This window comes from Cellulomonas sp. (genome assembly GCF_015234515.1).
In the GTDB taxonomy this organism is placed as follows: Bacteria; Actinomycetota; Actinomycetes; order Actinomycetales; family Cellulomonadaceae; genus Cellulomonas.
Genome location: NZ_JADGMY010000034.1, coordinates 1 through 96377 on the forward strand (window position 1 = coordinate 1; position 96377 = coordinate 96377).

The following is a 96377-nucleotide window of genomic DNA, read 5'->3' on the forward strand; positions in this document are numbered from 1 at the left end:
CACGCGGCCTGAACACCCCTACCGAAACGGGTCAACCGAAGTCGGGGCAGTCCCGATCGACCGCACCTAGCGTCGTGTCGGTCGGGACATGTCGGAGCAGTTCACACAGATGGTTGCGACGATGGAGGAGGATCTCGAGTGCAGCGTTGCCGACGGCCTCGACCGACAGCATCGAGACCGCCACTAGGTCTTCGGCCGTGAACTCGTCGGCGATAGCGGGCCGGTCGCCGCCTCCGCCGAGACGTTCGAAGTGTGCCCCCGTGAAGCCGCCGGTCGGGCGGGGCGTGTAGTAGGTGCGCACCACGTGCGCCGCGTCGTCCGTGTGCTGCGGCTCCAGGTAGCGGGCCAGACGCCTTGAAGGGGTGATCATGACTCGTCGGCCCGCACGGCAGCCTCGAGGGCTGCGGCAACGGCTTCGAACTCCGCCACCGCCGCGGTGAGGTCTTCGACGATCTCCCTGGCGATCACCTCGGGTGCCGGCAGGTTGTCGAGGTCCTCGAGGCTCTCGCCACGCAGCCACGTGATGTCGAGGTTCGCCTTGTCCCGTGCGGTGAGCTCGTCGTAGGTGAACGCGTGGAAGCGCTCGGTCGCGGTGCGAGTCGCGCGGTCCTGCCCGGGGGCGTAGCAGGCGACGAAGTCGTCGAGGTGGGCTCGGGTGAGGGGGTTCTGCTTCAGGGTGAAGTGCTGGTTGGTGCGCAGGCGTACACCCAGAGCCTCTCGGTCCAGGCGTGGCCTTCAGCTGCGGGCTTCTTGTCGAAGAAGAGCACGTTGGCCTTGACGCCAGTCATCTTCGTGGACGTGTCCGGGGGTTGCCGGAGCCTCGTCGAGGAGCCCACGCAGGGTCGGGTCGTCGGCCGGGACGTCCCGCAGGAGCCTGCTCCGAGCGTCGATCGCGAGTTGCGACGTCCGGACGATCAGCAACGTCGGCCGTGGGCCGGGACGAGGGAGCGTCTGCGCTCGTCGTAGATCCGACGCTGCTCTCCGCGGTGCACACCGCTGACGGTGAGCCGGTACCGCTCGTCGACGTGCGTGACCGGGGGGACGTGCTGACGCTCGCGTCGCGCTGCGCGGGCCACGTGGGTCCACCGCGTCGGCCGCGCGGTGCTCGTACTCACGACGCCAGGAGAGCGTGCCGGCGTGATCAGGACCTCCCGACGCGGTGCGTCGTGGACCTCGGGTGATGTCGGAGGCGAGATTCCCGCGGTGCGTACCGCGGCCGCGTACCGCTCGCTAATGTGAACAAATCGGGCGTCGCGACCGGCGCGGTGCCTGCCGTTCATCGGGGGATCTCATGGCTCGTCTGCGACTGACACTGACCGCGGCCGCGATCGCGGGTGCCGCGCTGCTCGCCTCCGCGGGACCCGCCGCGGCATGCCCCGCCGATCCGCGCGCCGACCCGGTGACGTGGGAGTACGACGGCGTCTACGACTGCTCGAAGGCGACCGTGGGCCACGGCGTGCGCACGTACACCAAGCCGTCGCCGGTGGCCTTCGTCGTCATCAGGACGGGCGGGACGTACTTCGTGAGCGACCTGGGGGACGCCAACGAGGGCGACCGCACCTACACCTTCGACAAGAACATCCGCTTCGTCATCACGTGCAACTTCACCGACGCGTAGGACCCACCTGCCGGGGCCTCGCCCGGTCCCAGACCCAGATCGCGGCCGGCCTGGCTCGGGTCGTCTGACGGGTTCCTTGAGCCGATGCCCTGGGCGACGTCGACCCGGGGTCGGTTGCGTCGGTCAGGCACGCGGGCTCGCGGGACCGCCCGCAGATCGGTCCGCCGAACCGCCTCGGGACGTGCCGGTACGCCGCTATCGTCCGAAGATGAGGTCGACGCCGAAGGTGACGCTGACGGTGGGGGCGCTGCTCGTCGGCGTCGCGTGGGCACTCGCGGCGTGCTCGGGCGGCGACGCGCCCGCCGGTCCGTCTGGCACCCCGCCGGGCACCCAGCCCTCCGACGGCACAGGTCACCTCGAGGTGTCGGACCTCGAGGACCCGCCCCAGCCCGGACACTTCACGGCCGAGCCGACCACCGTCGTCGCACGTCTCGGCGTGACCCCGGGCGGGTGCGTGACGGTGGAGGTGGACGGGGTCGAGCGCCTGCCCTTCTGGCCGAGCGGCACCCAGGTCGAGGAGGACCCCGACGACCTCGGCAGCTACGTCGTGACCCTGCCCGACGGCACGTCCCTGCGAACCGGTGACTCCTTCGAGGCGGCGGCGGTCGTCGACGACGCGCTGGCGTTCGGGGAGGAGTCGCAGCCGCCGGGCAAGGTGGCCACCCTGGTCGACTTCTGCGCGGTCGACGCGGCACCCGTGGCGTTCTTCGACGCCACGACGATCCACCCGCCGGTCGACTGACCGCGGGTCTCCTCACCCAAGGTGGATGTGCACATCAGGCAGAGATCCCCGTCCCTTCGCACCGTGCTCCCGTCGCTCGCCGTCGCGGTCGGCCTCGTCCTCGTCGCGCCGGGTGCCGCCCAGGGCGTCGAGAAGATCCTGAGCGTGACGCCGTACAAGCAGGAGCAGTCGAACTGGTGCTGGGCCGCGGCGTCGAAGACCATCGTCAAGTTCCAGACCGGCAACGTCGTCGCCCAGTGCACGCTCGTCAAGAACGGCAAGGGCACGTCCTCGTGCGCCAACGTGGCGGGGTCGAAGTCCGACGTCATGAACGCGCTGTCCAGAAACGGCGTGAACCCGGGCGCCGAGCGGAAGCTGGACTGGGCGACGGTCGTCGCGGAGATGAAGACGAGCCGCCCGGTGTACAGCTCGATCCTCTGGAAGTCCGGCGGTGGGCACGCCCACGTCATCCGGGGCTACTACGACACCGGCTACTCCTACGGCGTCTCGTACGTCGACCCGGCGTCCGGGACCACGACGTCCCGCGAGTGGGGCAGCTACCTGACCAACTCGTCGTGGACGACGGGCACCGGCCTCATCTACCTGACGAAGAAGTGAGGCGCGACATGGCTGCACGTTCCCGGGTCCCGGCCGTCGCCGGCGCCGCGCTCGTCCTGCTCTGGCTGGGAGGTGCGTCCCCCGCTGCCGCGCAGGACGCCCCCGAGGCCGTCACCACGTGGTTCGCCCAAGAGGCGCCCGCTGTGGCGGGCGACGTCCTGCAGGGGCGTGCCGTGGACATCGCGGACGCGAGCTCCCCGGCGAGCACCTTCACCGTGGGCGACCCCGTCGCCCTGCACCGGTGGAACGACGGCTTCGTCGACGGCGAGTCCGTCGAGCCCCTCGTCGCGAGCGGCGAGTGGGTGGCGCCGCTCTCCCGCGACGGCGTCGTCGTCGGCACCATCGCCGCGACGGAGTCCGCGGGGGCCGTGGCGTTTGCGTACGTCGACGACGACGCGCAGGCGGGACGAGCCCTCACGCAGGCGCCGACGGGTGACGTCGTGCAGGACCCGCAGCTCGGCGGGCTCGTCAAGGTCGGGCACGACGGCGACGTCGATGCGCTCTCACGCGCGGCCGCCGCGCCTCTGGCCGGGGTCGAGGACGCCACGGACCTGCAGTCCGCGGTGGAGGCGGCGCACGACCCGGGCATCCAGACGCTCGCGGCCGACGGTGCCGCTGGCGGGCCGGCCGGCGGTGTCGGCGCGCGGGAGGCCACCGGCCTCGTGCTGCTGGTCGGGGGTGCCGCAGCGCTGGCCCGTCGCCGGCTGTCGGCGCGCTCGCGCTGAGAGCCCGCGCCGGTCGCGCCGCAGCGGTGGCGCGACCGGCCGCGGGGCGCCCCGGCACACGCTGCGCGCCGCCGCGAGAGGGTGAGTCGCGCCCGTCACCGCGTCCCGGGACCGGTGCGGACCGCTAGGCGGGGAGGACGTACCGGTACATCAGCAGGTAGTGCAGCACGGACGCGAGCACCACCAGCACGTGCCAGATCTCGTGGAAGCCGAGGACGCCGGGCAGGGGGTTGGGCCGCTCGACCACGAACACGACGAACCCGACGCTGTAGACCAGCCCACCAGCGGCCATGAGCACGTACGCCCCCACGGGCAGGGCGACACCGGCGCCGACGAGCACCACCGGCATCCAGCCCATCGCGATGTACAGCGTGTTCGTCACGTACTTGGGCAGCTCGCGCAGCGCCGATCGCAGCGCGATGCCGACCGCGGCGACCACCCAGACCGCTCCCAGCACGGCCCAGCCGTACGCGTTGCGGAACAGCACCAGCACCAGCGGCGTCACGGACCCGGCGATCAGGACGAACACCGACGCGTAGTCGAGCGTCCGCAGCACGCCGTTGACGCGCGGCCCCCGGTCGATCCCGTGGTGCAGCGTGCTGGCGACGAACAGCAGGAGCACGGACGCGGCGTAGACGCTGAGCCCGACGACCTTCCAGAGGTCGCCCTCGGTGACCGCCTGGGCGACGAGCACGGCGCCCCCGACGAGCGCGAAGCAGCTCGCCGCGAGGTGCGTGACGGTGTTGACCCGCTCGTCGGTGACGTGGACGCTGCCGTCGCGGCTGAGCCGCGGTGGTGGGGTCGTCCCCGGCGTCGGCGTGGTGCGTGCGGACGTGGTCTCCACCGTTCGTTCCTCCTGGTGAGCCATCGACGCGGCTCGTCCGGGAGCCTATCCGCGCGGCCCGGCCGCAGCGGCGGCACAGGTCCCGCGTCGGGGTGGGCGGTGCGTCACAGCGCGACGCACGCGTCCCACTCCGGGCCCTCGGGTCACCTCACCCGTCGCGGAGACCGAGCCGTCCGGCCCTGGTGCGCGCGCCGGTCCCGGTGCCACGATGTCCCGCGTGACGACGACGCCTCTCGCGCTCCCCGCGGCTGCGGACATCACGACGCCGTCGTTCGCGAGCTGGGGGCGCCGGGTGGTCGCCGCCTTGCTGGACGGCGCGGTCCTGGGCGCGGTCGCGTGGTTCGCCGTCGGTGACGACGTCGTGGGGCCGTCGCTGCAGCCGACGTTCGACAGCGCGGGGCCCGAGGCGACGGCGCCGTGGACGTCGTCGGGCGTGCTCGTCGCCGCGTGGCTGGCGATGCTCGTGCTCCAGGGACTGACCGGGCAGACGCCGGGGCGCCGCGTCCTCGACATCGCGGTGGTGCGCGCGCCGGCCGGTGGGCCGGTGGGTGGCCGGCCCGGGGTGCTGCGCTCGGTGGTGCGGTGGTTCGCGCACCTGCTCGACGCGATCCTGCTCCTCGGGTACCTGCGACCCCTGTGGCACGCCGAGCGGCGCACGTTCGCCGACAGCCTCGTCGGTACCGCAGTCGTCCGCTGCCCACCCCCGCGGCCGCGTGACGGCAAGGCGCTCGCCGTCACGATCGCGGCCTGGGTGGTCGTCCTCCTGGGCCTGGCGTTCGGCGTGAGGATCGGGGAGTCCGGCGGGGTGGACCGCGGCGCGCAGAGCGTGTGCCGGCTCGACGCGCAGGTCGCGGACGCCCCGGTGCAGGTGCGCGCGGTGGTCCTCGTCCGCGAGACCGAGTGGGACCGGGCGATACGCCTGTGGCCGTGGGCCGACGAGACGCGGACCACGGAGCGCGAGCGCCTGGCGCTCGAGGTGTCGTGGGACGTGACCGGGGACGTCGGCCCCGAGGCGCAGCTCCTCGCGCGCACGACCGCCGGGGGCTCGACGGTCGACAACGAGACGTCCGTGGGTGCGGGCTGGGCGTCGTTCCCGGTCGAGCGTGCGGGCGCGGGTCCCGTCGACGTCGACGTCGCGGTGGACGGCCGGTCGCTGACGTCGTGCACGGCTCAGCTGCCTCCGACGGGCTGACGCGACGGGGTCGCGGGGCGACGTGCGTGCCCCCGCCCCCTCCACCCCATGACCGCCTGCTGCGGCGGAGCGTGGGAGTGAATCCCGGAGGAACGTGCACGCGCCGCCCCGCTACTGTGCCGCGCGTGGCCAGTGCGGGCGCTCGCGGACGGGATCGGTGCGCCGTCCGTCGCGGACGTGGGGTGCGGGACCGGGCTCCTGACGGTCAGCCTTGCTCGCCCGGGTCGACGGGTCGTCGGGGTGGCGGCAGGCCGGATGACCGGGCGGTGCCGGGCGACGAGTACCGTGCTGCCCGTCGGAAACGCACGACCGTCCTCCGCGCGCGCCGCTGTCGTCGTGCACGCCCGGGGTTCGGCGGTGCCTGCCGACGCGGGTCCGGACCGCCCGGTCCCGCGCGGGTGCACGGAGGAGGGGCATGATCGACTTCACCAACGCCGCCTACGTCAAGCTCAACGAGCGGAAGCCTGCCGACGCGCACGCCGAGCTGGCCGAGCTGCTCCTGCCGGACGAGCGGGTGCTCGTCGCGTTCCGCGGGATGCGCGACTCCGTGACGTTCACGACCAAGCGCCTCGTCGCGGTCAACGTGCAGGGCATGACCGGCAAGAAGAAGGACTACACCTCGCTCCCGTACAGCCGGGTCCAGGCGTTCTCCGTGGAGACCGCGGGGACGTTCGACCGGGACACCGAGCTCGAGCTGTGGTTCAGCGGGCTGGGACTGGTCAAGCTCGAGTTCGGGGCGGGCGTCGACATCCGCGGCCTCAGCCGGCTGCTCGCCGAGCGCTGCCTCTGACGCCCGCCGGGCACCGCCCTCGCGTGCTCACGGCGTCGGTTCGCCGTCCGGACGTCAGCGGGCGACGAGCGCCTCCGCCGGCCGCGCGTCCTCGGGCGCCACGGCTGCGGCGCGCTCGTCCTGCCGGGCGCGGCGCCGCTGGTCGGCCCGGGCGACGAGGAGCGCCGCGACCCCGGCGGCGAACACGGCACCCGACGCCGCCAGGGCGACCGGGCCGTCGGCCAGGCGCAGCACCGCCGCGCCGAGGGCGGCGCCGGCACCCATGGCGAGGATCGCGAAGGTCCGGTGCCGCCACTGTGCTCCCGTCTGGCGCCCGCCGCCCAGGCGGCTCTCGCGCGTGACGTTGGCGAGCGTGCTGGTGACGACCACGGTCGTGATGTCGGTGTTGCCGACCGGCTTGACCGCCGCGACCTGCGCGCCCATGAGTGCGGCGAGCACGGCGGTGAGCGTGATCTGCCCGAGGGCCTCCAGCTCACCGACCGCGGCCCACACCCCCACGAGGACGAAGACGAGGACCGTTCCCGCGCCGAGCAGCCAGGCGCTGCGCACGGGCAGTCCCACGGGGTGCCCGCGGCGCACCAGCCGCCCGCCGACCACGGAGCCCAGCGCGAAGCCGACGAGCGCCAGGGCGTTGTTGAGCAGCGGCATGTCCGGCACGCCCACCACCGCGAACGCCAGGAACAGCACGTTGCCGGTCATGTTGCCGGTGAAGACGCCGTCCAGGGCGAGGAAGCTCACGGCGTCGATGGCGCCGGTCGCCGCGGTGAGGAGCAGCAGGCCGGAGGTGTACAGGCCGGCGGTGGTGGGGCGGCGCATCAGGCGTCCTTCAGCTGGGTGTGGATGTCGGTCAGGTGCTCGCGCATCGCCGCGGTGGCGGCGCCCGCGTCGTGGGCCGCCACCGCGTCGTAGATGGCCTGGTGCCCGGCGAGCGAGCGTGCGCGGGCGGCCTTCGTGGCGTGGGAGCGGCGGCGCACGGGCAGGGTCCAGTCGGCCATGAGCCCGTGGAGAGTGGTGAGCAGCGGGTTGCGGGCCGCGTGGGCCAGCAGCAGATGGAACTCCAGGTCCAGCTCGACGGAGCGTGCGGCGCTCAGCGGCCCCTGCGACGCGTCGAGGACGTCGTGCAGCTGCAGGAGGTTCGCGGCCGTGGCCCGGCGGGCGGCGAGGCCCGCCACGGACGGCTCGACGATGAGCCGCAGCTCGGCGGCGTCGGCCCGCGCGACGCCGCTCGTGCCCGCGTTCAGGCCCTCGAGGTCACGCTGCTCGCCCGACGTCTCGACGACCACGGTGCCGCGGCCGGGCCGCCGCTCGACGAGATGCTTGGACTCGAGCTCGAACATCGCCTCGCGCAGCGACGCGCGGGAGACGGAGAGCTGCTCGGCGAGCTCCCGCTCACCCGGGAGCCGCTGCCCGGGGGCGAGCTCGCCGGTGGCGATGAGGCGTTCCAGGTGCGCGGCCAGGGTGACCGAGATGGTCGGTGACCTGCGCGCCAACGGCGGGACCGGTGTCGTCACGAGGTGCTCCTTCGGTGTCCGTCGTCGGTGGTGGGGGTGTGCGTACCGGCACGCTAGCAACGGAATCCGGTCAGATGGTCTGACCAATGTTTCGCCCTGGGTCGACTCGGTAAACAGTGTGTTTCCAGGTCCGGGATGCCCGATTCCGCCCTCGGGAGCGCGTCTACGTTCATGCCTCATCGGTCAGACCATCCGACCGAGAGACACCAACGGCGGCGTCGTGGCACCGCCTGTTCGGTGGGTCCCCGGCGCCGGTGCCCAGCGACTGGAAGGCACCCGCGATGCGCACCACGAAGAACTCCCGCACGGCAGTCCTCACCACCGGAGCGGTCGCCGCGCTGCTCGCACTGACGGCCTGCGCCGGCTCCAGCTCGGCCGCCGAGGGGGCCGGCGCGGTCACCTACCCCGAGCTCGCCGAATCCGCGGCGTGCGTCGAGCTGCGCGAGCAGAACCCGGACCTGGTGGGCACCACCCAGACCAATGCGCTGAACCCGCACACCCCCGGCTACGAGGTCGTCAACCCCGAGAACCCTGACGAGTACATCGGCTTCGACATCGACCTGGGCGACGCGATCGGCGACTGCCTCGGCTTCGACGTCGACTACCTGCCGGTCGGCTTCTCCGAGCTCGTGCCCACGGTCGCCAGCGGCCAGGCCGACTGGATCGTCTCCAACCTCTACGCCACCGAGGAGCGGGCCCACGGCGGCGTCGACTTCATCAGCTACTCCAAGGTGTTCGACGGGATCCTGGTCGCCACGGGCAACCCGGAGGGCATCACGGGCATCGACGCGTCCCTGTGCGGCACCACCGTCGCGCTGAACAAGGGGTACGTCGAGGTCCCGCTGGTCGAGGCGATGATCCCGGAGTGCGAGAAGGCCGGCCTCGCCGGGCCCACCGTCAGCCTCTTCGACTCGAGCGCCGACTGCGTGCAGGCCATCCTGTCCGGCCGTGCCGACGCCTACATGAACGACATCAACACGGTGAAGGGCTACATCGCCGAGCACCCGGACGACCTCGACTCGGCCGAGACCGTGATGCTCGACTACGAGATCGGCATCGGCGTCCTGCAGGGCGACCACGGGTTCCGTGACGCCGTGCAGGCCGCGCTCGTCGAGATCCAGGAGTCCGGCCTCCAGGCCGAGCTGGCCGGCAAGTGGTCGCTCGACGAGAACGCCCTGGCCGAGCCCGCGATCCTCAGCGTCGGCTGACCGTCCCGGACCGAATGACGAGCGACGCGAGGACGGCCCGACCATGACCGAGTTCCTGCACTACCTGACCCTTCCCTACCTCCTCGAGGGCATCGCCTTCACCCTGCGCCTGACGGCCATGGGATTCGTCGGCGGCATGGTCCTGGGCCTGTTCCTCGCGGCGATGCAGCTCACGCGATTCCGGGCGCTGACCTGGGTCGCCAGGGCGTACGTGACCCTGTACCGGGGCACGCCGCTGATCCTGCAGCTCGTCTTCGTCTTCTCGGTGCTGCCACGGGCGGGGATCGTGCTGTCCCCGCTCGTGGCGGGCGGCCTGGCGCTCGCCCTGAACGAGGCGGTGTTCTTCGCGGAGATCTTCCGCTCCGGCATCAAGGGGGTCGACCCCGGGCAGGTGGCCGCGGGCCGTGCCCTGGGCCTGCGCCCGGCGCCGCTGATGCGCCGGGTCGTGGCGCCGCAGGCCCTGCGGTCGATGGTCCCGTCGCTCGGCTCCGAGGCCGTCACCACGATGAAGAACTCGGCGCTCGCGTCGATCATCGCGGTGCCGGAGCTGACGTTGCGCACGCAGCAGCTCGCGTCGGCCACGTTCGACTACTTCGAGATCTACTTCGCCACCGCGGTGATGTACCTGGTGCTCACCGGGGCTCTCACCCTGGTGCAGCTCGCGGTGGAGCGGGCGCTCGACCTCGACCGTCCGTCGCGGACGTCGCTGCGGACGTGGGCGGCGCGCCTCGGCCGACCGGCGGTGGCCGTGCCCGCGACGGTCGAGCCCGACCCGCGTCGGGCCCCCGACCGCACGGACGCCGGCGTGGGGGAGGCGGCCCCGCTGACCCACGCGGACCCGCCGCCGCGCAGCTTCGGCCAGGCGCTCATCGAGGCGTTCGGGCTGCGCAAGTCCTACGGCGAGAACGAGGTGCTGCGCGGCATCGACCTGCAGATCCGGCAGGGTGAGGTGGTGGCGCTGCTGGGACCCAGCGGCTCGGGCAAGAGCACGCTGCTGCGCTGCATCAACCACCTCGAGGGCCTGGACGGCGGCGCCGTGCTGGTCGACGGCACGGCCATCGGGTACTCCGAGCGGGGCGACGAGCTGGTCGAGCGGCACGTCGCGAAGCAGCGGGTCGACGCCGGCGTCGGGATGGTGTTCCAGCAGTTCAACCTGTTCCACCACCTGACCGCACGCGAGAACGTCGCGGCGCCGCTGCGCTGGGTGCACGGCTGGTCCCGGGAGGACGCCGCCGCCCGCGCCGACGAGCTGCTCGCGCAGGTCGGCATGGCGCACCGCGCGGACGCCCTACCGCGGCACATGTCCGGTGGTCAGCAGCAGCGCGTGGGCATCGCCAGGGCGCTGGCGTCCAACCCGAAGGTGCTGCTGCTCGACGAGCCGACCAGCGCCCTCGACCCCGAGCTGGTCGCGGAGGTGCTGGGCGTCATCCAGGGCCTGGCGCGCCAGGGCGGTCTCACGATGATCATCGCCACCCACCAGCTGCGGTTCGCCCGCGAGGTGGCAGACCGGGTCGTCTTCATGGCGGGCGGGGTGGTCGTCGAGCAGGGCACGGCAGAGCAAGTGATCGGTGACCCGCAGGTCGAGGCGACGCGTCGCTTCGTCCGCGCGATGGACTCGGCGGAGGTCTGAGATGAGCAAGGCACGCACGCACCACGTCGTCCCCGCGTCGGCCGGGGTGCCGCCCCAGGTCGGGCCCTTCAGCCACGCCGTGCAGTTCGGTGACCTGCTGTTCGTCACCGGTCAGATGCCGACGGACCCCGCCACGGGGCAGCTCGTGGACGGTGGGCTGGTCGAGCAGACGCGCCAGGTGATGGCCAACCTGCAGGCCGTGGTCCGCGCCGCGGGCGCCGAGCTGGGCGACACGCTCATGGTCCGCGCCTACCTGACGGACTTCGACGACTTCGAGGAGTTCAACGCCGAGTACCGCACGTGGTTCGACGACCCCCTGCCGAGCCGCACGTGCGTCGGGGTCACGGGCCTGGCGGTCGGTGCGCTGGTCGAGGTCGACCTGGTGGTCGGCATGCCGGGCGGTGCGGCGTGAGCGCCGAGACGATGACGGAGCGCCCGACGCTGCAGCCCGGGCAGGGAGCCGTCCTGGGAGAGCACTACCTGCCGTCGCGCGCCGACGAGGTGCGGTGGGGCTGGCTGCCGAACGCGGACGCGTCCCCGGTGCTGCACGTCGCCGACGGTGCCACCGTCACGCTCGACACCCTGTCCCACGAGGGGCTGCTCGCGGACCAGGGCCGCGACCCCGCGCGCTACATCCGGCAGTTCGGCGACGTCGACGTGCTGGACGACGCGGTCGAGGTCGCGGGCAGCGGGATCGCGAACGGACCCGACGACGGCCCCCACGTCGTCACCGGCCCGATCGCGGTCGCCGGCGCGCGGCCCGGGGACGTGCTCCGGGTCGACGTCCTCGACCTCGCCCGCCGCGTGCCCTACGGGTTCGTCAGCAACCGGCACGGGTTCGGTGCGCTCGCGGGGGAGTACCCCCAGGACCGGGACTCGACCCCGACGCGGCACGTCGACCGCATGATCACCGACGGCTCGGTCAGCCACTTCGCGTGGGTGGAGCAGCGCGCCGGGCGTGACGTCGGGGTCATGGACGCAGGCGAGGGCCGCACCGTGCAGTTCGCCCTCGCGCCGTTCCTCGGGCTCATGGGGACTGCGCCCGCGACGAGCGCGCCCGTGCCGTCGGTGCCACCCGGCGACCACGGCGGCAACATCGACATCAAGCACGCCGGGGTGGGGGCGACGCTGTACCTGCCGGTCGCGGTCGACGGCGCCCTCTTCTACGCGGGTGACCCGCACTTCGCGCAGGGCAACGGCGAGGTCGCGCTGACCGCGCTCGAGGCGTCGCTGCGGGCGACCGTGCGGCTGAGCGTCGTCGCCGCGGCGGACCTGCCTGGCGTCCTGGGCGACATCCGGACGCCGGTGGTGGAGACGGCGACGCACTGGATCCCGACCGGCATGGACCCCGACCTCGACGAGGCCATGCGCCAGGCCGTGCGCCACGCCGTGGCGTTCCTGCACGGGCGCTTCGGGGTGCCGCGCTCGGTCGCGCTGGCCTACCTGTCGGCGGCCGGCGACTTCGAGGTCAGCCAGGTGGTCGACGCGGTGAAGGGCGTGCACTGCCTCATCGCGAAGTCGGACTGGGCGGCCTGGGCGTAGTCGCCGTGGCGGCGCGTCAGCCGGGCCGTGCGCCGCCAGGTGGCGGCGCACGGCCCGCGCCGCCACGGCGTGGTCGACGGCGTCCGGCTCGCCCGGCAGCCCTTGACAGATCTTCTTGTCAAGAGGACGTTGGTGACATGCACGACATCGAGGTCATCGAGAGCCCCCAGGCGGCAGCCACCGCGCTGGACCCGGTCCGGGCCCGTCTGCTCGGCGAGCTGGCCGTGCCGGCGTCGGCCGCGGGACTCGCCGCACGCGTCGGCATCACGCGCCAGAAGGTCAACTACCACCTGAGGGCGCTCGAGGCGCACGGCCTGGTCGAGCTGTCGGAGGAGCGCCGGCACGGCGGCATCACCGAGCGGGTGCTGCAGGCGTCCGCCGCGTCGTACGTCGTCTCTCCTGCGGCCGTCAGCGTCTCCGCGGCGGATCCCGACGCCAGCCCGGACCACCTGTCCGCGGCGTACCTGGTCGCCTTGGCCGGCCGGCTGGTGCGGGAGGTCGGCGCCCTGGCGCGCCGGGCCGGCACGTCCGGGCGGCGGCTGCCGACGCTGACCATCGACACGCGGATCGGCTTCCGGTCGGCCGCAGACCGGGCCGCCTTCGCCGACGACCTCACCGCCGCGGTGCTCGAGCTGGCCGCGCGCTACCACCACGACGACGGGCGCCCGCACCGGCTCGTCGTCGCCGCACACCCGCTGCCCGAGGAGGGCTCATGAGCACCAGCACCAACGTCCTGCACCGCCTGGAGTTCAGCGTCGAGGTGCCCGGCACCCCGGAGCAGGTCTGGGACGCGATCGCCACCGCGAAGGGCATGAGCGCGTGGTTCCTGCCCACGCAGATCGAGGAGCGCGAGGGCGGCTCGCTGCACTTCAGCATGGGCCCCGACATGGGGTCGGACGGCCACGTCACGGCGTGGGAGCCGCCGCGCCGCCTGGTCTACGAGGAGGACTGGGCCGCCCTCATGGGCAAGGACCCGGACGAGCTCAGCCCCATGACGTCCGAGTTCGTCGTCGAGGCGCGCTCGGGCGGCACCTGCGTCGTGCGCGTCACCACCAGCGGCTTCGGCACGGGCGCCGACTGGGAGCAGGAGTGGTGGAGCGACATGGGCACCGCCTGGAAGCCGTCGTTCGACGTCCTGCGCCTCTACCTCGCGCACTTCCCCGGGCAGGAGGCCACCGTGCTCGAGGTCGACGCGACGCACGACGGCGACCCGCAGGCGGTGTGGGGTGCGCTGCGCGACGCCCTCGGCCTGGGCGACGTGGGCTCGCAGGTCGACGTGCGCGGTGCCACCGGCACGCTCGAGCGCGTCGGGGACCGTCTGGCGATCGTCCGGCTCACGGGGCCGGTGCCCGGGGTCCTCAGCGCCGGGGTGTACGGCGCGGAGGACGGGCGGGCCACCGCGTACGTCCGGGCGCACCTGTTCACCGCCGACGCCGCCGAGTACGTGCGGCGCGAGGAGCCGGCGTGGCGCGACTGGCTGCAGGGGCTGCCCGTCAGCGTCTGACCGCCACGGCGTCGGGCCCGTGCCGCACGGCTCGGTGCCCGGCGCCGCCTGGCGCCCGGCCGCGGGTCACAGGGCGACGAGGGCCCTGTCCGCCGCCACGGTCCGCCTGCCGCCGCTCCCGAAGTCGACGGTGACCTGCCCGGCCCGCACGTCCACGACCCTGCCGAGCCCGTGCCGGTCGTGCGTGACCCGCTGCCCGGCGGTGAACCGTGCGCCCGTGGGACGCGTGCCCGTGGGGGCGGCCTCGCGGGTGCGGACCGGCCGGACGGCGGCGGGTGCGAGCGCGTCCAGGTAGGGCGACGGGCGAGCGGGCCGTCCGCCGGGCCGGTCCGCCGCCCACGTCGCGACGAGGTGACGACGCGCGCGGGTGATCGCGACGTACGCCAGGCGCCGCTCCTCCGCCAGCTCGGGTCCCGTCGTCGCGTACACCGACGGCAGGGACCCCGCGGTGGCCCGCGCCAGCAGGCACGCGTCCCACTCCAGGCCCTTGGCCTTGTGGATCGTGGTGACCGTGACGGCTCCGCGCCCGGGCGGGACGTGGTCCTCGGCGGCGCGCCGGTCCAGGTCGGCGGACAGCGCGCGGACCGTCCCGGTCAGCGCCTGCGGGAGGGAGTCGACCAGGGCGCGCAGGGCGTCGAGGGCGTCCCAGCGCTCGCGGGCGGCACCCGTGCCGTCGGGCGGGGCGTCGGGGTCGTACCCGGCCTGGGCCAGGGCGTCGTCGAGGGCCGGGCGGGCGTCGTCGTCGGGGACCTGGGCTGCGCGCCGGCGCAGGAGCTTGAGCACCTGCGCCACCTCGCGCCGCGCGAAGTACGCCGAGCCGTCACCCGCGACGACCGGGACGCCCGCGTCGCGCAGCGCCGCCGTGAGCTTGACGGCCTGCGCGTTGAACCGGTGCAGGACAGCGATCTCCTCGGCCGGGACCCCGGCGTCGAGCCAGCCCTGGACGGTCGCGACGATCCGCGCGTCCTCGTCGTCCTCGTCGGCGCAGCGTTCGACCACCGGCGCCGGTCCGTCGCCCAGCATCCCGACGAGCGCCGGCCCGGACGCCTCGGCGCGGCCCGCCATGAGCCGGTTCGCGGCCTCGACCACCTGCCGGGTCGAGCGGTAGTCCTGCACCAGGTCGACCGTCACGGCGTGCGGGAACCGCACCGTGAAGTCCCGCAGCAGCGAGGTGTCCGCGCCCTTGAACGCGTAGACCGCCTGCCGCGCGTCGCCCACGACGGCGAGCTGGTCGCGTCCGCCGAGCCACGCGTCGAGCAGCCGCTGCTGCGCCGGGTCGGTGTCCTGGTACTCGTCGACGACGAACGACACGTACTGCCGCCGCACCGCGCTCGCGACCTCCTCGTCGTCCTCGAGCATGCGCGCGCACACGGCCAGCAGGTCCGCGAAGTCGAGCACCCCGGCGGCGCGCTTGGCGGCCGTGTACCGGCGCATGGCCCCGGTGACCGTCGCGAGCGACATGCCGGGCCGGCGGCCCGCCGCCTGCGCCGCGGTCGCGTACTCGTCGGCCGTCAGGTCGCGCGCGGCGGCCCACGTGAGCTCGGTCGCCAGGTCGGTGACGAGCGCGGCGTCGACGTCGCCGGCGGACGTGCGCAGCGTCACGCCGAGCGCGCCGCGCAGGTAGCGGTAGTACGCGCCCCGCCCGTCGACGTCGAGCAGCACCGGACCGTCGCCCGGCAGGCCCGTCGCGCGCCAGAAGTAGCGCAGCTGCCGCATCGCCGCGGCGTGGAACGTGCGCGCCTGCACGTGGCCCGCGCCGAGCCGCGCCAGGCGGTCGCGCATCTCGCCCGCGGCCTTGGCCGAGTGCGTCACCGCGAGCACGACGTCCGCCGGGACAGCCCCGGTGACGTGCTGGTACGCGATCCGGTGCGTGATCGTGCGCGTCTTGCCCGTGCCGGCCCCGGCCATGATCCGCACGGGGCCGGGCGGAGCGACGACGGCGGCGGCCTGGCGGTCGTCGAGGTCGGCGAGGACCCGGTCGGCTGCGGTCCTGCTCACCACGTGCTGTGCTCCCACGGTCTCGGGTCGTCGTCGCCCCATGGTGCACCGTGCCGACGGCGACGGGCGTCAGGGCGTCGCCGCGGTCCTCACCGCCCGGTCCTGGATCAGCGACTCCAGGGCGTCACCGCCCAGCACGTGGTCGATGACCATGGTGCTCGCGCCCAGCACACCGGCGGTGCCCCCCGCGCGGCTCGTCACGATGCGCAGGTGCTGCGTGGCCAGCGGGAGCGAGCGGCGGTAGACGACCTCGCGGACGCCGGCGAGCAGGTGCTCACCGGCGCCGGCCAGGCTGCCACCGACGACGATGACCGAGGGGTTCAGGAGGTTGACGCACCCGGCGAGCACGGCGCCCAGGGACCGGCCGGCCTCGCGGACGGCCGCGGACGCCGCGGCGTCGCCGGCGCGCACGAACGAGACGACGTCGCTGCTCGCGTCCGCAGGCGTGCCGGCCGCGGTGAGGCGGGCCGCCACCGCGCGTCCGCTGGCGACGGCCTCGAGGCAGCCGGTGTTGCCGCACGAGCAGGCGACGTCGGGGCCGTCCGGGACTGCGACGTGCCCCAGGTCGCCCGCCGCGCCCTGGGCGCCGCGGCGGATCGCGCCGTCCGAGATGATCCCCGAGCCGATGCCGGTGGCGACCTTGACGAACATCATGTGGTCGACGTCGGGCAGCTCGGTGGCGTGCTCGCCCAGGGCCATGAGGTTGACGTCGTTGTCGACGAGCACCTCGGGGCTGTCGAGGAGGCCGCGCAGGATGCCCACGACGTCCGCGCCGTCCCAGCCCGGCATGATCGGCGGGTTCGTGGGTCGTCCGGTCGCGTGGTCCACGGGTCCGGGCAGCCCGACGCCCACGCCGACCAGGTCGGTCGTGTCGCGCCCGGTCTCGGCGAGCAGGTCGCGGACGATCGTGGCGACGCGTCCGAGCACGCGCTCCGGGCCGTCGCCGATCGTGATGCTCTCCAGGTGCTGGGTCAGCACGCTCGCCGCGAGGTCCGTGACGGCGACCCGTGCGTGCGTCGCCCCGAGGTCGACGGCGGCGACGACGCGGGCGGCGGGGTTGAAGGCGAACGTGGCCGGCGGGCGTCCACCCGTGGAGGTCGCCTCACCGGTGGGTGCGACGAGTCCGCAGGTCAGGAGCTGCTCGACGCGCGTCGCGATGGTCGACCTCGACTGCCCGGTGAGCTGCGCGAGCTCGGCGCGGGTGCGCGGCTGCCCGTCACGCAGCAGGTGGATCACGGAACCGAGGTCTCCGGGGCGGCCGGCGGTGAGCATGTGCCCGAGTCAACCACATCTGACGGCCTGCCCAACGCTACTTGCCGCCGGACGTGCGACTTTTGCTTGACCGCTGGCAAAACTGGCCCTACGTTCCCCCCATGGTCGATGACGACCGGGCGACGACGCCCGACGCCTCCCCGGGGCCGACGCCCCACGACGGGCCCCTGCTGCGCATGCGGGGGATCGTGAAGCACTTCCCCGGCGCCAAGGCCCTCGACGGTGTGGACCTCGAGGTGCGGCCCGGCGAGGTCCACTGCCTGCTCGGCCAGAACGGCGCGGGCAAGTCCACCCTCATCAAGGTCCTCGCGGGGGCCCACCGCCCCGACAGCGGCACCATCGAGTGGCGCGGGGCACCGCTCCAGCTCGCCTCACCCGTGGCCGCCCTGCGCGCCGGCGTGGCCACCATGTACCAGGAGCTCGACGTGGTCGACGGGCTCACCGTCGCCGAGAACGTCTACCTCGGGCACGAGCTCGCGACCGGCGGCGTCACCCGGCGGCGCGACGCGCACGCCCGCACGGCAGCGCTCCTCGAGCAGCTCGGGCACGGGGACATCTCCCCGCAGCGCGAGGTCGGCACGCTGCGCGCCGCCGGCAAGCAGATCGTCAGCATGGCCCGCGCGCTGTCCCACGACGCGCGGCTCATCATCATGGACGAGCCGTCGGCCGTGCTGGACTCCGAGGAGGTCGCCAACCTCTTCCGCGTCGTGCGCGAGCTGACCGCCGCGGGCGTCGCCGTCCTCTACATCAGCCACCGGCTCGAGGAGATCCGGCAGATCGGGGACCGGATCACGGTGCTCAAGGACGGACGCACCGTCGCCGCGAGCCTGCCCGTCGCGCAGGCGCCGACCGCCGAGCTCATCCGCCTCATGACCGGGCGCGCCGTCGACCAGGTGTTCGCGGCCCGCCCTCCCGTTCCGGACGACGCGCGCGAGCTGCTGCGCGTCGACGGCCTGTCCCTGCACGGCGACTTCCGTGACGTGTCGTTCAGCGTGCGCGCGGGCGAGGTCGTCGGCCTCGCCGGGCTCGTCGGGTCCGGCCGCTCGGAGATCCTCGAGACGATCTACGGCGCGCGGCGGGCCACGTCCGGCACGGTGAGCGTCGACGGCCGCACGCTGCGTCCAGGGTCCGTGGCCGTCGCGGTGCGGGCCGGTGTCGGCCTGGCGCCCGAGGAGCGCAAGAGCCAGGGCCTGCTGCTCGACGAGCCCGTGTACCGCAACATCACGCTCTCGACGTTCGCGCGCCTGGCCAACGGCCCGCTGCTCGACGAGCGCGCCGAGCGGCGCGTCGCCCGTGAGCAGATCGACGCGCTCGACCTGCGCCCGGCCGACCCGGACCGCACGGCGCGCACCCTGTCCGGCGGCAACCAGCAGAAGGCCATGCTCGCGCGGTGGCTGGTGCACGGGTGCCGCGTGCTGCTGCTCGACGAACCCACCCGCGGCGTCGACGTCGGGGCGCGCGCCGAGATCTACGCGCTCGTGCACGCGCTCGCGCAGGCCGGCAACGCCGTCGTCGTGGTGTCCAGCGAGATCGAGGAGGTCCTCGGCCTCTCGCACCGCGTGCTCGTCGTCGCGGACGGCCACGTCGTGCACACCGGACCCGCGGACCAGATCGACGAGCACCGGGTGCTCGACCTCGTCATGGAAGGAAGTGCCGCGTGAGCGACCAGACACCCCTGGTGCCGGCCCCCGCCGTCACCTCCGACGCCCCGGCGTCGCAGACACCCGCCGCCCGCGCGCGGCGCGGCAACCCGCTGCTGCACGGATCGGCGGCGCGCACCCTCGGCCTGGTCATCGCGCTGGCAGTGCTGTGCGCCGTCGGGGTCGCCACCGCGGGGGACCGGTTCGCCAGCATCGACAACGTCATGACGATCCTGCGGCTCGCCGCGGTCGTCGGGGTCCTGAGCGTCGGCATGACGTTCGTCATCACGGGCGGCGGCATCGACCTGTCCGTCGGGTCCGTCCTGGGTCTCGCGTCGGTCTGGGCCACGACCCTCGCGACGCAGGCCATGGCGCGGGACACGCACTGGGTCGTCATGGTGTTCACCGCGCTCGCCGTCGGCGCCGTCTGCGGGCTGATCAACGGGGTGCTGGTCGCCTACGGCAGGGTGGTCGCGTTCATCGCGACGCTCGCGATGATGGTCGCCGCCCGCGGGCTCGCCGAGATCATCGCCAACCGGCAGACCCAGATCGTCGACGTCCGGCCGTTCCTCGACGTGTTCCGTGGCGAGCTCCTCGGCGTCCCGGTGCTCGTGTGGATGTTCGCGGTCGTGGCGGTCGCCGGGTGGTTCCTGCTCAACCGCACGACCTTCGGCCGCCGCACCATCGCGGTGGGCGGCAACCCCGAGGCTGCGCGGCTCGCGGGCATCAAGGTGCAGCGGCACACCGTGTACCTGTACGCGCTGGCCGGTGTCAGCGCCGGCATCGCGGCCGTCATGATGCTCGGCCGCACCACCGCCGGGTCGTCCACCCACGGCCAGCTGTACGAGCTGGACGCCATCGCCGCCGTCGTCGTCGGCGGGACTCTGCTGGCCGGCGGCCGCGGCACGATCGTCGGCACGGTCCTCGGCGTCCTCATCTTCTCGACGCTGACCAACGTGTTCACGCAGAACAACCTGTCCATCTCGGCGCAGTCCGTCGCCAAGGGCGTGATCATCGTCGTCGCCGTGCTGCTGCAGCAGCGCTTCGCCGCGCGCTCCCGCGGCAGCTGAGCACGCCGCCCCCCGCCCGGTGACCGCCGACCCGGCCGTCGCCCCCCTCCGTCACACCCACACCGCCCCGCACCACCCTCGGAGTCAAGGAGGATTCCCATGACCGCCCACACCACCCGCCGACGTCGGTGGGCCGCTGCCGGCGCAGCGCTCGCCGCCTCGGTCCTGCTCAGCGCCTGCACGTCCAACACCCCCGAGCCCGTCGACGGCGACGGCGGCGGCAACGAGGTCGTCGGCGGTGGCGCCAACGACGAGACCGGCGAGAGCATCCGCATCGGGTTCTCCGCCCCCGCCGCCGACCACGGCTGGATGGGCGCCATCACCAAGGCCGCACTCGCCGAGGCCGAGCGGCACGACGACGTCGAGCTCGTCGTCGCCGAGGCGACGAACGACGTCAGCATGCAGATCTCGCACATCGAGGGGTTCATCAACGACGGCGTCGACGCGATCGTGCTCCTGCCGTTCGACGGTGCCGCCCTCACCGAGATCGCCATCGAGGCGATGGAGGCCGGGATCCCGGTCATCAACGTCGACCGGGAGTTCTCCAGCCCGTTCGCCGCGCGTTCCACGGTGCTCGGCGACAACTACGGCATGGGCGTCAGCGCCGGCACCTACATCTGCGAGGAGCTGGGCGGCGAGTCCGGGGCGGTCGTCGCCGAGATCGCCGGCATCGACTCGCTGCCCCTCACCCAGGACCGCAGCAAGGGCTTCGCCGACGCGCTCGCCGACTGCGGCCTCGAGGTGTCGAACCGCGTCGCCGCGGACTTCACGGTCGCGGGCGGTCAGCAGGCCGCAGCGAACCTGCTGCAGGCGGCGCCCGAGATCGACGCCATCTGGAACCACGACGACGACCAGGGCGTCGGGGTGCTGGCGGCGATCGAGGAGGCGAACCGCGACGAGTTCATCATGGTCGGCGGTGCCGGCTCCGCGAACGTCATGCGCGCCATCGAGGCCGACGACTCGGTGCTCAAGGCGACGGTCGTCTACCCGTCGACGCAGGCCGCCGACGGCGTGCGCCTGGCCCGTCTCATCGCGCACGGCAAGGCCATGGGCGACCTCGTCGAGGTCGAGGTGCCGCGGACGATCCAGCTGTTCGCCCCGGTGGTCACGAAGGCCAACGTGGACGACTACCTGCCGACGGCGTTCGAGTCCTGATCCGCCCGCAGGGGTCCGGGACGAGGCGCACGCGTCCCGGACCCCCGCCGGGCCGGCCCCGAGCCGGTGCGGCATGGTCAGACGTGCGCGGACGGAGGACCGCTGATGGCGGAGCAGGAGGGCACCACACTCGGTGTCGGCATGGTCGGGCACGCGTTCATGGGTGCCGCCCACTCGCAGGGGTGGCGGGTCGCGCCCCGGTTCTTCGACCTGCCGCTGACGCCCCGGATGGCCGTCGTGGCCGGGCGGCGCGCGGACGCGGTCGAGGCGGCGGCGCGTCGGCTGGGGTGGCAGGACGCGACGACGGACTGGCGCGAGCTGCTGCGGCGCGACGACGTCGACCTGGTCGACGTCTGCACACCGGGCGACACCCACGCCGAGATCGCGATCGCCGCGCTCGACGCCGGCAAGCACGTGCTGTGCGAGAAGCCGCTGGCCAACTCGGTCGAGGAGGCCGAGCAGATGGTCGCGGCCGCGCAGCGCGCCGAGGCGCGCGGCGTGCGGGCGATGGTCGGGTTCACGTACCGACGCGTGCCGGCCGTGGCGCTGGCCCGCAGGCTCGTCGCGGACGGCCGCATCGGCACGGTGCGGCACGTGCGCGCGCAGTACCTGCAGGACTGGATCGCCGACGAGCAGGCGCCGCTGTCGTGGCGGCTGGACCGGCAGCGCGCCGGGTCCGGTGCGCTGGGCGACATCGGCGCGCACGTCGTGGACCTGGCGCAGCACATCACCGGTGAGCGGCTCACCGGCGTCAGCGCGATGCTGGAGACGTTCGTCACCGAGCGGCCGCTGCCGCAGGGGGCCGGCGGCGCGCTGCGCGGCGAGGGCGGTGCCGGGCGCGGTCCGGTCACCGTGGACGACGCGGCCGTGTTCTTCGGGCGGCTGACCGGCGGCGCGATGGCGTCGTTCGAGGCCACGCGCTTCGCGTGGGGGCGCAAGAACGCCATCCGCGTCGAGGTCAACGGCTCGCGCGGGTCGCTCGCGTTCGACTTCGAGGACATGAACGTCCTGCACTACTACGACGCGACCGACGACCCGCTGGTCGCCGGCTTCCGGCGCATCGTCGTGACCGAGCCCGAGCACCCGTACGTGGGGGCGTGGTGGCCGGCCGGGCACGGCCTGGGCTACGAGCACGGCTTCGTCCACCAGGTCGTCGACCTGGTGGAGGCGCTGGCGGCCGGGACGCAGCCGGAGCCGTCGTTCGCGGACGGCCTGCAGGTGCAGCGCGTGCTCGCGGCGGTCGAGCGCAGCGCCGCGGACCGCAGCACGTGGACCACCGTCGACACGACCGACCCTGACGAGGAGCACTGACATGGCACGACCCGTGACCCTGTTCACCGGCCAGTGGGCCGACCTGCCGTTCGAGGAGGTGGCGCGCCTCGCGTCCGAGTGGGGCTACGACGGCCTGGAGATCGCCTGCTGGGGCGACCACATCGACCCGTGGCGCGGGCAGGAGGACGACGACTACATCGCCGAGAAGCTCGCGCTGCTCGACCGCTACGGCCTGAAGGTGTGGGCGATCTCCAACCACCTCAAGGGCCAGGCCGTCTGCGACGACCCGATCGACCAGCGGCACCGCGACATGCTGCCGGACAACGTCTGGGGCGACGGCGAGCCCGAGGGCGTGCGGCAGCGCGCGGCGGAGGAGATGAAGGCGACGGCCCGCACGGCCGCCCGGCTCGGGGTGAAGACGGTCGTCGGGTTCACCGGCTCCGCCATCTGGAAGTACGTCGCGATGTTCCCGCCGGTGTCGACCGAGCTGATCGACGCCGGCTACCAGGACTTCGCCGACCGGTGGAACCCGATCCTCGACGTGTTCGACGAGGTGGGCGTGCGGTTCGCGCACGAGGTGCACCCGAGCGAGATCGCGTACGACTACTGGACGACCGTGCGCACCCTGGAGGCCATCGGCCACCGTGAGGCGTTCGGCCTGAACTGGGACCCCAGCCACTTCGTGTGGCAGGACCTCGACCCCGTGGGGTTCCTGTCGGACTTCCGGGACCGGATCTACCACGTGGACTGCAAGGACGCGAAGCGTCGCGTGGGCAACGGCCGCAACGGCCGCATGGGCTCGCACCTGCCGTGGGCCGACCCGCGCCGTGGGTGGGACTTCGTGTCCACCGGGCACGGCGACGTCCCGTGGGAGGACAGCTTCCGGATGCTCAACACCATCGGTTACGACGGGCCGATCTCGGTGGAGTGGGAGGACGCGGGCATGGACCGCCTCGTCGGCGCGCCCGAGGCGCTGGAGTTCGTGCGGCGGCTCGCGTTCGACCCGCCGTCGGCCGCGTTCGACGCAGCGTTCAGCACGCGCTGAGCCGCGGACGACAGCAGGGGACGGCCCCGTCCGACGTGCCGCGTCGGGCGGGGCCGTCCGCTGTCACGATCACGGCGGCGGTCGCAGCTCCGTCACCGTCACCGGCCCGCGGCCGCCGCTGCCCGCCGCACCTCGTGCTGCACGGTCGCCAGGTCGCCGCGCCAGGGTGCGCCGTGCCCGGGCAGCACCCAGGTGGCCCCGAGGTCGGCGAGCCGCGCGAGCGCGTCGAGCGCCTGCTCGGGCTCGTCCGTGAACGGCGCGGGCTGCAGGCCGGTGCGGCCGGTGAGCACGTCGCGCGTCGTGAGCCCGTCGCCGACCATGACGGCGTCCGCGACGGGCACGTGCACGGCGATGCTGCCGGGGGAGTGGCCCGGCATGCCGACGACCCGCGGGGCCCCGGGCAGGGGCAGCACGTCGCCGTCGTGGACCTCGGTCACCTCGGTGAGGTAGGTGGTCCGCAGGCCGCCTTTGCGCAGGGAGTAGGCGAGGAAGCCCAGGACGGCGCCGGGGCGCCACCGCCCCAGGGAGGCCTTCGGCTTGTCGCCGCCGCGCGCGCGGTCGGCGTCGGCGGCGTGCACGTACACCGGTACGCCGTGCTCGCGCCGCAGCCGCTCGGCGAACCCGATGTGGTCGGTGTCGCCGTGCGTCAGGACCAGGCCGCGCACGTCGTCGAGGGTGCGGCCCATGGCGGTGAGCTCGGTGAGCAGCTCCGACCAGTGCCCGGCGAGGCCGGCGTCGATCACCGTCACGCCATCGTCGGTGTCGACCAGGTAGGCGGCGACGACGTCGTTGCCGATGCGGTGCAGGTGCGGGCCGAGCTTCATGGGGTGCCCCTCGTGGTGGGTCGCGTGGTAAGAATGGCTACGGTAGTTAGCCATCATGGCTAACGTCAATAGCCATGAGGAGATTCCATGCCCACGCCGGACCGCACGTCGCTCGAGGAGATCGTGGCGGCGGCGTGGGCGATCCTCGAGGCTGAGGGCATCGCGGGGCTGACGATGCAGGCCGTCGCCGCGAAGGTCGGGGTGCGCGCACCGTCGCTGTACAAGCGCGTCCGCGACCGCGACGCCCTGCTCGCGCTGGTCGCTGCGGCCGCGGTCGACGAGGTGGCACGGCGCCTCGAGCCGGCGGCCACGCTCGCCGACGTCGCCCGCGCCTACCGCGCGTTCGCGCACGAGCGACCCGAGGGGTTCCGCCTCATCCAGTCCGCCGGCGCCGACCCCGCGTCCCTGGCTCGCGCGAGCGAGCCGGTGCTGCGCATCGCGGGCGACCTGGTCGGCCCGGGCGACGCGCTGGAGGCCGCCCGGCTCGTCACGGCGTGGGCGACCGGGTTCCTCACCATGGAGCTGGCCGGCGCGTTCCGCCTCGGCGGGGACCTGGACGTCGCGTTCGAGTACGGGCTGGCCCGGCTGACGGCGGCACTGACGCCCGCCTGACCACCGCACGACCGACACCGGCCCCCTGATCCGCCGAGGCCCGCGCCACGGGGCCCTCCGCCGCGACGGGGGGTCAGCAGGTCGCCGGGCGTGCCGCGGGGGACCTCACCTGTCGGCGTGCGGCCGGTCTGCTGCCCGGGCCCCGCCCGTCGGCGGGGCGCTGGTGCTGCCGCGGATCGTCAACGACGTCGCCAGCTCGACGTGCCGGGAGGCCGGCCAGCTCCCGGCGGCCATGGAGAGCAGGGACTGCACGGCCATCCGTCCCATGCCGTCGAGGTGCTGGTGGACGGTGGTCAGCGGCGGGGTCGTCCACGCCGCCTGGGACGTGTCGTCGAAGCCGGTGACGCTCAGCTCGTCGGGCACCCGGACCCCGAGCTCGTACGCGGCCGCGAGCACGCCGACGGCGAGCTCGTCGTCGGCAGCCATGATCGCGGTGGGCGGGTCGTCGGACGACAGGAGGTCGTGCGCGTGGCGAGCGCCCGTGGCGACGTCGAACTGGTCGGCCCGCACCAGCGCCGGGTCGACGGGGATCCCGGCCGCGCCCATGGCCGCGTTGAAGCCGTAGAAGCGGTCCTGCGCGGCACCGGACGCCTTCGGCCCGCCGATCCAGCTGATGCGCCGGTGGCCGAGGGCGATGAGGTGCTCGGCGGCCGCTCGGGCTCCCGCCCAGTTGGACGACCCGACGCTGATCATGCGCTCGTTGGTGGTGTCCACGGGGTCGACCATGACGAACGGGATGCTGCTGTCGGCCGCGGCGTCGATGAGCGCGTCCGGGGCGGAGAGCGTCAGGCCGGCGATCCCGACCACCCCGCTCGCCCGCTGGTCGGCGATCCACTCGCGCGCGACCGTGCGCCGCCGCCTGTCCGCCAGGGCCGGGGGAAGCCGCGTCACGAGGTCCAGGTGGGCGTCCGTCGCCGTGGCCAGGACTCCCTCGAGGACCTTGAGGATGTACGGCGACGCGGGGATGTCGAAGACGACTGCGATGGCACGCCGTTGCAGGGCGGGGGTGCGTGCCGTCGTCGGCTTGTAGTCCAGCGCGGCGACCGCTGCCAGCACCCGCTCCCGGGTCGCTCCGGCGACGTCGTCGCGCCCGTTGAGGGTCTTGGAGGCTGTCGCTCTGGAGACACCCGCAGCAGCCGCGACGTCCGCGAGGGTCGCGCGGCGGGCTGCCGACTCTGCGTCCACGGCTCTCCTCAGGTCGACGAACGGGCCCGACACCGGGCCTCGGACCGAAGGCTAGATCAGGGTCGCATCGGCATCGGAACGTTTCGCAAAACAGTTTCGACACACGGGTGCTGCAGCGATGCGGCGCCGGCGACCGCAGGAGGGTCTTCGACGGCCCCCGGTGCTCGACGGCGGCGCGCCCGGCCGCCGCGACGCCGACGTCGTTCACCCTCGTCGGCTCCTGGGACGGCTTCGGCGGGCCGTCGGTGGTGATGCGCTCGCAGCTCACGGGTTGCGCTGAGTGCATCGGAAGTCTGTGATCCGGGCGACAGGCGGACTGGTGAGCGTGCTCCGCCTCGAGCCGCTCAGCCGCGTGAACTGCGAGTTCAGGGCGCCGCGGACCGTCCGTGGCGGCGCTGCCCGGATGCGGGGGGCGATCAGGCAGGTCTTCTATGATGAATGCCGGATTCTTGACCGACGAAGAGGGCGAATCGGTGGTGAGCGACATGCGCACCGGATCGACCAGTGGTCAGTCCGGACGTACTTCTGCCGCCCAGCGCGCACGCGCTGCGCAGATCCTCAAGGAGGTCAGCTCTCCCGACCTGCTCGGCAGCCCGCACCCCGCGCTGCTGCCGGGGATCGGGGTGGAGCAGACGCACCGGTTCTTCAGGATCGACAAGGCGGTGTTCGTCGTCGCGGCGGCGATCGCACTCGCGGTCATCGCCTGGGGCCTGCTGCTCCCGGCCGGTCTGTCGCGTTTCGCGGCCGCCGCGTTCGAGGTCGTCACCGTGGACTTCGGGTGGTTCTACGGCGTCCTGACCGTCGTCGTGCTGGTTTTCATGATGTGGCTGGGCTTCGGCCGGCACCGGGCCGTGCGCCTCGGCCAGGACGACGAGAAGCCCGAGTTCTCCACGGTCTCCTGGGTGGCGATGCTGTTCTCGGCGGGCATCGGGATCGGGCTGCTGTTCTACGGCCCGCTGGAGCCGATGGCGTTCTTCCTCGACCCGCCCCCGGCGTTCCCGGGCGTCGAGCCGGGCAGCGGCCAGGCGATGCACGTCGCGCTCGCGCAGACGCTGTTCCACTGGGGACCGGTCGCCTGGGCGTTCTACGCGCTGGTCGGCGGTGCCGTCGCCTACGCGGCGTACCGCAAGGGCCGCGTCCCGCTGATGTCCGCGCTCCTCGAGCCAGTCTTCGGGGAGCGCAGCAACGGCGTCCTCGGCAAGGTCGTCGACGTGTTCGCCATCGTGGTGACGCTGTTCGGCACCGCCGTCTCGCTGGGCATCGGCGCGCTGCAGATCGGTCGCGGGGTCGAGATCGTGGGCGGCGTGGGTCCGCTCACCAACGCGGTGATCGTCGGCATCATGGCCGTGCTGGCCGTCGCCTTCATCTTCTCGGCGGTCTCCGGCCTCAAGCGGGGCATCCGCGCGCTGTCGAACATCAACATGGTCCTCGCCGGCCTGCTCGGGCTGTTCATCCTGGTCGTCGGCCCGACGGTCCTCCTGCTGAACCTCGTCCCCGGCGTCCTGATGACGTTCCTGGGCGAGCTGCCGGTGATGATGGGCCAGTCCGCGGCCGCGTCGCCCGACGCGCAGGAGTTCATGAGCGCCTGGAGCACCTACTACTGGGCGTGGTGGGTGTCGTGGACGCCGTTCGTCGGCATGTTCATCGCCAAGATCAGCCGCGGGCGGACGCTGCGGGAGTTCGTCACCGCGGTCATCGTCGTGCCGAGCGCGGTGTGCCTGGTCTGGTTCACGGTCGTCGGCGGCACCGCGATGTGGCTCGAGCAGACCAGGTCGGCGATGAGCGCGAGCGTGTCGGGGCAGGACATGCTCTTCGCGCTGCTGCGTGAGCTGCCGTTCGGCGCGGTCACCTCGGTGCTCGCGATGGTCTCGATCGTCATCTTCTTCGTCACCAGCGCCGACTCCGCCTCCATCGTCATGGCCAGCCTGTCCGAGCAGGGCAACCCGACCCCACGGCGGTGGACGACCGTGGTGTGGGGAGCCGCGCTCGCCACCGTCGCGGCGGTCCTGCTGGTCGGGGGCGGCGAGGTCGCGCTGTCCGGCCTGCAGAGCCTCATGATGGTCGCGGCCCTGCCGTTCGCCGTGGTGCTCATCTTCGTGATGGTCGCGTGGGCGAAGGACCTGGCGCGCGACCCGTTGACGCTGCGGCGGCGGTACGCGCGTGAGGCGCTCGTCCAGGGCGTTCGGGCCGGCATCGAGGAGCACGGCGACGACTTCGTGGTCGGCGTCGTGGCGACCGCGCCGGACGAGGGCGCGGGCTCCTGGCTCGACACCGAGGACCCCGCCCTCAGCGACTGGTACCGGCCGGACGAGGGAGGTGCGGAACCTCCGCCCGTTCCACCGGCACCGCCGTCCGATCCGCCGTCCGGGGGTCCGGCGTCAGCGGTCCGGACGAGCGACCCCGCCTGAGCCCTCGGTCCAGGACCGCGTCCGCCTCGACGAGGTGGCCCACGCCGATGGCGGACGACGGCGGCGCGCGAGGCGTTCGACGACGGCGGCCCCGCGTGACGCCCCGGCCTCCTCACCGACCGGCGACGCGGCCCGAGGTCCGCGGTCAGGCGTCCACGCGGACCTCGTCGGACCGACCGGCGACAGCAGACCTCAGACCGGCGCCGTCGTCCCGGCCAGCAGCGGCAGCACGCGCAGCTCCAGCAGCGGGGCGAGGTCGTCGGGCAGGTCGGCTGCCGGGTCGAGCCACCGCAGCTCCTCGATCTCCGCCGCGGCCGCAACCACCGTGACGGCCGGGTGCTCGAAGACCGTGCCGACGACCTCGTGCCCCGCCTCGTTGGCGGCAGCAGCGCGGAACGTGCCGAGCTCGCGCAGCCGCGCCTCGTCGAGCACGGCGCCGACCTCCTCGTACGCCTCGCGGACCGCGGTCTGCGCCGCGGTCTCGCCGGGCTCGGGCTTGCCGCCCGGGAGCATGAAGCGGTGCGTGCCGCGCTTGCGCACGGTGAGGACCTCGCCCGACGGGCGACGCAGCACGACGGCGCTCACGCGGATGACGGTGGGTGCTGGCACGTGCGGGATCGTACGTCGCGCGGCTGGGAGCCACGGCCTACAGCTGCGCGGCGAGCGCGTACGCCCTGTTCACCGCCTCGCCCACCTTGGCCGGCTCGACGCAGTCCCCGACCGCCTGCACCGGGATGCCCGCAGCGGTCAGCTCGGTCAGCAGGTCGGTGCGGGGCCGGCTGCCGAGCGCGAGGACGACCGTGTCGGCCGGCAGCGTCGCCGGGCCGTCGGGCCCCTCGACGAGGACGCCGTCGTCGGTGATCTCCCGCACGCGGGTGCCGGTCAGCAGCCGCACCCTCGCCTCGTCCAGGCGGCGCAGCAGCGTGATCCGGTTGACGACGAGCATGTCGCGGGCGATCTCGTCGAGCATCTCGACGACCGTCACGTCGTGGCCCTCGTTCGCGAGCTCCAGCGCCGCGTCCGAGCCGGACAGGCCACCGCCGACCATGACCACCCGGTGCCCCACCGGCGCACCCCGGTGGAACCGCAGGACGTCGACGACGTCGTCGCGGTCGGTGCCGGGGATGCTCGCGGGCACCAGCTGGGTCGACCCCGTCGCGACCACGACCTGGTCGGCATCGCGCAGCTCGGGGGAGTCGGCCGTGATGCGGTGCCCCAGGTGGACCGTCACCGGCAGCTCCGCGAGCTGTCCCTGCCACCAGTCGACCATCCGGCGCAGCTCGCGCTTGAAGTCGGGCGTCGCGGCGGGCCACAGCACGCCTCCCGCGTGGTCCGTCTCGTCGTAGACGTCGACCCGGTGCCCGCGCGTCGCGGCGACGCGCGCCACCTCCAGCCCGGCCGGGCCTGCGCCGACGACGACGACGTGCCGCTGCTCGGTCGCCGGCCCCGGCAGGTGGGCCTCGAACCCGACCTCGGGGTTGACCGCGCAGCCCAGGGGCTCGCTGGCGAGGATGTTGCCGACGCACAGCTGGTTGCAGCGGATGCACGGGCGGACGGCCGCGGGCTGCGCGGCCGTGAGCTTGCGCGGCAGGTCGGGGTCGGCGATGAGCGCGCGGCCCATGCCGATGAAGTCGACCTCGCCCGCGGCCACCGCGCGGTCGCCGATCTCGGGGGTGATGTTGCCGGTGGCCATCACGGGCACGTCGACCACGGCCCGCACGGCGGCGGCCCCGGGCAGCAGCGGTGCGTCGCCCATGTAGTACGGCGGGAAGATCCAGTCGACGGTCTCGAACGCGCCGTCGTCGACCATGAGCAGGTGGATGCCGGCCTCGGCGATGATCGGCGCCATCTGCAGCGACTCCTCGAGGCTGCGGCCCCCGGGCATGTGGTGGTCGACCGTGAGGCGGAACGTGATCGCCAGCTCCGGTGCGGCCGCACGTGCGGCGGCGACGAGCTCGAGCGGGAAGCGCAGCCGGTTCTCCAGCGAGCCGCCGTAGCGGTCGGTGCGCTGGTTCCACTGGCTGCTCATGAACTGGTCGATGAGGTACCCGGTGTGGGAGTGGATGTCGACGGCGTCGAACCCGGCGGCCGCCAGGCGCGCCACGGCGGGGCCGTACTGCTCGACCAGGTGCTCGACCTCACCGGTCGTCAGCTCGCGGCAGGCGCGCGACGGGTCGGCCAGCCACGGCGTGGGCGAGGCGGACACCGGGACCTCACCACCCGGCTCCGGCGGACCGACCCGCCCGGAGCCCGGGGTGAGCTGCCCGGCCAGCAGCGCGCCCTCGGCGTGGACGGCGTCGGCGAGCCGTGCCAGGTCCGGGATCACCCCGTCGTCCTCGACCTTGGGCCACCCCTCGTTGTCCTCGAAGCGCGACGTGGTGGTCATCGTGCCGGTGATGATCAAGCCCACGCCGCCGGCGGCGCGTGCCGCGAAGTACGCGACCTCACGCTCCTCGACACGTCGGCCGAAGCCGACGTGCATGGGCGGCATGACGATCCGGTTGCGGGTCTCGAGCCGGCCGATGCGGCCACGGCTGAGCAGGTGATCGAACACGGCGCCCCCTTGCGTCCACGGTCATCCTCGACGCTACGTCCCCCCGCCCCCCGACGCACCCGGCGGGGTCCGATGGGACAGGACGCCACGCAGGCGCGTGGGCGTGCGAGGCTGGTGCTCTACGCAGCAGACCTCTCGACAGGAGTACCCAGGTGGTCGACCTCGCCTACGTGATCGCCGGATCGGAAGCGACCGGCGGTGCCGGGATCCAGGCGGATCTGCGGACCTTCCAGTCCCTGGGGGCCTTCGGCCTGGGGACCGTCACGTGCATCGTGTCCTTCGACCCGGCGAACGACTGGGGACACCGGTTCTTCCCCGTCCCCGCCGACGTGATCGCCGCGCAGATCGAGGCCGCGACCGCGGCGTACGCGCTCGACGTCGTGAAGATCGGCATGCTCGGCACGCCCGCGACCATCGACGTGGTTGCCGAGGGGCTGCGTTCCCAGCCGTGGCGGCACGTGGTCCTCGACCCCGTGCTCATCTGCAAGGGGCAGGAGCCCGGCGCGGCGCTCGACACCGACAACGCGCTGCGCGAGCAGGTCGTGCCGCTCGCCACCGTGGTGACGCCCAACCTGTTCGAGGCGCGGGCGCTGTCCGGCATGGAGACGATCGAGACCGTCGAGCAGCTCACCGAGGCCGCGCGCCGCATCCAGGAGCTCGGTCCGCGCTCCGTCGTCGCGAAGGGCGGCGTCGAGCTGCCGGGTGACGACGCCGTGGACGTGCTGGTCGACGGTGACGAGGTCACGGTGCTCCGGGCACCGAAGGTCGGGCGGGAGCGGGTCGCCGGCGCCGGCTGCACGTTGGCCGCAGCGATCACCGCCGAGCTCGCGAAGGGCGCCGAGGTGGCCGACGCCGTCGCCGCGGCGAAGCGGTTCGTGACCGCGGGCATCGAGGGCCGCGTGGCCGGGCGCGCGCCGTTCGAGGTGGTCCGGCAGGGCGCCTGAGCGCAGGCTGCGTCAGCCGGCCCGTGCCGCCAGGTAGCGGCGCACGGTCTCGGCCGACACCGCATGGTCGACGACGTCCGGCTCGCCCGACGTCGTCAGCGTGCCCACGACCTCGCCGTCGACGCGCAGCGGCACCGACCCGCCGTGCGCCTTGAGCAGGTCGTGGTCCACGTCGGTGCGCTGCTCGAACGGCGAGCCCGCCGCCTCGTGGCGCCGGCGCACCAGCAGGGACGGCTCACCGAAGCGGTGCACGACGCGCGCCTTGCCCTCGAGCCAGGGCACGTTGCCCGCACCCGTCGAGCCCGTCATGGCCAGGAACAGGGTCTGGCCGCCCAGCTCGACGCGCACCGCGAGTTCCGCGCCGCGCTCGCGGGCCACGGCGACGGCCAGCAGGCCGAGGTCCACGGCGTCGTCCTGCGTGAACGCCGGGAGATCGAGGCGCGGCTCGGCCTCGAGGTCGGCGACGGTGAAGACGGGGAGCTCGGTCACAGGGCCCATCCTGAGGCATGCGCCTGCGGGATCGGTTCGGACCCGCTGACGACGAGCGGGCGGTTGGTCTCGGGGTGGGAGGCGCACGCACGTCGTTGTCAGATGTCCTCATTCTTGGGACACTGGACCGTCATCCGTCCGCTTGGCCTCAAGATCAGGACATCGAGTCATGCTCTTCCGCACTCCTGACCTCGACCTACGCGACGTTCAGGTGCTCGACGAGATCGGAGCGCTTCACGAGAACCTCGCCGAGCACGTCCGTGTGCCCAGGCGGTGGACCGGACGCCTGCGTCGCACCGCGCTCGCACGTGCGATCCAGGGGTCGAACAGCATCGAGGGCTACCGCGTCGAGCTGGACGATGCTGACGCCGCACTCGACGACGAGGAGCCTCTGAGCGCGGACCAGCGCACGTTCGCGGAGATCCGGGGGTATCGGCAAGCCTTGGGCTACGTCCTCGCGATGGCGGCGGACGAGCACTTCGACCTGGACGCCTCGGCCCTGCGGTCGATGCACTACATGATGCTCGCTCACGACCTCGCCAAGAGTCCGGGCCAGTACCGGCGTCGGGAGATCTTCGTCCAGGACGAGCGGACCGAGCAGGTCGTCTATGCGGGGCCCGACGCCGCGGACGTCCCGGGGCTCATGTCGGAGCTCGTCGACTCGCTGGGACGCGACGACGGCGTCGAGCCGCTGGTGCAGGCCGCCATGGCGCACCTCAACCTCGTGATGATCCACCCCTTCCGCGACGGCAACGGCCGGATGGCGCGCGCGCTGCAGACGCTCGTCCTGGCCCGCCGTGGTGTCGCGGAGCCCGAGTTCGCGAGCATCGAGGAGTGGCTCGGCGCCAACACCGACGACTACTACCGTGCTCTCGCTGTCACGGGTCACGGAAGGTGGGCCCCCGGAGGGGATGCAAGCCTGTGGGTGAGCTTCAACCTCCGTGCTCACCACATGCAGGCGCAGACCCTCCGCAGCAGGCTGGCGCGTGCCCAACGGACCTACGAGGCGCTCGACGAGGTGCTCGCCGCGCAGCGGATCCCCGACCGTGCCCTCGACGCCCTGTACACGGCTCTGATCGGCTTCCGGTTGCGCCGTTCGACGTACGTCGATCAGACCGGCATCGACGAGCGCACCGCGAGCAGGGACCTCAAGGCGCTGGCAGACCTCGAGCTGTTGCGGCCGGTGGGGGAGACGAAGGGGCGGTACTACGTGGCGGGTGAGGCGCTGAAGGCGGTCGCCCGGGCGATCAGTCCGTCGGAGCCGATCGAGGACCCGTACCCGGCGATGCGTGCGGAGCTCATGCACCGCGCGACGGGTGCGCCCGTCCTCGGGGTGCCCTAGCGGGTGCGCCCCCGCGGCCCGCTCCACAGGGAGCGAGCCGCAGGGGCGCACGGTGTCGATCAGGCCTCGACGACTACCGCTGCAGGGTCAGCAGACCCGGGCGGTACGGCAGGGCGCCGTAGTCGCCGCCGGAGGACGGGTTGCGGCCCTGGTAGAGCAGCTGCAGGTTGCACGGGTCGACCGTCATGGTCTGGTCCGCGCTGGTGCGCAGCAGCTCGCCGTGGCTGATGTCGTTGGTCCACGTCGCGCCGCTGTTGGCCTTGCCGGCGAACGGGTTGCTCTCCGAGGTGGCCTGCGGCGTCCAGGTCCCGTCGAGGCTCGTGGCCGTGAAGGACCGGAAGTAGCGGCCCTGGGCGCCGATCGCCTCGACGATCATGAGGTACCGCTGCTGGCCCTGGAGCTTGTAGACCTGCACCGCCTCGAAGAGGTTGTTCGTCGTGTCCGTCATGATCGTCTGGTAGCTCGACCCGAAGCTGCCGGGGAAGTTGCCGATCGGCATGGACGCCCGGTAGATGCGGCCGTTGTCGCCGGCGAAGAACAGGTACATGTTGCGGTCGTCACCGATCAGGGCCTGGTCGATCGGACCGGTCCCCGAGTTGGAGATCGACCCGGTGAAGAGCGTCTGGTGCGCGCCCCAGCTGTTCGGGTCCGACGGGTTGGTCGACGTCCGGTAGGAGAACGCGGGGCCGCCCCACTGGTAGGCCAGGACCCAGATGTTCTTCGGCGCGAAGTAGAACAGCGACGGCGCGACCGCCGTGAACGGCATCGTCCGCTGCTGCGCCGAGCCCATCTGCGAGTAGCTCGAGAACGGGGCGAACGCGGTCGACTGCCACGCCGTGCCCGTGTTCGTCGTCGCGTACACGAGCTGCTGGCCGTTGACCGGCGCGACGGTGAAGTCCTTCAGCGACACCCACCCGGAGCGCGGCTGGGCCAGCACGCCGGAGTCACGCCACCGGTACGACGACGGCAGCGAGCAGGTGCCCGTCGGCGGCGGTGTGGTCGGCGACGCGGTGGGCTGCGTCGTCGGGTTGCTCGTCGGCTGCGGGTTGCTGCCGACGCGGACCAGCTGCCACTGCTGGTTGTTGCCGCCCCAGTTGCTGTACTGGACGATGTTGGCGCCGTCGGCCGTCGAGCCGCCCTGGACCTCCACCGCGAGGTTGGAGTGGCGGTTGACGAGGATCACGTGCCCGTTGGGGGCGTCCTGCAGGCGGAACTGCTGGTTGTTCGTGTTGTTGTCGGTGTACTGGACGATCGCGCCGCCGTTGGCGGTCGACCAGTTGTGCACATCGAGGACCTTGCCCGAGAGGCGTGACTTCAGCCGGTAGTACCCGTTGCCGGAGTCGACGAACTGCCACTGCTGCTGCGAGCCGTCGTTGCGGGTCCACTGCGTGATCCGCGCGCCGTCGCTCATCGAGAGGTTGTACACGTCGAGGGCCTTGCCGCTGCCGCGGTTGATCAGGACGTACGACGCGCTCGTGTCGACCGTCGCGGCCGAGGCCGCGGGGGCGGCGACGAGTGCGGCGGCGCCTGCTGACACGGCGGTGGCCGCGGCGACGAGGACCGACGCCCAGCGCCGGCGTCCTCGTGCCGGGGCTGCCGCCCCGTAGGCACGTGCTGATCTCATGCTGCTCTCCTTCGAGTGGTCGGGGGCGGAGCGGCCCGTCGCGACGGCGGTCGACGTCGACTGCCGGGCGAGGGCGATGTGAGCCTTCACATCCCGGTTCGAGCGGTTTGTGAAGGTTCACATTGCCATGTGGGATCGCTCCGACTGAAGAGCTGCGGAGCACTCCTAAACGGTTCGGCCCCGCCGCCTCGGGCGTCTGGTTGGCAATCGTTCCCTCGTTCGGGTGGGCAGGGGGGCGGCCGTGTCCGGAACGCCGGTTGCGCCGGGTCCGCCCGGTCCGGCACGGTGGGCACTCCGCCGGCGGTACGGGCACGACGGGGCGACTCACGGCACGCTGAGCATCGTCCTCAGCTCGCCCGACGGCGCCCGGTCGGTCGCGGTCGGCATCACCGGCTGCCGATGGCCCACGCGACCTGCTGACCGACGGCAGGCACGGGCCGCGGCGCTCGAGCAGGGGGTACTGGCAGCGTGACAGGACCTGTTCTCATCACCGGAGCCACGGGAGGCCTCGGGCAGGCGACCGCGCGCGCCGTGGCCCGTGAGGGGCATCCGCTCCTCCTCGTCGTGCGTGACCTGGACCGGGGCGAGGTGCTCGCGCGCACCCTGCGCGAGGCCGCGCCGGGGCTCGCGGTGTCCGTGCGCCGCGCCGACCTCGCCGACCTGTCGAGCGTCCGGGCGCTGGCGGACGGGCTGATCCGCGAGGACCTGCTCCCGCGGGCCGTCGTCTGCAACGCAGGGCTCCAGGTGGTCGACGGGATCCAGCGGTCCCCCGACGGCTACGAGCTGACGATGGCGACGAACGTCCTGGGCCACGTCGCGCTGCTCGCCCCGATCCTCGAGCGCATGGGGCCCGGCTCACGCGTCGTCACGATCGGCAGCGAGACGCACCGGGGCGGCCCGAGGGCGTTCGGCTTCCCCGCCGCGCGGTGGACGGACATGGCGACGCTCCTGCGGCCGCCGCCCGGTACCCCGGCGCATCCGGTGGCCGGGAGGGTGCGGTACTCGACGTCGAAGCTGGCCTGCATCGCGCTCGCCTACGGGATCGACGCGCGGTGGCGCGGCCGGGGCGTGCGCGCCGTGGCGTTCGACCCGGGCCTGATGCCGGAGACGGGGCTGGCCCGGCAGTACCCGCCTCGCCCCGGGCAGCCGTACCAGCAGCGGGGTGAGCGCCGCGTAGGCGGACCGGATCGCCGAGGGGTGCCGGACTCCGCCGCGGACCTCGCGTGGCAGGCGACCGCCGAGGAGGCCGAGCCGCTCATGGGCCGCTACGTGAGCCAGCGGCGCGCACGCCGCAGCTCGGTCGCGAGCTACCGCTCCGGGCTGGGTGCGCAGATCTGGGACGCCTGTCTCGAGGCGGCGGGCGTCGAGCCCACGGGCGCCTGACGGTCGCCGCGCCGTCCGTCCGGGGTCCCGCGTCCTCCTCCCGGGGGAGGAGGACGCAGCCCGCCACCTCTCCTCCACCGGCAGGTGCTGGGCACCCACCCCGTCTCCGTAGCGTCGCCGACGGACGCACCGCAGGGTGCGACGCGACGAGGAGGAGACGCCATGATCGAGGTGGAGGCGCTGACCAAGCGCTACGGGAGCACGACGGCGGTCGACGGCCTGACGTTCACGGCACGGCCCGGGACGGTCACCGGGTTCCTCGGCCCCAACGGGGCGGGCAAGTCGACGACCATGCGGGTCGTCGTGGGGCTCGAGCGCCCGACGTCCGGGACCACGCGGGTCGACGGGCACCGGTACGCCGACCTGGTGGCACCGCTGCACGCGGTGGGTGTCATGCTCGACGCCCGCTCGGTGCACCCGGGCCGCACGGCCTACAAGCACCTGCTGGCGCTGGCGCAGACCCACGGCATCGGCCGCTCGCGTGTCCGCGACGTCATCGCGATGACCGGGCTGGAGACGGTCGCCAAGCGCCGCGCCGGGACGTTCTCGCTCGGCATGGGCCAGCGCCTCGGCATCGCCGGTGCCCTGCTGGGCGACCCCGAGACGCTGATCCTGGACGAGCCGGTCAACGGCCTCGACCCCGACGGCGTGCTGTGGGTGCGGCGCCTGGTGCGGGACCTCGCGGCGGAGGGCCGCACGGTGCTGCTGTCGTCGCACCTGATGCACGAGCTCGCGCTGTGCGCCGACCGCGTGGTCGTCATCGGCCGCGGGCGTCTGCTCGCCGACGCGCCGGTCGCCGACCTCGTCGGCTCCGAGGGTGGGTCGCTCGAGGACGCGTACCTGCGGCTGACCGCCGACTCCGTCGAGTACCGCGGCACCGTCACTCCCGGGGGTGCGCGATGAGCGCCGCCGCCACGTCCCCGACGCGGTCCGCCGCGTCCGCCGTCGCGGTCCGCCGCGGCCCGACGTTCGCGGGCGTGGTCGCCTCCGAGTGGACCAAGCTGGCCAGCCTGCGCTCCACGTGGTGGACCCTCGTCGTGACGGTGGGCGTCGCCGGGGTGCTGACGTACCTGGGCGCGAGCGCGTCGTCGGCCGACACGGGGTTCGACCCCCTGGCCGACGTGACGACCGGCCTGCTGCTCGCTCAGATCGGGCCGCTCGTGCTGGGTGTGCTGGCCGGGGCGGGGGAGTTCCGCACCGGCGCGTTCCGCTCGACGTTCACGACCGTCCCGCGGCGCTCGCCGGTGATCGCCGCGCAGGCGGTGGTGATGGCGGGCTTCGGCCTGGTCCTCGGGGTCCTGACGGCCCTCGCGGGTGTCGTCGCCGTCCTGCCCGTGGGTGCCGCGCACGGCGTCCCGGTCGACCCCACGGCCGGCGCCACACCCGGCGTCCTGCTGGGCATCGTGCTCCTCATGGCCGGGTTCGCGCTGCTGGGGCTCGCGATCGGGACGCTGCTGCGCCGCACCACGCCCGCCGTGGTGACGGCGCTGGTCGTCGTCCTCGTCCTGCCGATGATGACGATGATGGTGGGTGACCCTGCGGTCGGCGGTGCCGCCGAGCCGGGCTTCGCCGACGACGCGGCACCGGTCGTCACGGTGGCGGGCGCCATCGGCGCGTTCCTGCCGGGCAACGCGGCACAGCTCATGGCGATGCCGGCCTCCAGCGGCCCCATGCCGGGCGCCCCGGACCTCGGGCCCGTCGGCGGTGGTCTGGTCCTGGCTGCCTGGGTCCTCGTCCTGCTCGGTGCCGCGACCGTGCGGCTGCGGACGCGGGACGTGCGATGACGACCGCGGGCGGGACGGCGGTGGTGCCCGCGCGGGCCTCGCGCGGGGCGCCGCCCCGGCGCGGGGTCACGTACGGGCGCGTGCTGGCGGGTGAGTGGACCAAGGCCGTGAGCGTGCCCGCCCACCTGTGGCTCGCGCTCGGCACCGTCGTCGCCGCGGCGGGCACCGCGTACGGGCTCGGCCTGTTCATTCGGCCCGACGACGGCCGGTCGGGGTCCTGGGTGCTGACCTCCGGCATCGTGCTCGCGCAGATGGGCTTCCTCGTCCTGGGCGCGCTGGTCGGCACGTCGGACCACACGACCGGCACGGCGCGCACGACGTACGCCGCGGTGCCGCGCCGACTCCCGGTGCTCGGCGCGCAGGTCGTCGTCACGGCCGTCGTCGCCGCTCTCACCGCCGCGGTCGCGCTCGCCGCGTCGTACCTCGCGACGGCGGGCGTGCGCGGGGCCGACGCCCCGGACCTCGACCTGGTGGTCCCGGGCACGACCCGCGCGCTGCTCGGGTTCGTGCTGCTCGCCACGGGCGTCACCCTGCTGGGGCTCGGGCTGGGGGCGCTGCTGCGCCGCCCGGCCGACGCGATCGTCACCACCTTCGTGCTCGTGGTCCTCGCCGACCACCTGCTGGCGGTGCAGCCCGGGCGCGTCACCGACACGCTGCGCGCCGCGCTGCCCGGCTCGGGCAACCGGCTGCTGCTCGACGACGCGGCGGTCGCGGCGTTCGACGGCGCGACGCTCGGACCGCAGCTGGGCGTGTGGGGCGGCGGTGCGGTGCTCGCGGCCTGGGTCGCCGTGGCGCTCGCCGCGGCCGCGTACCGGCTGGTGCGCCATGACGTCCGCTGAGGCCGGGCTCTCCCGCGCGGCGTCCGCCGTCGCCCGGGAGGCAGGCCCCGGCGACGGTCCGGGATGGGAGAGTGGGCCGGTGGTGATCCGGCGCGCGACCGTGGCACGGCCCGGCGTGCCCGCCGGGGGCGGTGACGACGTCCTCACGGAGGAGCAGGTCCGTGGCGGGAGCCCGGTGGGTCGGCTCGTCGCCGGGCACCCCTGGGTCACCGACGCCGCGGTCGCGGTCGCGGTGCTGCTCGTCGGGCTCGTCGGCGCGGTCTTCGCCTGGCAGACCGCGGTGGGAGCCGCGGCCCTCGGTCTGTACCCGCCGGACGCCGACGTGCCGACCACCGTCGCGACCACCTGGCTGATCGGGACCGCGACCGGGACCGTGCTGCTCGCCGTGCGCCGCAAGGCGCCTCTGGTCGTGACGGCCCTGCTGACGGTCGCGTCCGTGGTGTCCCTGCTGGTGGCCGGGGTGCTCGGGGTGCTCGGGGCGTGCGCGGCGTGCGCCCTCTACAGCGTCGCGGCGAGCCGCAGCACACGCACGACGTGGGTCGCCTTCGGGGTCGTGCTGACGGCCCTGACGCTCGCGCTGTGGCGGTGGCAGGACCTCGGCCTCATCGAGATCATCCTGTGGTCCGGGGTCGTCACCGGGTCCGGCTGGGAGCCGGTGACCTACCTGGAGTCGCCGACGTTCTCGCCCGGGCGCCGCATGGGCTCCGTGCTGCTGCTGCTCGCGCTGCTGCTGCTCGGAGTCGCCGTCGGCTCCGCCGCGCGCGCCCGGCGCCTGCACGCGCGCGAGCTCGTCGAGCGCTACCGGGCGCTGGCCCGCGAGCGGGACCAGAGCGCCGCGCTCGCCCGCGCTGCCGAGCGGGCCCACATCGCCCGGGAGATGCACGACGTCGTCGCGCACAGCCTGTCCGTGATGGTCGCGCTCGCGGACGGTGCCGACGCCGCGGCGGATCGCGCCCCCGACCGCTCGCGGGAGGCGGTGCGGCAGGTCGCGCGCACCGGCCGGTCCGCGCTGGCGGACATGCAGCGCGTCCTGGGCGCGTTCGAGACCGACGACGAGCGGCGGGTGGCGCCCACGGACGTCGACCTGTCCACCGTCGTCGAGCGCTTCGGGACCGCGGGGATGTCCGTGACCGCGACGGGCCTGGACACCGCGCTGCCCGACGACACGTCGGTGCGGCTCGCGGTCACGCGGATCCTCGGCGAGGCGCTGACCAACGTGCTGCGGCACGCCCCCGGGGCGTCGTCGGTGGAGGTCGCGGTGCGCCGGACGCCGACGACCGTCGAGGTCGAGGTCCTCGACGGCGGGGGTGCGCGAGCGGGTGACGGGCCCGGGACCGGGCGGGGGATCGTCGGCATGCGCGAGCGTGCCGCGCTGCTCGGTGGGCACGTCGAGGCGGGGCCGCGCGTGGGAGGCGGGTGGCAGGTCCGAGCGGTCCTGCCGTGGGACGACGACGGAGGACGACCATGACGACGGTGCTGCTCGTGGACGACCAGGCGCTGCTGCGCGTCGGCTTCCGCCTGGTCATCGAGTCCGAGCCGGACCTCCAGGTGGTCGGCGAGGCCGCGGACGGCCGGGTGGCGATCGACCAGGTGGCCGCGCTGGCACCCGACGTCGTGCTCATGGACATCCGCATGCCCGGCATGGACGGCATCGAGGCGACGCGGCGCCTGGTCGCCGAGCACCCGGACTCCCGCGTGCTGGTGCTCACCACGTTCGACGTCGACGACCTCGCGTTCTCCGCCCTGCGGGCCGGTGCCAGCGGGTTCCTGCTGAAGTCGACCAGCCCGGGCGAGCTCGTCGACGCGATCCGCACCGTCGCCTCGGGCACCTCGGTCGTGGCGCCCCGCGTGCTGCGGCGCATGCTCGACCTCTTCGCGCACCACCTGCCGGCCGGCGAGGAGCCGGTCGACGACAGCGACGCTCCGCACCCGCGCCTGCGCGGTCTGACACCGCGCGAGCTCGATGTCCTGGCCCTCATCGCGGACGGCTCGTCCAACGCCGAGATCGCGGCGGAGCTGCTGGTCTCCGAGACGACCGTGAAGACGCACGTCGGCAACGTCTTCGCCAAGCTCGGCGCCCGCGACCGCGTGCAGGCCGTGATCATCGCCTACGAGTGCGGCGTGGTGGGGCAGACGGGCGCCGGCTCGCCACGCCGGGGCCTCTGACCCGACCGGGTCGGTCCCGGGGGTCGGCGGCACGGCAGCACCGGCGTCGCGGCGTCAGGGTGCGGGCGGGGTGCCGTCCTCGGCAGCGGGCTCGGCACCCGGCCGTCGCCGGCCCCAGACCTCACGCCCCTTGTCGACACCCGCCTGCCCCGCGGCGCGCGCCCGGTCGAGCCAGCGCCGCGCCCACGCGAACTCGGTGGCGAGCAGCGCGAGCCCGGCCAGGATCGCGAGGATCCCCGGGCCCGGCAGGACGAGCATCGCGACGCCGGTGAGGAGCACGGTCCCGCCGACGACCGCGACGGCGACCACGCGCACGGGACGCGGCAGCAGCTGGATCTGCGCGCGGGTCCGGTCCCAGCGCTCCGACCACGAAGCCATGCGTCCCCTCCCGTCGTCGTCGGCGTGTGCGCTCCTGCTGACCCGCCGACGTCGGGCGGGTCCGCGTCGTGCCCGGCGCTGGGAATCTAGCGGAGCCGGGCGTGCACCGCCGCCGCGACCGCGTCGGCCGCGTCCGGGACGACGTGCAGGTTGAGCGCGGGCTCGAACAGCTCGGCCTCCAGCAGGACCTGCCCGTGGGCGGCGGAGTCGACCGTGTCGATGCGCGCGTACAGCGGGACGCCCAGCCCGGTGGCCTCGGCGACCGCCGCGACGACGCGCTGCGCGAACGCCGCCTCGGCGTCGGTGACGTCCACCTGCTTCGGGTGCTCGGAGTAGACGCCGCCGATGAGGCCGCCGCCCGGTGCGAGCAGCGCCCCCTTGGCGATCGCGTGCGTGAGCCGGCCGTCGATCACGTACAGCGCCTTCTCGCGCCCCTGCGACAGCTCGGGCACCTCGGGCTGCACCATCACCACGCCGCCGCCGTCGAGGATGCGGGCCGCCAGGGCGAGCGCGCGGGCGTCGTCGGCGCGGAACAGGCCCGTGTCACGTGCAGCGGCGGACACCGCGGGCTTGAGCACGACGTGCGCGTCCGGCGCGGAACCGGCGAGGTCCGCGCGCACGTCGTCGAGCGACGTCCGGTACGTCGTCGGGACGACGTCGACGCCGAGGCCGGCGAGCTGCGACAGGTACCGCTTGTCGAGGTTCCACCGCACGAGCGCCGGCGGGTTGAGCACCTGCGTCACGGACCCGGCGTGGTCGAGCCACGCGAGGAACTCCGGCAGCCGCTCGGGGTAGTCCCACGGGCTGCGCAGCACGAGCAGCTCGTAGGCGGACCAGTCCACGCTCGCGTCGTGCCACACGGTCGCGTGCGCGTCGACCCCGCGGGCCCGCAGGGCGGCGACGAGCGGCGCGGTGTCGTGGTCGGGGTCCTCGACAGGGTAGGAGTCGGTGACGACGACACCCACGCGGGTGCCCGGTCGTGAAGGCGTCGTGCTCACCTGCGGCACCTTACGTGGGGTCGGGCCGCGTGCGCGCGTGCCCGAGTAGGGTCGCGCGTCGTGAGCACCGAGGGCGAGCCGTCGACGCAGCCGCGGGACACGGCGCAGGGGCGGCGCGGGCTCGTCGTGGGAGCTGTCGCCGCGCTCGTGCTGCTGGGGGTCGGATGGCTGGTGGTCCGCGACGCGCCGCCGGCGGGCGACCGTGGCTGCTGGGTCCACGGGGACGACGGGCGGCCTCCCGCAGCCGTGACCGAGGCGGCCGGACGCCTGCGCGAGGGCGTCCCGGCCGAGGTGGCGTCCCTCGAGGTCGCGTGCCGCCTCGCGGTGGAGGCGCTGTCGGCGGACCCCGGCGCTCCGGACGTGCGCGACGACCCGGCCTCCTGGGTCGTGGGCGTGGACGCCGAGCCGCCGCGGGTCGAGGGAGTCGTGGCGGCGGCCCGCGCCCTCCTGGCCGCGGCGCCCCCCGACGCGCCCTTCGCGTGGGACCTGCGCGTGCGGGACGCGGCCCGGTCCCTGGAGGTCGTGCTCGCTGCCGGCGGCGACGCGGGTCTCGTGGCGGACGCCGTGGCGGTGCGGCTCGTCCCCGGGGTCGTCGAGACGTGGTTCGGTGTCGACGGCGGCACGGTCACGGTCGCGTCGGCGGGTGACGTCGTGCCGGTGCTCCGGGCCACCGCGGGGCGGGACCTGCCGGTGACGACCGTGACGACCGGCGACCCGTGGGTCGAGGTCCGCCAGGTGAACCCCGGGACGTGGCCCGAGGAGGACGCGGTGGCGCTCGCGTTCGACGTCGCGAGCTGGGACGGCGTGTGGCGCGTCCTGCTCGACGGGGGTGAGCCCGCGTCGACCACCCTGACGGTGGAGGTCGAGGACGACGCCCAGCGTGCCTACGTCGTCTCGCGTCTCGAGGCCCTGGTCGCGGCCCCGCGCGTGTCGTTCCGGGTGGCGTCGCCCGCCGCCGCGGTCGAGGGACTCGTGGGTGGCCCGCCACCGGCACCGCACGTGCCGGCGGCCGACGGCGTGCCGGCGTGCACGGGTGCGGAGCTCGACGTCGCGGTGCTGGGGACCGACGCGGCGGCCGGGTCGCGCTTCCTCTTCCTCGGCGCCACGCACGCGGGCGTGCAGCCGTGCGTCCTGCAGGGCGTCCCGGGGCTGGCGTTCACGCGTGCGTCCGGGACGCCCACGCCGGACCTGACGCAGCTGCCCGACCGCGGCACAGCGCCCGTCGTCGTGCTGGCGCCGGGCGCCTCGGTGCGGTCGGAGGTGCGGTGGGGTGCGATGTCGACGACGCAGGATCCCGACGTCGCCGTCGCGGTCACCGTGCAGCCCGTTCCCGGCGGGCCGGCCGTCGACCTCGCACTGCCCATGGACCTGGACGTGCTCGCGGGTGCCACCGTGAAGGTCCGACCGTGGGACGTCGGCGGGGAGCTCCCCGAGGCCGGGCGCTGACGACCGGCGGCTGAACGGCCGTCAGGTGCGGCCGGCGTCGGGCGCGGTGCCCGTCGCGTGCGCGGGTGCCGTGCGGGTGACCGTCGCGAGCAGCCTGCCGAGCACCGCGAGCTCGTCGGCGTCGAGCCCGAACGCGGCACCGACGCGGGCCGGCACGTGCGCCAGCCGGTCACGCAGGGCGTGCCCCTCGTCGGTGAGCGCGACCGTGACCGAGCGCTCGTCGTCGGCCCGTCGACGGCGCTCGAGCAGGCCGCGCGCCTCGAGCCGCTTGAGCAGCGGCGAGACCGTGCCGTAGTCGAGGTGCAGCACGTCGATGACCTGGCGCACGGTCTGCTCGCCGCGGGTCCACAGCACGACGAGCACGAGGTACTGCGGGTAGGTGAGGCCCACCGGGTCGAGCAGTCCGCGGTACACGGACGTCATCGCCCGCGAGGCCGCGTACAGGTCGAAGCAGAGCATCGTCGCCAGGGAGATGCCGTCGGTCCGCGCGTCGTCCGGGCGGGTGTCGTCGTCCACCCCATGAGTGTAGATCACGTCTTGACGTCCACAACTAGATCGTGCACGATGTAATAGTTCTCGCCTGATCGGGCGGGGCGCCGAGTCCCGGGCCACCGCCCGGGCGCCGAGAGAGGCCAGGGGCATGCCGTACATCACCAGCACCGCGACCGACCAGACCGTCGAGCTCTACTACGAGGACCACGGCACCGGGCAGCCGGTCGTGCTGATCCACGGCTACCCGCTCGACGGGCACTCGTGGGAGAAGCAGACCGTGGCCCTGCTCGACGCCGGCTACCGGGTCGTCACGTACGACCGCCGCGGCTTCGGCCGCTCCACCAAGGCCACGCAGGGCTACGACTACGACACCTTCGCGGCCGACCTCGACGCGGTCCTGACGACGCTCGACCTGCGGGACGCCGTCCTCGTCGGCTTCTCCATGGGCACCGGCGAGGTCGGCCGGTACCTGGGCACCCGCGGGTCGGACCGGGTCGCCAAGGCCGCGTTCCTGGCGGCCATCGAGCCGTTCCTGCTGCAGACGGAGGACACCCCGGACGGTCTGCCGCAGAGCGCCTTCGACGGCATCGTCGCGACCGCGCGCGCGGACCGCTTCGCATGGTTCGACGAGTTCTTCGCCAACTTCTACAACCTGGACGAGAATCTGGGCTCGCGCATCAGCGAGGCGGCCGTGCGCGGATCATGGGCCGTGGCCGCGGGCTCGGCCCCGTGGGCCGCGTGGGCGGTCGTCCCGACGTGGCACACCGACTTCCGCGCCGACATCGCGAAGATCGACGTCCCCACCCTCATCCTGCACGGCACCGCGGACCGCATCCTGCCGGTCGACGCGACGGGGCGCGCGTTCGCGGCTCTGCTGCCCGAGGCGACGTACGTCGAGGTCGAGGGCGCGCCCCACGGTCTGCTGTGGACGCACGCCGACGAGGTCACGCGCGCGCTGCTCGACTTCCTCACCGCCTGACCCGTCCGTCGGTGCCGACCGCGGCGAGCAGCGCCGGTCGGCACCGACGGCCCGCCAGGCGGTGGAGGATGGGCCCGTGCGTGCGGTCGTGGTCGAGCGGTTCGGTGTCGTCCCCCAGGTGAGGCAGGTCCCGGACCCCGCCTGCCCCCGCGACGGCGTCGTCGTGCGCGTCGCCGCGACCGGCGTGTGCCGCAGCGACTGGCACGCTTGGCAGGGGCACGACGACGACGTGACGCTGCCGCACGTGCCCGGCCACGAGCTGGCCGGGACGGTCGTCGAGGTCGGTCCCGACGTGCGCGGCTGGCGCGTGGGTGACGTCGTCACCGTCCCGTTCGTCATGGCCTGCGGCACGTGCACGACGTGCCGCGCGGGCGACCAGCAGGTGTGCCCGCACCAGACGCAGCCGGGGTTCACGCAGTGGGGCTCGTTCGCCGAGCTCGTCGCGCTGGACCACGCCGACACCAACCTGGTGCGGGTCCCCGCGGGCCTCGCGCCGGTCGCTGCCGCGGCGCTCGGCTGCCGGTTCGCGACGTCCTACCGTGCGGTCACGGTCCACGCCGCCGTCCGCGCGGGCGACCAGGTCGCGGTGCTCGGTTGCGGGGGCGTGGGGCTCTCCGCGGTCATGGTGGCGGCGGCGGCCGGGGCGCACGTCGTGGCCGTCGACCCGTCACCGGTCGCCCGCGAGGCCGCCCGCGCGGCCGGTGCGCACGTGACCCTCGACCCGCGGACCGACGCCCCGGCGTCCGTGGCCGCCGCGATCGTCGAGGCCACCGGGGGAGGGGCCCACGCGACGATCGACGCGCTCGGCAGTCCTGCCACCGCGCAGGCCGGCGTGCTCGCGCTGCGCCGCCGCGGCCGGCACGTCCAGGTGGGGCTGCTGCTGCGGGAGGACGCGTGGACGGCGCTGCCGATGGATCGCGTCGTCGCGTGGGAGCTGTCCGTGCACGGCAGCCACGGGATGGCGGCGCACGAGTACCCGGCGATGCTCGACGCGATCGCGGCAGGACGGCTGGCGCCGGCCGGTCTGGTCGGGCGCACGACGGACCTCGAGGGTGCGGGTTCGGCACTGGCAGGGCTTCCTGCGGCGGGTGCCGCGGGGATGACCGTCGTCGTCCCCTGACGCCGGGCGGCGCCGTGAGCCCGCCGCGGCGGACGCGACGCGCACGACTGTGGTTGACGTCACGTCCGGATGTCCGGTAGACCTTGCGCAGGCGACACAACGGCGTGGCGCCGAACGCAAGACCCGGGCCCGGTTCCTCGGTAAGGCCGAGTGCCCGACGTGCTCGCCGGTCGCATCGCGACGGTGGCGAGCACGTGCGGGGTGGGAGCGCAGCCACGGACGGGGCGGTCCCGGAGTGCCTCCGCGTCTGATGCTGCAGGCCTGCGGGCGTCCGCTCAGCGGCCCAGCTCGTCGATGGCCGCGACCTCCTCGGCCGTCAGCGTGAGGTCCAGCGCTGCGAGGTTCTCCTCGAGGCGCTCACGCCGCACCGACTTCGGGATCACCACGACGTCGTGCTCGACGTGCCAGCGCAGGACCACCTGCGCGGGCGTCGCACCGTGCGCGCGGGCTGCGGCCGCGATAGGTCCGGCATCGAGGTCCGTGCGCTTCAGCGGGCTGTACCCCTCGACCACGACGCCGCGCTCGCGGTGCGCCGCCAGCAGCGCCGCGTCGTGGTCCACCGGCGAGTACGGGATCTGGTTGACCGCCGGTGCCTCGCCCGTCGCGGCGATCAGCTCGTCGATCTGGGCGATCGAGTAGTTCGACACGCCGATGGAGCGGACGTGGCCCTCGTCCCGGGCACGGCGCAGCTCCTCCCAGACGTCGGGGCGCGCCTGCCCGCCCGGCGGCCAGTGGATGAGCCACAGGTCCAGGTGGTCGGTGCCGAGCGCGGCCAGCGACTCCATGAGCGTCTGCCGAGCGCGGTCGGCGTGGTCCGGTGGCAGCTTGGTGGTGAGGAAGACGTCGTCACGGTCGATGCCGCGGGTGGCGAGGACGCGGCCGACCTGCGCCTCGTTGCCGTAGCCGGTCGCGGTGTCGACGTGCCGGTAGCCGAGCTGCAGCGCGGTGCTGACGGCGAGCTCGGCGTCCGAGCCCTCCGACTGCCACGTGCCGAGGCCCATCACGGGGATGACGCCGCCGGGCAGGGTCAGGGTGGGAGCGGTGAAGTCGGGCATGCGTCCATCCTCAGGGAGGGTGGGGCGGATCGCAGGTCGGGCGGGTCACGCCACCGTGGGGGCCGCGACCGCCTTGTCGAGCGTCAGCAGCAGGCGGGTGACGACCGTGTGGCGGTCCTCGGTGCCGGTGCTGAGCGTGGACCATGCGAGGTAGAGCACCGACCAGACGACGCCGAGCATCCAGCCGGCGTCCATCCGGCTGTCGAGCGAGCCGTCCTGCGTCCCACGCGTGTACAGGGCGACCAGGGCGGTCTGGTTGGCCTCGTCACCCGACCAGCGCTCCTCGGGGACGGAACCCGTGAAGAGCACGGTCAGCAGGTCGCCGAGCTCCAGGTACTCCTGTGCGACGCGGAGCAGCGCCTCGCGCGCGGTGCCGTCCTCGAGGCGTGCGCGGGCGTGGGCCGCGCTGATGCTCCGGACCGCGTGTGCCCCGACGGCGTCGAGCAGGCCCTCCCGATCGGGGAAGTAGCGGTGCAGCGTGGTCCGGCCGACGTCGGCGAGGTCGGCCACGCGGCTCAGCGCGGCGGCGGGGTCCTCGGCGAGCGCACGGACGGCGGCGTCGACGATCGCCTGCCGGGTGCGCGCGCGGGCCGCCGACGTCGGTGCGGGTGCGGAGTCGGCCACGTTCGCACGGTACACGGCTAACTCAGACAGGGCCGACGTTGACCGTGACGGAACGCTCGTGTTCCACTATGGCAATGACTCAGCCCACTTTGCTAGCCGTGTCCGACTCCTCCGCCGAGGGTGCGGCCGGGGGCCGCGATCGCCTGCGCATCCTCCTGGACCTCGTCCGTCCGCACCGGCGCACGCTGACGCTCGGCCTCGTCCTGGGCCTCGCAGGGACGGGACTCTCTCTCGCGACCCCGATGGTGACCAAGTGGGTGCTCGACTCGTTGGGGACGGGCGAGTCGCTCGCGCGACCGGTTGCGTGGCTCCTCGCGCTCTTCGTCGTCGGCACGGTCGTGGGCTACGTGCAGTGGGTGGTCATGGGAACGCTGGCCGAGCGCATCGTCCTCGACGCGCGCGAGTCCCTGGTGCGCCGGTACCTGCGCGCGACGGTCGCCGCAGTGACCGGGCGGCCCAGCGGGGAGCTGGTCACGCGCGTCACGTCGGACACCGTCCTCCTGCGCGAAGCGACGTCGTCGAGCCTCGTCGGGCTCGTCAATGGCGTCGTCGCCCTCCTCGGCACGCTCGTCCTCATGGGTGTGCTGGACCGTGTCCTGCTCGGCACGACGATCGGCGCGATCGTCGTCGTCGGCGCGGTCATGGCCGTGCTGCTGCCCGGCATCGGCGCGGCCGAGAAGGCGTCGCAGGAGGCGCTGGGGCGCCTCGGCGGGACGCTCGAGGGCTCGCTGCGCGCCGTCCGGACCGTCAAGTCGAGCCGGGCCGAGTCCCGCCAGGGCGTCACGGTGCTGACCGCCGCCCGCGAGGCCCGCGACCACGCGGTGCGCGCCGTCCGGACGACCGCGCTCGCCTGGACCGTGTCGTGGGGCGGCATCCAGCTCGCGATCATCGTCATCCTCGGCCTCGGAGCCTGGCGGGTCGGCCAGGGCGAGCTGGCGGTGTCGAGCCTCGTCGCGTTCCTGCTCTACGCGTTCAACATCGTCGGACCGATCACCGAGCTCACGCAGGCGATGACGCAGCTGCAGTCCGGCATCGCTGCGGCGGCGCGCATCAGCGAGGTCGCCGCGATGGACGTCGAGCCCGACGCGCCGACGGCGCCGGACGGCGCGGGCGGCCCGCTGGGCGACGTCGACGACGTGCCGGTCCTCGAGCTGCAGGACGTCACAGCCGCTTACGGACCGGGCCTGCCGCCCGCCGTCCGCGACCTGTCGATCAGCGTGCCGCGCCGCGGTCACACCGCACTCGTCGGCCCGTCCGGCGCGGGCAAGACCACGGTGTTCTCGCTGCTGCTGCGTTTCCTCGAGCCGCAGGAGGGGCAGATCCTGCTCGACGGTCGCCCGTACGCCGCGTGGAGCCACGCCGAGGTGCGGTCACGGTTCGCGTACGTCGAGCAGGAGACCCCCGTGGTGCCCGGCACGATCCGCGACAACCTGCTCTTCAGCAACCCGGACGCGAGCGCTGAGGAGGTGTCCGACGCGCTCGCGGCCGTCAGGCTCGACGACGCTTTCGACGCGCTGACCGACGGGCTCGACACCCGGCTGTCGGAGACGTCGGTGTCGGGCGGTCAGCGCCAGCGCATCGCGCTCGCCCGCGCGCTGCTCTGCCGGCCGCAGGTCATGCTGCTCGACGAGGCGACCGCCCAGGTCGACGGCCTCACGGAGGCGGCGGTGCACGACGCGATCCGCGTGCTCGCGTCCACGGGCGCGGTCGTCACCGTCGCGCACCGGCTGTCGACCGTCGTCGACGCGGACACGATCCTCGTGCTCGACGGTGGTCGCGTGCGCGCCCGTGGCACGCACGCCGAGCTGCTCGCCTCGGACGCGCTGTACCGCGACCTCGTCGAGGCGCTGCGGATCGCGGACGCCCCGGCAGGCCTCGACGCGGGCTGATCCGCGAGGCGGGCTGATCCGCGAGGCGGGGCGTCAGGGGGGCGAGCCGCCCGGTGCCGGAGGGCCCAGCCCTGGGTGCGTCCGCCGCAGCACCGGTGGCGCCGCCCACCACCACGACTCGGCGAGCAGCGCGCGGACCAGGTCCGTACCCGCGACGCGCAGGTCCACCAGGACGAGGTCGGTGCCCTGGTGGTGGTCGGTCGTGGAGTACACGTCGGGGTCCTGTGCGGCGAGGGCCTGCCGCTCGCCGTCGTCCTCGACGTGCACCGTCAGCCGGTGCTCGTCCCACATCCGTGCCACGAGCCGCCGGTGGAACCAGGCGGGCGTCCCCCAGCTCAGGCGCTCGGTGACCTCCGGGAGCGCGAGCGCCAGGCGGCGCACCACGTCGAGCTCCGTGCCGGCCACCCGAGCCGCCCTTAGGCCTCGGAGCCCGGGTCGGTGCGGCCGGGCCCCGCCTCGAGCCGGTCGCCTGGGTGGCCCGTCAGGCCGAGCTCGTCGGCCAGGAACATGAAGGCACGCGCGTAGGGCTGCCCCTCGATGTCCTGGCGCACGAGGTCCCAGTCGATCTGCTCGCGCAGCGCGCGGGCCATGGGCAGCAGCCACGTGAAGTCGCAGTAGTGCTCGCCGAGCACCCGCATCTTCGCCGAGATGATGTCGGTCGCGGGCAGGACGGGCATGCGCACGGCCAGCACCTCGAGCTGGTCGGCGTGCGCGAGCTGCTCCCGGGTCACGGGTTCGCCGACCATCCGGAAGATGACGTCGATCAGCTGCCCGTGGTGGTAGGCCTTGAACAGCCAGTTCTCGGCCGGTTGCTGCACGTCCAGCCCGGCCGCCGCGAGTGCGGCACGCGCCGCGTCCACGTCGTCCTGGGCGACCGCGAAGTCGGCGTCGTGGCTGGGCTCCGGGGCCCCACGGGCCCACGCGGCGTACCCGCCGACGAGCGCGAACGGGATCTGTGCCTCCAGGAGCGCCACCGCCGTGCGCCGCAGGCCGTCCTGCAGGGCCGCGCGGTCGTCGGGGGTCTCCGCGCCCGTCGGCTGCGGCAGGGGCGGCGGTGCAGCACCGGTGAGCGGCGCCGGCGCGTCTGTCGGGGTCGAGTGCATGGCACGGTGTCTACACCGCACCGGCGGACCGCGCGCGTCGAGACGGCCGCGGGCGCACATGACGACCACGGCCGGGGTGGACGCGCCCCGGGGTCGTGGCGGGTTGCCGTGCGGGGGCCCCGGGGACCGGTGAGAATCGCAAGGTGCGGCTCGCGACCTTCAACATCCTCCACGGGCGCTCGCTCGTGGACGGGCGGGTCGACCTCGACCGGTTCGCCGACGCCGTGCGGCGCCTCGACGCCGACGTCCTCGCGCTGCAGGAGGTCGACCGGGCGCAGAGCAGGTCGCACTGCGCGGACCTGACGGCAGTGGCCGCCGAGGCGATGGGCGCGCCGCACCACCGGTTCGTCGCGACCCTGCACGGCGAGCCGGGCCTGTGGGTCGCCGGCACGGGCGAGGAGCAGCCGGACACGGCCGCCTACGGCATCGCGCTGCTCTCGCGCCGACCGGTGCGAGAGTGGCACGTGCTGACGCTGCCCACGCTGCGCCGCCGCACGCCGGTGCGGTTCCCGGGCTCGCGCTGGCCCGAGCTCGTCCGGGACGAGCCCCGCACCGCGCTCGGCGCGGTCGTGGACGACGAGCGTGGGCCGCTGACCGTGATCTGCACCCACCTGACGTTCATCCCGGGGTGGAACGTGCGGCAGCTGCGTCACCTGGTGCGTGAGACGCGCACGCTGCCGGGTGCAAAGGTCGTCATGGGGGACCTCAACCTGGCGGGCGAGCAGCCGGCGCGGCTGTCCGGGCTGCAGTCGCTCGCGCAGGCGCCCACGTTCCCGGTCGACGAGCCCGTGCGCCAGCTCGACCACGTCCTCGCCGGGCCGGGCGTCCACGCGTCGGGCCCGGGCCGGGCGCTCGACCTGGGACTGTCGGACCACCGGGCCCTCGTCGTCGACGTCTCCCGCTGATCCTCGCTGGGGCGCGGAGGATAGGACGCCCGGCGTGAGGGCGCAGCCCCGGAGCGGACAAGCCGGGAGGGATCTCGCGAGTCGGACGAGCGTTTGCGCCCGTGCTGCCGCTCGGGTCACGGTGGACGATGTCCGACGGCGTCGGACCGGGGCACGTCGTCCCGCCCGTGGTGCGGCCGTGGCCGCCGACGCGGCGGGGCCGCGGGTGCCGGCCGACGTCCCCAGGCCCTGGGAGAGGAGCACCCGTGCTCACACTGACCGACACCGCCCGCACCGCCGTCGAGACCCTCACGAGCCAGGCCGGTCTGCCCGAGGAGGGCGGCCTGCGCATCGCCGAGCAGGAGACGGGAGGCTTCGAGCTCGAGCTCGTCGCCGCCCCGGACCCGGGGGACGACGTGGTCGCCGAGGGCGCGGCCCGCGTCTACGTCGACCCGCGCACGTCCCAGACGCTCGCCGAGCAGCTGCTCGACGTGGAGGCGACGGAGACGGGGGCCGTCTTCACCCTGACGCACCAGTGACGCACCGGTGACGCACCGGGTGCCGCACGCCTGGCGCGTCGCAGCGTCCGAGGGGCCGACCACCACCGGTGGTCGGCCCCTCGTCGTCGGGTCCGTGCGCGGGCGGCGGTCAGGAGCCGCCGAGCATGTCCTCGAAGGACGGCACGGCGTCGTACAGCCCGGTCCGGGTGACCGGCTCGCGGGCCGCGACGCGCTGGGCGAGCTCGGCGGCCGCCCGTCGGATCCGGGCGGGCAGCGGCTTGACCTGCTCGGTGCCCGCGTCGGCCCAGTCGTCCGTCGCGGCGAAGACCGACGTCGGCACGACGTCCGCGTGCAGGTAGGCGAACAGCGGGCGCAGCGCGTGGTCGAGCGCCAGCGAGTGACGCGCGGTGCCGCCGGTCGCGCCCAGCAGCACGGGGGTTCCGTCGAGCGTGTCGGGGGCGAGCACGTCGACGAACGACTTGAACAGCCCCGCGTACGACGCGGCGTACACCGGTGACACCGCGATGACGCCGTCCGCACCCGCCAGGGCGCTCTGAGCGGCCGCGAGGTCCGGACGGGCGTAGCCGGTCAGGGTCATGTCGACGACGTCGTGCGCCAGACCGCGCAGCTCGACGACCTCGACGACCGCATCGACGCCGCGCGCGGTGAGATCGGCGACGGTGGCCTCGGTGAGGCGGTCGGCCAGGATGCGGGTCGACGACGGCTGCGACAGCCCGCCGGAGACGACGACGATCGATCGGGACGTCACGGGGTCCTCCTGGGGACGTGCTGGGCGGGACTGGATTGCACTCTCGCGGGAGAGGGGGGTGACTGGATCGTCCTCTCGCGGTGAGAGTGCAATCCAGTTGCTTCCGGGGAGGGGGCTGGATTGCCCTCTCGCGGGAGGGGGTGGCTGGATCGTCCTCTCGCGGTGAGAGTGCGATCCAGTTCGCTTCGGGGAAGGTGGCTGGATTGCTCTCTCGCGCGGGAGGGGGTGACTGGATTGCACTCTCGCGGTGAGAGGGTGATCCAGTTGCTTCCGGGGAGGGGGCTGGATTGCACTCTCGCGGTGAGAGGGTGATCCAGTTTCCTTCAGGGGAGGGTGGTGGCGCCGGCGGCCTCGGCGGCGGCGAGGTCGTCCTCGGCGGCCTTGCCCGTCCAGTGGTCCGCGGTCGCGGCCTGCTGCACGTGGACGCGCCCGGCGGCGCGGGCGGCGGCGACGCGCTCGGCGTGCGTCGGCGGGTTCGCCGGGACGTCGGCGGGACGGCGGGACTCGGCCTCCCTGCGGAGCACGGGCACGACGTCCTCGGCGAGGATGTCGATCTGCTCGAGCACGGTCTTGAGCGGCAGGCCGGCGTGGTCCATGAGGAACAGCTGGCGCTGGTAGTGGCCGACCTGCTCCCAGAACGCGCCGTACCGGTCGATGACCTGCTGCGGGCTGCCGACGGTCAGCGGCGTCTCGCGCGTGAAGTCCTCCATCGACGGGCCGTGCCCGTAGACGGGGGCGTTGTCGAAGTACGGGCGGAACTCGTCCCACGCGTCCTGGCTGTTCTTGCGCATGAACACCTGCCCGCCCAGGCCGACGATCGCCTGGTCCGCGCGGCCGTGGCCGTGGTGCTCGTACCGCTGCCGGTAGAAGTTCACCATCTGCGCGGTGTGCTCCATGGGCCAGAAGATCGCGTTGTGGAGGAACCCGTCGCCGTAGTAGGCGGCCTGCTCGGCGATCTCGGGGGAGCGGATCGAGCCGTGCCACACGAACGGCGCGACGCCGTCGAGCGGGCGGGGCGTCGAGGTGAACCCCTGCAGGGGGGTGCGGAACTTGCCGGACCAGTCGACGACGTCCTCCTCCCACAGCCGGCGCAGCAGCGCGTAGTTCTCGATCGCGAGCGGCAGGCCCTGGCGGATGTCCTTGCCGAACCACGGGTAGACGGGGCCGGTGTTGCCGCGGCCCATCATGAGGTCCATGCGGCCGTCGGCGATGACCTGGAGCATCGCGTACTCCTCGGCCAGGCGGACGGGGTCGTTGGTGGTGATGAGCGTCGTGGCGGTGGACAGCACGATGTTCTTGGTGCGGCCCGCGAGGTAGCCGAGCATCGTCGTGGGGGACGACGGGACGAACGGCGGGTTGTGGTGCTCGCCGGTGGCGAAGACGTCGAGCCCGGCGGCGTCGGCGTGCTCGGCGATGGTGAGCATCGCGCGCACGCGCTCCGTGTCGTCCGGGGTCCGTCCGGTCGTGGGGTCCGTGGTCACGTCACCGACGGAGAAGATCCCGAACTGCATGCTGCACCTCGCTCATCGAGTTCATGCGTTTGCATCGAACAGGTGGCTCAACGGGCCCGGCGGCGCAGGTATTCCGGTCGTCCGGTGGCGCGTCGCGCGGGTCACCCGGCGGGAGCGGGCCCCGGGGTCGGGAAGACGAGGGACGTCGACACGACGGTGGTCGTCCGCACGGTGTCCGTCAGGAGTGCCGCCGTGAGCTCGACCGCCGACGACACCACGAGCAGCACCAGGAGCAGGCTCAGCACGGCGAGCCGCACCCACGTGCCGCGGGTCACGAGGCCTGCGGCACGCGCGTCACTCGAGGACGAGCGCATCGACCCTCCTGTCGTCCTGCGGGCGCTCGGCGCGGTGGGCGCGCCGCCGCCCCTCCAGCACCGAGACCACCTCGAGCGTCGCGAGGGCGAGCAGGGGCGGGACGAGCATGACCGCGCGGCCTCGCGGCGACGTCGCCCACGACAGCACGGGACCCCAGCCGTGGTGGACCTCCAGCAGCACACCCTGCACCCGCTCGACCGGTGTGGCGTTCGCGTCCGGGCTGTCGTTCGCGTCGCCCTGGGTCCGGATGTAGGGCTGCAGGACGGGCTGGCCGTCGTCGCCCAGGACCGGCTCCATGCGGCCCGACCCGTCACCGACCTCGCGCATCGCCGGCAGGCGGTGCAGGGACACGATGCGGTGGGTCACCAGCCCGGTCTGGCCGACCGGCTGGAACGTGACCACAAGGTTCGGCTTGAGCTCGGAGGCGTCCGACACCGCCCGCAGGACCACGACGTCGCCGGCCAGGAACCGCGGTGCCATCGAGCCGGACGTCACGATCAGCAGCCGCTGACCCTGCGCCTGGTACCACAGCGGCGCCGCGAGCGAGGCGACGAAGGCCACGACCCCCACGGTCACCACGGTCCACAGCGCCACGCTCGTCGTGCGTCGCCACCAGGGCGTGCGAGGGCGGGCCGCCGGGCGCGACGCGCGGCGGTCGACGAAGGGCTGCGGGGCCTGGCGGTCCGGGGTCAAGGCCGTCTCAGTTGTTCACCGTCTGCTCGGAGTCGAGCTGGAACGTCAGCTCGGCGGCCGTGTTCTGGTAGTCGTCGTCCGCGTCGATCGACATGTCGACGCGCACGCACAGCGTCTCCGACCTGACCACGGCGTCGAGCGGGCGGTCACCGGGCTGCAGGCCCGTCGCCGGGTGGCCGACGATCGGGGCCAGGTCCGGACCGGGCGGGAGCCCGAAGTCGCCGTCCACGAGGTTCCCCGTGTCGCCCAGGGGCACGGCGTCGTCCGTGCCCGCGAGCGTGCAGGCGGGCACCGCGAAGATGCGCGTCCGCAGCTGGGTGCGCAGGTCGCCGGGGCCGGGGACGCCCGTGGTGGGCGTCGTCGTCGCGGCAGCCATGCTCACGGCGTACCGGAGCGCGAGGGAGCCCTCGTTGCTCACCGTCAAGGGTGCGAAGACGCTCCCGCCGGGTGCCAGGCCCTCGAGGGGCAGCTCGAACTGCGCGCCGTCGGCCGTGAGCACCACGGTGCCCGTCGTGATGGCGCCGCTCAGGGAGTCCTGGTCGGTGAACAGGGCCGACGTCGTCAGTGACGTCACGCCCACGCCCGCGAGGAGGAGGATCGCCCCCGTGGCCCAGACCCGGCGACGTCGCGCCACGTCCTGCCGCGACGGTTCGGGGTCGATCATGTCCTCGAGCAGCTCGTCCATCATCGCGTCGGCCCCTTCTCCGCGTCGCGCCCCATCGCCGGCCGCAGTCCGCCTGCTTCGTCCCCCATCGGCGCGGGCTGCGTCGACCTTGAGGACAACGCGGCAACTTCACCCGATCGGGTGAAGCGAGCTGCCGCCGGGCGGATGCACCGCCGACGCAGGTGCGGGCCGCGCCCACAGGTAGCCCTGCGCCCGGTCGACGCCCAGGCGTTCCAGCGTGCGCGCCGTCGGCTCGTCCTCGACGCCCTCGGCCACCACGCGCAGACCGAACGAGTGCGCCAGGTCCACCATCGCCTGCACGACGACCTCCGACCCGGCCCGGCCGCCCTCGCCGAGGTCGGCGACGAACACCCGGTCGATCTTCAGCTCGGCCACCGGCAGGTCGCGCAGCTGCGAGATGGACGTCGTGCCCGTCCCGAAGTCGTCGATCGCGACGCACACCCCCAGGGCGCTCAGGCGCTCCAGGACCGGCACCACACGGGTGCGGTCCGCGACCAGCGCGGTCTCCGTGACCTCGACCTCCAGGAGCGAGGGCTCCACGCCGTGCCGCGCCAGCAGCAGCTCGATCATGTCGACCACCGCAGGGCTCGCGACGTCGTGCGCGGACAGGTTGACCGCGACCGGCACGGCCTCGCCCTGCGCGTGCCAGAGCGCGAGCTGCCGCACCGACTCCTCGAGCGCGAACTCCGTGACGCGGTGGATCAGCCCCGACTGCTCGGCGAGCGGCACGAACGCGCCCGGCGGGAGCAGCCCCCGTGTGGGGTGCCGCCAGCGGATCAGCGCCTCGAGTCCCACGGTGCGCTGCGAGGACAGCTCGATCTTCGGCTGGTAGTGCATCTCCAGCTGCGGGACCTCGCCGGGGTCGCCGCGGGACTCGAGCACGCGGTGCAGCTCACCCAGCAGCACGAGCCGCGCGGGCGAGGAGTCGTCCGCCGCGGGGGAGTAGACGCTCACGCCCGTGCGGTGGTGCTTGGCGGCGTACATCGCGATGTCGGCCGTGCGCATGAGAGCCGAGGCGTCCGCGGCATGGTCCGGCAGGCACGCGACGCCGATCGACGTCTCGACGTGCAGGGCGATGTCGCTCAGCTCGAACGGGCGGGCGAAGAGCCCGCGCACCCGCAGGGCGAGGCGCTCGGCGTTCGCGACCGTCCGCACGTCGGGGAGCAGGATCGCGAACTCGTCGCCGCCGAGGCGCGCGACCACGTCGTCGTCGCGCAGCGCGTGACGCAGTCGCTCGGCGACCTGCTGCAGCAGCTCGTCGCCGTGGTCGTGCCCGAGCGTGTCGTTGATGTCCTTGAACCGGTCGATGTCGAGCAGGATCAGGCCCACGCGGGCGTCGTCGTCGGCGACCTTGTCGATGGCGCGCTGCATCTGGTCGGCGAGCAGCCGGCGGTTGGGCAGGCCGGTGAGGGAGTCGAGCAGCGCCAGGCGAGCGTTGTCGAGCGCGGTCGAGCGCAGCCTGCGGGACGTGGAGTGCACGATCTGGAACAGCAGCAGCCACAGCACGACGAGGCTGCCGGCGACGACGAGCGTGACCGTGCGGGTCGTGGTCTGCAGCGTCTGCTGCGTCACGGTGTGGTCGAGCATCACCTCCGCGGCGCCGACGGGGGCCGTGGCACCGACGTCCGCCTGCGCCTCGGGCGTGGCGGTGTCCGCCAGCCGCACCGGGACGTAGACGTCGAGCACCGTGCGCTCGTCGGGGGCCGCGGCGCCCGCCCGCACGTCCGGCTGGACGACCGCGTCGGGGGCGCCGGCGCGCATGACGCGCGCCAGGCGGTCCGCGCGGGGCAGCCCGGTCGTCGCCCCGTCCGAGGAGTACATGAGCCGCCCGTCCGCGCTCCACAGCCGCAGCTCGACGAGCTCCTCGCCGAACCCGCGGGTCGCCTCCGACACCGCGTGGCGCTCCTCGGCGGACAGGACCCCCGTCACGAAGGCGGTCGACGGCACCACGCGTGCCGCGAAGACCGCCATCCTGGACGCCGCCGCCGTGCCGTCCCGCACGGCCTGACCACGCATCTGCGACGACGTCACGACGACCAGGGCGACACCCACGAGGAGCATGCCGACGAGGCTCACGAGAGCGAACCGGCGCGTCGGGCTCGAACGGCGGCGACCAGCTGGCACGTGCACCTCGCGGCTCGGGCGGACCGGGGGACCTTTCCGTCAGGGTATGTCGCCCGGTGGTGCCGGTGGCGGACGCCGGGCTCGGTGGCGTCCGCGTCGGTCGGGAACGCCGGGTGAATGTCGTGTGTTGAGTCCGACGGAGCCGCCACCAGGGCGGCACCGGGAGGAGCCTGACGTGACCGAACCCCGTGCGTACCCGGTGACCAAGAGCGACGCGGAGTGGTCGCTCGAGCTCGAGCCCCAGGAGTTCGCGGTGCTGCGGCGCGCCGGCACGGAGCGCGCGTGGACCGGCGCGCTGCTGGACGAGCACCGGGAGGGCGTGTACCGCTGCCGGGCGTGCGGCAACGAGCTGTTCCGCTCGGACACCAAGTTCGACTCGCACTGCGGGTGGCCGAGCTTCTTCTCCCCGCTGGCGGGGGACCGTGTCGAGCTGCTCACGGACCGGACGCTCGGCATGGTGCGGACCGAGGTGCGCTGCGCCCGCTGCGGCTCCCACCTGGGACACGTGTTCGACGACGCGCCGCAGACGCCGACGGGGGACCGCTTCTGCATGAACTCCGTCAGCCTCACGTTCGAGCCGACGGCGCACGACGGGTGACGGGTGTCGCCCGGAGGTGAGAGGGCGGCAGGACCGTCGGGGTGACGACACGCCGCGACACGCCGCCCCGCGCGGAAGTCCCCCGTGGACGGTACTGAAGTAGCAGGCGCTGCGTGCCGATAATGCGGACGTGGACGAGGTCCTGAAGGTTCGGCGATGGCGGCGGTACGGCGCCGACCGCCTGTACGTGACCCACGAGACGGGTGCGCGCGTGGGTTCCGTCGACCTCCAGTCCGGCGAGGTCGTCGCGGACGACCCGGTCCTGGAGGCCAGGGTCCGCCGTGCCGCGCAGGCCTACCTCAGGTCGGACGTCCCGGAGCTGGTCCTGCCCGTCACCTCGGAGCTGGCGTCGATCGACGCGCTCGAGGACGCCGGCATCGGGGCCTGGCTCGGCGAGGACGACGACCACCCGCGCGGCGAGCGCGGGAGCCCCGTGCGGCTGCGGCTGGACCGCCTCGCCGACGAGGGCTGGCAGACCGTGCACGACGTGCCCCTGGGCCGGCAGGGCACGGTCGTCGAGCACCTGCTGATCGGGCCCGGGGGGATCTTCACCGTCACGGAGCGACGGCACCCGGGCAGCCACGTGCGTGCCGCGGCCCGCACCATGCACGTCGACGGGCGTGCCGTGCCCTACCTGCGTGACGCCCGGCTCGAGGCCTCGCGCGTCCAGGGGCTGCTGCACTCCGCCGGCTGCGCGGGCGCCGGCGTGCGTGCGGTCCTCGTCATCGCCGGCGACCTCGAGCGGGACGTGCAGGACCCGCCGCAGGACATCCTGGTCATCGCGCGCCACGAGGTGCCGAACCTGTTCCGACGGATGCCCGAGCGGCTGGACCCTGCCAGGGTCTCCGCGGTCGCGCACGTGGCCCGCCGCCGCACCACCTGGGCCCGCTGAGCCGGACGCCCGTGCGGCCCGCCGGTCCCGCGCCCGTCCTCGCTGCGCCAGGATGAGCACATGAGCGATGACCCGGTCCTGCGTGTCGAGCGCGAGCTCGGGCTCTTCATGCGCCGGGCGCGCGCCGCCTCCGCAGGGCTCGCACGCACGGTCCACCCCGATCTCGACTCGTCCGCGTACCTCCTGCTGGCGACCGTGGCGCGCACGCCGGGTACCCGCACGAGCGACCTCGCCGACCTGCTCGGCGTCGGGCGCGGCACCATGTCGCGCCAGGTGACGCGCCTGGAGCGCCTGGGTCTGGTGACGCGCTCGGCCGACCCGCGCGACTCACGGAGCCAGCCCCTCACGCTCACGGACGAGGGTGCGCGTCGGCTCGCGCACGCCCGGACCGGCCGCCAGGAGTACATGCGGCGATCCCTGGACGGCTGGCGCGTCGAGGAGCTCACGCAGCTCGCCGACCTGCTCGCGCGCCTCAACGCGGACCTGGTGGCGGACGCCGAACGGTCCGTCGACCCTGCTTGAGGGCGGGCGTCAGCGCGACGCCGCGGGGGTGTCCTGCGCGAAGGCCGTCTGCGCGGCGAGCCGCTGCTCGACACCCGACGCGCGTCCCAGCGGGACCTCCCGCAGCGCGATCACCGCGACGAGCGCGAGCAGCGCGACGGGTGCCCCGATGAGGAACAGCTCCGCGACGCCCACGCCGAACGCGTGCTCGACGACCTGGCGGACCGGGCCGGGGAGCGTCGCGAGGTCGGGCAGCGACGTCGAGCCCCCGGAGCCCAGTGCGGAGGCGGGCACGCCGATGCCCGCGAGCCCGTCGACCATCAGGTGCGAGACCCGGTTGGACAGGACCGCGCCCAGCGCCGAGACGCCGATGGCACCACCGAGGGTGCGGAAGAACGCGACGGTCGCGGTGCCCGCGCCCATGTCGGTGATCGCCAGCGTGTTCTGCGTCGCGAGGACGAGGTTCTGCATGAGCATGCCGACACCCGAGCCCAGCACCAGCATGTACAGGCCGACGAGCGTGAAGCTCGTGTTCTCGTCGATCGTGCCCATGAGGCCCAGGCCCGAGGTCAGGAGCACCGCTCCGACGACCATGACCTTCTTGTAGCGGCCGCTGCGGGAGATGGCCCGCCCCGAGAGCGTCGAGGCGAGGAACGTGCCGGCCACCATGGGGATGGTCAGCAGGCCGGACTCCGTGGGCGTCCTGCCGCGCGCCAGCTGCATGTACTGGCTGAGGAAGACCTGCGTGCCGAACATCGCGATGCCGACGGCGACCGACGCGATGATCGCCAGCACGACGGTGCGGTTGCGGAACAGGTGCAGCGGGATGATCGGCTCGGCGGCGCGCGACTCGACGGCGATCACGGCGACGACGCCCAGCAGGGTCCCGCCGACCATGACGCCCGACTGCCACGACACCCACGCGAACGACGATCCGGCGAACGTGATCCACAGCAGCAGCGTCGCGATCGACGCGGAGAGCAGCAGTGCCCCGGCCCAGTCGATGCGGACCCGGCGCCGGACGACGGCGGGCAGGCGCAGCGTGCGCTGCAGCACGACGATGGCCGCGACGGCGAACGGCAGGCCGACGAAGAAGTTCCAGCGCCATCCCGCGGCGTCGGTGATGACGCCGCCGAGCAGCGGGCCGCCCACCATGCCGACGGCCATCACGGCGCCCATGAGGCCCATGTACCGGCCCCGCTCACGCGGGCTGATGATGTCGGCGATGAGCACGGTGCCCAGCGCCGTGAGACCGCCCGCGCCGATGCCCTGCAGGGCGCGCATCCCGATGAGCATCTCGGTGCTGTGCGACAGGCCGGCCAGCGCGGACGACAGCACGGAGACCACGAGGGCGAGCTGGACGAGGAGCTTGCGGTCGACGAGGTCGGCGAGCTTGCCCCAGATCGGCGTCGACACCGTGGTGGTCAGGAGCGTCGCGGTCACGACCCAGGTGAACGCCGACTGGCTGCCGCCGAGGTCGGTGATGATGCGCGGCAGGGACGTCGACACCACGCTCGTCGCGAGGATCGAGACGAACATCCCCAGGAGGATCCCGGAGAGGGCCTCGAGCACCTGGCGGTGCGTCATCGGGATGCTCGAGGGGGTCTCGACGGCACTGCCGTCGACAGAGGTGGTGGTGCTCACGCGTGCTGCTCACTTCCGGGCGCGGGGACGGGGGCGACCGGGCGTCGTCGGCGGTCGAGGGCGGGCCGGAGGGACGATTCCGACAGTTGCTCGGGGCAACGCTACGCTGAGTAGTTACCTCAGGCAACATGTTCTGTGCCACACGCGCGACGTCAGGCGGGCGTCCGCCGCCCGCGACGCTCGACCTTCAGGCCCTCCATGTCCTCGAGCTGCACGCCCTTGGTCTCCGGCACCTTCGTCAGGACGAAGACGAACGAGATCAGCGCGAAGGCCGCGTACATCAGGTAGGGGACGGAGGCGCCCCACCGGTCCAGCATCTCCGGGAACGACAGGGTGATGAGGAAGTTGGCGACCCACTGCGCGGACGCCGCGACGCCGAGCGCCGCCGCGCGGATCCGGTTCGGGAACATCTCGCCCAGCAGCACCCACACCAGGGGCCCCCACGTCGCACCGAAGAACACGACGAACGCGTTGGCCGCGACCAGCGCGATCACGCCCCACGACCCCTCGAGCCGGATGTCCTCGCCCGTGCCCGTCGCGTTCATGAACGCGACGGCCATCGTGGCCAGGGCGACCGTCATGCCCGCCGACCCGACGAGCAGCAGGGGCCGGCGTCCGACCTTGTCGATCAGGCCGATGGCGATGAACGTCACCGCGACGTTCGTCACGGCGGTGATCGTCGAGATGAGGAACGACTGGCTCTCCTCGAAGCCCACCGCCTGCCAGAGCGTCGTCGAGTAGTAGAAGATCACGTTGATCCCGACGAACTGCTGGAACACCGACAGCAGGATGCCGACCCACACCACGGGCAGCAGGCCCAGCACCGGACCCCGCAGGCTCGCCTGGTTGACGAGCGCCTGGTCCGTACGGATCGTCTGCTCGATCTGCGCGACGCGCTCCTCGGGGTCCTCGTCCGCCCCGAGCACGTCCGCCAGCACCGCGCGTGCCTCGTCGCGGCGCCCCTGGGAGACCAGGTACCGCGGCGACTCCGGGATCCGCATCGCGATGATGCCGTAGACGGCGGCCGGGACGACGCAGACCAGGAACATCCAGCGCCACGCCTCCAGGCCGAACCACAGCTCGCTCGACGCGCCGCCCGCGGTCGTGGCCAGCAGCTGGTCGGACAGCAGCGCGGCGAAGATGCCGAGCGTGATCGCGAGCTGCTGCAGGGAGCCGAGCCGGCCGCGCATCGCGGCCGGGGCGATCTCCGCGATGTAGGCGGGGGCGATGACCGACGCGATGCCGATGCCGATGCCCGCAATGACCCGCCACAGCGCGAGGTCCCAGGCGGAGAACGCGAAGCCCGACAACAGGGAGGAGACGAAGAACAGGATCGCGCCGAGGACCATCACGCGCGTGCGGCCCCACCGGTCCGACAGGCGCCCGCCGAGCCACGCCCCCTGCGCGCACCCCAGCAGCGCCACCGCGACCACCAGCCCGGTGACGACGCCCGAGAGGTCGAACTCGCCCTGGACCGCGTCCACCGCGCCGTTGATCACCGAGCTGTCGAAGCCGAACAGGAAGCCGCCCACCGCGGCGGCGATCGCCAGCGCGACGGCCTTGCCCTTGTACTTCCCGGTCCCCGCCGGTGACGAGCCCCTGGACGTCGCGTCGGCCATGACCAGCACCCCCTCGCCCGGGCCCGTCCCGGTCAGACCCACTGTGAACCGCGGGACCCGACCCCGCACGTCGGCGCCGCGACGCAGGCGGGGCGGCGCGGCAGGCACGTGCGGCTGGTGGTCGGCGCCAGGGCGAGAGATCATGCCGCCGTGAGCGAGCACGGGACAGGCAGCAGCGGCGGAGCGGACGGCGGCCGGCAGGGCGGCGGAGGCAACCCGGGCGGGCGGCGGTACCACCGTCCGGTCGTCGTCGACCCCGCGGTCGCCGACGAGCTGCCGGGCGCGCTCGACCCGACGTTGCGCGACGAGATCGCGCACACCACCGCCAACGCGCTCGTGCGGCACGGGCGCGCCACCGAGGACCCGCAGGTCGTCGCGCGGCTCGTGGCGCTGGTCGAGACCGAGGGGCTCGACGTGGTCGCCGCGATGTGGGCCGACAGCCCGGCCGACACGCTGCCCGGCGCGCTGTGGCGGCTCTACGTCCTGCGCGAGTGGGTCCGTCGCGACCCCGAGACGGTCGCCGACCGGTACCGCCAGGGGGTTGCCGCCGCGCCCGTGCACGACGTCGTCGCCGGCGTCGTCGACAGGCCCGGGCCGGACGACGTGCGCACCGTGGCGGACGCCGTGCTGTCGGGCGTCTACACCGGTGACCTCGCCACCGCGCTCGAGCGTGCCGCCGCGTTCTGCCAGGTCCTGGCCACGGGAGCAGCGTTCGACGCCGACCACCTCGACGCCCTCGACCCGGGTGCCGCCGCGCGCCAGACCCGCGGCGCGGCCTCCCTCGTCCGGACAGCCGAGGAGCTCGCGCACGCCGCCCAGCTGTGGCGGGCGGACCGGCTGGAGTGACCCGTCCCGAGTACAATGACGGAGCGACGTCGGGTCGGTAGCCCCGGGCTCCATCATCAGCCGCTTCGAGCGGCCTCGCGCCGTCAGGCGCTCCGGCCCGGCGTCGCACACATCACACGGTTCAGCGGCGCACCGTGCCCGCCCGGGCCGGAAGTCCCGGCACATCCGGTGTTCGGCGCCCGTTAGGCTGAGCGGGCCCCGTCCCTGGGGCGTCCACCAGTCGATGACCCGGAGCCCTCCGTGCGCCTGCGCCTGACACCGCGCGATACCTCGTACTTCGACCTCTTCGCCGCATCCGCCGTCCATCTCGTGACGGGCGCGAACCTGCTGGCGGAGATGCTCGGTGCCGATCGCGCCACCCGCAAAGAGCTGAACAAGCGGATGGCCGCGGAGGAGCACGCCGCGGACGACGCGACGCACACGATCATGCGTCGCCTGAACCAGACCTTCGTCACACCCTTCGACCGCGACGACATCTACGACCTCGCGTCGAGCCTCGACGACTGCATGGACTACATGGACGAGGCCGCCGACCTCATGGTCCTGTACAAGATCGGGGAGCTGCCCGCCCGCGTCTCGGACCAGGTCCAGGTGCTGCAGCGCGCCGCCGAGCTGACGGCCGAGGCGATGCCGCGGCTGCGCTCGATGGAGTCCCTCCAGGAGTACTGGGTCGAGATCAACCGCCTGGAGAACCAGGCGGACAAGTCGCACCGCAAGCTGCTCGCGGAGATGTTCGACGAGATCGCCGACCCGATCCTCCTCATGAAGCTCAAGGAGATCGTCGAGAAGCTCGAGGACGCGGCGGACGCCTTCGAGAAGGTGGCCAACACGGTCGAGACGATCGCGCTCAAGGAGTCCTGAGCCCTCGTGGAACCTGTGCTGGTCGTCTTCGTCGTCGCGCTCGCTCTCGGGTTCGACTACACGAACGGTTTCCACGACGCCGCCAACGCGATCGCCACGTCGGTCTCGACGCGCGCGCTCACGCCGCGGGCGGCGCTCATCATGGCCGCGGTCATGAACTTCCTGGGCGCGCTGCTCGGCACCGAGGTCGCCGAGACGATCGCGACCCAGATCGTGGACCTGCAGTCGGCGTCGTCCCACAGCGCGCTCGTCGTCATCCTGTGCGCGCTCGTCGGCGCCATCACCTGGAACCTCGTCACGTGGTGGTTCGGGCTGCCCTCGTCCTCGACGCACGCCCTCATCGGCGGGCTCGTGGGAGCGGGTCTCGCCGGCGGGTTCGGCGTGTACGGCAGCTCGATCGTCGACAAGGTCGTCCTGCCGATGGTCTTCTCGCCCCTGATCGGGTTCACCCTCGCGTTCTTCGTGATGGTCGGCCTGCTGTGGCTCATCCGGAACCGGCCGCCCGCGCGGACCAACCGCCGCTTCCGGTTCGCGCAGACGGTCTCCGCGGCCGCCATGGCGCTCGGCCACGGCCTGCAGGACGCGCAGAAGACCATGGGCGTCATCTACCTGGCGCTGCTCACCGCCAACTGGGCGGACCCCGAGCACGGCATCCCCCTGTGGGTCAAGCTGGCGGCTGCCGGGGCGATCTCGCTCGGCACGTACGCGGGCGGGTGGCGCATCATGCGCACCCTGGGACGCAAGATCATCGAGCTCGACCCCGCGCGCGGGTTCGTCGCCGAGTCGGTCTCGGCCGTCGTGCTCTACGTCAACGCGTTCTACCTGCACGCGCCGGTGTCGACGACGCACACGATCACCTCGGCGATCATGGGCGTCGGCGCGACCAAGCGCCTGTCGGCCGTGCGCTGGGGAGTCGCCAAGAACATCGCCGGTGCGTGGATCCTCACGATCCCCGCAGCAGCCGCGGTGGCCGCCGTCGTGTTCTGGATCGTGCACCCGATCCTGGGCTGAGGCCTCAGTCGGGCGTCGCCGGCGACGGGTGGCGCTCGACCGCCAGCACCCGGACGCCGCGCGGCGTCTCGCCCCGGTGCGCCACGAGCAGCTCCGCCGGCGCCAGGAACGGGTTCTTCTCGGGCAGGGCGTCGGCGACCTGCCGACGGCTGTGCTCGGCGAGCACGTCCAGCACCGTCGGCATCACGGGGCGGTGCGTGCACAGCACCGCGTCGCGGGGGTCGACCAGCAGCTCCTGGACGATGGCGCCGACGTGCGCCGGTGACTCGTCGTGCTTCGCCTCGGTGAGGCCGTCGGCGACCTCGGGCCGGACCCCGGCCGCCGTCGCGTACGGGGCGACGCTCGCGGCGCACCGTTCCCAGCGGCTGGTCACGACGCGGCCGACGCCGAACGCGGCCAGGACGGGCACCGCGGCCACCGCCTGCCGCAGCCCGAGGCCGGTCAGCGGGCGGTCCTCCTCGTCACCGCCCCACAGGCTGCGCTTGCGGGCCTGCCCGTGGCGCGCGACCACGAGGGACCGCGTGCTCAGCCGGCCCCGCTCGTGCGCCTCGACGAGGGCGTCGAGGGGGCGCCGGTCGGCGCCCCGCGTCAGGCGCCGTGCGGCGTCCCCGACGTCGAACCACTCCCACAGGTCGATCTCCGCGCGGTCGGCGTGCGCCACCGGGGGGCGGGCACCCAGCGGTGCCTCGTCGCCGCGACCACCCTGCCGGGCCGCCCAGTAGTGCACGAGCTTGCGCCGGCCGTCGGACAGGCGGTACTCGAGCCCGGGCAGCGGGATCCCGAGCACCACGGCCATGCCCGTCTCCTCCTCGACCTCCCGGACCGCCGCGACGGGCGCGATCTCACCGGGGTCGAGCTTGCCCTTGGGCCACGACCAGTCCCGGTACCGCGGGCGGTGCACGAGCGCGACCTGCAGGCGTCCCGTGCGCACGCGCCACACCAGCGCCCCGGCGGCCACGACGGGGGCAGGGGCGGGCGCCTTCACCGCGCAGCGCCCGGACGACGCCTCTGGCGGTGGATCAGCACCTCCTGCAGGTCCACCAGCGGTCCGTCGGGACCGACGTGGTGCCGGACCCACTCGCCGTCCGGCTGCAGGTGCCACGACGACGTCGCGTCGTCCATGGACTCCTCGAGGTAGTCGACGAGCTCGCGGACCTGCGCGGGGTCCGCGACGCGGACCAGTGCCTCGACGCGGCGGTCGAGGTTGCGGTGCATGAGGTCGGCCGAGCCGATGTAGACCTCGGGCCCTTCGAACCCGTCCTCGCCGGGTGTCGCGACCGTGTGGCAGAACGCGAACACGCGGGAGTGCTCGAGGAACCGCCCCAGGATCGAGCGCACCCGGATCGTCGCGGACATGCCCGGGACCCCCGGGCGCAGCGCGCAGATCCCGCGCACGTTGATGTCGACCGGGACGCCCGCCTGCGACGCGCGGTACAGGGCGTCGATGATGGCCTCGTCGACCATCGAGTTCACCTTGATCCTGATCCACGCCGGCTCGCCGCGCCGGGCGGCCTCGGCCTCGCGCTCGATGCGCTCCAGCAGCCCCGAGCGCACGGAGCGCGGTGCCACCAGCAGGCGGTGGAACCGGGACTTGGGCGCGTACCCCGACAGCTGGTTGAACAGACGCGTGAGGTCCTGGCCGACGTCCGGGTCGGCGGTCAGCAGCCCGAGGTCGGTGTACAGGCGCGCCGTCTTCGGGTGGTAGTTGCCCGTGCCGACGTGGCTGTAGCGGCGCAGGCCGTCGGCCTCCTGCCGCACGACGAGCGACAGCTTGCAGTGCGTCTTGAGCCCCACGATCCCGTAGACGACGTGCACGCCCGCCTGCTCGAGCTTGCGGGCCCACGAGATGTTGTTCTGCTCGTCGAACCGTGCCTTGATCTCGACGAGCGCGAGGACCTGCTTGCCGGCCTGCGCCGCGTCGATGAGGGCGTCGACGATGGGGGAGTCGCCCGACGTGCGGTACAGCGTCTGCTTGATGGCCAGCACGGCGGGGTCGGCCGCCGCCTGCTCGAGGAACGTCTGCACGGACGTCGAGAACGAGTCGTACGGGTGGTGCAGCAGGATGTCGCGGGCGCGGATCGCCGCGAACACGTCGGTGGCCGACGCGGACTCCACCTCGGCCAGGTGCCGGTGCGTCACCGGGACGAACCGCGGGAACTGCAGCTCGGGGCGGTCCTGGTCGGCGATGAGGTTCAGACCCGTGTGGTCCAGCGGCGCGGGGAGCTCGTACACGTCGTCCTCGGACATGGCGAGCTCGCGCACCAGGAACTTGCGGACGCGCGGGCTGATGCCCTCGGCGACCTCGAGGCGCACCGGCGGGCCGAAGCGGCGCCGCAGGAGCTCCTTCTCCATCGCCTTGAGGAGGTTCTCCGCGTCGTCCTCCTCGACCTCGAAGTCCTCGTTCCGGGTGATGCGGAACGTGTGGAACTCACGGACCTCCATGCCGGGGAACAGCATGTCGAGGTGCTGGGCGATGACGTCCTCGACGGGCACGAACGACATGGGCCCGCGCTCGGGGGCGGCGGTCTGCGGGACGGGCGCCGACGGGCGGCCGGCCGCGTCGACGGCGATGTACCGCGGCAGCAGCGGCGGCACCTTGACCCGCGCGAAGTGCTCCTTGCCCGTCGCCGGGTTGACGACGCTCACGGCGAGGTTCAGCGAGAGCCCCGAGATGTACGGGAACGGGTGCGCCGGGTCCACGGCGAGCGGCGTCAGCACCGGGAAGATCTGCCGGCGGAAGAACTTGTGCAGGCGGTCCTGCTCGGCGTCGCCCAGGTCGTCCCAGCGCACGATCGTGATGCCCTCGGCGGCGAGCGCCGGCTGGACGTCGCGCGTCAGCACCTGCGCGTGGCGCTCCATGAGGGTGTGCGCACGCTCGCTGATCGCCTCGAGGACCTGCCGCGGGGACAGCCCCGAGGCCGCGGTGACGGCGATCCCGGTCGCGATGCGCCGCTTGAGCCCGGCGACCCGCACCATGAAGAACTCGTCGAGGTTGGACGCGAAGATCGCCAGGAACCGCACCCGTTCCAGCAGCGGCAGGCTCGCGTCCTCCGCGAGCTCCAGGACGCGCTGGTTGAACGCCAGCCAGGACAGCTCCCGGTCGAGGAAGCGGTCCTCGGGCAGCGGCTCGTGCAGCGCGGGCGCGAGCGCCTCGGGGGCCTCCACGTGCTCGGCGATCCGTTCCGCCAGCGCCGGGTCGATGGGGGGAGCGTCGGTCATGTGCTCATCGTGGCACCGTCGGGTGGACTCGTCGTGTCGGCGTCGTCCGCCTGGACGACCGGTGTCCCGCGGGGCGGGCTGCCGGCCGCGGGGGGACCGAACATGACGTCGACCGCCGTCCGGGCGAACCCGGCGCGCTCGTAGGTGTGCACCGCGACCGTGTTCTCCGCGCCGGTGTAGAGGATGACGGTGCGCAGCCCCCGGTCACGGAGGTGGGCCAGCCCCAGCGAGGTCAGCGCACGGCCCATCCCCAGACCCTGCGCGAGCGGGTCGACGCCCACGACGTAGATCTCGCCGACCTCCTCGCCCGGTGCGCCGTCCGGCGCGGTGCCCGCGGGGTGGACCTTGGTCCACACCGACCCGAGCAGCCGGCCGTCCCGCTCCGCCAGCAGGAAGCCGGCAGGGTCGAACCACGGCTCCGCCTCGCGCGCCCGCAGGTCTGCCGAGGTCATCCGGCCCTGCTCCGGGTGGTGCGCGAACGCGCGGGCGTTGACCCGCCGCCACGCCTCCTCGTCCTGCCCGGGCACGAACGGGCGCACCTCGACGCCCTGCGGGAGCCGCGGGGCCGCCGGGGGGTGCTCCGTCAGGTCGAGCGCCATGCGCCACAGCTCGCGCACCACGACCATGCCCATCGCCGTGGCGGTGGCCCGGGCGGCAGGCAGGTCGCCGTGCGCCCAGACCTGCAGCCGACGTCCGGGGACCCGCTCGGCCTCGTGCACGGCACGCGCCAGCAGCGCGCGTCCGACGCCGTGGCGACGGTGGGCCGGGTCGACGACGAGCTCGGCGCGGGCGGTGGTCGAGCTGCCCACGTCGAGCTGCGCGTACCCGACGAGCCCGGCGTCGGTGCCGTCGGGCACGTCGCCGCCGGTGGGCTGCGTGGCGAGCAGGTGGACGACCGGGGCCTGGTCGTCGGACAGCCACAGCAGGGGCTGCTCGGACAGGGGCGGCACCCCGTCGTGGCGCATCGCCTCGTGGTGCAGCATCCGGACGGCGTCCGCCCGCGACGCGGGCAGGGGACCGGTGACGGCCGTGAACGACGTCGGGACCTCGGTGTCGGACGACATGCGCCCATCCCATCACGGACGGCGCCGCCGGGGCCCTGATCCCGGGGTGATCCGTCGGTGCGCGCCGCGGCCGCGTCGGCTGGGCACCCCCTCCCGGATCTCCCGGTACCGTGGACGCGCCATGCCCCGTCCTCCCACGCACCCGCCGGCTCCGGAGGGCCGACGTGCGCGCCGGGACCGGAGCCGGCCGCGGACCGTCGAGGTGGACGTCGTCGTCGTGGGGGCCGGACAGGCCGGCCTGTCCACCGCGTACCACCTGCACCGCACCGGCCTGGTGCCCGTCGGCTCGGCCGGCTGGGAGCGGGCGCGCGGCACCTACGTCGTCCTCGACGACAACCCGCGTGCGGGCGGTGCGTGGCAGCACCGGTGGCGCTCGCTGACGATGGCCGACGCCCACCGCGTGCACGACCTGCCGGGCATGCCGTTGACGATCGTGGACGCGTCCGAGGCGGCCGCCGACGCCGTCCCGTACTACTTCGCGCAGTACGAGGAGGCCTTCGGGCTGAACGTGCAGCGTCCGGTCCGCGTCGAGCGCGTCGAGCGGGCCGAGGAGGCCGAGAGGGACGACCCGCGGTTCGTCGTGACGACCCGGCACGTCGAGCACCCCGACGAGGTCGTCGTCTGGTCCGCGCGAGGGATCGTCAACGCGTCGGGCACGTGGGGCAAGCCGTTCTGGCCGGCGTACCCGGGCCGGGCGACGTTCCGGGGCCGGCAGCTGCACACGCGCGACTTCCGCACGGCGGCCGATCTCGCGGACGGCCACGTCGTGGTGGTCGGGGGCGGGACCTCGGCAGTCCAGCTGCTGCTGCAGATCGCGCAGGTCACGACGACGACGTGGGTCACCCGCCGGCCGCCGGTGTGGACGGAGGCGGAGTTCACCCCCGAGCTGGGCCGCGACGCCGTCGGGCGCGTCGAGGACCGCGTGCGCGCCGGGCTGGTGCCCGAGTCCGTGGTGTCGGTGACGGGCCTGCCGCTGACGGCGGCGTACCGCGCCGGGATCGACGCCGGCGTGCTGCGGGCGCGCCCGGTGTTCTCCCGCATCGTGCCCGAGGGCGTCGAGTGGGAGCCGGGTGCGGGTGGCCTCCCCGGTCCGCGCGGCGACGGCGGTGCCGGCACCGGCGGGTGGGTCGACGGCCCGCCGTCCGTGGCGGCGCGCACGATCCTGTGGGCCACGGGCTTCCGGGCGTCCCTCGACCACCTCGCGCCACTGGGTCTGCGTGGCCCCGGTGGCGGCATCACGATGGACGGCACCCAGGTGGTCGCCGAGCCGCGCGTGCAGCTCGTCGGCTACGGCCCGAGCGCGTCGACGATCGGCGCCAACCGCGCCGGCCGGGAGGCCGCCCGCCGCCTGCGCCGCGCGCTGGGCTGGTAGCACCCGCGGGGTCGGAACACCCGGAAGTGGTCACACCGGGGACCTTCCCGGGGTTCTCCTTCCGGCAGATGTGACCATTTCCGCGGGGTCACGTCAGGCGGGCCCGTAGGCGGGCTCGGCCGGACGCCGTCAGGGTCGAGGTGCGCAGCAGGTCGAGCCACGGGCGGATCCGGGCAGGTGCGTGAGGGCGCCCGAGTGTGCTGTCGATGTCGCGGAGCACCGCGACAGGGTCCCGGCACAGGTCGGCCGCGACGTAGCCTCGCCTCGTCCACCCGGCGGCCGTCAGTGCCCGGTCCCGTCGGAGATCCCTCGCGTGAGCCTGCGCCGTGCGGTGGACGCCACCGTCGTACTCGTGCAGCACCCGCGTCGCGGGGAGCCACAGGTCGCCCCGCGCCACGAACACGCCGTCCGCCGTCCGGACGACGTGCTGCGGGATCACCGGCGCACCCACGGTGACGTGCAGCAGGCGCAGCACGGTCTCCCACGGTGACTCGCTGCGAGGATCCGCGAGGCCGAGCGCCCGACGCAGCAACGGCGCACCCCGGCCGCGTTGCCCGACCACCTCCGCGATCTCGTCGGCAGCGCAGCCGCCGCGCAGGGCGGAGTCGACCAGCACGACCAGGTCGAGCAGCCCGAGGTCGCGTGCGCACGCGAGCAGCGCGGTCGCCGGTGTCGCCACCCGGACGCCGTCGACGCGGATCGCGGGCACGTCGCGTGCGACGCGGGTCACGCGGACCCCCTCGCGCCGGGACCGCGGCTGGGCGCCCGGTTGGTCGACCAGCACCGGGAGGTCGGCAGGGAGCGCAGGCAGCCACCACCGTGCAGACGCGCGGCCGTGAGGTGCGAGAACGCTGCGGACGCGGGCAGCACCGCCTGCCACGCGGCGAGGTCCACCGTCGAGGGGCGCCGGTGCAGCCCGTGCGCGACGCGGACCCAGCCGGGCCCGCACCTGCGCCCTACGAGCACCCCGTGCGAGCCGTCCCTGTCCACCGGACGAGCCTCGCGCACCCACGAGCACGACGGAGGCACCGCACGCAGACCTCGTGGACGACGTTCCCGCAGGCGGCGCCTGTGGTCGGGTCGGCAGGCCCGGACGGAAGTGGTCAGGTCTGCCGATCCGTGGGTGCGGAAGTGGTCACGTCCGCGACCACATCCGGCTGCGCTCGGCGCCGGGGACGGGTCGGCCCCGCCCTGGAGGGGAGGGCGGGGCCGACGGTGACGCGCGCGTGGCGCGTCGGTACGGGTGGGTCAGCGGCAGCTCACCGCGACCGCGCCGGTCGGGGCGGAGCCGGAGCCGATGAACCCGTAGGTCACGGTCTGCCCGGCGCCCAGCCGGCCGTTCCAGGCCGCGTTCGTGGCGGTCACCGTGCTGCCGGTGCTGCTGAACGTGGCGCTCCAGCCCTGCGAGACGGACGCACCGCCGGGCAGGGTGAAGGAGGTCGTCCAGCCGGACAGGGCGGCGGACCCCGCCGTGACGTCGACCGTCCCCTGGAACCCGCCGGGCCACGCGTTGGAGACCGTGAGCCGCGCCGTGCACGCCCCGCCCGGGCTCGTCGTGGGCGTCGCCGTGGGGGTGGGCGTGGCGGTCGGCGTGGCGGTCACCGTCGGGCTCGCCGTCGGCGTGGGCGTCACGGTCGGAGTGACCGTCGGCGTCGGCGTCGCACCGGAGAAGAACGTGGCCGTCCGCGCGGTCGCCCTGATGCCGTGGGGGCCGTCGAAGATCAGCGTGCCCCAGGCCGTCTTCTGGGCCGGGTCGAAGTTCGTGACCATGTCGAGGTACTCGACACCGCCGCCGTTGCCCGACCACGACCAGCCGTAGTAGCCGATGCCGCGCGCGACGGCCTCCCGCATGATCGTCGCCTCGTCGGGGTTGCCGTCCGAGTGGTCGTGCCCGAACTCGCCGATGACGAGCGGCAGGTCCTTCGCCGCGAAGGCGTCCAGGTAGGACGTGATGGTGGACGCCTGGGCGTACACGCCGTACATGTGGACGGAGAACAGGGTGTTGTGCTCGGGGTCGGCGGCGGCGACGGTGGCGGCCGTGTCGCGCATGACGCCCTTCCAGTCCTGGCCCCAGTTGGGTGCGTCGACGACGATGTTGTGACGCAGGCCGGCCGCGCGGACCTTCTTGATGGCGTTGGCCGTGTCGGTCGTCCAGGCGGTGACCTGCGGCTCGTTGTTGCCCGTCGGCTCGTTGCCGATGTTGATCTGGATGAAGTCCTCGGTGCCCTGCAGCGCGGACCTCAGCGAGATGAAGTAGTCGGCGGCGGTGTCCAGGCTCACGGCGCCCGACTGCTCGCCGTAGCCGGTGGTGTCGTGGTTCTCGAGCATGCAGACCAGCTGGTTGGCCCGGCACAGGGCGATGACGTTCGCGACGTCGGTCGCGTCGTTCTCGGTCCAGCGGTCGCCGCCGGACAGCACGACGCGCAGCGCGTTGGCGCCGGCGGCCCGGATGGCAGGGATCGCCGTGGGTGTCTGCGAGGTGTACCAGGTGTGCGCGTGGCTGACGCCGCGCGCGACGAAGGGGGTGCCGTTCTGCTCGACGAGCCGGGCGCCCGAGATGTGCAGGCCGACGGGATCGGCCGCGGTGGCGGTGGTGGCGGCGGTGGTGATCCCGCCGACCACCAGGAGCGCGGTGGCACAGGCTGCTGCCGCGCGCAGGGAGGTGCTCTTCATCGACGTCCTCGTTCCGCGAAAGGTGTCCGGGGTCCGCCGTCGCCGCCGACGTGCGGCGGGACGGGGGTGCGGGCGTCAGAAAACCAGCGGGCCCCGGGCCCCTCCATCGGTGAAGCGTTTCGCCGCGACATCAGGCGAAGCGCTTCTCCTGCGGACCCGGTGTCGGACGGGCACGGCGGCCGCCTGCCGGGCGTCCCGGACGGCGAACGGCCCGGGACGACGTGCGTCCCGGGCCGTCACGACGGACCGCGCTCAGTCCTCCGACGCCGCGACCGGCGTGGCCAGCCCCTGCGCGATGAGGTCCATCACCGACGAGTCGGCCAGGGTCGTCGAGTCCCCGACCTGCCGGTTCTCCGCCACGTCACGCAGCAGGCGCCGCATGATCTTGCCGGACCGGGTCTTGGGCAGCTCCGCCACCACGAGGATCTGGCGCGGCTTGGCGATCGGGCCGATCTCCTTGGCGACGTGCGTGCGCAGCGTCTCCTGGACCGTCGCCGCGTCGGCCGCGTTGCCCTCGACCACGTCGCTGCGCAGGATCACGAACGCCACGACCGCCTGCCCGGTCGTCTCGTCGGTCGCGCCGACCACGGCGGCCTCGGCGACCCACGGGTGCGACACGAGCGCCGACTCGATCTCCGTGGTCGACAGCCGGTGGCCCGACACGTTCATGACGTCGTCCACCCGGCCGAGCAGCCAGATGTCGCCGTCGTCGTCCTTCTTCGCGCCGTCCCCGGCGAAGTAGAGCCCGGCGAAGCGCGACCAGTACGTGTCCTTGTAGCGCTCCGGGTCGCCCCAGATCCCGCGCAGCATCGACGGCCACGGCTCGGTGAGCACGAGGTAGCCGCCGCCCCCGTTCGGCACCGGCTGCGCGTCGTCGTCGACGACGTCCGCGGCGATGCCGGGCAGGGGCACCTGCGCCGAACCTGGTTTGGCCGCGGTGACGCCGGGCAGCGGGCTGATCATGATCGCGCCCGTCTCGGTCTGCCACCAGGTGTCGACGACGGGGGTGCGGTCCCCGCCGATGACGCGGCGGTACCACATCCACGCCTCCGGGTTGATCGGCTCGCCGACCGAGCCGAGCACGCGCAGGGACGACAGGTCGAACTTCCCGGGGATCTCCGCACCCCACTTCATGCAGGTGCGGATCGCGGTCGGCGCCGTGTACAGGATCGTCACGCCGTACTTCTGCACGATCTCCCACCAGCGGCCGCGGTGCGGCGTGTCCGGCGTGCCCTCGTAGATGACCTGCGTCGCGCCGTTGAGCAGCGGCCCGTAGACGACGTACGTGTGCCCGGTGATCCAGCCGACGTCGGCGGTGCACCAGTACACGTCCGTCTCCGGCTTGAGGTCGAAGACGTTGAGGTGCGTGTACGCGGCCTGCGTGAGGTACCCGCCGGTCGTGTGGAAGATGCCCTTCGGCTTCCCCGTGGTGCCGGACGTGTAGAGGATGAACAGCGGGTGCTCGGCGTCGACGTCCACGGGCGTGTGCTCGGGCGACGCCGCCTCGACCGCGTCGTGCCACCAGACGTCCCGACCCTGCGTCCACTCCACCGGCTGGCCCGTACGACGCACGACGAGCACGTGCGCCACGCTCGGCGCGCCCTTCGCGAGCGCCTCGTCGACCGCCGGCTTCAGCGCCGACGGCTTGCCGCGACGGAACCCGCCGTCGGCGGTCACGACGAGCTTGGCCTCGGCGTCGAGGATGCGTGAGCTGAGCGCCTCGGCGGAGAAGCCGCCGAACACCACGGAGTGCGGCGCTCCGATCCGCGCGCACGCGAGCATCGTCACGACCGCCTCGGGGATCAGCGGCAGGTAGATCGCCACCCGGTCGCCCGTGCGGACGCCCAGCGCGGTCATCGCGTTGGCCGCCCGTGACACCTCGCGCAGCAGGTCGGCGTAGGTCAGGGTGCGGGTGTCACCGCCCTCGCCCTCGAAGTGCAGGGCGACGCGGTCACCGCGGCCCTCCTCCACATGGCGGTCCACCGCGTTGTACGCGGCGTTGAGGCGACCGTCGGCGAACCACCGGGCGAACGGCGCGTCCGACCAGTCGAGGGTCTGCGTGAACGGCGTCGACCACGTCAGCAGATCGCGCGCCTGGTCGGCCCAGAACCCCGGGCGGTCGGCGTTCGCCCACGCGTAGGCGTCGGCGGTGGCGTTGGCCTGGGCGGCGAACTCGGACGACGGAGGGAAGCGGCGCTCCTCCGACAGCAGGTTCTCCAGGCCGTGGGCGCCCGGGGAGTTCGGTGGTGCGTCGGTCGGCGGGGCGGCAGACGGTTCGGTCACGTTGTCTCCTACGCAGCGGCTTCGGTGCGACGGTGGGGCTGACCTGTGCGGTCTCGTCAGGGGACCTTAGTCCCGGAGGTCCGGTTCGCGCACCGTGCTGCGGAGATGCGGTGACGTCAGGCCGTCCTGTTGCGCTCGCGGAAGGTGCCCAGACGCACGCCGTGCCGCCGCGCGAGCGCGGTGACCACACCGCCGGCGAGCAGGAGCACGGCCGCGGCGATGGTGGTGCCGGAGGTGCCCGCGACGGTGACCTGCGTGGCCGTCCGGCTCCAGGCGTCCGCGTCGACCACCTCGAGCGTGGTGGCGCGCGCGATGCCCGGCGCGTACAGCTGGATGCCTCCCAGCGCCCCGAGGAGCAGCCCCGCCGTGACGGGCACGGCGGCCGTCCACAGGCCCAGGACGAGCAGCGCCGCGAGGAGCAGCGCGCCCGCGCTGACCAGCACGATCCCGAGCAGCTCGAGCGAGGCGTCCCAGCCCTCGACCTGGACGTCGAGGATGCGGCTCTGCCCGAGCAGCAGCAGGCCGATCGCGGCCGGCGCGAGCACCAGGCCGACCAGCACCCCCAGCACGTGCGTACCGGCGTGCGGCGTGCGCGGCGCGTGGGGGTCCGGGAAGAGCTCGTCGTCGGTCTCGGGGCGCTCGGGTGCGTCGTCCGGACGGCCGCGGGCCCCGGCCCCGGTGGGCGTGTCCCCGGCGGTGGCGTCACGTGCGGGTGCACCGGGCGTGGCCGGCGAGTCCCCGGGTGTGGCCGGTGCGGTGGGCGCACCGTCCGTCGAGGTCGGCGGCGCCGTCCGTGCGGGCCCGGACGCGACGACGGGGTCGGGTCGCTCGCTCCCGGGTGTCGAGGCGGTCGCAGGCCGGGGCGGCGTGGGGGCGGGCCGCTGCACCGCGTGGCGGCCGGTGTCGGTGTCCGCGGCCTCGCTCGGCGTCGCACGCGTCTCGCCGGCGTCGCCGGGGCGCTGGGGGTCCGTGGTGCTCACGCGTGCTCCTCGTGGTCGCGGTGCGCGTCGGGGACGCCTGCTCGGCCACGGTATTGCGCCCGCCGGTTGTGCGCCTCGCGGCGCGCGGGCCGTGGCGGTGGGGGACCTAGGTCCCCGCGGTCGCTCGCGGGCCCGCGGGCGTAGACGGGAGCACCATCCGTTGGCGCTCCCTGGCATGACGTTGGTCCCTCGGGGCCCGAGCGACCGCCCTCCACGATGTGCGTCATGCCCAACGCAGGGCGCTGACCTGGGAGGACTCCTGATGAGGTGGCTGGACAAGAGTCGTACGGTCGCGCCGCGCGGCTACAACCGGTGGCTCGTGCCACCGGCTGCGCTCGCGGTGCACCTGTCGATCGGACAGGTGTACGCGTTCTCGGTCTTCAAGAACCCGCTGCTCGATCGGTTCGGGACCAGCCACACCTCGGTGGCCGTGATCTTCTCGATGGCGATCGTCATGCTGGGCCTGTCGGCGGCGTTCGGCGGCAAGTGGATGGAGCGCAACGGACCGCGCAAGGCGATGGTGCTGTCGGCCGTCTGCTGGGTGACCGGGTTCCTCGTGGCGGCGCTCGGCGTCTCGCTCGGCCAGCTGTGGGTGGTGTACCTCGGCTACGGCCTCATCGGCGGCATCGGCCTGGGCATCGGCTACATCTCGCCGGTGTCGACGCTCATCAAGTGGTTCCCCGACCGTCCGGGCCTCGCCACGGGACTGGCGATCATGGGCTTCGGGGGTGGTGCGCTCGTCGCCTCGCCGCTGACCGCCAAGCTGCTCGAGACGTACGCGCCCACGCCGTCCGAGGCGATCGTGCCCACGCTGCTGACGCTCGCGGCGATCTACGCCGTGCTCATGACGTGCGGCGCGGTGACGATCCGCGTCCCGGCGCCGGGCTGGCGGCCTGACGGCTGGACCCCGCCCGTCGCCGGCACCAACCGCATGCAGTCGCACGCGGACGTGCGGGTCGCCAACGCGGTGCGCACGCCGCAGTTCTACCTGCTGTGGATCGTGCTGTTCACCAACGTCACGGCCGGCATCGGGATCCTCGAGCAGGCGTCGCCGATGATCCAGGACTTCTTCCCGGCGGTCACCGCCGCGACGGCCGCCGGGTTCGTCGGGCTGCTGTCCCTGGCGAACATGGGCGGCCGGTTCGTCTGGTCGACCACGTCCGACAAGCTCGGCCGCAAGCGGACGTACATCATGTACCTCGGCGTGGGGGCGCTGCTGTACGGGTGCCTCGCGGCCGTCGGCGCCTCGGCGGTCGGCCTGTTCGTCGGCCTGACGTTCGTGATCGTCAGCTTCTACGGCGGCGGCTTCGCGACCATCCCCGCGTACCTGAAGGACCTCTTCGGGGAGCTCGAGGTCGGGGCCATCCACGGGCGCCTGCTCACCGCGTGGTCCGCGGCGGGCATCGCCGGACCGCTCATCGTCAACGGCATCGCCGACGCGCGCAGCGCGCAGGGTGTCACGGGCGCCGAGCTGTACCTGCCGTCGCTCGTCACGATGTGCGCGGTGCTCGTCGTGGGCTTCGTCGCCAACATGCTCGTCCGCCCGGTCGCGGCCCACTTCCACGAGCCTGCCGCCGACGCCGCCGTCGTCACCCCCGCCGAGCCCGTGGGCGTCGGCGCCACCACCGAGGAGACCCGATGACCACCACCCGGCAGCAGGGCGCGGACGAGTCCGTCGCCACGGACGACGTCGCCACGGACGTCGCCACGGTGAAGGGTGCGCCGGTGCGCGCCATGGCGCTCGCGCTGTGGGTCGTGGTCGGCTCGCTCCTCGCGTACGGGGTCGCCCAGACCGCCCTGAAGGCGTCCGCGCTCTTCGGCTGAGACCACGCGGCCACGCGCCGCCGTCGCACACCCGTGCGACGGCGGCGCTTTCGTGCGTCCGGGGCCCTCGCACCTCGTTCGGAAGGGGTCGCTGGACCTGCCTGAACCGGTACATTTGCCCGCGTCCGCCGCGGGGGAGCGATCCCACGAGCGGTCGTCATCTGTTCGTTATCGCAGGTTCTTGACTGTGCACTGCCTTGACGCCTAGCGTCCCGACACATCAACGGCTGTATCGTTAATACTCGGTACATGTCGCGATGAATCCGACGTGCCGCCGGCGACGATGCCGGCGGTCCGCCGGGCCGACGACGGACCGCAGATCGGGCGGGGTCGCCGGTGCTCGTTCCCTGCTCCAACGCCCGGGTCGTGGCCTGGGACGGATCTCGAAGAGGAGAGCCCTGATGGCACGTGCGGGAAACCTGGCAGGACGGCGGACGCGCTCGGCGCGAGCCGCCGGTGCGCTGACGCTGGTGGGTGCGCTGGCGCTTGCCGCCTGCGGCAGCGGGGACGGCGGGGAGACCACCGCCGACGGTGAGTCGAAGGACCTGGAGTGCTCGTCCGAGTCGGTGGCCGACGAGCAGTGGAAGGCCGCGGAGCCGCGCGAGTTCTCGCTGCTCTGGACGGACTGGGCGGACTACCCGATCACGGACACGTGGGAGTTCTTCGACGAGGTCGAGAAGCGGACGAACGTCAAGCTCAAGCTGACGAACATCCCGTTCAGCGACCACGAGGAGAAGCGCTCGCTGCTCATCAGCGCCGGCGACGCGCCGCAGATCATCCCGCTCATCTACACGGGCGAGGAGCAGCAGTTCGCCGCGTCCGGGGCCGTCGTGCCGCTGAGCGACTACGCGGACTACATGCCGAACTTCAAGAAGTACACCGAGGAGTGGGACCTCGTCGACATGGTCGAGGACCTGCGCCAGGACGACGGCAAGTACTACATGACGCCGGGCCTGCACGAGGTCTCGGTCCCCATGTTCTCGATGATCATCCGCAAGGACGTCTTCGACGAGGTCGGTGCGCCGGTCCCGGAGACGTGGGAGGACCTGCAGAAGGGCCTCGAGCTCATCAAGGCCAAGTACCCGGAGTCCACGCCGCTGGCCGACGGCTTCGAGGGTGGGGCGATCACCAACTACGCGGCGCACGCCTTCGGCACGGTCGCGGGCTGGGGCTTCGGCGACGGCGCGTGGTGGGACGAGAAGGCCGGTGAGTTCGTGTACGCCGGTACCACCGACGGCTACAGGGACATGCTCACCTACTTCAACGGGCTGACCGAGAAGGGCCTGCTCGACACCGAGTCCTTCACCGCGGCTGACAGCGGCGGCGGCACGGTGACCGAGAAGGTCGCGTCCGAGAAGGTCTTCGCGGCCTCCGGTGGCTCGTGGACCGTCCAGGAGTTCGCCACGGCGCTCGACGCGGCCGGTGTCACGGACTACGAGCTCGTCCAGATCGCGCCCCCGGGCGGCCCGGCCGGCCAGATGGTCGAGCCGCGCAACTTCTGGAACGGCTTCATGCTCACGGCTGACGCCGCGAAGGACGAGAACTTCTGCGACCTGCTGCACTTCACGGACTGGCTGTACTACAACCCCGAGGCCCGTGAGCTGATCCAGTGGGGCGTCGAGGACAAGCACTACACGAAGGACGCCGAGGGCAAGTACACCCTCAACCCGGAGTACACGCTGAAGCAGCTCAACCTCAACCCGTCGGGGACGATCGACCTCAAGAAGGACCTCGGCTTCGCGAACGACGTGCTCACCGGCTCCACCGAGTCCGTCGAGCTGAAGATGTCCTACAACACCCCGGCGTACGTCGACTACATCGAGGCCATCCAGGAGACCCGGACGCCGCGCGACCCGTTCCCGCCGCACCCGCTGGACGAGGCGGAGCTCGAGCAGTCCTCGCTGCTCGGCACGCCGCTGAAGGACACGGTCGACACGGCGACGCTCGCCTTCATCCTCGGGCAGCGCGACCTGTCGGAGTGGGACGACTACGTGAGCGGCCTGGAGGGCCAGGGCCTGTCGGGCTACATGGACCTCATCAACGGGGCCTACGAGCGGGCCAACAGCTGATCCTGAGCTGACGCTCCACCCGGCACGGTGGGCCGGTCCCTGCGACGGGGCCGGCCCACCGGGCCTCCGATCCCGCTCACGAAGGAGTGAGACATGAGCGCAGCTCATGCGACGGGCGACGCCCTCGCGACGACGACGCCGCCCGCGGGCACCGTCGCGGCGTCCCCGGAACGGCCGGTCCCGCCGCAGCGGCGGCGCACCGGCATGGTGAACTGGCGGATCGCGCTGCGGCGAGACTGGGTCCTGTACGCGATGGCCCTGGTCCCCGTGCTGTTCCTGCTGGTCTTCCGGTACGTGCCGATGTTCGGCAACATCATCGCGTTCCGCCGATTCCGACCCGGCGGCAGCGTCTTCGGTGACGAGTGGGTCGGCATGCGGTACATCCAGCTGTTCCTCAACGACCCGAACTTCTGGAACGTCTTCGGCAACACCGTCATCCTCGGCGGCCTCACGCTGCTCTTCTGCTTCCCGCTCCCGATCGTCCTCGCGCTGTTGCTCAACGAGGTCCGCAAGACGGCCTTCAAGCGCGTGATCCAGTCGATCTCCTACCTGCCGCACTTCCTGTCGGTGGTCATCGTCGTCGGCATGGTCATGCAGCTGCTGTCGCTGCAGGGCACCGTCAACCAGCTCATCGAGGCGACGGGCGGGGACGCGATCCCGTTCCTGCAGCGCGCCGAGTGGTTCCGCACGGTCTACGTCGGCTCCGAGATCTGGCAGACCGTCGGCTGGGGGACGATCCTCTACCTCGCCGCCCTGACCACGGTGGACGCCTCGCTGTACGAGGCCGCCCGCATCGACGGCGCCGGCCGGCTGCGCCAGACGTGGCACGTCACGCTGCCGGGCATCCGGCCGACGATGATCACGCTGCTCATCCTCAACATCGGCCTGTTCCTCAACGTCGGGTTCGAGAAGGTCCTCCTCCTGTACAACCCGCTGACCTACGCCACCGGTGACGTCGTCTCGACGTACCTCTACCGCGTGGGTCTCGTGTCCAACAACTTCAGCTACGCGACGGCCATCGGCCTGTTCCAGGCGATCATCGGCCTCGTGATGATCCTCTCCGCGAACTTCCTGTCGCGCCGAGTGGTGGGAGCAAGCCTGTGGTGACTCAGAGCGCCCTGACAGCGGGCCCGGACGCCGTGGGCGGAAAGCCCGTCGGCCCCCGGGACTCGAAGGGATACAAGGCCTTCACCTGGTTCAACGGCACGTTCCTCGTGCTGCTGTGCGGCCTCATGCTGTACCCGTTCGTCACGGTCCTCGCGCAGTCCTTCAGCAGCGCGGGCGCCGTCAAGGCGGGGCTGGTCAACGTCTGGCCGATCGGCTTCAACCTCGACACGTACAAGGTCGTCATCGCGAACGACCTCTTCTGGTCGTCGTACCGCAACACCGTGGTCTACACGCTCGTCGGGACCACGATCGCCATGGTGCTCACCACGCTCCTGGCGTTCGTGCTGGCGAGGAAGAACCTGCGCGGGCGCAACGTGCTGATCGGCATCGCCGTCTTCACGATGTTCTTCAACGGCGGCCTGATCCCCAACTACGTGCTGATCCAGACCCTCGGTCTGAAGAACACGATGTGGGCCGTCGTCCTGCCGGGGGCGATCTCGGTGTTCAACCTGCTGGTCATGAAGTCGTTCTTCGAGAACATGGCCTCCGAGCTGGAGGAGGCCGCGCAGATCGACGGGCTCGGCTGGTGGGGGATCTTCCGTCGGATCGTGCTGCCGCTGTCGAAGGCGGTGATCGCCACGATGATCCTCTTCTACTCGGTGGCGATCTGGAACGACTGGTTCGCCGCGTTCCTCTACCTGGACAAGCAGGAGCTGTTCCCGGTGACGCTGTACCTGCGCAACATGATCGCGGGCGCCTCGTCGGCCGCCTCCCAGGGTGCGGCGGCCGCCGGCTCCACCAAGGAGGCGATCTCGGCGAACATCCAGGCCGTGACGATGATCCTCACGATCATCCCGATCCTGTGCATCTACCCGTTCGTCCAGCGGTACTTCGTGTCCGGCATCATGCTCGGCTCCGTCAAGGGCTGACCACGACGCGCCCCGGCGGGCGGCACGGCCGCCGGGAGCCACGACAGGGCGCGACCCCGGCGAGGACTCCTCGCCGGGGTCGCGTGCGTTCAGGGGCGGGCGGCGCGGACCGTGGCGATCGCGCCGGTGTCGGCCCGGGCGGACGCGCCACCGGCCTCCGCCTCCGCCGCGGCGCGGACGGCGGCGGCCACCGCGGTGGTCGCCTCGGGGTTGAAGACGCTGGGCACGATGTAGGTGGGGTTGAGCTCGTCCGGGTGGACGACGGACGCCAGCGCGCGCGCCGCGGCGAGCAGCATCGACTCCGTCACCGAGCGGGACTGTGCGTCGAGCAGCCCGCGGAACACGCCGGGGAACGCCAGCACGTTGTTGATCTGGTTCGCGAAGTCCGAGCGACCCGTGCCCACGACCGCCGCGTGACGCGCCGCGTCGTCCGGGTCGACCTCGGGGCGGGGGTTGGCGAGGGCGAACACGATCGAGTCGGGTGCCATCCGGGCGACGTCGTCACCGGTGATGACGTCGGGCGCGGACAGGCCGATGAAGACGTCCGCGCCGGCGACCGCGTCCCGCAACGTGCCCGTGACGCCGCGCTGGTTGGTCGCCTCGGCGGTCCAGCGCAGCGCGGGGCTCAGGCCGGGCCGGTCACGGTGGATCACGCCGTCGACGTCGGCGACGACGACGTCCCGTGCGCCCGCGGCCAGCAGCAGCTTGAGCACGGCGGTCCCCGCCGCCCCGGCGCCCGACATCACGACGCGCACCTCACCGATCCGCTTGCCGACGACCTGCAGGGCGTTCTCCAGCGCCGCGACCACCACGATCGCCGTGCCGTGCTGGTCGTCGTGGAAGACCGGGATGTCAAGCCGCTCGCGCAGCCGACGTTCGATCTCGAAGCAGCGTGGCGCCGAGATGTCCTCGAGGTTGATCCCCGCGAACACCGGCGCGATGGCCACCACCGTCTCGACGATGCGGTCGACGTCCGTGGTGTCCAGGCAGATGGGGAAGGCGTCGATGTCCGCGAACCGCTTGAAGAGCACGGCCTTGCCCTCCATGACGGGCAGCGCAGCCAGCGGCCCGATGTCACCCATGCCCAGCACGGCCGTGCCGTCCGTGACGACCGCGATGGTGTTGCGCTTGATCGTCAGGCGGCGCGCGTCCTCGGGGTGGTCGGCGATGGCCTGGCAGACGCGCGCGACCCCCGGGGTGTACGCCATCGACAGGTCGTCCCGGTTGCGCAGCGGCACCTTCGACTCGATGGACAGCTTGCCGCCCAGGTGCATGAGGAACGTCCGGTCGGAGACCCGCTGGACCACCACACCGTCGAGGCCCTCGAGGGCGCTGACCACGTCGGCCGCGTGCGCGGTGTCGCGGGTCGCGCACGTGACGTCGACCGTCATGGTCTCGTGGAAGGACGCCGTCACGTCCAGCGCGGTGACGATCCCCCCGGCGCGCTCGATGGCCGTGGTGAGGTCCGAGACGGCGGTGGGCCGGGCCTGCACCTCCAGCCGGGCGGTGATGGACGACGACACGGACGGCGCGGAGACCATGGGGCCATTGTGGTGGTTCGAGGGCCGGTGTCGCCCTTCGACGCCCCGTGGACGTGGTCGCGCTCGGTGTGGGCCGGGGGCCGGTGGCCGGCGCGTAGCATCGGCGCGTGCCCGTCCCTCCCTTCGTCCTGGCCCTGCGTGAGCGTGTGGGGCACGACCTGCTCTGGTTGCCGGGCGTGACCGCGGTCGTGCTGCGCGAGGACGGGCCGCGCCCGCAGCTGCTGCTCGTGCGCCGGTCCGACACCGGTGAGTGGACGCCCGTGACGGGGATCGTCGACCCGGGGGAGGAGCCGGCCGTCGCCGCCGTGCGCGAGGTGCTCGAGGAGGCCGACGTCGTCGCGACGGTGCAGCGGCTCGCGCAGGTGGGCGTCGTCGGGCCCGTGGTGTACGACAACGGCGACCGGGCGCAGTACGTGGACCTGACGTTCCGGTGCCGCTGGGTCTCGGGCGACCCCTTCCCGGCCGACGGTGAGAACACCGACGCCCGGTGGTTCGACCTCGACGCGCTGCCGGTGATGGAGGCGTCGATGTCCGCCCGCGTCGCCGCGGCGCTGCCCGCGCGCGGCGAGGCGCTGTTCACCGCATGAGCGGCTCGCCGCACGCGATCGGGCCGGGTGGCGCGCACGGGTGCCCGCCCGCCGACGCGCTCGCGGCCGTCGCCGGGCTGCCGGGCGTGGCTGCCGCGGTGGACCTCGCGCGCGCGGCGTGCGAGGAGCTGCGCTGGCACGAGGCGTTCCGGCGTCGGTGGCGTGAGGTGCGGGCCGAGGCGGGCCTGCGGGCGGCGGCGGCCTCGGCAGCGCTCGACGGTGCGCCCGTCGGCGTCGAGGCGCTGCGCGCCTGGGCGACCGGCACGGCGGCACCCGCCGGGGGCGTCGACGCGGTCGCTGCGGGTGCGCTGCGCGCGCAGGCGGTCGTCGAGGCGCAGCTCCCGGCACTCGGGTCGCGTGACCCGGGACCGGGCGCCCCGCTGCCGCAGGTGCTGGCGCGGCTGCACGCCGCCGCCGCGGCCGACGTGCTGCCGGCCGATGAGGTCGGGCGGCCGCGCAGCGGACCTCCCGGCGACCTGCGCGGACTCGGGGCGGCGCCGGCAGCCGAGGTGGCGGCGGCGCGCGTCACGGGTGTGCTGCGCGACGCCGCGGCCACCCGGGCGCCGGCCCTCGTCGTCGCGGCGGTGGTGCATGCGGAGCTGTTGACGGCCCGGCCGTTCGCGGGGGCCAACGGCGTCGTCGCGCGTGCGGCCGCGCGCCTGGTGGGGGCGCGCACGGGGCTCGACCCGACGGGCTCGGTGCTGCCGGAGGTCGTGTGGCAGGAGGGGCCGTCGGTGTACCTCGCCGCGGCCGCGCGGTACGCGACGGGTGAGGCCGACGCCGTCGCGCAGTGGGTGGTCGCGTACGGGCAGGCCGTCGTCGGTGGGGCCGGTCACGCGCGGCGCGTGGCCGACGAGGTGCTCGCGGGGCGGCGCGCTTAGGTCAGCGTCGTCGTCCTCGGGCACGGAAACGGACGGCGGCGCCCCTCGGGACGCCGCCGCCGCACTGAGGACCGACGTGGAGTGATCAAAGCGGGCAACATCATGGTTCGCTCCGGGGCCAGCCCGGTCGACCTGCCCATAGGTGGGCCACTCCGCCCGTGGGTGCTCCCTCGGTCGTTCAGTTGTGGTCCTGTCCTACACCCGGGCCACGCGCACGGGCAACTGTCGCGGGTGTATTGCCAGGTCAGGGACGTTTTGTCGGCCGGATGTCGAGATCTGCGTACCGTCAGGCGGACCGCGAGCGCCGTCGCCACCACACCAGCGCCAGCGCGACCAGGGCCACCCCTGTGAGGACCGCGCCGGTCGTCACGCGCACCTGAGCGTCCAGCCGGCGCAGCGGCACGGGCCGGCGGAAGGTCAGCACGTCCCAGCCGTGGTCGGCGGCCAGGCGACGCAGCGCGCGGTCCGGGTTCACCACGTGCGCGTGGCCGACGGCCGCCAGCATCGGCGCGTCGGTGACGGAGTCGGAGTACGCGGAGCAGGCGGCGAGGTCGTACCCGCGGGTCTCCGCGAGCTCGCGGATGGCGACTGCCTTGTTCTCGCCGTACGCGTAGAAGTCGATCGCGCCCGTGTAGCGGCCGTCCGCCACGCCCATCCGGGTCGCGATGACCGCGTCGGCGCCGAGCATCTGCGCGATCGGCTCGACGACCTCGGTGCCGGACGCGGACACCACCACGACGTCGTGGCCGGCGGCGTGGTGGGTGGCGATGAGCTCGACGGCCTCGGCGTAGACGGTCGGGTCGATCGACTCGTGCAGCGTCGCGCGCACGATCGTCGACACCTGCTCGACGTCCCACCCCACGACGGACCGGGAGAGGGTCGCGCGCAGGCGTTCCGTCGACGTCTCGCCCGCACCGCCGAGGAGGTAGGCGAGCTGCGCGTACGCGGACGCCACCACCGAGCGTCGGGTCAGCAGACCCTCGGCGAGGAAGCCGCGGGAGAAGGCGGTGGCCGACGACGTCGCGATGATCGTCTTGTCGAGGTCGAAGAACGCGGCCACGCGCGGGGGGCGCGCGCGCGGGTGGGCGCGACGCGCCGTGTCGGCGGGTTGCTGGTCGACCATGACGCTCCGCGGGGCCGGGGGCAAGGGCGAGGACCTGACCTGCGCGAGCGTAGCGGCGACGTCCGACACGCGCGTGCGTTCGGGGTCAGTCCGGGGTGTCGCGGTCGCGGCCGCCGGGCAGGTCGGTGCAGTCGACGTCGACGGGCGGGTGCGCCAGGAGGTAGCCGCGCGCGCCCGCGTCACCGTGCAGGTGGTCGCGCAGCGGGGCCCAGTGGTCCCGGCCGATGAGCACGGGGTGGCCCGGCGCACCGCCGAAGACCGCGCGGCGCAGGTCACGCGGCCCGACGCGAGCGGCGGTCACGCGGGCCACCGCGCGGTCGTCGAGGTCGGGCAGGTCGACGAGGGTGACGACGACGGCCACGTCGCCGGGGGAGCCGGCGAGTCCCGCCGCGAGGGACGCGCCCAGGCCGGCCGCCCACTCCGACGCCACGACGACCTCGGCGCCCGGCGGCACGAGCGCGCGCGCCTCGTCCGCCGCCGCACCGAGGACGACACGGACGCGGGCGCACCCGCCGCCGAGCAGCGCGTCGTGCGCGCGCCACAGCCACGGCACGCCCGCGGGCGTCACGCACAGCGCCTTGGGCCGGCCCATGCGCGTCCCGGCCCCCGCGGCCAGGACGAGCCCCAGCAGCGGTTCAGGCACGCCCGGCCGACGGCCCGAACCGCGCGAGCACCCACTGCTCCAGCAGCTGCGCGATCGTGTACAGGACGAGGGACGCGAGGGTGACGACGACGACCAGCGCCCACACCTTGGTGTTCTGAGCACGGCCGACGGCGGACACGACGCCGTACCCGATGCCGCCGCCGGTGGCGAGCCACTCGGCGATGAGCGCGCCCGTGATCGCGCCCGGCACGGAGATCCGGACGGCCGCGAAGACCGCCGGGAGTGCCGCGGGCAGCTGCACGAGGCGCAGCACGGTCCGCGGCCCGCCGCCCAGGACGGTCACCACGTCACGCATCTGCGGGGACGCCGAGCGCAGCCCCAGCACGATGGTCACCAGCGCGGGGAACAGCACCACGATCCCGCTCATCACGGCGACCGACGCGACCCCCCGCCCGACCAGCAGCACGATGATCGGCGCGAGCGCGATGAGCGGCACGGAGCGCAGCAGCATCGCGACCGGCATGATCGCGCCCTCCGCGGTACGGGACAGCACGATCGCGGCGGACAGCACGAGTGCCGCCACCATCCCGACGACGAAGCCGATCGACGCGTCCGTGAGCGTCACGCCCAGCAGCCCCAGGACCTCCGTGCGGTGCTCGCCCGCCTCGGCGTCGGTCACGAGGTACTCCCACACCTGCGCCGGCCCCTTGCCGACGTACGGCGAGACGTCGAGCACGGCGAGCAGCGTCGTCCACGCGATCAGCACGACGGCGGTCGTCGCGGCCGCGTCGAGCAGGACGCGGCCGACGCGTCGCCACGCGGGGTGCGTGCGCGGTGCGTCCGGGATGGCGGAGGTGCGGGGCTCCACCACGGGAGCCCCGGCGGCCGTGGCCGGCGCGCTCACGACGCGCCCCCGGCCGCGCCGCCGCCAGCCGACCACGGCGTGACGACGCGCGCGAGCACGGCGAACAGCGCGTAGCCCGCGCCCGCGACCACGGCGCACACCAGGGCGATGCCCCAGGCCCGCTCGCCGTTGAGCGACTGCCCGGCGTTGACGAGCGCGGGCCCCACGCCCCGGTCGACACCGCCGATGTACTCGCCGAGGATCGCGCCGAGCAGGGCGGCGGGCGCGGCGACCTGCAGCGCGCCGATGATGCCGGGCAGCGCCGCGACGAGCCGGACCCGCACGAGCTGCTGCCACCGGCCGCCGCCGAAGACGGTCACGACGTCGAGGCTCGCCAGGTCGGCCGACCGGAAGCCCAGCACCGCACCGACGACCGTCGTGAAGAACACCGAGAGCGCCGCGAGGACGACGGCCGTGCCGGACGGCTCGCCCGACGGCGGTGGCCCGATGACGATGTAGAGGATCGGGGTGATCGCGACCAGCGGCAGGCAGTAGCTGATGACCGCGACCTGCATGATCAGCCGCTCGAGCGCCGGCACCAGCAGCACCAGCGACGCCAGCAGCAGCGCCAGGCCGTTGCCGACGACGAAGCCGCGGGCGGCCTCCTCGAGCGTGATCGACAGGTGGGTGACGTAGAACCCGAGGCCGTCGTCGACGAAGCCCCGCGCGACGCCCAAGGGTGTCGGCATCGTGGTTCCGGCCAGGACGGTGGCGGCGGCGAGCCACCAGACCGCGATGATCCCGACGACGCCGGCCGCACCGGGCGCCCAGCGGCGGGCCAGCGCGCGGACGCCCCGGGTCGTCCGGCGTGGGACGGCGGAGCTCGCGTCGGGCATCCCCACCTCGCCCGTCACGACGCTCACGCGTCCGCCCCGCCGCCGAACAGGAGCTCCGAGGCGTGGTCGTGCAGCGCGTGGAACTCCGGGGTGCGCATCATCTCCGGCCTGCGCGGGCGCGGGAGGTCGACGTCGAGGACCTCCTTGACGCGCCCGGGCCGCGCGCTCATCACCGCGACCTGGTCCGAGAGGAAGATCGCCTCCGAGATGCCGTGCGTGACCATGAGCGTGGTCGCGGGCTTCTCGGTCCAGATGCGCAGCAGCTCGAGGTTGAGACGCTGGCGCGTCATGTCGTCCAGGGCACCGAACGGCTCGTCGAGCAGCAGGACCGACGGCTGCACGACGAGCGCTCGCGCGATCGAGACGCGCTGGCGCATGCCGCCCGAGAGCTGCGCGGGCTTCGCCTTCTCGAACCCCTCGAGCCCGACGAGCCGCACGAGGTCGGCGACGAGCGCGCGGTCGACGGGCGCGCCCGCGACCTCGAAGGGCAGGCGGATGTTGGCCTCGACGCTGCGCCACGGCAGCAGCGCCGAGTCCTGGAAGGCGATGCCGAGCGCGTGCTCGGCCCGCAGCTCGACGGGGGTGCGGCCCTCGACGAGCGCCGTCCCCGTGGTGGGCTCCTCGAGCCCGGCGAGGATGCGCAGGATCGTCGACTTGCCGCACCCCGACGGGCCGAGCAGCGACAGGAAGCTGCCCTTGTCGGTGAACAGCGTCGTGTCCTGGAGCGCGGTGACGTGGCGGCGACCCGTCGTGAACGTCTTGCCCAGGCCGTCGAGGCGCACGCCGGTGCCCAGCGGACCCGTGGGGGTCCGCCGGGCACCGGCGTCGTGCTGCACGTTCGTCAACGTCGGCTCACTTCGCCAGGTCCGGCTGCTCCTCGAGCAGCTCGGTGAGCAGCGAGAGGTCGAACAGGTCGTCGGCCTCGAGCTCGATGCCGGCCGCGGCGAGCGTCCGGAGGTTCTGCTCGATGAGGTCGTCGGAGATGGTGAACAAGCCGTTCTCCTTCGTCTCGTCGGTCACGATCAGGTCGATCTGGATCGTGGCCTGCTGGACCTCCTTCTCCAGGTCCAGCTCGAGATCGGCCCCGTACTCCTCGACGGCGAGGCGCGCACCCTCCTCGGGGTCCGCGACGGCGTCCTTCCACCCGCGGATCTCCGCGGCGAGGAACGCCTTCACCTTCTCCGGCTCGTTCGCGATCATCTCCTGCGTCGTCACGACGGACTCGGCGACGAACGGCAGCCCGTTGTCCGCGAACAGCAGGTTGGTGACCGGGTTGCCCTCGGCCTCGACCGTGATGGCCTCGTTGGTCACGTACGCGAGGAAGCCGTCGACCTCGCCGTTGACGAGCGGTGACGGGTCGTACTCGACGGGCACCTTGGTGACCTCCGCCGGGTCGATCTCGTTGATCGCCAGGAGGGCGTCGAACAGGGCCTCGTTGGGGCCGGCCTGGACACCGATCTTCTTGCCCTTGAGGTCCTCGGGCGTCGCGATGTCCGCGCCGTCCTTCAGCGACAGGATCGTGAACGGGTTCTTCTGGAACGTCGTGCCGACGATCTTCAGCGGCGCGTCCTCCTCCGCGACGACCTGGCCGACCGAGATCGCGTTCGACAGCCCGAAGTCGGCGCCGCCGGACAGCACGATGGACTCCGTGGCGCCCGGGCCGGCGTTGAGGGTCACCGAGCTGAAGCCCGCGTCGGTGAAGTAGCCCTTGCTGTCGGCGAAGAACTCGCCCGCGAACTCCGCGTTCTTGATCCACGAGAGCTGGACCGTGATGGCGCCGTGGTCGGCGGTGTCCGCGCTCGCGTCGTCACCCGTCTCGGCGTCGGCGCCCGACGAGCAGGCGGCGAGGACGAGAGCGAGGGCGACGCCCGCGGTGGCGAGACGCGCGCGGCGCGCGCGCCGGGGGTGCTGGGGCTGGGTCATCGGCACTCCATCTGGGGGACGGGCGCGCACGGCACGCGCGCGGCGGTGAAACAGGTGTTGCGCGCGGTGACGCTACGGACGCGGCGTGTCGGGCTGTGTCGCGGTGCGTGTCCCAGGTGTAAACGACGAGCGGCGGGGGTCACGGTTCGGTATCGGACGACGCCAGGCCCTCTGGCGGGGCCAGGAGGGACGGACTCAGTAGGCCGTGCGCGCCGTCTGCGCGCGCCACGCGTCGAACGGGCGCGTGCGCTCCGGCAGCCGCAGCTCCTGCACGCGCGTGCGGTCCCACGTGTCGCGGTCCCTCGCCAGCAGGTCGTAGAACGCCGAGTCGTCGAAGCCGGCGCTGCTCGCGTCGTCCCGGTCCGCGCAGAACACCACGCGGTCCAGCCGCGCCCACAGGCACGCCGCGAGGCACATCGGGCACGGCTCGCAGGACGTGTAGAGCGTCATGCCCTCGAGCGAGAACCTGCCGGCGGCACGGCACGCGGCGCGGATCGCCTGGACCTCGGCGTGCGCGGTCGGGTCGAGGTCGCGCGTGACGCGGTTGGCGCCGACGCCCACCTCGACGTCTCCCGCGACCACGACGGCGCCGAACGGGCCGCCGCCCTCGGCGACGTTGGCGGACGCCACGTCCACGGCGCGACGCAGCCAGCGGGCGTCGGCGTCACGGGCGTCGACCGCCCGGTCGCGCGGTGCGCGGGCGGGGCGGGTGGCACCCACGGGTTCCACTGTGATCGACATGGCGGCTCCTCTCGTCGTCCTGCGTCGAGAGTGCGGGTGTGCTGTTTCGGCGCGGTTACCCTCGCGCGCCGTTCTCGAAACAAATGTCTCGTAGCGTCGCGAGGATGCTGGACCAGGCCGCGGACATCTGCCGCCGCCTCGACGCCGGTCAGCGCGTCGTGGCGGCGACGGTCGTGCGGGTCGAGGGCAGCGCGCCGCGCGCGGTCGGGTCGTCGTTCGTCGTCGGGTCCGACGGGACCGTGGCGGGCAGCGTGTCGGGCGGATGCGTGGAGTCGGACCTCGTCGAGCGCTGCCGGGGGGTGCTCGACGGCGGCCCGGCCCACGTCACGTCGTACGGGGTCGGCGACGACCTGGGCGAGCCGGGCCTGATGTGCGGCGGCACGATCACGGTGCTGGTGCACGAGGTGTCGGCGCTACCGGCGGGTGCGTTGCACCAGCTGCGGCGGGCGGCCGAGGGGCTGGACGCGTGCGTCGCGCTCGACGGCGCCGGCCGCGTCTGCACCGACGAGCCGCTGGTCACGCTGCGCACGCCGGCCGCGCACCCGCTGCTCGTCGTCGGCGCGGGGGAGCACGCGGTCGCGCTCACGCGGCTGGCCGCCGGGTGCGGGTTCGCGGTCACCGTCCTCGACCAGCGACCGCTGTTCGCGACGAAGGAGCGGTTCGGTGACGCCTACGCGGTCGTCCGCGACTGGCCCGACCGGTGGCTCGCGGCGCACCCGCTGACGGCCGCGCACGCCGTCGTCGTCCTGACGCACGACCAGCGGGTCGACGTCCCGACCCTGGTGACCGCGCTGGCGTCGCCGGCGCGGTACGTGGGGGCGATGGGCTCGCGCTCGACGCACACGCGGCGCGTCGAGGCGCTGCGCGCGGCCGGGGTGCCAGGTGCGGCACTCGCGCGGCTGCGCTCGCCGATCGGCCTGGACCTGGGCGGCTCGACGCCCGAGGAGGTCGCGCTGTCGATCCTGGCGGAGGTCGTGATGGCCCGTCACGGCGCCACGGGCAGCCCGCTGTCGACGACGACCGGCCCGGTCCACGGGCGCTGACCCGGACGAGACCGGGCCTAGCTCGCTCATCGACGCCGGTGCGACGCCCAGGCCCGGTCTCGCGGCGGATCCGTCCCACCAGGTGGGCGGTCGTCCGGGTGCCGGGCTCGGCATACCGGAGCCTAGAGTCCCGGCAAACAGTAGCCTTGTCGTCCGGCAAACAGTAGCGTTGAGGCATGTCACCAGCGAGGACGCTCTACCGGGAGCGGATCGTCGACGTCCAGCTCGACGAGTACCTGGACGAGCTCCCCGCCATCGCGATCGACGGCCCGAAAGGAGTCGGCAAGACCGCCACGGCATCTCGGCGTGCTCGCACGGTGCTGCGCCTCGACGACGAGGCGGACCTGGCGATCGTCCGCGCCGACCTCGGGCGTCTCGGCCGGGCCGACCCGCCGGTGCTCGTGGACGAGTGGCAGCGGCTGCCGGCGACCTGGGACGCGGTCCGTCGCGCGGTCGACGACGGTGCGGGCGCCGGGAGCTTCCTCCTCACCGGGTCGGCGTCGCCCGACTCACCTGCGACGCACTCCGGGGCGGGACGCGTCGTCACCCTCCGGATGCGCCCGCTGACGCTCCCCGAACGCGGATGGGGCCCCACCACGGTGTCGCTCGCCGCGCTGCTCGCCGGCCGCGACGGCATCGGCGGGACGTCGAGCCGCGTGCTCGAGGACTACGCCGACGCGATCGTCGGCGGGGGGTTCCCGGGCATGCAGGCCGTGAGCGCGCGACCACGCCGCGCACTGCTCGAGGGGTACGTCGACAGGATCGTCGACCGGGACTTTCCGGAAGCAGGACGGGAGGTGCGCAATCCATTTGGCCTCCGTCGGTGGATGCGAGCCCTGGCGGCGGCATCCGGGACGACGGCCTCGTACGAGACGATCCGGGACGCGGCCGCGGCCGGCCACGCCGACCCACCGTCGCGGGCCACGGTCCAGCCGTACCGCGACACTCTCGAGCGCATCTGGGTCTACGACCCCGTCCCGGCCTGGGACGCCCTCCCCGGCGCCGGCCTCACGCGGCTCGTGGCGGCGCCCAAGCACTTCCTCGCCGACCCGGCCCTCGCTGCGGTGCTGCTCGACGTCGACGCCGACGCCCTGATCCGCGGACAGGTCGGCCGGGTGCAGGTGCAACGCGACGGGACGCTGCTCGGCGGGTTCTTCGAGTCCCTCGTGGCGCTCACGCTCCGGGTGTTCGCGCAGGCGGCGGACGCCCGTGTCTCCCACCTGCGCACCCGAGGAGGCGAGCACGAGGTCGACTTCCTCGTCGAAGGACGCGGGCGGCGGCTGGTGGCCGTCGAGGTCAAGATGACGGCCGCGCCGACCGCCCGGGACGTCCGCCACCTGCTCTGGCTCAAGGAGCGGCTCGGTGACGCCCTGACGGACATGGTCCTGGTGACGACCGGCCGTGACGCGTACCGGCGGGCCGACGGCGTCGCGGTGGTGCCGTTGGCGCTGCTCGGCCCGTGAGATCCGCTCTCCACGGGATCGTCACGCGCGACCCGCGAGGAGTGGAGCGACCGGGGACAACCCGGTTCGCCTTAGCGATCCGGGTGAGGTGGTATTGCGGTTCCTCCCCTCCGGCCCGTGGGCGGCTAGCCTTTCGCCATGATCCGGGTCGACGAGCACCAGCGT

91 protein-coding genes are annotated in these 96377 nt (G+C 73.5%); 49 read left to right on the forward strand and 42 right to left on the reverse strand.

The features are described 5' to 3' along the window. Positions 1-31: 31 nt before the first annotated feature. Positions 32-370, reverse strand: coding sequence for a DUF6308 family protein (locus IR158_RS18095; RefSeq protein ID WP_291815532.1), 339 nt, complete (start codon positions 368-370; stop codon positions 32-34). A gap of 921 nt (positions 371-1291) precedes the next feature. Between IR158_RS18095 and IR158_RS18100 the strand changes: the two genes are divergently transcribed. The 4 genes from IR158_RS18100 (at position 1292) to IR158_RS18115 (ending at position 3682) form a co-directional block, all read left to right on the forward strand. Beyond that, positions 1292-1618, forward strand: a complete 327-nt coding sequence (locus IR158_RS18100; RefSeq protein ID WP_291815533.1) for a hypothetical protein — start codon at positions 1292-1294, stop codon at positions 1616-1618. A gap of 208 nt (positions 1619-1826) precedes the next feature. Beyond that, on the forward strand, positions 1827-2360 hold the full coding sequence (locus IR158_RS18105) for a hypothetical protein (RefSeq protein ID WP_291815535.1): 534 nt from the start codon (positions 1827-1829) through the stop codon (positions 2358-2360). A gap of 63 nt (positions 2361-2423) precedes the next feature. Then, positions 2424-2957 (forward strand): papain-like cysteine protease family protein, encoded by a 534-nt coding sequence (locus IR158_RS18110; protein WP_291815538.1) that lies wholly within the window; start codon positions 2424-2426, stop codon positions 2955-2957. 8 nt (positions 2958-2965) lie between these two features. Then, the gene (locus IR158_RS18115; RefSeq protein ID WP_291815540.1) at positions 2966-3682 is read left to right on the forward strand and encodes a hypothetical protein; all 717 of its coding nucleotides are present in this window, start codon (positions 2966-2968) and stop codon (positions 3680-3682) included. A 124-nt stretch (positions 3683-3806) separates the two neighbouring features. Here the strand turns inward: IR158_RS18115 and IR158_RS18120 are convergent, their stop codons facing one another. Further along, entirely contained in the window at positions 3807-4526 is a 720-nt protein-coding gene (locus IR158_RS18120) for a hemolysin III family protein (protein WP_291815542.1), read from the reverse strand. A gap of 217 nt (positions 4527-4743) precedes the next feature. Between IR158_RS18120 and IR158_RS18125 the strand changes: the two genes are divergently transcribed. Further along, complete coding sequence (locus tag IR158_RS18125; RefSeq protein WP_291815544.1) at positions 4744-5718, forward strand: RDD family protein; 975 nt, start codon at positions 4744-4746, stop codon at positions 5716-5718. Positions 5719-6133: 415 nt separating this feature from the next. Then, positions 6134-6508, forward strand: a complete 375-nt coding sequence (locus IR158_RS18130; RefSeq protein ID WP_291815548.1) for a PH domain-containing protein — start codon at positions 6134-6136, stop codon at positions 6506-6508. A 54-nt stretch (positions 6509-6562) separates the two neighbouring features. Here the strand turns inward: IR158_RS18130 and IR158_RS18135 are convergent, their stop codons facing one another. Then, on the reverse strand, positions 6563-7324 hold the full coding sequence (locus IR158_RS18135; RefSeq protein ID WP_291815550.1) for a YoaK family protein: 762 nt from the start codon (positions 7322-7324) through the stop codon (positions 6563-6565). After that, positions 7324-8019: an FCD domain-containing protein gene (locus IR158_RS18140; RefSeq protein WP_291815553.1), complete on the reverse strand. Its 696-nt coding sequence runs from the start codon at positions 8017-8019 to the stop codon at positions 7324-7326. The genes IR158_RS18135 and IR158_RS18140 overlap by 1 nt, the downstream gene beginning before the upstream one ends. Before the next feature lie 281 nt (positions 8020-8300). On the opposite strand from IR158_RS18140, the gene IR158_RS18145 reads away from it, so the two are divergent. The 6 genes from IR158_RS18145 to IR158_RS18175 all read left to right on the forward strand — a co-directional run bounded on the left by IR158_RS18145 (position 8301) and on the right by IR158_RS18175 (position 13903). Further along, positions 8301-9227 carry an ABC transporter substrate-binding protein gene (locus IR158_RS18145; RefSeq protein ID WP_291815556.1) on the forward strand — a complete coding sequence of 309 codons (927 nt, stop codon included), beginning with the start codon at positions 8301-8303 and terminating at the stop codon, positions 9225-9227. A 43-nt stretch (positions 9228-9270) separates the two neighbouring features. Further along, complete coding sequence (locus IR158_RS19385; protein ID WP_366928468.1) at positions 9271-10857, forward strand: amino acid ABC transporter permease/ATP-binding protein; 1587 nt, start codon at positions 9271-9273, stop codon at positions 10855-10857. A 1-nt stretch (position 10858) separates the two neighbouring features. Then, a complete protein-coding gene (locus IR158_RS18160) occupies positions 10859-11269 on the forward strand; it encodes a Rid family detoxifying hydrolase (RefSeq protein WP_291815559.1) in 411 nt (136 codons plus the stop codon). After that, the gene (locus IR158_RS18165) at positions 11266-12399 is read left to right on the forward strand and encodes an acetamidase/formamidase family protein (RefSeq protein WP_291815562.1); all 1134 of its coding nucleotides are present in this window, start codon (positions 11266-11268) and stop codon (positions 12397-12399) included. The genes IR158_RS18160 and IR158_RS18165 overlap by 4 nt, the downstream gene beginning before the upstream one ends. Positions 12400-12536: 137 nt before the next feature. Further along, on the forward strand, positions 12537-13115 hold the full coding sequence (locus IR158_RS18170) for a helix-turn-helix domain-containing protein (RefSeq protein WP_291815564.1): 579 nt from the start codon (positions 12537-12539) through the stop codon (positions 13113-13115). Continuing rightward, positions 13112-13903: an SRPBCC domain-containing protein gene (locus IR158_RS18175; protein ID WP_291815567.1), complete on the forward strand. Its 792-nt coding sequence runs from the start codon at positions 13112-13114 to the stop codon at positions 13901-13903. The genes IR158_RS18170 and IR158_RS18175 overlap by 4 nt, the downstream gene beginning before the upstream one ends. A 66-nt stretch (positions 13904-13969) precedes the next feature. Here the strand turns inward: IR158_RS18175 and IR158_RS18180 are convergent, their stop codons facing one another. After that, positions 13970-15901, reverse strand: a complete 1932-nt coding sequence (locus IR158_RS18180; RefSeq protein WP_291815571.1) for an ATP-dependent helicase — start codon at positions 15899-15901, stop codon at positions 13970-13972. Positions 15902-15970: 69 nt separating this feature from the next. Beyond that, positions 15971-17173, reverse strand: coding sequence for an ROK family transcriptional regulator (locus tag IR158_RS18185; RefSeq protein ID WP_291815574.1), 1203 nt, complete (start codon positions 17171-17173; stop codon positions 15971-15973). A 176-nt stretch (positions 17174-17349) separates the two neighbouring features. On the opposite strand from IR158_RS18185, the gene IR158_RS18190 reads away from it, so the two are divergent. The 5 genes from IR158_RS18190 to IR158_RS18210 all read left to right on the forward strand — a co-directional run bounded on the left by IR158_RS18190 (position 17350) and on the right by IR158_RS18210 (position 23355). Continuing rightward, positions 17350-18834, forward strand: coding sequence for a sugar ABC transporter ATP-binding protein (locus IR158_RS18190; protein ID WP_291815758.1), 1485 nt, complete (start codon positions 17350-17352; stop codon positions 18832-18834). Between the two features lie 92 nt (positions 18835-18926). Further along, the gene (locus IR158_RS18195) at positions 18927-19883 is read left to right on the forward strand and encodes an ABC transporter permease (protein ID WP_291815761.1); all 957 of its coding nucleotides are present in this window, start codon (positions 18927-18929) and stop codon (positions 19881-19883) included. Positions 19884-19982: 99 nt separating this feature from the next. Continuing rightward, on the forward strand, positions 19983-21038 hold the full coding sequence (locus tag IR158_RS18200) for a substrate-binding domain-containing protein (RefSeq protein WP_291815576.1): 1056 nt from the start codon (positions 19983-19985) through the stop codon (positions 21036-21038). A gap of 105 nt (positions 21039-21143) precedes the next feature. After that, positions 21144-22349: a Gfo/Idh/MocA family oxidoreductase gene (locus IR158_RS18205; RefSeq protein WP_291815579.1), complete on the forward strand. Its 1206-nt coding sequence runs from the start codon at positions 21144-21146 to the stop codon at positions 22347-22349. A 1-nt stretch (position 22350) separates the two neighbouring features. After that, entirely contained in the window at positions 22351-23355 is a 1005-nt protein-coding gene (locus tag IR158_RS18210; RefSeq protein WP_291815581.1) for a sugar phosphate isomerase/epimerase, read from the forward strand. A gap of 98 nt (positions 23356-23453) precedes the next feature. Here the strand turns inward: IR158_RS18210 and IR158_RS18215 are convergent, their stop codons facing one another. Next, a complete protein-coding gene (locus tag IR158_RS18215) occupies positions 23454-24179 on the reverse strand; it encodes an MBL fold metallo-hydrolase (RefSeq protein WP_291815585.1) in 726 nt (241 codons plus the stop codon). Positions 24180-24266: 87 nt separating this feature from the next. Between IR158_RS18215 and IR158_RS18220 the strand changes: the two genes are divergently transcribed. Beyond that, positions 24267-24791, forward strand: coding sequence for a TetR/AcrR family transcriptional regulator (locus IR158_RS18220; RefSeq protein WP_291815589.1), 525 nt, complete (start codon positions 24267-24269; stop codon positions 24789-24791). A gap of 105 nt (positions 24792-24896) precedes the next feature. Here the strand turns inward: IR158_RS18220 and IR158_RS18225 are convergent, their stop codons facing one another. Further along, on the reverse strand, positions 24897-25976 hold the full coding sequence (locus IR158_RS18225) for a LacI family DNA-binding transcriptional regulator (RefSeq protein WP_291815592.1): 1080 nt from the start codon (positions 25974-25976) through the stop codon (positions 24897-24899). 485 nt (positions 25977-26461) lie between these two features. Between IR158_RS18225 and IR158_RS18230 the strand changes: the two genes are divergently transcribed. After that, on the forward strand, positions 26462-28384 hold the full coding sequence (locus IR158_RS18230; protein WP_291815594.1) for a BCCT family transporter: 1923 nt from the start codon (positions 26462-26464) through the stop codon (positions 28382-28384). Between the two features lie 192 nt (positions 28385-28576). On the opposite strand, the gene IR158_RS18235 is transcribed toward IR158_RS18230, so the two are convergent. Next, positions 28577-28993 carry an NUDIX domain-containing protein gene (locus IR158_RS18235; RefSeq protein ID WP_291815596.1) on the reverse strand — a complete coding sequence of 139 codons (417 nt, stop codon included), beginning with the start codon at positions 28991-28993 and terminating at the stop codon, positions 28577-28579. Between the two features lie 37 nt (positions 28994-29030). Further along, positions 29031-30938 carry an FAD-dependent oxidoreductase gene (locus IR158_RS18240; RefSeq protein WP_291815598.1) on the reverse strand — a complete coding sequence of 636 codons (1908 nt, stop codon included), beginning with the start codon at positions 30936-30938 and terminating at the stop codon, positions 29031-29033. Positions 30939-31090: 152 nt separating this feature from the next. Here IR158_RS18240 and thiD point away from each other — a divergent pair, with 152 nt between their 5' ends. Further along, positions 31091-31882 carry a bifunctional hydroxymethylpyrimidine kinase/phosphomethylpyrimidine kinase gene (thiD, locus tag IR158_RS18245; protein WP_291815599.1) on the forward strand — a complete coding sequence of 264 codons (792 nt, stop codon included), beginning with the start codon at positions 31091-31093 and terminating at the stop codon, positions 31880-31882. A 12-nt stretch (positions 31883-31894) separates the two neighbouring features. Here the strand turns inward: thiD and IR158_RS18250 are convergent, their stop codons facing one another. Then, positions 31895-32371, reverse strand: a complete 477-nt coding sequence (locus tag IR158_RS18250; protein ID WP_291815602.1) for a heme-binding protein — start codon at positions 32369-32371, stop codon at positions 31895-31897. A 169-nt stretch (positions 32372-32540) separates the two neighbouring features. Between IR158_RS18250 and IR158_RS18255 the strand changes: the two genes are divergently transcribed. Then, on the forward strand, positions 32541-33713 hold the full coding sequence (locus tag IR158_RS18255; protein ID WP_291815605.1) for a Fic family protein: 1173 nt from the start codon (positions 32541-32543) through the stop codon (positions 33711-33713). 73 nt (positions 33714-33786) lie between these two features. Here the strand turns inward: IR158_RS18255 and IR158_RS18260 are convergent, their stop codons facing one another. Further along, positions 33787-35337, reverse strand: a complete 1551-nt coding sequence (locus IR158_RS18260; RefSeq protein WP_291815607.1) for a non-reducing end alpha-L-arabinofuranosidase family hydrolase — start codon at positions 35335-35337, stop codon at positions 33787-33789. A gap of 468 nt (positions 35338-35805) precedes the next feature. Here IR158_RS18260 and IR158_RS18265 point away from each other — a divergent pair, with 468 nt between their 5' ends. The 6 genes from IR158_RS18265 (at position 35806) to IR158_RS18290 (ending at position 41509) form a co-directional block, all read left to right on the forward strand. Continuing rightward, complete coding sequence (locus IR158_RS18265) at positions 35806-36720, forward strand: SDR family NAD(P)-dependent oxidoreductase (protein WP_291815610.1); 915 nt, start codon at positions 35806-35808, stop codon at positions 36718-36720. A gap of 162 nt (positions 36721-36882) precedes the next feature. Next, positions 36883-37623 (forward strand): ATP-binding cassette domain-containing protein, encoded by a 741-nt coding sequence (locus IR158_RS18270; RefSeq protein WP_291815613.1) that lies wholly within the window; start codon positions 36883-36885, stop codon positions 37621-37623. Beyond that, positions 37620-38504, forward strand: a complete 885-nt coding sequence (locus IR158_RS18275; RefSeq protein ID WP_291815616.1) for a hypothetical protein — start codon at positions 37620-37622, stop codon at positions 38502-38504. The genes IR158_RS18270 and IR158_RS18275 overlap by 4 nt, the downstream gene beginning before the upstream one ends. Further along, on the forward strand, positions 38501-39343 hold the full coding sequence (locus IR158_RS18280; protein ID WP_291815619.1) for a hypothetical protein: 843 nt from the start codon (positions 38501-38503) through the stop codon (positions 39341-39343). Before IR158_RS18275 ends, IR158_RS18280 begins: the two co-directional genes overlap by 4 nt. Before the next feature lie 79 nt (positions 39344-39422). Then, positions 39423-40811 (forward strand): histidine kinase, encoded by a 1389-nt coding sequence (locus IR158_RS18285; protein WP_291815621.1) that lies wholly within the window; start codon positions 39423-39425, stop codon positions 40809-40811. Further along, positions 40808-41509, forward strand: coding sequence for a response regulator transcription factor (locus IR158_RS18290; protein ID WP_291815622.1), 702 nt, complete (start codon positions 40808-40810; stop codon positions 41507-41509). The genes IR158_RS18285 and IR158_RS18290 overlap by 4 nt, the downstream gene beginning before the upstream one ends. 54 nt (positions 41510-41563) lie before the next feature. Here the strand turns inward: IR158_RS18290 and IR158_RS18295 are convergent, their stop codons facing one another. Continuing rightward, on the reverse strand, positions 41564-41887 hold the full coding sequence (locus tag IR158_RS18295) for a PGPGW domain-containing protein (RefSeq protein WP_291815625.1): 324 nt from the start codon (positions 41885-41887) through the stop codon (positions 41564-41566). Between the two features lie 86 nt (positions 41888-41973). Next, complete coding sequence (locus IR158_RS18300; RefSeq protein ID WP_291815628.1) at positions 41974-42885, reverse strand: hypothetical protein; 912 nt, start codon at positions 42883-42885, stop codon at positions 41974-41976. Positions 42886-42945: 60 nt separating this feature from the next. Between IR158_RS18300 and IR158_RS18305 the strand changes: the two genes are divergently transcribed. Then, positions 42946-44331 (forward strand): DUF4232 domain-containing protein, encoded by a 1386-nt coding sequence (locus tag IR158_RS18305; RefSeq protein WP_291815632.1) that lies wholly within the window; start codon positions 42946-42948, stop codon positions 44329-44331. Between the two features lie 21 nt (positions 44332-44352). Here the strand turns inward: IR158_RS18305 and IR158_RS18310 are convergent, their stop codons facing one another. Continuing rightward, positions 44353-44847, reverse strand: a complete 495-nt coding sequence (locus IR158_RS18310; protein WP_366928471.1) for a MarR family winged helix-turn-helix transcriptional regulator — start codon at positions 44845-44847, stop codon at positions 44353-44355. A gap of 124 nt (positions 44848-44971) precedes the next feature. Here IR158_RS18310 and IR158_RS18315 point away from each other — a divergent pair, with 124 nt between their 5' ends. Both IR158_RS18315 and IR158_RS18320 read left to right on the forward strand, forming a co-directional pair. After that, entirely contained in the window at positions 44972-45802 is an 831-nt protein-coding gene (locus tag IR158_RS18315; RefSeq protein ID WP_291815635.1) for an alpha/beta hydrolase, read from the forward strand. Positions 45803-45878: 76 nt separating this feature from the next. Further along, the gene (locus IR158_RS18320; protein ID WP_291815638.1) at positions 45879-46922 is read left to right on the forward strand and encodes an alcohol dehydrogenase catalytic domain-containing protein; all 1044 of its coding nucleotides are present in this window, start codon (positions 45879-45881) and stop codon (positions 46920-46922) included. 275 nt (positions 46923-47197) lie between these two features. Here the strand turns inward: IR158_RS18320 and IR158_RS18325 are convergent, their stop codons facing one another. Further along, positions 47198-47977: an aldo/keto reductase gene (locus IR158_RS18325; protein WP_291815641.1), complete on the reverse strand. Its 780-nt coding sequence runs from the start codon at positions 47975-47977 to the stop codon at positions 47198-47200. Positions 47978-48022: 45 nt separating this feature from the next. Beyond that, the gene (locus IR158_RS18330) at positions 48023-48601 is read right to left on the reverse strand and encodes a TetR/AcrR family transcriptional regulator (RefSeq protein WP_291815644.1); all 579 of its coding nucleotides are present in this window, start codon (positions 48599-48601) and stop codon (positions 48023-48025) included. Positions 48602-48699: 98 nt separating this feature from the next. Here IR158_RS18330 and IR158_RS18335 point away from each other — a divergent pair, with 98 nt between their 5' ends. Then, positions 48700-50490, forward strand: coding sequence for an ABC transporter ATP-binding protein (locus IR158_RS18335; RefSeq protein WP_291815646.1), 1791 nt, complete (start codon positions 48700-48702; stop codon positions 50488-50490). 33 nt (positions 50491-50523) lie between these two features. Here the strand turns inward: IR158_RS18335 and IR158_RS18340 are convergent, their stop codons facing one another. Together IR158_RS18340 and IR158_RS18345 are read right to left on the reverse strand one after the other, a co-directional pair. Continuing rightward, a complete protein-coding gene (locus IR158_RS18340) occupies positions 50524-50895 on the reverse strand; it encodes an MmcQ/YjbR family DNA-binding protein (RefSeq protein WP_291815650.1) in 372 nt (123 codons plus the stop codon). 11 nt (positions 50896-50906) lie between these two features. Continuing rightward, the gene (locus IR158_RS18345; RefSeq protein WP_291815653.1) at positions 50907-51593 is read right to left on the reverse strand and encodes a hypothetical protein; all 687 of its coding nucleotides are present in this window, start codon (positions 51591-51593) and stop codon (positions 50907-50909) included. A 143-nt stretch (positions 51594-51736) separates the two neighbouring features. Between IR158_RS18345 and IR158_RS18350 the strand changes: the two genes are divergently transcribed. Then, complete coding sequence (locus tag IR158_RS18350; protein ID WP_291815656.1) at positions 51737-52498, forward strand: endonuclease/exonuclease/phosphatase family protein; 762 nt, start codon at positions 51737-51739, stop codon at positions 52496-52498. A gap of 245 nt (positions 52499-52743) precedes the next feature. Beyond that, positions 52744-53016 (forward strand): adhesin, encoded by a 273-nt coding sequence (locus IR158_RS18355; protein ID WP_291815658.1) that lies wholly within the window; start codon positions 52744-52746, stop codon positions 53014-53016. 109 nt (positions 53017-53125) lie between these two features. Here the strand turns inward: IR158_RS18355 and IR158_RS18360 are convergent, their stop codons facing one another. The 6 genes from IR158_RS18360 to IR158_RS18385 form a co-directional block, all read right to left on the reverse strand. Next, complete coding sequence (locus tag IR158_RS18360) at positions 53126-53746, reverse strand: CE1759 family FMN reductase (protein ID WP_291815660.1); 621 nt, start codon at positions 53744-53746, stop codon at positions 53126-53128. Positions 53747-54069: 323 nt separating this feature from the next. Next, positions 54070-55257: an LLM class flavin-dependent oxidoreductase gene (locus IR158_RS18365; RefSeq protein ID WP_291815663.1), complete on the reverse strand. Its 1188-nt coding sequence runs from the start codon at positions 55255-55257 to the stop codon at positions 54070-54072. A gap of 101 nt (positions 55258-55358) precedes the next feature. Further along, the gene (locus tag IR158_RS18370) at positions 55359-55571 is read right to left on the reverse strand and encodes a hypothetical protein (protein ID WP_291815667.1); all 213 of its coding nucleotides are present in this window, start codon (positions 55569-55571) and stop codon (positions 55359-55361) included. Beyond that, on the reverse strand, positions 55552-56265 hold the full coding sequence (locus IR158_RS18375) for a signal peptidase I (RefSeq protein WP_291815669.1): 714 nt from the start codon (positions 56263-56265) through the stop codon (positions 55552-55554). Before IR158_RS18375 ends, IR158_RS18370 begins: the two co-directional genes overlap by 20 nt. 7 nt (positions 56266-56272) lie before the next feature. Next, complete coding sequence (locus IR158_RS18380) at positions 56273-56953, reverse strand: hypothetical protein (protein ID WP_291815671.1); 681 nt, start codon at positions 56951-56953, stop codon at positions 56273-56275. Between the two features lie 105 nt (positions 56954-57058). Next, positions 57059-59011 (reverse strand): EAL domain-containing protein, encoded by a 1953-nt coding sequence (locus IR158_RS18385; RefSeq protein ID WP_291815673.1) that lies wholly within the window; start codon positions 59009-59011, stop codon positions 57059-57061. A gap of 238 nt (positions 59012-59249) precedes the next feature. On the opposite strand from IR158_RS18385, the gene msrB reads away from it, so the two are divergent. The 3 genes from msrB (at position 59250) to IR158_RS18400 (ending at position 61086) form a co-directional block, all read left to right on the forward strand. Next, positions 59250-59672 (forward strand): peptide-methionine (R)-S-oxide reductase MsrB, encoded by a 423-nt coding sequence (gene msrB / locus IR158_RS18390; RefSeq protein WP_291815675.1) that lies wholly within the window; start codon positions 59250-59252, stop codon positions 59670-59672. Between the two features lie 130 nt (positions 59673-59802). Then, on the forward strand, positions 59803-60564 hold the full coding sequence (locus IR158_RS18395) for an NERD domain-containing protein (protein ID WP_291815677.1): 762 nt from the start codon (positions 59803-59805) through the stop codon (positions 60562-60564). Between the two features lie 60 nt (positions 60565-60624). After that, complete coding sequence (locus tag IR158_RS18400; RefSeq protein WP_291815680.1) at positions 60625-61086, forward strand: MarR family transcriptional regulator; 462 nt, start codon at positions 60625-60627, stop codon at positions 61084-61086. Positions 61087-61095: 9 nt separating this feature from the next. On the opposite strand, the gene IR158_RS18405 is transcribed toward IR158_RS18400, so the two are convergent. Both IR158_RS18405 and IR158_RS18410 read right to left on the reverse strand, forming a co-directional pair. After that, entirely contained in the window at positions 61096-62652 is a 1557-nt protein-coding gene (locus IR158_RS18405) for an MFS transporter (protein WP_291815766.1), read from the reverse strand. Between the two features lie 209 nt (positions 62653-62861). Next, a complete protein-coding gene (locus tag IR158_RS18410; RefSeq protein WP_291815684.1) occupies positions 62862-64328 on the reverse strand; it encodes a sugar porter family MFS transporter in 1467 nt (488 codons plus the stop codon). A 273-nt stretch (positions 64329-64601) separates the two neighbouring features. Here IR158_RS18410 and IR158_RS18415 point away from each other — a divergent pair, with 273 nt between their 5' ends. The 3 genes from IR158_RS18415 (at position 64602) to IR158_RS18425 (ending at position 67046) form a co-directional block, all read left to right on the forward strand. Then, on the forward strand, positions 64602-65174 hold the full coding sequence (locus tag IR158_RS18415; RefSeq protein ID WP_291815768.1) for a hypothetical protein: 573 nt from the start codon (positions 64602-64604) through the stop codon (positions 65172-65174). A gap of 240 nt (positions 65175-65414) precedes the next feature. Then, complete coding sequence (locus IR158_RS18420) at positions 65415-66035, forward strand: DUF47 family protein (protein ID WP_291815687.1); 621 nt, start codon at positions 65415-65417, stop codon at positions 66033-66035. Positions 66036-66041: 6 nt separating this feature from the next. Next, entirely contained in the window at positions 66042-67046 is a 1005-nt protein-coding gene (locus tag IR158_RS18425; RefSeq protein WP_291815689.1) for an inorganic phosphate transporter, read from the forward strand. 4 nt (positions 67047-67050) lie between these two features. Here the strand turns inward: IR158_RS18425 and IR158_RS18430 are convergent, their stop codons facing one another. The 3 genes from IR158_RS18430 to mshD are packed head-to-tail and all read right to left on the reverse strand — an operon-like array spanning position 67051 to position 71329. Further along, positions 67051-68031, reverse strand: a complete 981-nt coding sequence (locus IR158_RS18430; RefSeq protein ID WP_291815692.1) for an NUDIX hydrolase — start codon at positions 68029-68031, stop codon at positions 67051-67053. Further along, positions 68028-70265, reverse strand: coding sequence for an RNA degradosome polyphosphate kinase (locus tag IR158_RS18435; RefSeq protein ID WP_291815695.1), 2238 nt, complete (start codon positions 70263-70265; stop codon positions 68028-68030). The genes IR158_RS18430 and IR158_RS18435 overlap by 4 nt, the downstream gene beginning before the upstream one ends. After that, positions 70262-71329: a mycothiol synthase gene (gene mshD, locus IR158_RS18440; protein WP_291815698.1), complete on the reverse strand. Its 1068-nt coding sequence runs from the start codon at positions 71327-71329 to the stop codon at positions 70262-70264. Before mshD ends, IR158_RS18435 begins: the two co-directional genes overlap by 4 nt. A 121-nt stretch (positions 71330-71450) precedes the next feature. On the opposite strand from mshD, the gene IR158_RS18445 reads away from it, so the two are divergent. Beyond that, positions 71451-72701, forward strand: a complete 1251-nt coding sequence (locus IR158_RS18445; protein ID WP_291815701.1) for an NAD(P)-binding domain-containing protein — start codon at positions 71451-71453, stop codon at positions 72699-72701. 88 nt (positions 72702-72789) lie between these two features. Here the strand turns inward: IR158_RS18445 and IR158_RS18450 are convergent, their stop codons facing one another. From IR158_RS18450 to IR158_RS18465, 4 genes are all read right to left on the reverse strand, one after another. Next, a complete protein-coding gene (locus tag IR158_RS18450; protein WP_291815704.1) occupies positions 72790-73431 on the reverse strand; it encodes a hypothetical protein in 642 nt (213 codons plus the stop codon). A 518-nt stretch (positions 73432-73949) separates the two neighbouring features. Continuing rightward, positions 73950-75374 (reverse strand): cellulase family glycosylhydrolase, encoded by a 1425-nt coding sequence (locus tag IR158_RS18455; RefSeq protein ID WP_291815708.1) that lies wholly within the window; start codon positions 75372-75374, stop codon positions 73950-73952. Between the two features lie 252 nt (positions 75375-75626). Beyond that, the gene (gene acs / locus IR158_RS18460; protein ID WP_291815770.1) at positions 75627-77594 is read right to left on the reverse strand and encodes an acetate--CoA ligase; all 1968 of its coding nucleotides are present in this window, start codon (positions 77592-77594) and stop codon (positions 75627-75629) included. Between the two features lie 179 nt (positions 77595-77773). After that, positions 77774-78637 carry a hypothetical protein gene (locus tag IR158_RS18465; protein WP_291815710.1) on the reverse strand — a complete coding sequence of 288 codons (864 nt, stop codon included), beginning with the start codon at positions 78635-78637 and terminating at the stop codon, positions 77774-77776. A gap of 262 nt (positions 78638-78899) precedes the next feature. Between IR158_RS18465 and IR158_RS18470 the strand changes: the two genes are divergently transcribed. The 5 genes from IR158_RS18470 to IR158_RS18490 all read left to right on the forward strand — a co-directional run bounded on the left by IR158_RS18470 (position 78900) and on the right by IR158_RS18490 (position 84566). Further along, positions 78900-80279, forward strand: a complete 1380-nt coding sequence (locus tag IR158_RS18470; RefSeq protein ID WP_291815713.1) for an OFA family MFS transporter — start codon at positions 78900-78902, stop codon at positions 80277-80279. Beyond that, complete coding sequence (locus tag IR158_RS18475; protein ID WP_291815716.1) at positions 80276-80461, forward strand: hypothetical protein; 186 nt, start codon at positions 80276-80278, stop codon at positions 80459-80461. The genes IR158_RS18470 and IR158_RS18475 overlap by 4 nt, the downstream gene beginning before the upstream one ends. A 401-nt stretch (positions 80462-80862) precedes the next feature. Continuing rightward, the gene (locus IR158_RS18480) at positions 80863-82530 is read left to right on the forward strand and encodes an extracellular solute-binding protein (RefSeq protein WP_291815719.1); all 1668 of its coding nucleotides are present in this window, start codon (positions 80863-80865) and stop codon (positions 82528-82530) included. A 93-nt stretch (positions 82531-82623) separates the two neighbouring features. Then, entirely contained in the window at positions 82624-83637 is a 1014-nt protein-coding gene (locus tag IR158_RS18485) for a sugar ABC transporter permease (protein WP_291815721.1), read from the forward strand. Positions 83638-83648: 11 nt separating this feature from the next. After that, entirely contained in the window at positions 83649-84566 is a 918-nt protein-coding gene (locus IR158_RS18490; RefSeq protein WP_291815772.1) for a carbohydrate ABC transporter permease, read from the forward strand. Between the two features lie 89 nt (positions 84567-84655). Here the strand turns inward: IR158_RS18490 and IR158_RS18495 are convergent, their stop codons facing one another. Next, positions 84656-86107, reverse strand: a complete 1452-nt coding sequence (locus IR158_RS18495; RefSeq protein WP_291815724.1) for an NAD-dependent malic enzyme — start codon at positions 86105-86107, stop codon at positions 84656-84658. 107 nt (positions 86108-86214) lie between these two features. Between IR158_RS18495 and IR158_RS18500 the strand changes: the two genes are divergently transcribed. Further along, a complete protein-coding gene (locus IR158_RS18500) occupies positions 86215-86694 on the forward strand; it encodes an NUDIX domain-containing protein (RefSeq protein WP_291815727.1) in 480 nt (159 codons plus the stop codon). Next, positions 86691-87575 carry a Fic family protein gene (locus IR158_RS18505; RefSeq protein ID WP_291815730.1) on the forward strand — a complete coding sequence of 295 codons (885 nt, stop codon included), beginning with the start codon at positions 86691-86693 and terminating at the stop codon, positions 87573-87575. Before IR158_RS18500 ends, IR158_RS18505 begins: the two co-directional genes overlap by 4 nt. A 286-nt stretch (positions 87576-87861) precedes the next feature. Here the strand turns inward: IR158_RS18505 and IR158_RS18510 are convergent, their stop codons facing one another. The 7 genes from IR158_RS18510 to IR158_RS18540 all read right to left on the reverse strand — a co-directional run bounded on the left by IR158_RS18510 (position 87862) and on the right by IR158_RS18540 (position 93706). Next, positions 87862-88698: an HAD family phosphatase gene (locus tag IR158_RS18510; protein ID WP_291815732.1), complete on the reverse strand. Its 837-nt coding sequence runs from the start codon at positions 88696-88698 to the stop codon at positions 87862-87864. A gap of 85 nt (positions 88699-88783) precedes the next feature. Continuing rightward, positions 88784-89341, reverse strand: coding sequence for an NTP transferase domain-containing protein (locus IR158_RS18515; RefSeq protein ID WP_291815735.1), 558 nt, complete (start codon positions 89339-89341; stop codon positions 88784-88786). Further along, positions 89334-90206, reverse strand: a complete 873-nt coding sequence (locus tag IR158_RS18520; RefSeq protein WP_291815737.1) for an ABC transporter permease — start codon at positions 90204-90206, stop codon at positions 89334-89336. Before IR158_RS18520 ends, IR158_RS18515 begins: the two co-directional genes overlap by 8 nt. Continuing rightward, positions 90203-91069 (reverse strand): ABC transporter permease, encoded by an 867-nt coding sequence (locus IR158_RS18525; RefSeq protein ID WP_291815739.1) that lies wholly within the window; start codon positions 91067-91069, stop codon positions 90203-90205. Before IR158_RS18525 ends, IR158_RS18520 begins: the two co-directional genes overlap by 4 nt. Beyond that, the gene (locus tag IR158_RS18530; protein ID WP_291815741.1) at positions 91066-91887 is read right to left on the reverse strand and encodes an ABC transporter ATP-binding protein; all 822 of its coding nucleotides are present in this window, start codon (positions 91885-91887) and stop codon (positions 91066-91068) included. Before IR158_RS18530 ends, IR158_RS18525 begins: the two co-directional genes overlap by 4 nt. A 7-nt stretch (positions 91888-91894) precedes the next feature. Continuing rightward, on the reverse strand, positions 91895-92965 hold the full coding sequence (locus IR158_RS18535) for an ABC transporter substrate-binding protein (protein WP_291815744.1): 1071 nt from the start codon (positions 92963-92965) through the stop codon (positions 91895-91897). A 195-nt stretch (positions 92966-93160) separates the two neighbouring features. Continuing rightward, positions 93161-93706 carry a nucleoside deaminase gene (locus tag IR158_RS18540; protein WP_291815749.1) on the reverse strand — a complete coding sequence of 182 codons (546 nt, stop codon included), beginning with the start codon at positions 93704-93706 and terminating at the stop codon, positions 93161-93163. Positions 93707-93810: 104 nt separating this feature from the next. Between IR158_RS18540 and IR158_RS18545 the strand changes: the two genes are divergently transcribed. Beyond that, on the forward strand, positions 93811-94749 hold the full coding sequence (locus IR158_RS18545) for an XdhC family protein (RefSeq protein ID WP_291815750.1): 939 nt from the start codon (positions 93811-93813) through the stop codon (positions 94747-94749). Positions 94750-94925: 176 nt separating this feature from the next. Further along, a complete protein-coding gene (locus tag IR158_RS18550; RefSeq protein ID WP_291815753.1) occupies positions 94926-96212 on the forward strand; it encodes a DUF4143 domain-containing protein in 1287 nt (428 codons plus the stop codon). Positions 96213-96377 lie beyond the last annotated feature (165 nt).

Excerpts from the sequence above, each read along its gene's own strand:
- IR158_RS18095 (WP_291815532.1), bottom strand. The coding sequence starts at position 370 with ATGATCACCCCTTCAAGGCGTCTGGCCCGCTACCTGGAGCCGCAGCAC.
- IR158_RS18100 (WP_291815533.1), top strand. The coding sequence starts at position 1,292 with ATGGCTCGTCTGCGACTGACACTGACCGCGGCCGCGATCGCGGGTGCC.
- IR158_RS18105 (WP_291815535.1), top strand. The coding sequence starts at position 1,827 with ATGAGGTCGACGCCGAAGGTGACGCTGACGGTGGGGGCGCTGCTCGTC.
- IR158_RS18115 (WP_291815540.1), top strand. The coding sequence starts at position 2,966 with ATGGCTGCACGTTCCCGGGTCCCGGCCGTCGCCGGCGCCGCGCTCGTC.
- IR158_RS18130 (WP_291815548.1), top strand. The coding sequence starts at position 6,134 with ATGATCGACTTCACCAACGCCGCCTACGTCAAGCTCAACGAGCGGAAG.
- IR158_RS18135 (WP_291815550.1), bottom strand. The coding sequence starts at position 7,324 with ATGCGCCGCCCCACCACCGCCGGCCTGTACACCTCCGGCCTGCTGCTC.
- IR158_RS18145 (WP_291815556.1), top strand. The coding sequence starts at position 8,301 with ATGCGCACCACGAAGAACTCCCGCACGGCAGTCCTCACCACCGGAGCG.
- IR158_RS19385 (WP_366928468.1), top strand. The coding sequence starts at position 9,271 with ATGACCGAGTTCCTGCACTACCTGACCCTTCCCTACCTCCTCGAGGGC.
- IR158_RS18160 (WP_291815559.1), top strand. The coding sequence starts at position 10,859 with ATGAGCAAGGCACGCACGCACCACGTCGTCCCCGCGTCGGCCGGGGTG.
- IR158_RS18170 (WP_291815564.1), top strand. The coding sequence starts at position 12,537 with ATGCACGACATCGAGGTCATCGAGAGCCCCCAGGCGGCAGCCACCGCG.
- IR158_RS18175 (WP_291815567.1), top strand. The coding sequence starts at position 13,112 with ATGAGCACCAGCACCAACGTCCTGCACCGCCTGGAGTTCAGCGTCGAG.
- IR158_RS18185 (WP_291815574.1), bottom strand. The coding sequence starts at position 17,173 with ATGCTCACCGCCGGCCGCCCCGGAGACCTCGGTTCCGTGATCCACCTG.
- IR158_RS18190 (WP_291815758.1), top strand. The coding sequence starts at position 17,350 with ATGCGGGGGATCGTGAAGCACTTCCCCGGCGCCAAGGCCCTCGACGGT.
- IR158_RS18200 (WP_291815576.1), top strand. The coding sequence starts at position 19,983 with ATGACCGCCCACACCACCCGCCGACGTCGGTGGGCCGCTGCCGGCGCA.
- IR158_RS18205 (WP_291815579.1), top strand. The coding sequence starts at position 21,144 with ATGGCGGAGCAGGAGGGCACCACACTCGGTGTCGGCATGGTCGGGCAC.
- IR158_RS18210 (WP_291815581.1), top strand. The coding sequence starts at position 22,351 with ATGGCACGACCCGTGACCCTGTTCACCGGCCAGTGGGCCGACCTGCCG.
- IR158_RS18215 (WP_291815585.1), bottom strand. The coding sequence starts at position 24,179 with ATGAAGCTCGGCCCGCACCTGCACCGCATCGGCAACGACGTCGTCGCC.
- IR158_RS18220 (WP_291815589.1), top strand. The coding sequence starts at position 24,267 with ATGCCCACGCCGGACCGCACGTCGCTCGAGGAGATCGTGGCGGCGGCG.
- IR158_RS18230 (WP_291815594.1), top strand. The coding sequence starts at position 26,462 with ATGCGCACCGGATCGACCAGTGGTCAGTCCGGACGTACTTCTGCCGCC.
- IR158_RS18255 (WP_291815605.1), top strand. The coding sequence starts at position 32,541 with ATGCTCTTCCGCACTCCTGACCTCGACCTACGCGACGTTCAGGTGCTC.
- IR158_RS18260 (WP_291815607.1), bottom strand. The coding sequence starts at position 35,337 with ATGAGATCAGCACGTGCCTACGGGGCGGCAGCCCCGGCACGAGGACGC.
- IR158_RS18270 (WP_291815613.1), top strand. The coding sequence starts at position 36,883 with ATGATCGAGGTGGAGGCGCTGACCAAGCGCTACGGGAGCACGACGGCG.
- IR158_RS18275 (WP_291815616.1), top strand. The coding sequence starts at position 37,620 with ATGAGCGCCGCCGCCACGTCCCCGACGCGGTCCGCCGCGTCCGCCGTC.
- IR158_RS18280 (WP_291815619.1), top strand. The coding sequence starts at position 38,501 with ATGACGACCGCGGGCGGGACGGCGGTGGTGCCCGCGCGGGCCTCGCGC.
- IR158_RS18290 (WP_291815622.1), top strand. The coding sequence starts at position 40,808 with ATGACGACGGTGCTGCTCGTGGACGACCAGGCGCTGCTGCGCGTCGGC.
- IR158_RS18295 (WP_291815625.1), bottom strand. The coding sequence starts at position 41,887 with ATGGCTTCGTGGTCGGAGCGCTGGGACCGGACCCGCGCGCAGATCCAG.
- IR158_RS18315 (WP_291815635.1), top strand. The coding sequence starts at position 44,972 with ATGCCGTACATCACCAGCACCGCGACCGACCAGACCGTCGAGCTCTAC.
- IR158_RS18325 (WP_291815641.1), bottom strand. The coding sequence starts at position 47,977 with ATGCCCGACTTCACCGCTCCCACCCTGACCCTGCCCGGCGGCGTCATC.
- IR158_RS18345 (WP_291815653.1), bottom strand. The coding sequence starts at position 51,593 with ATGCACTCGACCCCGACAGACGCGCCGGCGCCGCTCACCGGTGCTGCA.
- IR158_RS18365 (WP_291815663.1), bottom strand. The coding sequence starts at position 55,257 with ATGCAGTTCGGGATCTTCTCCGTCGGTGACGTGACCACGGACCCCACG.
- IR158_RS18370 (WP_291815667.1), bottom strand. The coding sequence starts at position 55,571 with ATGCGCTCGTCCTCGAGTGACGCGCGTGCCGCAGGCCTCGTGACCCGC.
- IR158_RS18380 (WP_291815671.1), bottom strand. The coding sequence starts at position 56,953 with ATGATGGACGAGCTGCTCGAGGACATGATCGACCCCGAACCGTCGCGG.
- IR158_RS18385 (WP_291815673.1), bottom strand. The coding sequence starts at position 59,011 with ATGCTCCTCGTGGGTGTCGCCCTGGTCGTCGTGACGTCGTCGCAGATG.
- IR158_RS18400 (WP_291815680.1), top strand. The coding sequence starts at position 60,625 with ATGAGCGATGACCCGGTCCTGCGTGTCGAGCGCGAGCTCGGGCTCTTC.
- IR158_RS18405 (WP_291815766.1), bottom strand. The coding sequence starts at position 62,652 with ATGACGCACCGCCAGGTGCTCGAGGCCCTCTCCGGGATCCTCCTGGGG.
- IR158_RS18410 (WP_291815684.1), bottom strand. The coding sequence starts at position 64,328 with ATGGCCGACGCGACGTCCAGGGGCTCGTCACCGGCGGGGACCGGGAAG.
- IR158_RS18435 (WP_291815695.1), bottom strand. The coding sequence starts at position 70,265 with ATGACCGACGCTCCCCCCATCGACCCGGCGCTGGCGGAACGGATCGCC.
- mshD (WP_291815698.1), bottom strand. The coding sequence starts at position 71,329 with ATGTCGTCCGACACCGAGGTCCCGACGTCGTTCACGGCCGTCACCGGT.
- IR158_RS18445 (WP_291815701.1), top strand. The coding sequence starts at position 71,451 with ATGCCCCGTCCTCCCACGCACCCGCCGGCTCCGGAGGGCCGACGTGCG.
- IR158_RS18455 (WP_291815708.1), bottom strand. The coding sequence starts at position 75,374 with ATGAAGAGCACCTCCCTGCGCGCGGCAGCAGCCTGTGCCACCGCGCTC.
- IR158_RS18470 (WP_291815713.1), top strand. The coding sequence starts at position 78,900 with ATGAGGTGGCTGGACAAGAGTCGTACGGTCGCGCCGCGCGGCTACAAC.
- IR158_RS18475 (WP_291815716.1), top strand. The coding sequence starts at position 80,276 with ATGACCACCACCCGGCAGCAGGGCGCGGACGAGTCCGTCGCCACGGAC.
- IR158_RS18480 (WP_291815719.1), top strand. The coding sequence starts at position 80,863 with ATGGCACGTGCGGGAAACCTGGCAGGACGGCGGACGCGCTCGGCGCGA.
- IR158_RS18485 (WP_291815721.1), top strand. The coding sequence starts at position 82,624 with ATGAGCGCAGCTCATGCGACGGGCGACGCCCTCGCGACGACGACGCCG.
- IR158_RS18495 (WP_291815724.1), bottom strand. The coding sequence starts at position 86,107 with ATGGTCTCCGCGCCGTCCGTGTCGTCGTCCATCACCGCCCGGCTGGAG.
- IR158_RS18505 (WP_291815730.1), top strand. The coding sequence starts at position 86,691 with ATGAGCGGCTCGCCGCACGCGATCGGGCCGGGTGGCGCGCACGGGTGC.
- IR158_RS18510 (WP_291815732.1), bottom strand. The coding sequence starts at position 88,698 with ATGGTCGACCAGCAACCCGCCGACACGGCGCGTCGCGCCCACCCGCGC.
- IR158_RS18535 (WP_291815744.1), bottom strand. The coding sequence starts at position 92,965 with ATGACCCAGCCCCAGCACCCCCGGCGCGCGCGCCGCGCGCGTCTCGCC.
- IR158_RS18540 (WP_291815749.1), bottom strand. The coding sequence starts at position 93,706 with ATGTCGATCACAGTGGAACCCGTGGGTGCCACCCGCCCCGCCCGCGCA.
- IR158_RS18545 (WP_291815750.1), top strand. The coding sequence starts at position 93,811 with ATGCTGGACCAGGCCGCGGACATCTGCCGCCGCCTCGACGCCGGTCAG.
- IR158_RS18550 (WP_291815753.1), top strand. The coding sequence starts at position 94,926 with ATGTCACCAGCGAGGACGCTCTACCGGGAGCGGATCGTCGACGTCCAG.